This window comes from Algibacillus agarilyticus, assembly GCF_003286125.1.
In the GTDB taxonomy this organism is placed as follows: Bacteria; Pseudomonadota; Gammaproteobacteria; order Enterobacterales; family Alteromonadaceae; genus Algibacillus; species Algibacillus agarilyticus.
The window spans coordinates 173,015-288,357 of the sequence record NZ_QMED01000002.1 but is presented as its reverse complement, the minus strand read 5'-3'; the positions used below and the strand labels follow the sequence as shown (position 1 = coordinate 288,357).

Sequence of the window (115,343 nt, the reverse complement as noted above, 5' to 3'; positions counted from 1 at the left end):
GCAGCTTGGATCCCGAAGCTAGACGACAAGATTTTGTTGTCAGGTAAATGCTTAACTGCCCATGCCGCTCGCTCAGGAGCCGTCATCGATTCAAGTTCGGCATTTACTTCTTTTAATGTTGCTTGTTGGCTAGCTTTATCAGCTAGCAACAGTGACGCAAAGTCGATATTAGGCATGAAATTCTCTACCGTCATAAACCGCGTTAACGAAGCCTTTACGTACAACAAAATCACCGAAACCTTCATTTGTTTCGCGTTCTTTGCTGTATTGACCAAATAAAGAATCGATTTCGCTTAGAATTTCTTCTTCGCCAATGTTTTCTTTATACATTTGGTTAAGTCGAGTTCCTCGACCGTCGGCACCTAAGTACATATTGTATTTGCCTGGCCCTTTACCAACAAAAGCGATCTCAGCTAAGAAAGGACGACCACAGCCATTAGGACATCCCGTCATGCGAATAACCATTGGTTGATCGGCAATACCATGTTTTTCGGCAATTACATCAAATTTCTCAATTAAACGAGGTAGGTAACGCTCTGATTCAGCCATTGCTAAGGCACACGTTGGCATGGCAACACAGGCGATACTATCAAGCATGAGTGGTGATAGAACCTCACCTAATAAACCGTATTTGCGGCACATGCCTTCAATTTCAGCTTTATCTGCTTCGGCTACGTTCGCAATAATAATGTTTTGGTTTGCGGTCATGCGGTAGTCACCTTTGTGAACTTTTGCAATTTCGCGTAAACCCGTTTTTATTGGCTGACCTGGTTTATCAACAATACGACCGGCTTCTAAAAATAAAGTTAGATGCCAGTTTTCATCGATGCCTTTAATCCAACCAAAGCGATCGCCTTGTTGGGTGAATTCAAAATCACGAGCAGGTTCCAGTTTTAAACCCGCGCGCGCTTCTGTTTCTTCACGGAATTTATCAGGACCTAGTGTATCGACTGTGTATTTTGTACGGGCGTTTTTACGATCAACACGGTTACCAAAATCACGTTGGACTAACATGACTGATTGCGCAACATTTAACGTATCTTCAGGTTTAATAAAACCAATTACGCGAGCAAGTTGTGGGTAAGTTTCAACATCACCATGTGTTGAACCCATACCACCACCAACAGCAACGTTAAAACCTTCTAAGCCACCCTCTTTATTCGCAATAGCGATAAATGATAAATCATTGGCACTAATATCAACGTCATTATGTGGTGGCACCGCGACTGCAATTTTGAACTTACGTGGTAAGTACCATTTGCCGTAAACAGGTTCTTGTTCAGCTTCAGAATCAGCGATTCTTTCTTCGTCTAACCAAATTTCGTAGTAAGCGCGAGTTTGTGGTAACAAGTGCTCTGAAATTTTAACTGACCATTCATAGGTCTCAGCGTGTAAGCGTGAATCAACCGGGTTTGTGTTACACATAACGTTACGGTTAACGTCACCACAAGCGGCAATTGAATCTAAACCGGCTTTACAAATGCCTTGAATCAATGGCTTTAAGTTAGGCTTTAAAATACCGTGGTATTGGAACGTTTGACGAGTGGTTAAACGCAGTGAACCATAATCGGTTAAATCGTCAGCAATTTTATCAATAGCCAACCATTGTTCCATGTTGGCAACGCCACCAGGAACACGTGCTCGAAGCATAAAAGAATGCTTAGGCTCTAATTTTTGTTTTTTACGCTCGTTACGAATGTCACGGTCATCTTGCATATAGAAGCCATGAAACTTCGTTAACTGAGTGTCATCATTGGCAACAGCGCCAGTTGTTTGATCAGCTAAGCTTTCTTCGATCGTACCACGAAGATAATTACTATTATCTTTTAAGTATTCGTTAACAGCTAAGCCTTCAGGTAAGGTTGTTTTGCTCATTAGTAAACATCTCTCTGGTAGCGTTTATTCTTGCGTAACTCAGTTACGTAGGCTTCTGCATCTTCACGGCTCTTGTTGCCTTGTTGCTCAACAATCGTAACTAATGCATCGTGTACGTCTTTAGCCATACGGCTTGCGTCGCCACAAACATAGAAATAAGCGCCATTTTCAAGCCATTGCCATAATGTTTCAGCTTTTTCTAACATGCGATCTTGAACATAGATTTTTTCGGCTTGGTCACGAGAAAAGGCTAGGTCAATATGATTAAGCACACCGCGCTTCAAATAATCTTGCCATTCAACTTGATATAAGAAGTCTTCAGTAAAATTAGGGTTACCAAAGAATAACCACGTTTGGTTATCTGCATCGTTAGCATCAATTTCTTGCATGAAAGCACGGAAAGGCGCAACACCGGTTCCTGGACCTATCATAATAACAGGCGCTAATGGATCTTCAGGTAAGCGGAAGTGTGATTCTTCTACGAATACATCAACTTCTCCACCTTCTTCTAAGCGCTCGGCTAAGAAACCAGACGCACCACCGAAGTGTTTTTCACCAAAAGCATCGTATTCAACAACGCCAACCGTTAAATGAACTTCTTCTTCAACTTCAGCCTGGCTTGATGCAATAGAATATAAACGGGGTGTTAAACGACGTAAACAAGTAATAACTTGCTCTGCAGTTAAACTAGACGGATATTCACGAACGATATCAATAAGCTGACGACCATCAATATATTCACGTAATGCCGCGCGATCGTCGGCTAATTTAGCGAGAGTATCGTTTGAGGTTAACTCGGCATATTTACTAACAAAACCAGGATGACTTAAAGTCAACTCGTAGTGCTTAGTTAATGCTTCTGTTAACGAGACTTCGGTATCATCAATAGTGACTTTTTCATCACCTTTAAGACCCACTTTAGCGATAAAATCAGCGACGATAGCTTCATCGTTACGGAACCAAACACCTAATGAATCACCCGGCTTGTAACTTAATCCTGATTCTTCTAAAGATATTTCGAAGTGGCGAATATCTTTACTTGAATCACGGCCAGTTATTTTTTGGTTTGTTTCAAGGGTGGCTGTAAACGGGTTCTTTTTGTTGTATTGGCTTGTTGCTGTGCTAACTGCGCTTGCAACAGCGTTAGCGACAGGCGCCGTTGCCGCCGCTAATTCAGTTGCCATTGCGTTAACGGCTGCTTCTACCCATGCGGTTGCATTGGCTTCATATTCAACATCGCAATCAACACGAGGAGAAACTGATTCTGCACCTAATTTGGCTAGGCGTTCGTCAAAATCTTTACCCGTTTGGCAGAAAAATTCATATGAAGAATCACCTAATGCTAATACTGAGTATTTAACACCATTTAATTTAGGTGCTTTTTTGCCGCCTAAAAATTCGTGAAATTCAATCGCATCATCTGGTGGATCGCCTTCACCTTGTGTACAAGACAGTACAAGTAGGTGAGTTTCTTTTTTCAAATCTTTTGGCTTGTAATCGGCCATTGAAACTAAACGGGCATTGATGCCTTTCGCTTTAGCGGCTTCAAGAGCTTGATTAGCGGCGGCTTTTGTATTGCCGGTTTGTGAACCAAATAAAATGGTTAATTGACCTGATGGGGCGGCGGGTGCTGGAATTGTTGCACCACCGGCTACAGGTGAATTCGCTTGTGATAGGCCAAATAAGTATCCACTGACCCAAGATAATTGAGTTGTGTTTAATTCACTTACCACTTGTTGTAGTTGGTTTGCTTGCTGCACTGATAATGGGCTTACAAGCTCATTGTTTTGCTTTAGCGTCATAAGGCTAGGTCCTAGGTTAATCCTAGGCATAGCTTAGTGGTGAATGGATGAACAGAAAAGATTAAATAAAACTTTTTTATACCCGTACGGTATAAAAAATCGTAATTACTATACAAAACGGTTTTATATAGCGTTTTTATTGATTTATACGTAATTTATACAAATAAGTAATAAGGGATTTTTGTTATTTAGGGAGCTGTCGCCACAATATTGATTTTTTTGAGTTCATCGGTGACATAATCCATTTCTGCAAATAGTGCATCCACTTGTTGGTTGAGATTGACCATAACGCCTTTTTTGAGCTGACTTTCTAAGCTAAACGATAAACTTTTTAATTTGGGCACGCCGGTATAACAAGTTGAGCCATGAAATTTATGAATTAACCTGAGTAGTTCTACGGTATCGTGTTTGTAGCGTGCTTGATCGAGTTCTTTACGTATTTCTGGAAACGTTTCGACTAACATGTGTAACATTTCCATTGCGACATCATGTTTATTGGCTGCCATTTTTAAAGCAAGTGACCAATCAATGCCTGTTTTTTGATTTGACGATAAACTGGCGTTGTGAGCACTTTGTTCTGATGAATTACGTACCCATTTATTAACGAGCGCATTAAACTTGTTAATGTCGATTGGTTTACCTAAATAATCATCCATACCTTGTTTTAATAACATGTCGCGCTCTTCTTTAAAGGCATGCGCCGTAAAGGCGATAATCGGCGTTGTGCTATTCAATGTATTTTGGCGAATGATTTTAGTGGCTTCAACGCCATCCATTATTGGCATTTGTACATCCATTAATATCAAATCAAACTTGTCGTGTTTACATAAGTTGCATGCTTCTTCACCTGTGGTGCTCGTTGTTAGCTCTACATCACCAGTGCGTAAAATCGCTTCTAATAATTTTAAATTCGTTTCATTATCGTCAACGGCTAACATGCGCGTAATGGTACTTTGTTGTGTTTTTTGATAATGAGTTTGTGTGGTTACGGCTGAAGTGTTGGTTTGGCACTTTAACCAATAGTTTTGTAGTTTAAGTAAGCTTAATGGCTTTTCTAAACATGGCCATGCCGACAAGGCTTGTTTTTGCTCTATATTTAATTTTCTTAATGCTGGCACAATCGGCAAAACTAAGCCATTGGGGTTGAGCTTTTCAGCAAAGCTGGCTTGTAATGGTAGCAACTCAAGAGATTCTTCGTCGTTGTCGCAAGCCATTAAAATAAGATCAAACGTTTGTGCACTGCGAATACTTTCTTCCCAGCTCGAAATATCTTGATGTACGGTAATATTGGCCCCGAGTTGTTGGCCTATTTTTTCGTATGTCGCTTGCGCTTCTGTGTAAGAATCAAGTACTAAAATATGATCTAAACCGTGGATAGTTTGCATATCAATCGGTTGCTGTGTCACTGTAATAGGCAGGGTGAGTGTAAAAACCGTGCCTTTACCTTCGCTGCTGGTCAAGGTTAAACCGCCATTCATTTTTTGGACTAAACCACGGCTAATGACTAGCCCTAGTCCCGTGCCGCCATAACGTCTCGTTGTTGAACTCTCGGCTTGGCTAAAGGCATTAAATAATTTGGATTGTTTATCGTTACTGATCCCAATGCCGGTATCTTCTACATCGATCGTCAGTTCACATTGTGTTTTGGAAGTGCATACCATGGCTATTCGGATCGCAACATAGCCTTTTGGCGTAAACTTAATCGCGTTTGAGATTAAGTTAGTTAAGATTTGTTTGATTCGGTGTTGATCACCAATGACAGCCGTGGGTAAGCGATCGCTTTCGTAAATAAAATTAAGCTGTTTACTAAACGCAATGGGGGCAACCAAATTAATCACATCTTCCACGGTTTGTTGTAAATTATAGGCTGCACTATCAAGCTCTATTTTGTCTGCTTCTATTTTTGAAAAATCGAGAATATCATTAACAATAGCGACTAAATTGTCGGCTGAGGCATTAATGGTATTAACGTAATCATGATAAGGCGCATCAAGGTGAACTTTGCTTAGTTCTTTGGTGAATCCCATTATTGCGGTTAACGGAGTGCGAATTTCATGACTCATGGTTGCCAAAAATTGTGATTTTGTTTTACTCGCTTCTACCGCCTCTTTGCGAGCAATATCCAGCTGAGCATTTTTTTCTTCAACTAAGTCTAAATTTTGCTGTAAATCTTTAGTGGCTATCTTTATATCGTTTTCGAGTTGCTCTTGGTTCTCTTGTAACTCAGAAGCCATCATGTTGATGCCGATCTTTAAATCATTGAGTTCGTATTGAACAGGGATCTCGACTCGAGCATTTAAATTACCCGCGCCTATTTGTTTAATCGTATCGACAATTGAAATAATCGGGTCGGCAATGCGTTTTATTAACAAGCGCATCAACACACTGGTAAAAATAGTACCAAGCACGATTAAAACTAAGGCCAGTAAGTTACTTTTGTGTGCATAGAACATTTGCCCTGCGATGTTTATTTCAACATAAACGTAGCCTAAGGGTTTAGACGTAGAATTGTTGATACGGTCATTTTGAGCGGGAAATTTGTTGGCAGTATCATCATCAAAAGAAAAGATGGCTCGGGTGATAATCAGTGTTTCGTCTTTTACCTCCGCTTGATAAACGCGATTATTTAATTTTACCGGATTAAATATCGGGCTAATATCTTCGTATTTAGTAGCGGTATATAAATGACCAGATTGTTTATAAATCGCTATTTTATTAATTGAAAGTGAGGCATTTGCATGTATTTCTTTCAGTTTACGGCTCAGAATGCTTTTTTCGTGATGAGCGAGGTGATGTTCACTTGAAAAGGCAATGGCCTCAGCTAAATTATGTACTTGGCTTTCAAGTAATAATCGTCGCTCTTCAGACATACGATTACCAAGAACTAACGTAACAAATAAGGCGGTTAATAATGTAGGAATAACGGCAAAAATAAACGCATTGGCTTGTATGCTGCGTCTGATCATAATGATGAACCTTATTTTAGTGCAGAACTTGGCACTATTTTACCTGTGTTTTGATGAGTGCTTCATGGGGATTATAAAGGGTTATTAGAAATTTAGTATAAAAAAAGTACAGTCATGTGAACTGATCAGACCTTGTGCTCTATACGGTACGGGTTATCGATACGTTTATAAAGCACAGGTCGATTCTGGGTGGTTTATTTTAGCTAATTTAACTTCGCTGAGATTAGCCTTGCTCAAGCAAAGTGCGTAAGTCGATTAAAGCGGCATTGGCTCTTGAAACATAATTAGCCATCACTAATGAATGGTTCGCGACCAAACCAAAACCACTGCCGTTTAATATCATTGGGCTCCAAATGGTTTGTTGTGTCGCTTCAAGTTCTCTGATGATTTGTTTCACCATTATTTGTGCATTCTTCTTAATAAGTACATCTTGAAAGTCAACTTCAACCGCTTTTAAAAAGTGCAACAATGCCCAACAAGAACCACGACTTTCATAAAAAATATCATCTATTTTCCACCAGTTAGTTTTTACATTCATTTCTTCTGGTGATGAGGTCGATTGTTTTGCGCTTGTGTCACCGGCCAAATCAGTGTTAAAACGTTCTTGACCCACACTCGCACTTAAACGCTGAGAAACTGCACCTAAGCGTTTTTCTACCTCTCGTAACCATTCACTTAAATTGTCAGCTCGGGTATAAAATTGCGCATCGGCTTTATTGTTATCAACTAAGCGAGCACGATAGCGGTATAACGATTTGATTGCTTGATGATATTCATCTTCAGCGCTAGGCAAAGCCCAATTAGTGTGATCAATATTAAATTTTGGTTGGGCTTTTTCTAAATCTTTATCATCACTCGATTGAGATTGAGAGCGACTAAAGTCAAGTCGCATCGCTAAGGCGAGATCACGAACTTGTTGTAAAACACCATATTCGAAGGCGGGCATGTTATCCATAATTAAACCCGGCGGTAACATATCGTTTGATAAAAAACCACCTGGTTTATCAATCATCCACTCGGCAATATTAATTAAGGTAGACGTTGTTGTATAACCCACAACAACGTCTTGATTGGCTAATTGCGCTTGTTGTTCAACCGATTGCTTTACATTGTAGGTTGCTGGCATCCAGCCCCACCAAATACTTAATGAAATGATGAGTAGAAAAGCTAAACCAACGCCCGCTTTAATACTTAATATTATTCTATTCGACATATAAGCCTCTTAGTGATGATGATGCGAATGTGAGTTTTCTGCTTTCACATTCGCCGTAAAAGAATAGCGTTTACCGGCATTATCAATTAATTCAAATTGCACAGCTTGTTTTGCTTTTAAAGGCGAATGCAAATTTAAAAACATTAAATGTATACCGCCGCTGTTTAATGTAATGGTTTCTTTTGCTGGAATAACGAGCTTGGGTAATTGCACCATGCTCATTATATTACCTTTCATGACGTGGGTATGAAATTCAACAAGTTCACTGATATTTGAATGTGCACTAACCAAATGAATATCTTGCTCGCTTGTGTTGGTGATGTTGAAAAATGCAGCGGTGTTTTTGACGACAGGCGGCAATAGCCGAATATGCGCTTGTTCTATACTTAACTGGGCATAAACGGTTTGGCTTAGTAATAAATAAAACAGGCTAATGTAGGTCGCTATTTTAAATTTTTTGCTTATTAAATTCATAGATTAATCATACTTTTTTAAAACATCGTGTAAGTTACGTCCGGCAACTTCGCGCCAGCTACCTGAAACGGGATTCGGCAATAAAAACCAACGTTCACCCCATAGGCTTAAATATTGCTCAGTGTACATTTTTCTTGAGGGTGAAGGTGATATTGCTGAATTTGGGATCATGTCTGCAATATCGTCCCCTATAATAAGTAAAATTCGGTACATTTTCGACAAATATTCACGTCGTGTTTGTTTGTCTTTACGCCAATCGGGTTGCTCACCTTTAAAGAGTAAATCGTCTCGATCAAAAACCAAGCCTGCACGTTTAAACATATTTAATGTTTGGGTTTTAATCGGGCATTTATCTCGAGGTGTTGGTATGCAATTTCTATTGGAAATAATAACCACTTTTACTCTATTTTGAGCTGCTTCTTGGATGAAGGGCATTATCCCTGCGATTAAAGGGGCTTTTTCAAATGCGATCCATTTTTCATAGGCTTTTATTGTGTGCGGATCATTGTCATTAATCAATTCAGCATGGTAAGGCATTGAGCTTATCATCGTATCGTCTAAATTGAGAATGACCGCGGTTGGCAGTTTATCAATATCTTTTTGTGGAAACTGTTCTAATGCGGCGGTCCATCTTTTATCATCTTTAGCTATTTTTATTTGTTTGGCTGCAAGCTTTAATGTTTGCTGAGTTATTGCAAAATATTCTGCCGAATCTTGCATCCAAGCGACCGCGGCTAAGCTCGAATTTTGTTTATCTGCGGTCGCAGAGAAGCTGTAAAGTACGATGATGACATAAATAACGAAACGCATGAGAGTCTAGTTCCTTTTTATAAATACGAGGCTCAATTTTTTGGGCTAACGTTTTCAATGCGGCTTAAGGTATTAACAAAAATAGCTTGAGCGTGAAAAGGTCTATTAAGCTTAAGTCCATTTTAGTTAATCACCTAATTAATCTTCCTTATTTTGATACTTCTCTGAATGAAAATATCGTATTTTCATTTGAAAAATTACGGTATTTAACTGTGATTTTTTCGATCTTGGTACATACTTCAATCATGTATCTCTATATCATTAGGTGACACTTGAGTCTATATATTGAAACATTCAATGACAGTTACGAAAGAGTTGTGAAAAAAAGTGATGAATTTTATACCTTTTTTTATCAACTTTTTATGGCTCGCGACCCTGCAATAAATAAACTATTTGACGGTGTCGATATTGAACATCAAATTAGTATGTTGAATCATTCGTTGGTTTATATGATTGTTTACTCAGGTGCTAAGGTTGCCAATAGTGAAATACAAAAATTAGCTGACTTTCATCAAAACGAAATAAAAGTACAAGCTTATATGTATGATATTTGGCTTGATTGCTTAATCGAAGCCGTACAAGCTTTTGATCCCCGTTTTAATGCTGACACCGAAGCCGCTTGGCGAGACGTGCTAGGCCCGTCGATTCTAATCATAAAAGGTAAATCTTAACTTTTTTATAAAGTGTATAGTCGATGTTTAATGTTCCTAATCAACGTTTCTCTTCAGTGTTCCTCATCTTCGCTTTACTTCATATGATTGCTTTATGCATAATTTAACTGATGCCCTATTATCATAAATTTTCTTTTGAAAATCTTAACGCTTCAATATGGAGTGGTCTTGTTTAAATGTGTTAGTTATACTCGGTGCCATTAATTAATAAAATGTTAGGCTGGATAACGGTTTAACGGAATAGAATTTAAAGACAACCGATTATTATGAAACGATACCGCTTAGTTATTGATTGCCCCGACCAAATTGGACTTGTGGCAGAAGTGAGTCGCTTTTTAGCTGATTTACAAGCCTCTATTATGGAAGCTAGCCATCATACCGATATTGAAGCGGGCTGGTTTTTTATGCGTCACGAGATCGCGGCTGAATCTTTTGAATTAACCTTGCCAGAATTCAAATTAAAATTCGCGCCTATCGCTGAAAAATTTAACATGAATTGGCGCATTGTCGATTCGAGCCAAAAGCAAAACATTGTTATTATGGCGAGTCGCGAATCTCACTGTTTAGCTGATTTATTGCATCGTTGGCATAGTGGCGAGCTTGAGTGCAATATTGTTGCCGTGATTGCCAACCATGATCATTTAAGGCAAATGGTGCAATGGCATGGTATTCCGTACCATCATGTGCCTTTTCCTAAAGATAACAAGCAACCGGCTTTTGATGAAGTTGCTGATCTTATTAAGCAATATAAAGCTGAAACTGTTGTGCTTGCGCGCTTTATGCAAATATTTCCGGATGCGTTATGTCGTGAAATGGCCGGTAAAGTGATTAATATTCATCATAGTTTTTTGCCTTCGTTTGCGGGAGCTAAACCTTATCATCAAGCCTACGAACGTGGTGTTAAATTAATTGGTGCCACGTGCCACTATGTAACGGCAGATCTTGATGCTGGGCCAATAATAGAACAAGAGATCACGCGCATTAGTCATTCTGATGCGGTGGGTGAAATGGTGCGCAAAGGTAAAGATTGTGAAAAAAACGCACTGGCTCGAGGGTTGCGTTATCACCTAGAAGACCGTGTTATTATTCATCAAAACAAAACGGTTGTGTTTGATTAATTATCTGGGTAGATAATCTACTCACAGGATAAATAATTTTGCTAAGTGGAAAAGCGAACGGTTGCCAATACTGAACGTTTTTTCTGCTAACGCTTTTACTCGTTAAGTTTGAGTCACTCGTTATTATAGTCTTCTCGCTCAGGTTTTATGGTTCATTGTCAGCGCTTACTCTCGACTTTGGCTCCTGCGTCGTTCTAACACCTAAATCCATTTAGGCGGCCCCAATCACATAGTAGAGCATATGCTCATGGCGTCTCGAAGCTTGCCTGCATGGATGCAGGTAAGGGGCGAGAGCAGGACGCGGTAGCTTTGCCTGCATGGATGCAGGTAAGGGGCGAGAGCAGGACGCGGTAGCTTTGATGGCTTTGCTTACATGGATGTAAGTACTTAGGTTTCGTCTGGAACGAGAAACCTGCCCCTAAAACCCGATCGCTTTGACTATACGTGTTACTCAAATACTATCAAAGTTGATTGTAGGCTCTCTTCGCTCGATATCTTTTTCTGCTTTTGATGTTTTTACTGGCTCGGTTTTAGCTGATTTTTCAACGGTTGTTGAATTCGTCGGTTGCTCTTTTCGTTTTTCGATAACGGGTTGGCGTGTCTGTTTTGCTTGGCTTTCAACTTTTTCTGGTTTTACAGCAGAAGGGGAATATGGTGCAATGTTTGGTCTCGATGCTGTTGTTAAGTGCTCTGTTTTGGCGCTTTGCTGTGGCTCTAGATGATCTGGTTCTTTATAAAAACGTGAGCTAGCCTGTTTATTGAATTGCACTGCTTGTTGGTTAGCAACTAATTTTTGCAGTTTCACAACGTTTTCATTTTGCTTTTTAAGCTGTTCATTAACTCGTTTTAACTCATGTATTTGCTCATCATACTTAAAGTACCAAGCAAAAACGGGCCTTAATAAAAGCAGTAAAGTAATGACGCCTACAATGACAATAGCGATATCAAAGTAGGCGCGGTATTCTAGAATAAATTGCATTAGAATTTCATAACGGTGATCGGCTTTTCTTTATATTTTAAATCGACCTGATATTCAGTACTACCGGCTTTAATAAAGAAAAAATCTTTGTCTTTTTTAAAAACTTCATGCAAAAACACATTCTTAATACCAGAGCGTTTTTGCGGCTCATCATTTACAAATTTAACGCCATGGCGTGTTACCGAGATGTTTTGGTAATCAGGCGCTGTAACTAATAAAAGTTCTTTTTTATCATCACGTAGCGTAATTGTGCTGTTATTTACTGAATAAGTAACCGAATTATTGTCAAACAAGGGTCAATTCTCCCTTTAAAATTAGATGAGGCGATATCAGAGAGACAGGTGACTGATACCGTTAGTAAAATATAAACGTTGTTTAAATATCAGTTTAGCATCGCTATTCAATAAAAAGTAGCTCTAGTAAATACTTCGTTGTAACATTTTTGTTATTTTTTTAAAACTAATTAAAAATCTGTTTATTTAATAACCAATTAAATAGCAAGGTGTCTTTCTTTTGCTCTTTCTTATTATAAAAGGAAGGTATCAAAAGAGAGCGCATGTTTATTATTCAAAAATTACACGGTAGAATCCGCCTATTCTCAAATTTAGTAATAAGTCAGCACCATGAACAAAAGTTTAGTAACCAATCTATTAGCGTTAAGCACGGCTTTAATCGGCTACTTTCTTCAATATAATCTCATTTTTAGTATCGGCGTTTTTGCATTAGCGGGTAGCATTACTAACTGGCTTGCTATTCATATGTTGTTTGAAAAAATACCGGGATTATATGGCTCTGGCGTTATTCCTGCTCGCTTTGAAGATTTTAAAGTCGGTATTAAAACACTGATGATGAAGCAATTTTTTACCCCCGAAAATATTAATCAATTTTTGAGTAGTGACAGTGCTGTTGCTCCCGCTTTAAACTTAGAGCCGATTATTGAAAATACAGATTTATCGCCAGCGTTTGATTCATTAGTGAGTACCATTCAAGAATCATCATTTGGTGGCATGTTAGCGATGGTTGGCGGTGCCGAAGCACTGGTTCCGTTAAAAGAACCTTTTATTGTAAAAATGAAAACGACGTTAGCTGAGATCGCCAGTAGTGAATCTTTTAATCAAGCGCTAGCTGAACAAATGACACAACCAGGGTTACAAGGCGATTTAATGGTTAAGATAGAAACCATTATTGAAAAACGCTTGAATGAGTTAACGCCGGCGCTGGTTAAAAACATTATTCAAGAGATGATCAGACAGCATTTAGGTTGGTTAGTTGTTTGGGGTGGTGTGTTTGGCGGTTTAATTGGTTTGATTGCTGAGCTCGCTGGCTTTTAATATTACCCTCAAGTGGCTTGGGTATATAAAAATAAAAGGCAGCTAAAGTAGCTGCCTTTCTTGCTTTAAATCTTTGTTTATTAAAGCTGTTTGAATGCGTGAGCTGCCGCTTTTATTGTATTTTCAATATCGTCATCGGTATGAGCGGTTGAAGTAAAACCGGCTTCATATGCACTTGGCGCTAAATACACACCTTGTTCAAGCATTAAATGATAGAACTTTTTAAATTGTTCCATATTGCATTGTGTTGCTTGAGCAAATGAGGTGATATGTTTTTCATCGGTAAAGAAAAAGCCAAACATACCGCCAACTTGATTTGTGGTTAACGCAATACCGGCATCATCGGCCGCCTGTTGAAACCCTTCAACAATGCGTTTAGCTTTTGCAGTGATATCCGCGTAAATAGCGTCGCGGTTTTCATCTAATTGCGTTAAAGCTGCAATACCCGCTGCCATGGCTATCGGGTTACCCGATAATGTACCGGCTTGATATACAGGGCCTTCAGGTGCAATACAGGCCATTATTTCGGCTTTACCACCAAAAGCGCCAACAGGCATGCCGCCGCCAATCACTTTACCTAGTGTGGTTAAATCTGGAGTTACCTTGTAGTGTGCTTGTGCTCCGCCTAACGCAACTCTAAAGCCTGTCATTACTTCATCTAAAATAAATACCGCATTGTATTTATCGCAAATTGCTCTGAGGCCTTGTAAAAAATCGTTAGTTGGCGGAATACAGTTCATGTTGCCTGCTACCGGTTCAACAATTATACAAGCGATATCATCACCAAATTCGGCAAACAAGGCTTCAACTGAAGCTAAATCATTGTAAGTTGCTGTTAACGTATGTTTCGCTACATCAGCCGGCACGCCTGGTGAACTAGGCTCGCCGAGTGTTAACATGCCCGAACCCGCTTTAACTAATAAGCTATCAGCGTGACCGTGGTAACAACCTTCAAATTTGAGTAATTTGTTTTTGCCAGTATACCCACGAGCTAAACGAATGGCGGTCATGGTGGCTTCGGTTCCCGAATTAACCATGCGGACTTTTTCCATTGAAGGGACGAGCTTTTTAACTAGCTCTGCCATCACGATTTCATTTTCTGTTGGCGCACCGTAGCTTAAACCACGTTCTACTGCTTGATGCACAGCTTCACGGATCGCACTATTGTTATGGCCTAAAATCATAGGCCCCCAGCTGCCGACATAATCAATGTATTGTTTATCATCGGCATCAAATAAATAAGCACCATCGGCTTTTTGAATAAAAACAGGATCGCCGCCTACGCCATTAAAGGCTCGAACGGGAGAATTTACGCCGCCAGGAATGCTTTTCTTGGCTTGTGAAAAAAGTTGTTCAGATCGGGTCATAGTCTCTACTTCTTATAATCCTAAGTTGGCTTTTTGGCTGTGCCAAATTACATCACATTCATGATCTTTTAATATGCTTTCAACACCTAATGTGGTGGCGAAAAGCGCCATACGCACCAGTACGCCATTATCCGCTTGGCGGAATATAGCTAAATTAGGGTTTTGATTCATATCGTTGTCGAGCTCATTTGCATCTGCACGCGAATCGCGAGGCAAAGGATGCATAATAACGGTGTTTGATTTACAGTGCTGGGTATAAATGGCTTGGTTTAATCTAAATTTACCGCGGTATTTATTCGCTTCTTCTTCAGATGGAAAACGTTCTTGCTGAATACGAGTTTGATACACGATGTCGGCATCTAAATTGCCTTCAAGCTGTTCTGTTATTTCATATTGGTGACCTGCTTTATCAACAATATCAATAATGTAGCTAGGCATGGCTAATTCATCGGGGGCGATAAAAGTAAATTTAATATTTTTATATAAGCTAAGTAATTTAGAAAGCGAGTGTACGGTTCGGCCATATTTTAAATCGCCAACCATCGCAATGTGCATGCCATCGATGGTTTTGCCATGGCTCGATTGCTCTTTGCTGATGGTATATAAATCTAATAATGCTTGGGTTGGATGCTCGTTTGCACCATCGCCACCATTAATTACCGGCACACGACTCCCTTCGGCAAATTCGGCTACCGAGCCAGAATCAGGGTGTCGCATTGCGATAATATCACTATAACTACTTAATACACGCGCAGTATCATACAGTGATTCACCTTTTGCTAAAGCAGAAGAGCTTAAACCGACTGTTTCACGAACATGCCCGCCTAACAGGTTAAAAGCCGTACCAAAACTAACTCGGGTGCGAGTACTCGGTTCAAAAAATAAATTACCTAAAATCGCGCCATCTAAAACACGTGTCCGTTTTTTACGATGTGCATAAGGTTGCATGGTGTCAGCAATAGTAAAGAGATATTCAATGCTTGCATGGTCGAATTGGTTAACAGATAAGATATCTGCGCCTTGAAACTTAAACATGTGTTTATACCTGTAGCGAGGATGATAGGGATTAGCGTTGCTGGGCGCTAACTATAGCAAAAAGTCGTTAATTTTGTCTGCAAATTTAACTTTTTATGACGGTGTTTTTGTCTGCAAGGCTCAAGATTAAATCGGTTTTACAACCGCTAAAATAACCACAGCAAATAATATAAGCACAGGGGCTTCATTAAAAAGGCGATAAAAGCGCGGTGATTTAGTGTTACGGTCGTGCTTAAAATCATTGAGTAATTTAAAGCAATAGCCATGATAAGCATAGAGTAAACCGACTAAGGTTATTTTAATATGTAACCACTTACTTGCCGCAAACCACTCTGAACCATAAGCCATGATCAACGCGACACCAAAAACTAAAGTTAAAATAGCCCAAGGTGTGACAAATAACAGCAAACGGCGTTCCATTATTTTAAATTGTGATTGGCAATCTTTTTGTTGGGATTCAGCATGATAAACAAATAAACGAGGTAGATAAAAAATACCCGCAAACCAAGCAACCATAAATGAAATATGCAAGGCTTTAAGCCATAAAATAGTCGTCATGTTTTTTACCTATAAATGGGTTATTAGTTGGTATAAAGAGTTCACGTGGCATGGTTTAGATAATTGAATCTTATGCTCATTCGTGTTTCATTTTTTTAGGGTTACTACAATGTGCCTTTAATTAAGCGCGCTCGCACTTCGTCCCAACTCATTACACCGACAATATTATCTAATTGCTCTTCAAATACATAAATAGAACCACCCCGTTTATCTTTTAAAATATCAAAAGGTTCGGCGAGGGTATAACGTGAATCAACACCTTGGATCATCTCTAAATCAAAAGGTGACTCCGCATTGGGATCTAAACTCACGTTGTAATGAACAAGATAGAAGCTTGCATCAAGGCCGATGCTTTTACGTAAAATAACGGGCCGATTGCCTGCATTGTCGAGCGCTTGGCGTAAAACGTCATCGTCGCAAGACGTAACTAAAACAAAGTTGGTATTCATATCGGCTAAAATGCCTACTTTTTGTAAGGCTTCAAACGCGGGGGGATTTTGATACTCAAGCTTTTGGAATTCAAGCTGCAGCAAAAAGATGGATCTGTTTTTAAAATATTGAACCGCAACAACATGAGCGGTTACGATAACCAGCATCGCGGGCACAATCACATCGGGTGATTGTGTTAATTCGAGTACGGTAACTAAAGCGGCCAATGGCGCACCTAATGTGGCAGCCATTAAACCGGCTAAGCCGAGAACACCATAAATATCGACGTATTCATGCATATTACCAATTAATGCTGACCCCATAATGGCTAATAGTGTGCCAAGTAACATACCCAACCCTAAAATAGGGCCGATAACGCCACCGGGCACACCCAAGCCAATGGCAAAAAACGTTAAAATGGCCTTGGTAACAAATACGATCATGAGCAAATTCGCATTATCGGATGCTGCTTGGGTAAACGATATTGCACTGAAACCTGAGCCCAATGCTTCAGGCACTAAATAGCCAATACAACCGGTTATTAAGCCGGCTAATATTAAACGAGGTGCCATTTTGAAGGGTTTAAAAGAACGGAGTATTTCTAATAATTGGCGATTAAAAGCAAACGCAAATGCCGCGATCACTATGCCCATAAAAACTAAATAAGGGTAATGAATTATACCCAGTTGAGTAATGTTTAAACCGACTAATGCTTGATCATCGCCAAATACGGCTTGGGTTAAAATCGCTCCCGCGACCGACGCTAACATAACGGGAATAAAAACATGGGTTTTATATTCTCGCACCACCACTTCCATAACAAAAATGACAGCAGCTAATGGCGTGTTAAATGACGCCGCAATACCGGCGGCAATGCCACACGCACTTAATGTTTTAACGGCGTTGTAAGGTAGCTTTAACCAACTACCAATAAAACTGGTACCTGCTGCCCCTAAATGCACACTTGGGCCTTCTCGCCCCACAGAAAACCCCGTTGATAATGCGGCTATTCCCGCAAAAAATTGATTTAACGTATTTTTTAATGGCATCATGCCGTAGAAGCTTTTCATGCGATAAATCACAAAAGGAATGCCAGTACGGGCGACTTTGAATTTAGTTATTTTGGCAATGAGTAAAATGCAAGCAACGCCAATTAAGGGTAAACAAAAGCGCATAAAAGCGGGAAGGGTGGTAAAATCATCTTCTTTTTCGAGGTAAAGCAGTTGAATGTTTTCGATAGACCAACGAAACGCGATAATCAATAATGCAGCACATATGCCGCCAAACAGGCCTAATAGACTGAGTTGTATCGATGTTCTAGGAATTGCGAGTTGGTGTCGCAGTTTAGATAATTGCATTACGCTGAATACTTAATCTTCTGTTTGATGGCCGTTCCGTGCTTAAAAGCAGTGTACCATAATAAAAATAAAGAGAATTAATATCTTGGATAATAAATCATCTAATAAAAAAATTTATAACAATTTAGAGATTATTTGGCATAATTTAACGGCTTTTTATACGGGGGTATTTGGCATCGCCATGCTTATTCTTGTTGGCGTTTTGGGTTATCACATATCGCAACGTCAGCAAGCCGAGCTTCAAGATAAAAATACCCATTATATTGATTTGCTTACCCAGCGAGAAGTTGAGCTAGCCAGTGCCAAGCAAGAGTTAAATTATGTGCGGGTGGAATTAGAAGTTGAAAAAGCCGCGATTAAACAAGTGCAAGCTGATTTATTACAAGTGCAACGAAGTTACACTGAGCTTAAAAAAGAGATCACTTTTTATCAAAATGTGATGGCCCCCGAGATGCATGCAGAAGGCGTGGTGCTCGAAAACTTTATTATTGAGCCAACCTTAAACGAAAATCGTTTTCGCTATAAAATTGTCTTGGTTCAAACGCGTAAGCAAAAAAGTCATGCTAAAGGCTATGTTAAATTAAAAATAGCGGGCCAAGAAGCCGGGCAAATTAAAGAAATTGATATAAGTGACTTAACCTCAACTGATTTAACCTCAACAAAATTTAATTTTAGATACTTTCAAGTGTTAGAAGGTGAATTTGTGTTAAGTGCCGATTTTCAAGCCGAGCGCGTGTTTTTATCTGTTATTGTGCCTAAAACGCGTTGGCAAAAAGAAAGTCGCCTAGAAACTGACTTTGTTTGGTCGCCTGGGGTTCAGCATATTGAATAAATCAATCGAATAATTGACTGATTTAGTCAGGTATTAGATAATTAGTTTTTATTATTTATAAGTAGGTGTTGTCTATGAATGATTTACCCATTCAATTTACAGATAAAGCAGCTGAAAAAGTAAAAACACTGGTTGCTGAAGAAGAGAACCCTAATCTTAAGCTTCGTGTGTATATTACGGGCGGCGGCTGTTCAGGTTTTTCGTATGGCTTTACATTTGATGAAAAAGTAAATGAAGGTGATACCGAAATAGAAAAGCAAGGTGTCAGCCTTGTGGTTGACCCGATGAGTTTACAATATCTGGTTAATAGCGAAGTGGATTATATGGAAGGTTTAGAAGGTTCTCGCTTCTTTATAAACAATCCTAATGCGACAACGACTTGCGGATGTGGCGCTAGCTTCAGCGTTTAATACTCGTTTTAGTGTTAAGAAATAGGTGGCAGTTAGCATTAACTAATCGCATAACTGCCATGTATTCTATAGTCTTCTCGCTCAGGTTTTATGGTTCATTGTCAGCGCTTACTCTCGACTTTGGCTCCTGCGTCGTTCTAACACCTAAATCCATTTAGGCGGCTCCAATCACATAATAGAGCATATGCTCATGGGGTCTCGAAGCTTGACGGCTTTGCTTATCATGGATGTAAGTACTTCGGTTTCGTCTGGAACGAGAAACCTGCCCCTAAAACCCGATCGCTTTGACTATATTTTTGCTTGATCGGCATTTTCATGGTTCTTTATCCCATCCTGTTACGCACAATGCGTTTAACTAAACGTAAATTTATCGCCCACCGAAATCACGGCACTTTCACCCACTGACAAAACCGCATTCTGGCCAAAGTACGCACCGGTTAACGGTACGTGTGTATCCATCGCGGCTAATGTTTTTAAAGGTTCTAACTTATCAGGGACTTGTGCGGTGAACGGGTCTATTTTAGTTATTGGGCAGCGCTCGCATGGTTTGCACAATTCAAATTGCCATCGTTGTTCATCTGCTGACTCTGATACGAGTGTTGTAACTGTATTTTCTTGCCAAGCCTCCAATCCCTTAACCACAATATTACTGCGAAAGCGCGACATGCTAACCGCTTGTTTACCTTGCTGTGTTAATTGGTGGTTAAGCGCGGTAAGCGACATGGTATTGGTTAATAAAAAAGGAAAACCATCAGCATAGGCAGTATGGCTGGCTTGTGTATTTAAGTTATGAGTTGAATTGGGTTTAGGTAAATAATTTTTATCGACTTGTCGAATCTGATTATCAGCAAAACGTACAAGGCGAAGAGGATGACCGTGATATAAGCCAAGAACTCGCGTTAACCATTCTTCGGCTTCAAAGCCCTCGTTGAACCCTATAACCTTGTCACGCCAAACTTCGGTATTCACGTTGTCGGTAGGTGAGAATGATTTAGTGAGTGGTACTTTAAAATCTTCATATCCACTGGCCGATAAAATGAGATATTCGTCATTTATATCAACCTCAATTAATGCCATCTGCGCGAGTGTTCTTTGGGTAACAAAACAACCTTGATGATCAATCACCATCCACCGTCGATCATAGGCTAAACCTTGAACGGTTAGTTTTGCTGAATTAAGTTTTATGCCACCCAGCGATTTAACCGGGTAAATATAAAGTGCCGTGACGGTTAACATGGTCGATTCGCTCATTAAACAGATTAAACAGATTAAACAGATTAAACAGATTAAACAGATTAAACAGGAGATACTTCAATTTGATACGATGAAAATTTACGCATATTGATCACCCCAGTATCAAATATTAAATATTGACCTTTAATGCCTTTAAGTATGCCTGAGACATCCGGCGTTTTATCAAAATTAAACGAGGTGACTTTGGTTGGAAACTCGCTAACCGGAAAGTCTAAATGCCAAATATCACCCTCTAATTCTGTTATGGCTTCTGAGCCGTAAAGTGCGGTTAATTCGTTCATTCTTTCTTGTATTTTGGGTTTAAGCTCTGCGGCAACGGCTTTTAAATCGAGGTTATCATTATTGCCTTTAAGCATCGCGCGCCAATTGGTTTTGTCGGCAATAAACTCGCCTAATGCGACTTCAATTAAACCTGATAATTGGCGTGTATTGACTTGATACAATAATAAGGCTTGTGTTGCGCCTTGGTCTATCCAGCGGGTTGGTACTTGTGTATGCCGAGTGATACCGACTTTTAAGCCTGACGTATTCGATAAATAGACATAATGTGGGATCATGCAATTGGCTTCGCCCCACTCAGGTTCACGGCACGTGCCTTGATCGTAATGACAGGTTTCAGGTTTCATTATGCACATATCGCAAGACGCGATTTTACGCATACAAGGAAAGCAAAAACCTTGCGAGAAGCTCTTTTTCGTTTTTTTTCCACAGTTACTGCAGCTAATTTGTCCCGTAAAGTGCATCGAGAGTGTTTTACCGATATACGGGTTTAATTCTAATTTTTGCTCGTCTAACGGCAATTGATAAGTGATTTGATGCGTGTTTGGATCCAGTTGGGCGGTTAATTTTTTGATATGGCCTAGCATGTGCAACTCTGATTAATACAATTACCCAGAGTTTAACTTAATGTGTCGTTGATGTTTAGCTTCAGCCGTTATTCACACCAAATATTTTAAATTGGGCAATAAAAAAGGCGTTAATAAAAACGCCTTTTTTGATATGAATGCTTAAACGCAATTATTCAAATTTAGGCTCTCGGCTGAGGAGTGCTAATGCGGCTTCTTGTGGGGCTTTTCCTTTATACAGAACGTTAAATATTTGTTCTGTAATCGGCATTTCAACATCATAGCGTTGGGCTAACACATGGACTTCTTTTGTGTTTCTATACCCTTCAACCACTTGGCCGATTGATGTCATGGCTTCGTCAACGGTTTTACCTTGACCGAGCGCTAAACCAAAGCGGCGATTACGTGATTGGTTATCGGTGCAGGTTAATACTAAGTCGCCTAAACCGGCCATGCCCATAAAGGTTGATTGTTCAGCGCCAAGCGCAGCCCCTAAACGACAAAGCTCAGTTAAACCACGTGTAATTAATGCAGTACGTGCGTTAGCGCCAAAACCGATACCATCGGCCATACCAGCACCAATGGCGATCACATTTTTAACGGCGCCGCCCATTTGAACACCAATAAAGTCATTGTTTTTATAAACTCTAAAGCGCTTTTCGCAATGGAGTAAATTTGAAATGACTTGAGTGAATTCGTTATCTGTCGACGAAACCGAAATGGCAGTTGGCATACCTACGGCCATTTCTTTTGCAAAAGTCGGACCTGAAATAACCGCTAAGGCGACATCTGGGCCTAATTTTTCACGCGCTACATCTTGTAATAAACGACCGGTATCAGGTTCTAAACCTTTTGTTGCCCAAGCTAAACGAACATCGTCGCGTAAGTCTGGTTTTATTAAATCTAATGTTTCAGCAAATGCGTGGCTCGGCACAACGACTAAAATATTGCGGCTTTGTTTTACCGCTTTATTTAAATCGTCGGTGACCGATAAATTATCTGGAAATTGGGTGCCAGGTAAATAACGCGCATTTTCATTTGACGTTGTGATCGCCGCAATATGCTCTTTGTTGCGTCCCCACATTAAAACATTTTTACCTGTTCGGGCCATGCATAAAGCGAGCGCAGTCCCATATGAACCGGCGCCTAATACAACAACATCAAACTCTGAATTTTGCATTTAAGAATCCAATTGCTCTGGTTTTTCAGCTTCAGCTTGCTGAATTTCAGCTGCTTTTTGTTGAATAAATTGTGCAAACATTGCATCAAAGTTTACTGGCGCTAAATTTAATACAGGGAAAGTACCGCGATTAACTAAGTTAGCAATGGCTTCGCGTGCATAAGGGAATAAAATATTTGGACAATTAGAACCTAAACAATGTGCTAATGCTTGCTCACTAAAGTTAACGGCGTTGAAAATACCTGCTTGTTGAACTTCAGCTAAAAATGCAGTTTTATCACCTACTTTTGCTGTCACGGTTACTGATAAAATAACTTCATAAGTGTCTTCAGCTAATTTATTGCTTTTAGTATCTAAATCTAAATTAACTTCAGGTGTCCATTCGTTAGTAAAAATCCCCGGTGCATTAGGTGATTCAAACGAGATGTCACGTACATAAATGCGAGAAATATTAAATTGTGGTGCTGTGTTTTCTGTTGCTTCGCCTGCAGCTGGAGCTTGATCTGTCATTGTTTTTATACCTTGTTGTTAGTCTTGTAGTAAGGGATCTAATTTACCTTGAGCATTAAATGCCACCAAGTCATCACATCCACCTATATGCATATCGTTAATGAAAATTTGTGGCACTGTGTATCCACCACCACTTTTAGCGATCATTTCATCGCGTAGTGCCGCATCGCCACCAATATTGATTTCGGTAAACTCAGCACCTTTACTGTTTAAAAGTGACTTAGCATGAGTACAAAATGGGCAATACGCTTTGGTGTAAACAATAATGTTGGCCATGTATTTCTCTTTTATGATTTTACTAAGGGTAAATTCGCACCTGTCCAGCTATTCATTCCGCCTTCGAGCAAATAAACTTGGTTAAAGCCTTCTTTAACGAGCTTGTTAGCGCCTTTAGAGGCAGAAAGCCCGGCTGTGCAAACTAAAATTATGGGGGTATCTTTTTGTTTTTCAAGCGTCCCAATTTCACCTTGGTCAATTTGCGATAATAAAAGATTTTTAGCGCCCGCGATATGACCTTTTTTATAATCGTCTTTGGCGCGAACATCGACGACAATCGCGTCTTCTTTATTAACTAATTGGGTTAATTGACTATTATTAACGCGCTTAAAAGCCGAAAGTTTGGCTTGAAAGAAATGATAAGTAATAGCAAAAAATAAAACTAGCCAAATACCAGATAAAATAGGGTTGTTGCCGATAAATTCGATATATTGTTCCACTAAAATAAGTTCCTAATAAGCATTTTGGAACGCATTATACATGGACTCTTTAAACATGCGAATAATGCGTAATTGGGTTTTTTGTTGTTCACGGTTTAACCATTAACCTTAACTTTGGCTAAAAAATTTATTTTTAATGGTGCTTTTTACTTAAGCTGGCGTTAAGTTTACTTGCAACACGCCTGCTATTAACACCAAAACGAGTCTAAGCCGAGTCGAAAATTTATCACTAAAACGTTAAATGGCCATTTATTTATGTTGCTTATATTCTTAAGTATTTGAAAAACAAGTAATAACTAATGTTTTATTATCGACCTTAACCAGAGTTGAGTTAAATTACGCTGTTTAAGCTAAACATCGGCTTGAGTATTCATCAAGACGTTATATAACATAAATCTTGCTTATGAGTAGTTTGCTGATAAATCATGTAGAATTGATGAAAAAATAATATCCAATTCAAAAATACTGTAATCGTTTCTAGCGCAATATCTTTAATACGTCACGATTAGAGTCTTTTAAAGCTCACACTGAGGAAAAAATTATGGCGGCTAAAAAACCACTAGTACTAATTATTATGGATGGCTGGGGCTATTCAGAATCAACCGAATCTAATGCGATACATCATGCGAATACGCCCGTTTTAGATAATCTTTGGGCAACTAAGCCAAGCACGCTTATTTCTGGTTCAGGTATGGACGTTGGTTTACCCGATGGCCAAATGGGTAATAGTGAAGTTGGCCATGTCAATTTAGGTGCGGGTCGCATTGTTTATCAAGATTTCACCCGTATTACAAAAGATATCCAAGATGGTACGTTTTTCGAAAACCCCAATTTAGTTAGCGCGATTGATAAAGCAGTTAGCCAAAATAAAGCGGTGCATTTAATGGGCTTATTATCACCCGGTGGTGTGCATAGCCATGATAGTCATTTGGTTGCGGCTATTGAGTTAGCAACGGCTAGAGGCGCTAAAGAAGTTTATGTGCATGCCTTTTTAGATGGTCGCGATACACCACCACGCAGTGCCGAAAACCCAATTAAAAAAATTGATGCAAAATTCGCTGAAACCGGCAATGGCCGTATTGCGAGTGTAATTGGTCGTTATTATGCAATGGATCGTGATAACCGTTGGGATCGTGTACAAGCATCTTATGAATTAATGACCGAAGGTAAATGTTTAAATACAACCACGACGGCATTAGAAGCATTAGAAGCCGCTTATGCAGATGATAAAAATGATGAATTTATGCCTGCAACCACGATTACAGGTGAAGATGGTAAAGCCGCGACGATTAATGATGGCGACACGCTTATTTTTGTTAACTTTCGTGCGGATAGAGCGCGTGAAATTACACGTGCTTTTACTGATGCTGATTTTGATGGCTTTGAGCGTCAAAAAGTACCGGCGTTAAGTGAATTTGTTATGATGACACAATATGCGGCCGATATTGATGCGCCTTCAGCTTACCCTCCAGAAGATTTAGCTAATACATTCCCTGATTGGTTGGCTCAAAAAGGTAAAACGCAATTACGTATCTCCGAAACTGAAAAGTATGCTCACGTGACGTTTTTCTTTAGTGGTGGTCGTGAAGACTTATATGATGGTGAATCTCGTGAATTGATCCCATCGCCACAAGTTGCAACCTATGACTTACAGCCTGAAATGAACTCGGTACTATTAACCGATAAATTATGTGCGGCTATTCGTAGCCAAGAGTTTGATGCCATTATTTGTAATTATCCAAATGGTGATATGGTAGGGCACACCGGTGTATTTGAAGCAGCGGTTAAAGCATGTGAAGCCGTTGATGTTGCCATTGGTCGTGTGGTTGAAGCGTTAGATGAGGTGGGCGGCGAATGTTTAATTACAGCTGATCACGGTAACGCAGAGCAAATGGCTGATGCTAATACCGGTCAAAACCATACTGCACATACCAGCGAACCGGTACCGTTTATTTATTATGGTCGAAATGCTGAAGTTGCGACAAAAGAAGGTAAATTAAGTGATGTTGCGCCGACAATGCTTTATTTAATGGGTATGGAACAACCTGCAGAAATGACGGGTAAATCAATTATGAAATTGGTTTAGTCTGCATCTTGTTAACTCATAAACGCGTAAACAATAAAACAGCCAGCATTTTTGCTGGCTGTTTTGCGTTTTTGTGTTTTACATTCGCCTTTATAAATACCGCATTAGCGGATCAGCAAACAGAGCAACAGTTAGAAGCCAAACAAAAATTACAAGACATTCAAACGCAGATAAAAGATAAAAACCAAGCGATCATCCAAGGCAAAAATAAACAAAACCAAACCGAAGTCGCTATTCAAAAAACCGATGTCAATATTGGTAAAACCGCACGACAATTAAAGCAAACACAGCAAAAATTAAAGACCGTGCAAGATAATCTGGTGCAATTAAATAAACAAAAAAACGAATTAGAAAAAGTTAAAAAACAGCAATTAACGGTATTGGCTAAGCAAATTAAAAGCGCTTATCAGGTTGGCCAACATGATTATTTAATGATGTTGTTAAATCAAGAATCACCCGCCAAGTTAGAGAGAGTGCTTACTTACTATCAATATTTCAATAAAGCACGGATTAAAGCGGTTGATTCATTAAAACAAACCGTGACAGCCATTGAGCAAAATGCGCAAGCGTTGTATGAACAAAAAAATGAATTAAACCAATTATTAGCGCAACAGATCGAGAGCAAGCAGCAATTAAGCACGTTAAAACAACAACAAAAAATGAGCTTGGTGCAGCTGCGCAATAAATTAAAAACAGAACAAGCCAATTTAAAACGCTTAAAAGAAAGTGAAAACTCACTGAATGAACTTTTAGATCAACTAGCTTCTGCCGTAGCTAACATTCCCGATTTAACCGAATGGTCAGGCTTACAAAATTATAAAGGCAAATTAAAATGGCCAACATCAGGTCGGGTTAATAAAGTTTTTGGTCAACGAAAACGCGGCCCAATCCGTTGGAAAGGGTTAATGATTGACGGTAAATTAGGCGCGAATGTTAAAAATATTCATGCTGGGCAAGTCATTTTTGCTGATTGGATGAAAGGGTTTGGTTTGGTGCTGGTGATTGATCACGGTAAAGGTTATATGAGTTTATATGGCCATAATCAGTCGTTATTAAAAGATGTGGGTGATATTGTCGAGGCCGGAGAAGCGATCGCCGAGGTTGGACAATCAGGTGGGCAAACGTCACCGAGTTTATATTTTGAAATACGACATCAAGGCACACCACTTGATCCTAAACTTTGGTGCCAATAAATTAGCTAACCCCTCTTATTTTCTGTAATAACGCCTCTCTATTTTAGCGCTTGTTTTTTTCACTTTTGATCAGCTCTAACCAAAGGTGATCGACTTGTTGAAGTTTAAAAAAAAAAGTCAGCTAAAGGTGCATTTAAGCGTTGGGCATTACTCTGCTATCTGGTAGTATTTTGGCCGTTTAACCGCCAACCATCGTGTTAGATAATGGATGTCGTATCGAGTTTTACTCGCATAATGTGTTCTTTATAGGCTTATAGCTGAATATTATAAATAGTAGGAAGATGTTTACATGGTTCGACTTTTTTTCGCAGTGTTGGTTTTGATGTGTTTTTCTCCTGCCCAAGCTGCCACTATTGCCATTATCATTGACGATGTTGGTAATAGTCATAATGATACGCAAGTTTTGAATTTACCTGATGAAGTTACTATTTCTGTTTTGCCTCATACGCCTTATGGCCGTCAAATTGCCCAAAGAGCCTCGTTAGCTGATCGTGAAGTTATGTTACATGTACCGATGGAAACATTATCAGGTTATCGTTTAGGCCCCGGTGCTATTGTCAGCGATATGTCAGATGCCGCTATCGAGCAGCAATTACTCGATAGCTTAGTTGCTTTACCTTATGCTGTTGGTGTGAATAATCATATGGGCAGTAAATTGACGCAAATGCGTAAACCCATGCAAGTGTTTATGCAAGCCCTCAAAGAGCGTGATTTATATTTTGTTGATAGCCGTACCACTAAATACACACTTGCAGAACAAGTTGCTGATGAAACGGGCGTGACGAATTGGCGTCGGCACGTTTTTTTAGATTCAATTCAAAGCAAAGCCTTTGTGCGTAAACAATTAAGGTTACTTATTAAAACCGCTGAAAAACAAGGTTTTGCCATTGCAATTGGCCACCCATACCCAGAAACATTAGCGGTATTGCTAGAAGAATTACCTCTGTTAGAAAAACATATCATGATTAGTCGAATTTCACATTTACCGCAAACCGATATGAATACGCGATACGCTTATTCAGCAGAATAAGCAGAGATTTATAATGAAATATTGGTTAATGAAAACTGAGCCTGATGCTTTTAGCATTGATGATCTCGCGGCTCGACCTTTACAAACAGAACACTGGGATGGTGTGCGTAATTATCAAGCGCGTAATATGATGCGTGATGAGATGAAGGTTGGTGATCCGGTATTTTTTTATCACAGTGGCTGTAAAACCCCTGCGATTGTCGGCATTACTAAAGTGGTTAAAGCGAGTTATCCCGATCACACCGCATTTAACCCAGAATCTAAATACTTTGACGATAAATCGCATCCAGACAACCCGCGTTGGTGGATGGTTGATGTACAGTTTGTTGAAAAATTTAAACGTGAAATCACATTACGTGAATTAAAAAACATGCCTGAATTAACCGAGCTGGCACTCGTTAAAAAAGGCTGCCGGTTATCAATTATGCCGGTTTCAGAAGCCGAATGGTTACACATTCGCTCATACACCTAAGCGCTTTGCGATAAAGCGCAACTTCGCTCAGCTGTTATCTACAGGCTATTTTGAGCATAAACTTATCTATATCGCTTTCTCTCGCCATTTTCCTGGTGCTATCCCCATCGTTTTTTTAAAGCGATGCGCAAAGGCGGCTCCATCTTTATAGCCAATACTTGCCGCAATTTGTTCAAGATTAAACTGCGTATGTTTTAGCAAATGACAGGCATACTCTAATCTTACTTTGGTTAATAACTTCATTGGGCTCATCTTTGTTTCTTGTTGGCAAAGCCGGAAAAAGTGTGGTTCAGATAAATGCATTTTTTCAGCGAGTTCGGCAACAGTCCAAGGGTGATGTAATTGTTTATAAACATGATGCATAACGTGTCTAAATTTAAGTTGTTGTCGGTCTAAGCGCATATTTTTGTTTAAGGCTTGGTCGACTTGAAAGCGCAGTATTTCGATTAATCTGATCTCTATATCAGCCTGATGCAAGCTTGTTGTGCGTGATACATCGAGCAACATGCACATGGTTTGATGCAAACCTTTTGCTTCGTTACTATCAAAAACGTGAGCAGGAATATCATGAATAAATTGATACGCAGGGCAGTCTTTTAATAATAGCCAGCACATGGTCCATTCATCACCCGTTAATTCATATTTAAAGGCTTGGCCCGCCGGAATAATAACAATGCTGTCGGGTTCTATTGCATATTCCCCAGAACTTACTCTGAGTTTTCCTTGGCCTGATTGTGTCGCCAATATGTAGTGTATCTGTTGTTTTTTATGATCTTTTATCGAGGTTTGGTTTTCTCGTTGCCCCACTTCATAGTGAGTGCGTAATGTTGATACACCAGCACACGCGATAAACTCGTTGCCATTACCTGCCATCGTTGTAAAGTCGAGAAAGGCTTCTTCACAATCGTCATGTATGTTTAATACATCTGTAAACATCAGGTGAACCTTGTATTAACGGGGTTAAATATTCATAACTAAAAATAGAGTGTAGCGTTTCAAATGATAGTTTTAAACATACAAGTTGATAATTTTAATACTGTTTGTTTTTTCAGCAAACTCTAAAATACGCGCCTGTTCAGCCAATCGTAATTATCTTTTAAGGAATTTTAATGCCTCGTTTTAATATGCAAGCACTACAGCGCAGTTTTAAACTTGCATGGCCTATCTCGTTACAAAACGTATTAGTTACATTATTGAGCATGATCGATGTGATTATGGTGAGCCACCTTGGCGATGCTGCGGTGGCATCTGTTGGTTTGGGTAACCGCATTATGTTTGTTGTGATGATCATCATACTGGGCTTGGCGTGGGGGGTTGGTATTCTCTCGGCTCAATATTTTGGTGCGGGGCAGAAGAGGCGGATCCGACAAGCGATTATTATGGGCTTAACCGTCGCTATGGTCGCATTATTACCTATTATATTTGCTACCTATTTTGTGGCTGATGATGCCATGGCGTTAGGTAGCCAAGATAGTAATGTCATTAATCTAGGTGAAGCGTATCTATGGATCACCATGCCAAGCTTATTTTTTGTCGCCATTATTTTTGTATTTGAAAACGCATTACGGGCATTAAATCAAGTTAAGTTGCCTATGGTGTTTAGCGCGGTCGCGATTGCATTAAACATTGTTCTTAACTATTGGCTCATTAATGGCGGTGTGGGTATTGCAGCGTTAGGTGTTGAAGGTGCAGCTTGGGCGACGACTATTTCACGCTGTTTTCATGTTTTATTCTTATTGTATATTTTAGCTAAAACCAAACATATTTTATATCCTCGCATAAAAGATTTCATTGTATTGAATAACAAAGCAGAGTGGTTCAAATTAGTTAAGCTTGTTTGGCCAATGATGTTTAGTTTTGGCATATGGTCGTTAGGTACTTTTGCTTATCAACTGATATATGGCCGCATGGGCACACAAGAGCTCGCGGTTATGAGCATGCTGACCCCAATTGAAGGTCTCTTTTTATCGCTCTTTTTTGGTTTTGCATCGGCCTGTTCAATTATGGTGGGACAAAATTTAGGTGCTAATAAATTTGATGAGGCTTGGGCAACCGCTCGCACCTTTGCAATTGCTGCGCCCTTTGCCGCGTTTGCTTTTGGGTTAGCGATGCTGATGATTCAAGATATCTTGTTTTTACCTTTTGCTGCTTTACCTATTGAAACCCAACAGATGGCGAAAAATGTGTTTGTGATCATCGCGTTGAGTGCTTGGATAAAGGTGATTAACATGACACTGGCCATGGGGATGTTAAGAGCCGGTGGTGACAATCAGTTTTGTTTGTTTACCGACACGTTTGGTTTATGGGTTGTTAGTTTACCTTTAACGTATTACGCCGCTTTTCATTTACAGTGGCCATTATTTTATGTTGCGCTTGTTGCCTACTCAGAAGAAATTTGTAAAGCATTCTTGTTTGGTTGGCGGGTGGCAAGTAAAAAATGGATGCGCAATTTAACTATACCTAAAGAAGGTAAAGAAGGTAAAGAAGGTAAAGAAGGTAAAGAAGTGACAAAAAAAACCGAAGAAACCGTTACACCGTCTAATACCAATTCATATAAATAAGTGCTCTCTCAGAATGCATCCAGCGGTTTTTGAACAAGGCGTCGGTGTGTAGGAATGGTTGTTCCCTTTTAAATACCGATAACGCAGGTCAAAAGTCGCTGGGGCATTCCTTTCAGGCGAGTTTTAAATGCGCTTACTCTGTATTGCTCGAACTCAAAAGAGCACCACTATTCTTTTATGTATGCGCATTTAAACGCTCGCTGAGTGGGCACTTATTATTACGGATTGGTATTATACGTAATGTGCGTTTTTTGCTCTTAAGAACTAAAAAGGCCGCTTGTTTGCGGCCTTTGTGTTTTTAAATTAACGACTTAATTAGACCGCAAGGGTTAGCTGCTAAAGCTTAAACGAGGTTTAGCGTCTTTGCTGTTATCTAATGTTGGGGCGCATAATAAAATGCGTGCGGATGCCACGCCACCTTGCGATACATAATCTTTAAATGCATGTTGCCGAGCTTGTGATAATTTATTGAGCTGTGCTATTTGTGATGATGTTAAAACACTTTTGGCAGGTAAATCAATATCGGCTGGCGTTGCGATAGCACAGAGGTTTATTTGAGTGTCTTCTTTATCTTTCATTAACGCAATAAAGTCATTTGCAAAGGTTATTTGTGCGGCGGTTAGTGCGCTTTGTTTTGGAGCAAACTCTAAATCATTAAAGCGAACTTTTAAGGCGTATTCACCTGCCATCATCGCGACACTTACTATATTAGCGTAAGGAACAAACGTATCCATCAATAGCGATGTAGCGGCTTTCATCGCGGCTTTTTTACTGAGTAAAACCACAATGCCAGACAAACCATCAAATGATGGATCACTCAGGCTGCCTTTTAATGGAATGTTTAGTTCAAGGTTGTTATCGCTATCTTTAAGCACGCCTACTGCCATATTCAATGGCATCGCTGTTGTGTCTTTAATTGTTGATGCTTCGATATTATTAGCCGCAGATAACTCCAAACCTCGTAATAATATGTCGGCATCACCATCAATTTGTTCGTTGATTATTTTTACTTTTAAACCTAAATCAAAGTGGCCGGTTTTTATTTCATGCTTTAACGGACCTTTTAAATACGGCGACAATCCGGGTAAATCAAGCTCTTTTATATGGCCTTGAGCGGTGTAATGGGTGATTTTTGCCAGTGGTTTTATAAAGCCGTTAAAATCGATGACGGCATAACGATCACTTTTACCTTTTATTAAATAAGGTGTTTCACGTTCAGGCTCAGTGGTTGATATACGACCTAAGCTAAGCGTGGTGAATTCGAAACCTCGTTCATAAGCGGGGTTAATACTTTCATCACGTACATTAATAACGGCGTTATTAATCAGTTCAAAGCGATTTAAACTGATGCGCATTGCCGGTTTTTGTGCGCTGGTTTCTGTTTCTGCCGCGCTTGTCGAGGCTGAGGCTTCTTCATTTAATTCTGGCTCGTCTGTATCATTTTGGCTTTCTAGGCTAACTTGGGTACTGAGCTTTTTCTTAGCATTAATAAAGGCATTAGCCTCAATATGATCTAATGCTATATCACCAATCTCGATATCTTGTTGATCAATATTGAAATGCGAAATAGTGATGCCGTTACTGCTTAACAATGGCGGTAATTCGACGGTGGATTCAGCACTTGTTTGTGTTACATCTAAGGTCTCTTGGTTTATAGCGGGTGCCGACGTGGGGGTATTTTGCTCTTCTTTTTCTGTTTTATTCTTAGCGGTTGTTTGGTTCGTTACTGTTTGATTCGGTACTGTTTCATTCGTTACTGTTTCATTCGTTACCGTTTCATTAACGGTTACATTTGTTTTTACACTATCGGCGACAATTGCCCGTTCATCATCATTTGAGCTTGCTTGAATTGCTTTAGTTTTACTGGGGGCGATAGTGTGAACTTGTGATAAAACAAAAGGTTTGATATGCAAATTTGAAACATTGATTTCCGGTTGCTCAATTGCACCCAATACGGCTAGCTCTTCTAACGAGATACCCGAAAAATGCGCCAATATGCCATTGGCATTTTCGGCTTTAAATTCATGTAAGTCTAACTTGCTTTGCATGCTAATAGCGTGTGGACGTTGTTCTTCAAACAGTAAACTAAGTTTAGGTGTGCTGAAATCAAATTGAGTTAAAGTGCTAACCATATCGGGAGTGGGTCCACCGACGGTCGATAAATCACTCAATTTAGTTATTAGCGGCAAATTGGCTTCACTTAGTAAGCCGTTTTCAAACTCGAGGTTCAGGTCTGCTATGGTTAAATCAAAAGCGGCTAATGTTATTTTGGGACTCGGGGCTGGTAATTGATCTATCACTAAATCACTTAAATGCTGTTGTATATTGGCCGTGACCGCTGTCGGTTTACCCTGATATAAATTTACATTAATGTCGCTTAGGCTTAATGCAAAGTCTCTTAATAAAATATCGCCTTGTTCGTGAGTGTATTCAATATCGGCCAGTTTAATATCGATTTTGTTTTTGACAATATCTACATTGTTGGTGCTTATGTTTATCTTGCTAGCCACTTTTATATCAACAATCCCTTTTAAAGGTTTTAATGCAGCTTGATCCGGTAACCAGCTTTTTAATGTGGCTAAATCTATTTGGCTTAACGTTATTTGGCTATCGATTAAACCTAAACCTTGAGCCAGTTTAATATCGCTTGTTAGATCTAATGTTGTTCCATCTACTTTTACTTGCAGTGCTAAATTCAATGCTTGAATTTGTTGACTTAATTCAACCTGACGTAAATTTAAATGGGTGAGGGCAATCGCTTGCTTTTTATGGGGTAAATAAAGGTTAAATATACTGTCGCTAAATAGACTTTCATTTACGGTGATACGCCAAGGTATCACGGGTTGCTCTGCGCTAGTTGTGTCTGTTTCTTCAGTTGCCTTTGGTAAAATAAAACCGGCAATTTTTTGTAATTGACCGTTTTTATTAAACTGACTATTAATGCTAAAGCCTGCGATGGTAAACGCTTCGATATTCACTTCATGTTGCAATAAAGGTAACCAAGCGATATCGACAATTAATGCGTCTGTTTTCAATACCTTTTCTTGGTTTTCATGTAACACTAAATCTTCAATACTGAGTCGCGCGAGAAAGGGGTTAATGCGCACGATGCTGTTATCATCGATTGATAAATTTTGCTCATCTAACACATGGTTTAAGCCAAGGCGGATGGCTAAAGGTGAAAATAACCAAATTGCTAGTAATGTACCGAGTAAAATATAAACCAGTATACGTAATGATTTTCCTGTAAAAGTGAAAAACCGGGTTAAAAAAGCGGGGCTTTGTGCTTGAGTTGCCATATTAAGCCGTTCAATCCTTGTGTATTTAATTATCTTGTCAATAAAAATGAGTTGTTAAACTTCTTAGTTTTCGTGTGCTTTATTGAAGCGCTTTTGGTCTATTTATCTTAACACGATAGTTATAATGGTTATTTATGCCGTTATACCATGTGCGAGTAACATAAATGTGAATTCTTCTGCATCGTCTTTCAAACGGGCAAAACGACCAGAGCTACTAAAATGGCCTGCACCCATGTGCATACGCATTACTAATAAATGTTGATCAGTTTTTAGTTTTCGCATTTTTGCTGTCCACTTCGCGGGTTCCCAATAGGTTACGCGGGGATCATTCAGCCCACCCGTTACCATCATTGGTGGATATGCTTGTTGCTTGATATTATCGTACGGACTGTAGCTTGCGATCAATTCATAATCGGATTTGTCGGCCAGTGGGTTACCCCATTCTGGCCACTCGATCGGCGTTAGCGGCAGCGAATCGTCAAGCATAGTGTTAAGAACATCCACAAACGGCACACCTAAAATAACAGAACGCCATAAATCAGGGTTTTGGACTGTTACGGCTCCCATTAATTCGCCGCCCGCGCTGCGACCCGAAATTGAAATATTACCGCGACTGACATATTTTTCGGCAATTAAATACTCTGCGCAATCAATAAAGTCACTAAAGGTGTTTTGTCTCTGCGCTAGTTTACCTTGGGTGTACCAGTTGTAACCCATTTCATCACCACCCCGAATATGCGCAATGGCATAAGAGAAGCCACGATCGAGTAAACTGAGTGCGGTTTTAGAAAACTCTGGTTCCATTGCCATTGCATATGCGCCATAACCATACAGGTGCATTGGCCGTGAACCATCAGCGATAAAGCCTTTTTTATACACTATCGAAATCGGGATCTTAGCGCCGTCTTTCGCTTTTGCCCATAAACGCTCGGTGATGTATTGATCTTTATCGTAACCTGAGGGTATTTGCTGGGTTTTCTTTAAGGTTAATGTTTGGTTGTTAACGTGGTAATCATATACTGAATTTGGTGTGATCATTGAGCCATAATTAATACGCAAAAATGCAGGGTCAAATTCTGGATTATTACCGATGTGAGCGGCAAAAGCGGTTTCGTCAAATTGAATATAATGCGCTTCACCTTGGTAAGGCTTGATTTGAATTTGGGCTAAACCATCGACGCGTAGCTCAATTGCGGCATAAGTCGCAAAGCTAACTAACCCGGTTATATAGTGTGTATCACTACCCGTGATCCACGTTTGCCATGCTTTTAACTCGGGTGTGTTTTGGGCTGTTTTCGCAATGCGAAAGTTTTCGTGTTGATCATTGGTGCGAATATAAAAATAACCTTGGGCATGATCAACATCATATTGCATATTGTGTTCGCGACCGGCCATTAATTCGAGCGGCTGTAATGGCGATGCACTCGGTACAATGTAAACTTCATTTGTGGTGTGGCTGCCAGTACTAATTAATAAAAATTCGGCCGATTGTGTTTTGTCTATGCCCACAAAATAACTTTGATCTTGTTCGGTATAAATTATTTTATCGCGGGTTATGGCGGTGTGTAATTCATGGTATTGAACCTGATACGGACGCCACTCTTCACTGACTAGTGTATAAAAAAAGCCCGTACTATTTTGCGACCATTCGATTTCGCCGCTAGTTTGTGTAATCACCTCAACTAGCTGGCAATCATCTTGTAAATCTTTAATGTAAATAGTAAAGCGTTCAGAGCCGGTGTCATCAACCGACCAAGCCATGTAACGATTATTTGGGCTGATGCTCAAGTGGCTTAACGTATAAAATTCAGTATTGGCCGATTCGATATTTTCATCGAGTAAGATTTGTTCATTATTTGTGTTTACCGCGGTTCTGGCCCATATACGGTATTCTGCGTTTTCAGGAAAATACCAGCGATATTCAAAGCCGTTTTCGCGCCAAGGTACAGATGTTTCAACGGGTTGCTCACGGTTTTTAAATTCGGTAAAGAGGGTTTCAACCAAGGTTTCATGTGGTTGCATGACTTGTTTGAAATACGTGTTTTCTTGGTTTAAATAATCAAGAATGTCTGTATTTTTTACATCGGGGTAATCCGCATCTTTTAGCCAATGAAATTCATCTGCTAATACATAACCATGATGAGTTTGTTGAAAAGGCTTTTCTGGTGCTACAGGCGGCAATATATTTGGTGCAGCTAAACGCTTAAATGTCATGATAAAATTAACCCAATAAAATTCTATTGGCATTTTATCACAGACTCAAACGCATGCCATTTTCATTTATTTACTCAAGTTACTTCAAGATGCAGATAGGCTGAACGAGTATATTGACGTGACTTGGTATTAAACTATTTATGCATTACGCTGATTTATTCTGTGTTCGAGGTAGCGCATTACATCGCGCCAAGACACAATGCCAATGGGTTCATTGTTTTCATCGATAATCGGAATGCATGAAATAGCATGTTGATTGAATAAGCTAACCGCTTTAGCAATTGGCTCATTGGCCAACATAACAACCAAATCACGTGACATCATTTGATGAATTTTTTTATTGAGCGTGGCGGTATCACGATTGTGTTCTCTTGGCGTATCTATAAATGGGCTTAACTGTTTTAAAATATCGCGATCGGATACAACACCAACTAGCTTATGTTTTTCAATAACTAATAAGTGATGAAATTTTGTGTTTTCAAATATTTGCTTAGCTGTTGCGAGCGTGTCATCCATTTGCACACTCACCACCCGTGTCGACATAATTTGATTAATACTCATCATTAATCACCTTGTGCTAATTATCTGTTTTTATTGCGTAATGTGCCTGACGCAACGATTTTAATCCAACTTGAAAGCACTTTATATCGCCATCTTTTATAAATTGTAAAAATAAGGTCGACTCGCCTCGATCTATAAACAGGATAATACTGCCTTGAGCAAAGGCTGTTACCGATAAGACGCAGCAAAGTAAAAAGAGGCTTGGCATCAGTTTAAATTTTTCAACAGTACAATTATTTAATAAACATAAAATAAGTGTAGCGTTTAAAACTTGAAATACTAACTCATCTAACGTTTTGATTTATCAAATAAAGTGGCATCAATGTTTTTTATACTTTACCTTTTAAATACCCTTTAAACAAAAAACGCCAGCGATTTGCTGGCATTTTTCAATTTACAATTATTTACTCATTACAGAGTAAAGGCTAAATTAGTTAACAAATTTAAAGCGCTGGTTGTTGCCATTAAAGCAGTTCCACTGATTAAATGCGGCCCCATTAGCGGTACCTTGACCTGCAACATCTAAACACTTATTGCTCACTGTTGAACGGATTTCGTAATACCCATCGCCTTGGTCAATTAATTTCCAGCGCTGGTTGGCATCACTGTGATTACAAACATATTGCTGAACGGTTGCCCCATTAGCGGTGCTGCCATCTTTTAGTTCAACACATAAACCACTTTTCTGCGAAGTAATAGCGTATTCACTATTACCTAAACTGGTGAACGTGAATTGTTGATTGGCATTGCTCGTATTACAACCCCATTGGTGATAAGTACTACCGTTATACATCGCGCCATTAGCCACATCTAAGCATTTACTACTGTGCTTAGCTTGTACATTCGTAATACCGGTTGGTACGCCGCTTGTAGAGCCATTACCCGTATCGCCGCCATTGTCACCGCCTGAACTACCATCTGACACCGGCTTATAAACACGGATCCAATCAACATACATTTTATTTTTACTGTTATCGGCCAAATCGGCATCAGTTGCAATATTACCGGCTTCTGAGCGCCACGAATGATCTTCAGTATCAATAATAATGAAGGCTTCTTCATCTATGTTGTATTGGCTTTTATCTAAAATTGCGCCTGTGTAGTCTTTGTCTTTCATAACCACTTGAGCCCAAGAGCCGTCTGTTGTTTGCTGGCCGTCTATGTAAAAGGTAACTTCGGTTGGGCTTTTCCAGTAAACACCAAAACGATGGAAGCCATCACGCCAGTATGTGCCCCATGGTGGCGTTACATGCGTTTGGTCATTAAAATCACTGATGATTTCATTAGTTTGCGGGTCACGTAAAAATACATGGAAGTTAGTTGACATATTTTGTGCAAACCAAGTTTGTCGTGAGCCACCGTAAACTTCTAATACATCGATTTCGCGTTCATCATTTTCGCTGAGTAACCAAAAATTTGAAGATAATTCTAAATTACTGACTTTAATTTTAGCTTCTAAAAAAATAGGGTATTTAACTTTAGTTTTTGAAGTTACAACACCTGCATTAACTTGATTTGTGCCAGCTCGGCGAGATGCACCTATAATTAAGTTACCATCTGATACCCAAGATTCGTCGCTATTCCAATACGTTAACCCTGGACCTGTCCAACCATGAAAGTAAGTGTCGTTCCACTTACTGGTGAATGTACTCGTTTTACCTGTGTAATTGAATGAATCTGAATAACTATCTTGTAACTGCCATGTTTGCCCATCACCTGCTGCTACAGGTAAAGGTATATTGTCCCAATCAGCTGAATTTACTGTAAAAGCAGTGCTTAATGCACCTAAAAGTAAAATTGATTGTTTTTTCATTTTTGGCCCTTTTGGATTCATTGTTAAGGTTGTTATCATTTTTCTTGCAGCAACTTTATGATCTTTTGTTAACAGTTGTCAATATAATGTTAAATTTAAATTTATTTTTTATGTCGATTGTTAACTATTTTCGTGTGGGTAAAATAATATATAGTCAAAGCGATCGGGTTTTAGGGGAAGCCGTCAAGCTTCGAGACGCCATGAGCATATGCTCTACTATGTGATTGGGGCGAGTAAGCGCTGACAATGAACCATAAAACCTGAGCGAGAAGACTATATTAGCGATTTGGATAGCTTATTGTTGGTAGGCGCTTTTAGGGCTGTTTTGTTACGTCATTAAATATTATTCTTTCCTTAATTTTTGTTAATTTGTAACTTTGTAACTTTGTATCTGAGGTGTTTGGTGGGTGTGGTTTAAAAGTTAACAAAAAAGTTAAAAACTAGAATAAAATAAAAAGTATATATTTCAATCACTAATGGATTGAATAATTAACAAGTGAAATAAAATAAACATTTTTTTAACAAAAATAGTTGAACTTAATCGGTTATACCTGTCTAATCTATTACTATAAATATTAACGTCAGGTGGTTATATGAAAATTCAAACAGGTTTAGTCGCTCTAAGTTTGTCTTTTGCTGGCAATGCATACAACGACGATCAAGGTAAAGCTGGCCTTGAGTTAGATGTTGGCGTGAGCGGCTTTTTCAGTTCAGTGTTAGAATCAGCAGAAATCTCTTTTATTGAATCAAACTCTCCAGCCGAAAAAGCAGGCTTACAAGTCGGTGATCGCATTGTTGCAATTGATGATTGTCAGGTTCCAGGTTGTTTAACAAGTGAAGCAAAGCAACGCCTAAAACGACATCCGGGTGATTTAGTGCCTATTGTCATTCAACGTGATGACGACACTCAGGTTTATACAACACTTAGGTTAGAATAAAGTTAATTCTAAACTAGCTAAAACCAAGTGTTCTTACAGTAAATAAATTACGGTTAAAAAGTAATAAATCTAAAAACAAAATGTCGCTCATGAGCGACTTTTTTTGTGTCTGATTTAAAACGCTATGGTCTTTTAGACCGGGGTGATAGTTATTTGCAATTGCTCTTCATCTAGCGCTTTGGGTAATACTTTTAAATAGGCTTTTTGTTCTTCTACAAACACGACTGCTTCTTCTACGCCTGCTATTTTGACTAACCTCTCAGCGAGTAATTCTGCTGCTTGATGGTCTGCAACCTCAACACTGATCACTTTAGGTTTTGTACGTTTAGGTAGCGTTAATTTATGGCTTAAATATATCCACGGTAAGGCTAAGGCCGCAATAACCGATAACGCAATTAACGGGGTTGAATGCTCAAGCAGTAAACCGCCGAGTAAGCCACCAAAAAAAGCCCCCGCAAATTGACATGTTGAGAATACGCCCATCGCAGATCCTTTTTGACCCGCAGGTGCAATGCGACTTACCCAAGCGGGTAAATTGGCTTCTAAAAAGTTAAAAGCAGCAAAAAAGCTAATTAACGAAAAAATTAAAACGAGTGTATGACTTTGAAATAAACCGACGCTTAACATGGCAAGTGCAATAATCGCAATTGACAGTTTAAACACAAACGCTTCTTTATGCTGTTTTATGGCCCACATTAACATGGGGGCCATCACAATAAATGAACATAACAATGCCGGAAAATAAATCATCCAATGACTTTCCGATTGCATGCCTGCGGTGACTAACAAACCTGGAATAATGACAAACAGCGTGGTTAATTGTAAATGTAGAAAAAACACGCCTATATTTAATTTACTCAGTTGTGGGTGTTGGATCATCTGACTTAATTGCGCCGGAACCGGTATTGCATCGCGTTGAGCTCCGCGGTTAACCGTATCGGGAATGGTAAAAAACACAATGGCTATCCCAACAAAAGCGAGCACAGCGGTTAACCAAAAAATACCATGAATACCCGCTTTAGCGGCTACAACGGGGCCTAATATCATGGCGAAAGCGAAGGCTAAACCAATACACATGCCAATAATGGCCATTACTTTAGGGCGTTGCTCTTCTCGAGTTAAATCGGCAGCTAACGCTAAAACGGCACTGGCTATCGCGCCTGTACCTTGTAAAAAGCGACCAATCGCAACACCAATAACATGATCTGAATTGGCGGCAATGAGTGAGCCAATAGCAAAAAGTGTTAAACCCAATAACATAACAGGCCGGCGGCCCCATTTATCAGACAACAAGCCCATCGGTATTTGTAACAAGGCTTGGGTTAAACCATAAGCGCCAATGATAATACCAATCCAAATAGGAGAGAAACCTTCAAGCGTTTGTCCGTAAATGGCCATCACAGGCATTAACATGAATAAACCGAGCATGCGTAAACCAAATACACTGGCACAAGCGGCTGCTATTTTTTTCTCGTAACGGGATAACTGATTAGACATAACGCGTTAAAACTTAATTTAAAGTAACATTGGTATAAAGAGTGGCGATTGTAGCAGATATCATTAATCAGCGGCTAGTTGCGCTATTATCAAATTAGGTAAGATGGCATTATTTTTTAGTGTTCACATTTTCTTGCTGAGCTATAAGCCATTGTATCGCGTCTTCTTTGTCATTAAAAAAATTATCTTGCCAATTTTTTTTACGCGGATAAGCCGATAAGGTTTGTACGGCAATTTCAGCGACTCGGTTGTAGGTAACAAATGCGAGTGAATTAATATGCGCTGCCGTGCCTATTTCGAGCTGAGCTTCAAAAGTGTAAGTATAGGCATTTATTTTATTAACTAATACAGAACAAGGCGAGGCAAAATGATCCGCTAAAAACTGGTGGTATTCAGCAACCATCTCTAATGTAATTTCAATGCCTTCATGACAGATAACTTCGGCAATATCGTGGCGTATTGCTTTTATTGTTCCTAATCCTATTGTGTGTGCTTCGCTCATGTAAATTCCATTTAATTAACTAATTTCAATCATGTATATTTTATTATGACTGGCAAACGATTTAATTAATATACCAAAAGATGGCAAAAACTTAATTTCATACAATTGATGTCATATTCTAGTTAACAGCGCGATAAAAATAAGCTACATTGGCGTTAATCGGATGTAGTATGTGGTTTATTAAAATGGATTTATTTTTAACAGAAGTTTTTAGTTTCCCTAACATTATCTTTTCTCTCCCACTTGTTGTTATCTTCTTTTTTTGGCTGGTTGCCCTGCTTGGTTTTGTCGATATTGAAATTGCCGACATTGAACCTGAAATAGAAAACGACAATCAAACCGAAACCTCTTGGTTACAAAAACTCGGCCTAGACGGTGCGCCATTAATGGTTGTGCTGACCTTTTTAGATGCTTATGGCCTTGGGTTAAGTTACGTGGCACGTAAGTTTATGATGCCATTGGCTGATGAGCTGATTACTTCGGCTGTACTCGGCAGCTTAATTGCGCTATTTGCGGTTGTTGTTGCGATCCCGCTTACGGCTATTAGCATAAAGCCATTAAGACGTTTTTTTTATACACACGAAGCAGTGTCAAAATCAGATATTACGGGGCAAATTTGCGTGGTTACCACGACTAAAGTGACTAACAAATTTGGTCAGGCTGTTTTAGATGACGGCAGTATGGTGCTCAGTGTAAGAGCTGATGAACCTAATAACATAAGCAAAGGCGATCGCATTGCCTTAATTAGTTACGACAAAAATAACGATCACTTTTGGGTGGTCACCGAATACGAATTATTAAATCAAAATTAATGGGAGCAGAAATGGAATTAAGTTTTACGTGGGAAGTCTGGTTAGGCATAGGTGTTGGTATTGCTGTTTTTGCGTTAGCTATTTTATTTTTTTTAGCGAGCTTATACCGCAAGGTTGAACAAGGTAAAGCGATGATTGTGAACACCATGCGCGCTGAACCTAATGTTACGTTTACTGGCTCAGTTGTTGTGCCTGTATTCCATAAAATGGAGATTATGGATATCTCGCTCAAAACAATAGAAGTTGATCGTAATGGCTCTGATGGTTTGATATGTCGAGATAATATTAGAGCCGATATAAAAGTGGGCTTTTTTGTTCGCGTAAATAAAAACCGTGATGACGTATTAAAAGTAGCACAAGCCATTGGTTGTGAGCGCGCTTCAAATATTGCGACGTTAGAAGAGCTATTTAGTGCAAAATTCTCGGAAGCCCTTAAAACCGTGGGTAAATCGTTAGAGTTTGTTGAACTCTATGCCAAGCGCGATAATTTTCGCGATATGATCATTGATAACATTGGTACCGATTTAAATGGTTATGTGCTTGAAGATGTTGCCATCGATTACCTTGAGCAAACCCCACTTAATAAGCTTGACCCTAATAATATTCTTGATTCACAAGGTATTCGTAAAATTACTGAATTAACCGCTGAGCAAAACATTCAAACCAATGTTTTTCAACGTGATGAAGAAATGAAAATCAAGCGTAAAGATGTTGAAACACGCGAAGCCATGCTTGAGCTAGAACGCCAACAGGCCGATGCTGAAGCAAAGCAAAAGCGCGAAATCGAAACCGTTATTGCTCGCGAAACCGCTGAAACAGAACGGGTTAAACACGAAGAGCATTTAAAATCAGAACAAGCGCGTATTCAAACTGAGCAAGAAGCCGAAGTACAAGAGCAAAATAAACAACGTGAAGTTGAAGTTGCGGAAAACAACAAACAACGTGCGGTGGCGATTGAAGAAGAGCGTGTTATTAAAGCGCGTGATCTTGAGCGTATTGAACGTGAAAAAGAAATTGCGTTACAAACGATTGCTAACGAAAAACTCGTTGAACATGAAAAGCGAGAAATAGCGGAAGTTATTCGTAGCCGAGTTGAAGTTGATAAAACGGTTGCACAACGCGAAGAAGAAATAAAAGAACTTCGTTTGGTTTCTGAAGCTGAACGCGAGAAAAAATCACTTATTATTAATGCCGAAGCCGATGCAGAGCAAGCATTAGTGCGCGATATTAAAGCCGCAGAAGCCGCAGAGAAATCAGCCGAATACTTAGCGAAAGAAAAAACCTTAATTGCGCAAGCAGACTTAGAAGTCGCTGAGAAAAATGCATTATCGCAAAAACGCGAAGCTGAAGGTACAGAAGCGTTAGCGGCAGCAACCGGCTTAGCCGAAGCTAAAGTCATGGAAGCGAAAGCGATTGCTTATGAGCAAGAAGGCATGGCGGAAGTGCGTGTAACCGAAGCTAAAGCTGACGCAATAGAAAAAACCGGTTTAGCCGATGCTAAAGTGCTAGCTGAAAAAGCAGCCGCAGAAGCAGAAGGAATGACTAAGAAATTTGCGGCCATGGAGACCATGTCTGAACAGCAACGCGCACATGAAGAGTTCCGTATGCAGCTTGAAAAACAACATGAGCAAATATTGCACAATATTGATGCCAATGTAAATATTGCGAAAGAGCAAGCTGTTGTATTAGCCGAAGCACTTAAGCAAGCTAAAATTGATATTGTGGGTGGTGATACGGCTTACTTTGATAGCTTTGTTAAATCGCTTGCGGTGGGTAAATCAATTGATGGTGCGATCGAAAAAAGTAACACTTTAAGTACCGCCTTTAAAGACCATTTAAATGGTGATGCTAGCTTTGTTGAAGATGCAAAAGAGTTGGTCGCCGGCTTTGGCGGTGCAACCGGTGAAATTAAAGATGTCGCGACAACGGCCTTAGTTGGTAAGTTACTTAAAAATGCCGATAGCAATCCAGAATTAATGAACATGATTAGCTCTGCACTAGGTGGTAAAAAGTAACACCGGTCTCTTTCAATTAAACACAGGTATGCCCACTTAAAGCGTATACCTGCTGTTTACCTGCCATATCTTCGCCAGGGAGTATAATAAAACCATGTCGGAACACGACTCGCTTGATAATGCTGTAACACAAGGCGGTGCATACGAAGTAATATGCGCACGCTTAAATGAACAAGCCACTCAATTAAAACAACAAGTTGAAGCGCTTAACCAAGCTCGAATTGATGAATTTGGCCAAGCGCCGCTTGAAGTTGTGAGCCGCGTGCGTGCTCGCACTGAAAACAACTGTGTTGCGCGCGATATCGTCCGCGTTGGCGATGTTTTACTCTTTGGTTACAACGTATTTATTGGCTTAAAAAAAGAAACTCAAGTCAGTGATGTATTCAGTTTATATACCTTATCGAATGACAATTCGAGTTTTGAAATAACCGAAGTCGCGCAAGCGGGGACTTTTTTAGATGACCCCGTCTTTAAAAAAGATTTTAATGAGCTTTATGTATATTACAAAAATTCAAAACTGATCCAACTGCAGGTTCAAAATGAACGCCTGTTTGCTATTTTTCAAATTGGTCGCCAAATTACTGATACCCGTGTTTTTCAATGGCAAATCAATAAAGATGGTAGCGCAACGTATATCGACAATCGTGGCGAACGCATTTTAAAAAAAGCCAATACCCACGATTTTGAATGGCAAAGTGTATCGCGCGAAGATCATGTTTCGGGTCAGTATCCGCATGTTAGCGTGCTCGATAAAGTCTTTGTCGAAACCATTAATGGTGATTTAACCATTAAGGTTGAAAATAATACCCAAGAAGGCGAGGGGATTTATAGCGAACCCGTCGATGATAAAAATCAAAGCTTAGCCGATGCCGATATTCAATTTGCTGAAGTCGGCAGCCTTGTTTTACTTAAAATACAGCCATACCGTGAAAAACAGCATCGGTATTTTGTATTTAATACCCGCAATAACCAAGTTGATCGCATTGATGCAATTGGCTCAGCGTGCATTTCATTACCCGAAGACCACGGTATTATTTTTCCTGGCGGTTACTATTTGCAAAATGGCGAAACCAAATCGTTTCCCGATCAAATTGAAGGTTTAGTTTTTAAACGTGCGATTCGTTCACCTAATGGTGAAGATGTTCTGTTTGTTTTTTATGAGCCCGAAGAAGGGCTTGTTGGTTTATTCTCGTATAACCTCATTCGCAAAGGTTTACAAAATCCGATTTACGGCCACGGCTATTGTTTATATGAAGATGGTCAGGCACTGGTTTTTAGTGCCGAAGAAGAGCCGACTCGCGTGCATCCGATGCAGGTGTGGCAAACGCCTTATTTCAGTCAAGAGTTTTCAGCTAAGCAACCCACACAAGATACCTTTTACAGTCGTATTGGTAACCGAGAATTAGTGCGTGGCATCTCTGAACTTAACAGTTTATATCGCATGATTTTTGACCCTAAGCCAAGTCGTAATTTATACGAAGATTTGATTAGCCAAAGCAAAACACTCTTTGATGCGTTTTATTGGTTAGCAGAGGGTGATGTTGCAGCTATTGGCGAAACGGTCAAAATGATCAGCAGCAATGCGGATTTAGTGATTGATGAATTTATTAAAGTTGAGCAAATTCGTCACCAAGCTGAAAAAGTGTTAGCCGAAGCCGAAGCCGACCAGAAAAAAATAATGCAGTCGGTGCGCATACCTGATTGGCAGTTACCTCGTGAATTTGTTGATTGCTTGGGTCGTTTACGCAAGCAGCGTGGTCATTTAATTAGTTTAAAAGCGCAACGTTACATTGATTTAGCGCGTTTAACAGAATTAGATGAAGAAGCCGCCGAAACCTTTGAGCAAGTTAGCCAAGCAACGGTGACTTTTTTAGCGAGTGATACCGCGTTATCGCCTTACCATGAGCAAATAAACACGTTAAAACAACAAATTGATGACGTTGAATTAGTTGTTGAATTAACACCGCTCAATGAAGAATTAGACAGCCTATCAATCGGCCTTGATTTATTAACAGAAGTGCTTAATGGTCTAAAAGTTGAAGATGCGACCGTACGTACTCAATTATTAGATGATATATCTGAAATATACGCCAAGCTTAATCAAGTAAAAGCCCAAGGCCGACAAAAACAAAAATCGCTTGGTTCAGGCGAAGCGGTCGCTGAGTTTGCTGCACAGTTTAGATTATTCTCGCAAAGCATTACCAGTGCGTTAGCGATTGCCGATTCTCCTGAAAAAGCGGATGAACAGCTATCTCGATTATTAATTCAACTTGAAGAGCTTGAATCTAAATTCAGTGAATATGACGAATTTTTATCGGATATTTTAGCCAAGCGCGAAGAGTTACAAGATGCATTCGAAAACCGTAAGCAAAGCTTAGTTGAAGAGCAACAACGTCGAGCGCAAAATTTAGCCAGTGCCGCCGCGCGAATTATTTCTGGCGTTGAACGTCGGGCAACCAGCTTTAGCGATGTTGACCAACTCAATACTTATTTTGCCTCCGATGCGATGGTGCTTAAATTAGCTGATTTAGCGCAGCAATTACGAGACTTAGCAGATCCTATAAAAGCAGATGATATTGATGCTCAGTTAAAGGCTGCTAAAGAACAAGCTATTCGTAGTTTGCGTGACAAACAAGATATTTTTGAAGATGGCGGTGCCATTATCAAATTGGGTAAACACAAATTTAGTGTTAACACTCAAGGGTTAGATTTAACGCTATTGCCACGCGACGATGGCATGTATAAACACCTTACCGGAACCGATTACTTTGAAAGAATAGAGCATGAAGAGCTGTCGACCTTATCGCCTTATTGGCAGCAAAATTTAGTCTCTGAAAATAGCGCAGTCGCCAGAAGTGAATATTTAGCCTATAGCGTATTACAACATGCTGAAAACCAAACCGAAGGTTTAAGTTTAACCGCGTTATACGAAAGCATTGAAACACCTGATTATTTATTAACCGCTATTCGCAAATACATGACACCGCGTTATCAAGAAGGATACGAAAAAGGTATTCACGATGTAGACGCAAGTTTAATTTTGCAAGCCTTGCTGCCTATTCATCAGCAAGCCGGTTTGTTACGTTATTCTGCGGCTGCTCGTTCAATAGCCAGTTTGTTTTGGCAAAACTCACCACTTGCTAAGCAAAAAATAGCCTTGTGGCAACGTCATGCCCGCAGTGCGCATTTATTAGCGAGCGCACTGAATAGCCGAAAAGGTTTTACCGAGTTACTGGCCGAATTAACACAAGCGTTACAACAGTTTGTAACGGATGCTGATTTACCTTTTAATTCGAATTTAATCGCCAACGCGGCAGATTATTTAAGTTTGGTGCTAGCAGCACCCGAGTTACAATTTGTTAATAGCCAATTAGCCCAGCAATTGGCACAAGATTTACTCGATTATTTAGACAGCATTGGTCATCTTAATGATTACAAAGATGCGATCGCACGTTTTACCCACTTAAGTGATACAGCGCATTATCAACCCGGTCAAACACTATTAGGCTTAGCTGAACAGTGGGGTTTATGCACATCATGGTTAGACGCCTTTATTGAGTTTAAACTTAAGCAAACACACGAAGACAATACGATTTACCAGCAAGCTAGTCATTACATTACCGAAGCGGCCACCTTATTGTTATGTGAAGATTTACCGCGCAGTGTGGCAACGGTGCAGTTAGATACGCAAATTAGCGGTTTACTGAGCGACCATTCACGCATTAAAGAAGGCTCGTTAGCGCTGTCGCTGGACGAATTTAACACGCGCCTCGCAACATTTAATAACACCAGTGTGCCGGCGTTTAAACGCTACCATGCTTTGCGTAATCAATTAATGCACGATTACCGTAGTCAGCTACAACTTGAATCATTTAAAGCGAATCCGCTCAGTTCATTTGTTCGTAACCGATTAATAAACGAGGTTTATTTACAAATTATTGGTGACAATTTAGCTAAGCAAATGGGCACAGTAGGTGATGATAAACGTACCGACTTAATGGGGTTATTGTTATTAATCTCACCCCCAGGTTACGGTAAAACCACCTTAATGGAATACGTGGCTAATCGACTCGGCTTAGTGTTTATGAAAATAAACTGCCCGTCTTTAGGTCACGACGTTACATCGCTTGATCCGCAGCAAGCACCCAATGCAACCGCGCAGCAAGAACTTGAAAAAATCAATTTAGGTTTTGAAATGGGTAGTAATGTGATGTTGTATTTAGATGATATACAGCATACGCATCCGGAGTTTTTACAAAAATTTATCGCCTTGTGTGATGGCACGCGTCGAATAGAAGGTGTATGGCAAGGCAAAACGAAAACCTATGACATGCGCGGTAAAAAGTTTTGCGTGGTGATGTCGGGTAACCCTTATACCGAATCGGGCGATGTGTTTAAAGTGCCGGATATGTTGGCTAACCGTGCCGATATTTATAATTTAGGTGACGTATTAGGCGGTAAAGAAGAGCAATTTGCATTAAGCTATATCGAAAACAGTTTAACGTCGAACCCTGTTCTTGCCCCGTTAGCTTTACGTGATATGCAAGATTTATATCGTTTTGTTGAGCTTGCCAACGGCGGCGAAGTGGCTAGCACTGATTTTTCGTATGACTACAGCGCAGCCGAACGTAACGAAATAATACAAGTGTTGCAGCATTTATTTGAGATCCAAAAAGTGATCTTAAAAGTGAATCTGCAATACATTGCTTCAGCTGCCACCGCGGAAGATTATCGCACCGAGCCACCTTTTAAATTACAAGGCTCGTACCGCAACATGAATAAAATGGCCGAAAAAGTATCATCGGTTATGGATAAAGCCGAGCTCATGCGGTTAATCGGTGATCATTATGTTGGTGAAGCGCAAACCTTAACCTCTGGTGCAGAAGAAAACTTGCTTAAATTGGCGCAATTACGCGGTGCATTAAACGAAGAGCAAAACGAACGTTGGCAGCATATTTGTAGTCAATACAAGCGTAAACAAGCCATGGGTGACGAGAGTGATCCGAGCCAACAAATGGCGAACCAACTCACTTTAGTTGCGCAAACATTAGGTGATATTCAGCAAGGCTTAACACAAAGCCAATCACAACAATTGATTGATCCGATTAATGACATTGGCAAGGCCATGCGTGCTTTAGGTCGAGCTTGGGCAGGTACAAATGGCGCTAAAGATTAACGCCGTTTTAAGCTTATGCTGATCGAAGCGTGATCAAAGTGTGAGCAACAGATAAAAAGCGAGCTGCGGCTCGTTTTTTATATTTAACGCAAGAGGTGTCTAAAATGTTTATTGTATCGTTAACGTATAACGTAGATTTAAGCGAAGTTGATCAGCATATCAGCGATCATATTGCTTACCTTGAAAAATATTACGCACAAGGAAAGTTTATTGTGTCGGGCCGAAAAGCGCCTCGAACGGGCGGGATTATTTTGGTAAATGCAGTGAATAGGCAAGAAGTTGAAAGTATTATTCAGCAAGATCCATTTTATCAAGCGGAACTTGCTGATTATGCTATCACCGAGTTTGTACCCACCATGGCAGCGCCTGACTTTGTTAAGTTAAAGCACTTAGGCTAGTTTTTGCTTTTTAATGGCATTTATCTAATGTTTGATGCGTTGTTAAACAAAGCATCAAACATGCTTATTACTCGTCGCGAGTTAACACTTCTAATAATTCAATTTCGAAGGTCAAATCAGAATTAGCCGGAATAGCATTACCCATCGCACGCTCACCATAAGCAAGTTCAGATGGCACTTCTAATTTACGTTTACCGCCCACTTTCATGCCAACAATACCTTGATCCCAGCCTTTAATCACCCGGCCTGTGCCAATCACACATTGAAACGGTTTACCTCGATCATATGAAGAATCGAATTGCGTGCCATCTTGCAACTGGCCGCGATAATGTGTTGTGATCAATGCGCCTTTTACTGCTTCTTTACCTTCACCAACCACTAAGTCGGTTATTTTTAATTCAGTCATCATATTTATCTCTTTTTATCTAATTCCGGTATTTTAACGTGTGTTTAGCGCTTTTTCAGGTTTTTGTTAGATTGACGGCGGTACTTAATGAGCCAAAGAATCATCAGAAAAATAAGCTAAGGCAAAATCAATAAAGCACCTGACCTTAGACGACATATGTTTGCGGCTTGGGTAAACCAAATACATATTGACCTGCCGATACGGTAAGTCACTAAATATTTCAACGAGTTCACCGGTTTCTAGGTGTTGGCCTAAATTAAAGTCAGGCATACGAATAATACCTTGCGAAGCTAAGCATAACGATAGTTGCATTTGAGGACTATTAGTAATAACACGACTTTTCAGTTCGATTAGCTGCTCGTTACCTGCTTTATCAATGAAGTTCCAAATATTAGGTGATTTTAAATAACGATAACTGAGTACGGTGTGGTTTACTAAATCTTCCGGTTTTTGCGGCATTCCGTGGCGTTTAATGTAGTCAGGTGTTGCAACCGTTAATACGCGAGAGTTTAAAAATTGCCGACTGATTAAACTTGAATCGTTAAGTAATTCAGTGCCCCTGATCACTAAATCAAATCCTTCGGCGATAATATCGACTTTGCGGTCGTCTAAATCGAGATCTAACGTAATATCAGGGTATTGAGCTAAAAACTGCGCTATAACAGGCTGCAAATGCGATAAGCCAAAACTCACTGGGCAGCTAATACGCAATTTTCCTTTTGGGTTTTGTTGTGCGCCCGAAATCAAGCGTTCAGCTTGTTCTGCATCATAAATAATTTGTTGGCATTGCTGAAAATATAATTCACCTTCGGCGGTTAAGCTTAATGATCGAGTGGTGCGATTTAATAAACGCAAACCTAAACGAGCTTCTAGTTTGGCGATTTCTTTACTGATGTAAGACGTTGAATGCTGAGTGTTATCTGCGGCTTTAGTAAAACTGCCACCGTTAACCACTTCAACAAAAATGATCATGCCTTCAAATAATTGGGTATTTAAGCGCATTTTTAAAACCTAACGATGTTTGTTTATTATGCTTCATATGGAAACAATCATTACACAAATGAGCTATTAATGCTTAACCGTTTTTAATTTATAGTGAGTTCATCAAGTTAAATACTGACATTTAGGAATAATCATGATGAAAATTGTCGCTTTTGCCGCAAGTAACAGTAAACAGTCTATCAATAAACAATTAGCGCGTTACACGGCTAATTTAGTACCCAATGCACAAGTTAATGTGCTTGATTTAAATGATTACGAAATGCCTATTTATAGCAGTGATCGCGAAACTGAATCGGGCATTCCAGCTCAAGCTGTCGATTTTTTTAACACACTAGGTGAAGCTGACGCGATTGTTATTTCGTTTGCAGAGCACAACGGCACTTATACCGCGGCTTATAAAAACTTATTCGATTGGACTTCGCGTCACGAGCGCAACTTTTTTCAAAACAAGCCCGTGATAATGTTAGCGACATCACCGGGGCCGGGTGGTGCGGTTAATGTATTAAAAACGGCAACCACGTCATTACCCTATTTTGGAGGCGTGTTGAAAGGCGAGTTATCGGTGCCGAGCTATTATGATAATGTTGATGCACAAACACACGCGGTAACCAATGCCGATATTAATGCGCAATTACATGCTTTAGTCGAACAATTAAGCCGTTAAACGCATCACGTTTGAAGTGCATTAAAAGCTCGCTAATTTTTAAACTTAGCGAGTTTTTCTAATGCCGCATTATTACCATCCGCTAGCTGCTCGAAATGCTCTATTATAGTCAAAGCGATCGGGTTTTAGGGGCAGGTTTCTCGTTCCAGACGAAACCGAAGTACTTACATCCATGTAAGCAAAGCCGTCAAGCTTCGAGACGCCATGAGCATATGCTCTACTATGTGATTGGGGCGAGTAAGCGCTGACAATGAACCATAAAACTTGAGTGAGAAGACTATAGTTCTAACAGTTTAGGGTTTGATATATCTTGATGAAAATCGATATTACGTTGAATATTTTTTAATAGTTTGTCTAACGTAGCCGCTATAAATTCATCTCTATTACCGGCTTGTTCAACATTGTTTAACATTGTTTAACTTCTTAAACACATGGTTTTTAACTCGGCCTCTCTTTTAACGCATAAATAAGCTTTTTTGAGTTAAAAACCGTATTTTATTAACTCAACTTACCATTATTCAAATTCGTAATATTCAACAAAATTAAATGTTATTAACTTGTTACTTAATTTAACGTACTATTGCGCGCTCAATATATTTCTAAATTAAGGAACAATATGAATATTAAAGGTTTACTGTCGCTTGGTAACTTCTCAAAAGGCATTCCATTATTATTGGCGGTGATTGCCATCTTTAACTCTTATTACATTGTAATAGAAGGGCATGTGGGTATTGTTAAACGCTTTGGCGAAGCCAAACACCAAGAAAACCCCGGCTTACATTTTAAATTACCGTTTATCGAAACCGTTGAACTAATTGAAGTGAGAACCCGCAAAAATGCAGAAAAAATGGCATCAAGCACCAAAGAGCAAATGCCGGTAACTATTGAAGTGTCGGTTAACTGGACCGTGAATAAAGAAGCCGCGATGGACTTATTTAAGCGTTACGGCGGTTTAAATCAGTTTGAACAGCGCATTTTAGACCCGCGTTTTCGTTCAGCCACTAAAGACACTATTCCACAGTTTGAAGCAGAACAGCTTATTCAAGATCGTGCTTCAGCTATTCAAGGTATTGAGCGTCGTTTAACTGAAGAAATGGCTGGCTTTCCGGTTGTTGTTGATAACATTCAAATCGAAAATATTGTGTTACCTCAAAAATACATTAACTCGATTGAAATCAAACAAACCGAGAAAAACTTAGCCGCCGCAGAAGAGCACAAATTAGAACGCCAACGCTTAGAAGCGTTACGTGCGGTAAACACCGCTGATGCTAAAGCCAAAGGTATTTTGAAAATAGCCGAAGCCGAAGCGCAATCTATTTTATTACGCGGTAAAGCCGAAGCTGAAGCCATTGAAGCAAAAGGTAAATCACTTAAAGATAACCCATTAATTGTAAAATTAACCGAAGCGCAAGCATGGGATGGCAAATTACCAACCACTATGATGGGTGATGGCGTTATGCCGATTATGGATATGCGTGAAAGCAAAAAATAAAGCGCATTTAAATACCCTCAATTTTTGCGTATCAGTATAAAAATTAAAGCCCTGTGTTCTTTTGTTCGCAGGTTTTTTTTTGTGTTTGATGCTTGAAGGTATTTGATATTTGATATTTGATATTTGGCATTAGGTTAGTGCTAAATAAAATAACCTCAACTCGCATTAAAAGCCGCCTTTTCACATTTCCTTCACGCCAATTTGTCAGAGCCTTGCACTGCGTACTTCACAATAGCGCCAGTATTTAACCAACAAGGACAGCACAATGAGACTCACTACACTATCAATCGCCGTTGTTTTAGGTATGAGTAACGCGGCGGGCAATTATGCTTTAGCGCAAAATCAAATCAAAAAAGTGAATACAGATTCATCTAAAGCTGAATTAGAAACCGAAACTATTGAAGTGGTGGCCACCAAACCCCAAGGTATTTTGGTTTCGTCTAAGCAAATCGTCAACATGCCGGGGGGCTTTGGTGATCCACTCAAAGCCATTGATGCTTTACCTGGTGTGGTATTAGCCACACCATCAAGTGGTGGGCCGGTAGCCCAACCGGCGATCAGAGGCAGCTCGCCAATGGATAATCAATACTTTAGTGATTTTTTACCCATAGGTTATGTATTTCACCAAGACAGCTTAAGCACCTTCAACCCCGAGCTAATATCGGGCTTTGAGCTTAAAACGGCGGGTTGGTCAGGGCAATACAATGATGCAATTGGCGGTGTTATTGCCACTGAACTGCGTGATCCGTCTTTTGAAAAGGCGCAAGCCGTGCTTGATTTAAGCATGATACGCTCGGGCTTGTTGGTTGAATCGCCTATTACCGATGATCTGGCGTTTTATCTTTCGTATCGTGAATCACTTATTCACAATTTTGTTGACGACATGGTTGAAGACGAAGACTTTACGTTTTCACAACCGCCGCGTAATCACGATTTTCAAGCCAAAATGGTATGGGACGCCAACCCAAACAACGCTTTTAAATTGGTTGCGACAGGGGCCAAAGACAAAGTGCGCCAAGCGTTTAAACCGGGTGCTAGTTCGGTTGCCCGTAATCCTGATTTAGCGAGTGGAGAAGGTTATACAAGCAATTACAATAACGTGGGATTAATTTGGTTAAACTCGTCGGGCCTAGGCGAAACCACCGCCGCCATAAACTACCTAACCACCCAATTAAAGGTGAGTGAGGGCATTGCCGAGCAAAGTGAATCTACTGTAGATGAGCTAATGCTAAAAAGCGTAACGCAAACTAGCTTAAGCGATCATTCCTTAACGTGGGGAGCCGAAATAAAGCAGCAAAACATCAGCTTAAATAATACCAGCCGTTTGCAAGCCTGTAATCGCGAATTCGAAAACTGCTTGCCAAGTGGTTTTAGCCCGATTGTAAATGACAATACCGAGGTTGATGTTAACTTTGCATCCGTGTTTAGTGATTTAGCCATACAACAAACTGAGCGCTGGCAAACTACCTTAGGTGCGGCATTAAGTTATAACGATTATACCAGCGAAACTTTTTTAGAGCCGCGTTTGTCGGCCCAATATCAGGTTAATAGCCATAGCCGCATTGGTTTGTCATTGGGGCAATATCACCAATGGTTTCGTAACTTAAATTATTTAAGCACCACATTTGGCAACCCTGATTTAAAACAAAGCACGGCTAATATGATCGGTGCAAGTTTTGAGCAAACCTTAACTAATGCATGGCAATGGAAAATCGACGTTTATTACAAGCAACTCGATAAGCTTATTATGGCCAACCCTGCGAGCCAACAAACCGAACTAAACCCAAATGAAATAAGCCTTGAACCGCAATTTGTTAACCAAGGTGAGGGCACTGCTTGGGGCGCCGAGTTAATGATAAACAAATCGCTGCAAGACAACTGGTATGGTTGGTTTACATTGGCCTATGCAAACACCGAGCGCAAAAACAAAATGACAGGCGAAAAATTTGAATACGAATTCGATTTACCCATTATTGCCAACCTCGTGGCTAAATATCAAATTAACGATAAATGGCATATTGGCGTAAAATGGGCGTATCAAAGTGGCCGTCGTTACACCGAGGTTTTATCGGCTCAACCGGTTTATCCCACCGAAAATGGCGAGCCCGATACCACACAAGCCCCTTTATTTTATCAACCAATGTACGGTACATTTAACGACCAGCGCCGAGAAGCCGGTCATCGAATGGATATACGAGTTGATTACCATACACATATCGCCAACCATGCGGTTAACGTGTATTTAGATGTGTTAAATGTGTATGGCAACCAACGCATACAAGAAGATGAATGGAACGCCGATTACACCGAAAAAACACCGGATTATGAATTTCCAGATGAAATGTTTCCGGGTATTGGCGTATCTGTTCGTTTCTAAATAAGTCGTTTCTAAATAAGTCGTTTTTAAGTCAATTGTTTTTAAGCAAGTCGTTTAAGCATGTTTATTTAAGCCCTGCGTTTTAAATGGTACGTTTTTAAATACGCTTATAAAAAATAAAGGAGTAATGGGGTGGCAACAATATTAGTGGTTGAAGATCAACGCGACATTGCCGAAAGCATAGGCGACTTTTTAGCCTTGCACGGCTTTATGGTTGATTTTGCCGCCGACGGATTAACGGCATCAAACTTAGCCAGTCAACAAACTTATGATCTATACATATTCGATATTGGTTTACCGGGTATGGATGGCTTATCGCTGTGTCAGTTATTGCGCAAAAATCCGGTTAATACCACCCCCGTTTTATTTTTAACCGCGCGCGATCGGTTAGAAGACAAACTCGCAGGGTTTGATGCTGGTGGCGATGATTATCTCGTTAAGCCTTTTCAGCTCGCCGAGCTGCTTGCGCGCGTTAAAGCGTTAATTAAGCGTTGCAATAACCAACAGCAAGCAATCATTCAAATCGAAGACCTCATTATTAACACCCGCCAATGCGAAGTGACACGCCAAGGCCAAACCATTACGCTATCGCCGATGGGGTATCAGCTATTGCTGGTGTTAGCGCAAGCCTCGCCTAATGTGGTGAGCAGGCAACGGCTCGAATCTGAAATATGGCAAGACACCGCCCCCGACAGCGACGCCCTGCGCAGCCATTTATACAGCCTGCGCCAAAAAATAGATAAACCCTTTGCCGTGCCCTTACTGCATACCCTAGCCAAACGTGGATTCAAATTATGCAAATAACGCGCTATTTAAAAAGTTTACGGGTGCGCATTGTATTAGCGTTTACCACCTTAGCGTGTGTGAGTGCAATGGGCTACTCGGCGTTTGCGTGGTTTATTTACGATGTAACTGACGATCGGCTTTTTAACTGGTACGCACTCGAAATCACCAAACATGCGGTTAAAACCCAACAAATACCGGCTAACACCGTTAACTCGGTGAGTTTTGTGGGCAACGAGCAACATTTGCTCAAGTATTTGCAGCAGCATTATCAAATTGCGTTGGCGGATGAACTATCAACCGCCAAACAAACACTCGCGCAGCTATCTAACTTATCGCACATTACCGAATACCCCGAGGGCTATAAAGTGATAGATATCGAAGGCAGCTCGCAAGAACCGGCTTTACAAGTGGTCGCCGTGCCTTGGCAAAACCAAACGTTATATTCGATTTATGATGTGAGTGGATTTGCGCAAGCGAGCGACCCGAGCTCGCTCAATGCCGATAAATTTGTGCTGATCATCTTGATCCCCTTAGCCATACTGGTAACCCTGTTGGCTATTTTGCTGAGCCTATTTTTAACCCGCAGCGTATTAAAACCATTAACGCAATTAGCCGCTCAAGTCGAAAACGTGCAACCCGAACATTTACCACGTCAGTTTACTGGTTCGTTTTTTCCGGACGAGGTAGGCACTTTAGCGCAAACACTCAGCACGCTATTAACACGGATAGATGATTATGTTGAGAGTGAAAAACGCTTTACCCGCGAAGTGAGTCACGAGCTGCGCACCCCCACCACCAGCTTAACCATGGCGCTTGATTTATTGCAAAACACCGAGCTAGACGCCAATCAACGTAAATTGATTGGCCGCATGCAACGCGCCAATACCGAAATGACCCAGCTCATTAATACTTTTTTGCAATTAGCTAAAAACACCGCAACCGGGCACACGCACGAAGCTATTAACGAAGCCATTAACGTAGCTGCGCAAACCGATTTAGTTATCGATAAGCTCAGTTACTTATTCAGCTACAAACCCATAAAAATCATGAATAACGTGCCCGCTCACATCACTTGCCACACCAACCAAGCCCTATTCGAGATTGTATTAAGCAACTTGTTGCGCAATGCGTTTCAATATACTCATCAAGGCCATGTGTGTATTGAATGCAATAACAAGGCGTTAACCATTAGCGACACCGGTTTTGGTATTCCACAAAATGAACTGTCTAACATTAACCAAGCGTTTTATAGCTTACAGCCCGACGGCGTGGGTTTAGGCATGTCGATAGTGCAACGCATCACGTGGCAACTCGGTTGGCAATTAACGGTTGCAAGCCAAAGCGGAGAGGGCACCCAAGTTACACTTGTGTTTAACTAACCACGATAGTTAAACACAAAGACAATGCTGAATATTTATCTCAAGTGTCTGTTCTACGAACCATTGTGGATGTAATTATTATTTTAGTTTTTAAACTATAGTGCGATAATGATTTTAAGTAGTAATTATTAAAGAAACCAGAATGGAATCGTCCTTTAAAAAAAATGTTAATGAATGTCAGCAAAATTCAACTAAAGTAGATGTGGAGTTAGAGAAAGCATCCTCCGAAGAAGAAATATCTTCTACACCGGAGTTAACTCAATTAGAGCTTATTGCTCAATGGCGTCTTAATCTTCAGCAACTATTAAAAGATCTTGGCTTCTCTATTTCTGAAAATAACTGTGCTGATGAAATAAACGGCTTTACACCTGATATCAATGAGAAGTTAGAGTATTTAACTAAAACTGATAATTTGCTTCTGGAGCATGATGACTTTGCACTATCTGAGGCCGGTTTTGAGAAATACCAGTCGGCTAACTTAACTCTTGTGAGTTACTTGACTCAACTGCACCAAGAAAAAAAATCTAAAGACGAAGAGGATAAAAACGTGAAATTTTATTTCTTTTCTAGAAACAAACATATTAAGCAGCAAGAAAAAACTATTCCTTGGGTATTTACCTTCTGCCATTTCCTACTGCTTATTTTTGCAACGTTAGTGCTCGTTATTGGTGGTGTTGTAGTTGCAGTGTTAAGCCAAATGAACGGCATCGTACTGTTATTATTGGCTGCAATCTTATGGACTACTTTTGGCATAGTAAAAACAAAAATTAGAAGTTATAAAGTAAGTGCAACAACTCCTATTCGATTTACAACGAGTCTCTTCAGTATTTGTTCATTAACAACCTTACTTTATGCAGTGACACTTATTGCGATTCCTGCTTTTATAGCTTGGGAATTTAAGCCAATTTGGCGTGACGATGTGTTAATTATTGGCTTGTGTATTTTCACTTTTATTATGTTCGGTCACTCTGCAGAAGCTCCACCAGAAGCTCCACCAGAAGCTCCACCAGAAGAAACAGCTAATTTATCAAACGTTGAGGCCATAAAGTAATGTTTCGTTTCATAATTGTTTTAATACTGTGCTTTTATAGTTTATCTGCCACTGCAGTAGGTATTGATATTGACAAAGCATGTGAAGAGCGAGATGAGCAGGAAAATGCATTGCTCAGTAAAATGTCAACGTCAATAACCGAAGCCTTTCTTGCTGGGCAGTGTATTGGTTATCAAAATACTTATTATAAAAGCACTTATAAGGCACAGGCTTTCAAAGAGTTATCTAGAGCTTGCTCTGAATTTGTTGAGCAAAAAGAAGCACTTCTCCCGCTTAATATGAGTACTACGTTAAAGGAAGCTATGCTTGCAGGAATGTGTACCGGTGCCATATATAAGGTGGCGTATAATTGTGGTGTAGGTGAGCAGTATATTCAATACCTAGTTATTGCCAGGGGTATGAATAATATGAATGAGACTGAAGCTTTAGCTTATATATCAGCAGCATTGAATTGCCATTAAGGGACTATAATGGCTAAAAAAGGTAATAGTATTGCTGCAATTGCATCAAGAGCGTTAGGAATTGAACAAAGATTTTTACCGGAACGTTTACGTAATAGACTAAATTATTATGTTAAAGATGAAAGCTTAAAAGAACAGCTTTTAGACGAAGCTGATTTATATTCTGAAGCTGATAAGTACACATCTCGTCCTATTCGAGCCGGCAATAAAAACTTTATCCGAAATTTAATCATTCTTGATACTTTGTTTGAGGATAAAAAACTCGTAACAAACTGGTTAAATGGGGCGGAGATCCCTCAAGATAAGCTAGAAAAACACTTTGCTGAATGGCGTGCTAAAAAAATGCTTTATCAGGCATTAGAGTCTCGGTTGCCTGAATTAGGTGAATTTTTATCTAAAGGCAATATTGACTGGGTAAAAGATGAAATACCTTACCCTTTTAGTGCTGGAGAGTTTACCTCTGTTGAATTAATTGCCAACGTTATTACTGCAGATAATACCCCTTCACCTTACGATAGCGCGATTAAGGCGGTTATAAATAATCAATTTGGTGAGCTAGGTCAGATCTTAGATCAGGCTTCTGCTGAATTTGTTAATGGTGACGGACAGTGGTTAAACCTTCTTTATCAAGCTAAACGCAAAGAATACGAAGAATTCAACGAGCTCTTAAATAAATATTAATTTTTTTCATTAAACCCTTTTTTGTGAAATTCACAGTTTGATACTTGCTCCTGAAGTCATCGCATAGTGCGGTGATGAACAGGAGCTCAATATGTATCATTTAATTTTGCTTTGTTTACTTAATGCTAAGCACTTAAGTCCCGCAGATAAAGCAATAAAATATCAATTAATGTCCCAATTTCTCTCGGCTAATAAAATGGTTACGGGAAAGCATGATGCTTAAGTCTATAGAAAAGTTGCTTATTAGCTTAGACGCGCCTTCTGATAAAAATGGCTACAGTGCCTGCTCAAGTAAAATCCTCCCTAACTCAGTGCTAACAAAAAGCTCAGAAGTGCTTGGTCAATTACAGTCAGGCAGGCACCCCCAATCTTTCGGAGCAAAAAAAATCCGGTGTTTACCAAACCTTTATCGTATGCGTCTTAGCCATAGCTATCGAATGTTAATAGGGGTTAAAGGTGAATGTTGGACCGCCTTAGGTATCTATATTCGCCAGCATTTTACGACATTATTAAATCGACGAAGGCGTTAGTCATGTGACTTCGTGATTTTCAATTTAACAATATTAAGGAAAACAAAATGAGTAAAAATATTAAACCTAAAGACAATGCAGCTAATCAACAAAACGCTAATAAAGGGACTTCAGGTACTAATCGTCAATACGATCAGGCTCAAGGTAACCGTAGCAAGCAAATTCAGCAGCAAAAAAAGTAACAACCATAACCATTAACTAATAGAAAAAGTGCTCATAAGAATTGTGAGCACTTAATTTTTTAAAGCTATAGATAACTTGAAGCATAATAAAAAGGCAATCGAAATGAGTTTACAAGCAAGGATTAAAAACATTGTAGAGCATATATCAACAGGTATGCATGAACGAGAAGATATTATATCAATATCATTGTTAGGGGCGCTATCAAATCAAAACACTTTTCTATTTGGCTCTCCAGGTACGGCCAAAAGCTTAATATCTCGTCGTATTGCTTGTGCTTTTAAAGAACCAGCATACTTTGAATATTTAATGAACCGTTTTAGTACACCCGAAGAGTTGTTTGGACCCGTTTCTATTAAAGCGCTTAAAGAAGATAAATATACGAGAAAAACTAGTAACTACTTACCCAAAGCTGAGTTTGCTTTTTTAGATGAAATATGGAAATCGAGTCCAGCTATTTTAAATTCCTTATTAACAATGATTAATGAGAAAACGTTTAAGAATGGTGACGTGATTGAAAATACACCATTGAAAGCATTAATTGTGGCATCTAATGAAACCCCTGAAGGCAATCAGGGCTTAGATGCATTATATGATCGTTTTATCATCCGTTTAATGGTTGCGCCAATTGCACGTAAAGATAATTTCGAGAATTTAATAAACGGTAAACCCACTCAAGCCAATATAAAGCTGCCGAGTAAAATTGCGGTGTCTCAAAATGAGTGGAATAGCTGGCGTAAGAAGATAGATACTGTTTGCCTATCTAAAGAAACATTACTGATTATCCACGCTATTCGTAAATCGCTATCAGAGCAGTTTGAAGAGTTAGGTGTGTATGTTTCTGACAGACGTTGGCAAAAGGCAGCGCAATTACTTAAAGCGTCAGCTTTTTTTAATGACAGAAAAGAAACTAACCATAGTGATGCGTTGCTTTTAAGCCATTGTATTTGGACAACTGCAGATAATCATGAGCCTGTTATTAAAATTGTCCATGATGCTATTAAAGCCGTTGGTTTTACTTCAGATATTAGTCTAGAGGAATTAGATAAAGAAAAAGAATCATTAGATAAAGAAATTCACAAGGAGCTTTTTTTTAGAAATGATGTTTATAAAACAGAAAAAATAGGCAATAAAAAATATTTTAAAGCTATTTTAGAGTTTAAGCACAAACACCATAGAACAATAAATACTGAAAAAGAAATTGTATTTTTACCTTATTCCAACTTAAAGACTACAGATACGTTTTTCCCACTTGATAATAATTTAAATGAGCTTTCTCATTTTGACTGTACATTTAATGGGCAAGGATCCTGCAAAATTGAAAACCTTAAGACGTATAATTATGCTTATGAAGATACAGTAACCTTCACGCCTACTATCTTATTTCATAAAGGTGATAAAAAAGACGATATTAATACTCGGCTTATAGACTCTTTAAACGGCTCGGTAATTGAAATAAGAAAAAAATTAATGGTCTTATTAAAAAATTGCCAAGATAAAAATAACGAATATAAAGCTCAGTTAGCTTCGCCATTTATTAATGAAGAGTTATTAAAAATCCCCTTGGTTGCTATTGAAAACCAGCTAAAAAATATTGAACTTAGCATTAAAGACTGCCAACGTTTAGAGGTTCTTTGTAGTGTGTAATATAAAGCAACAAGCTCAAACAATGATGATACAAATTAAAAATAAGTATCATCATTTTCTTCTAGCGAGTCCTGAAACTAGAGTTAAAGTAGAGGCGCGCCTCTCAAATTGGCAAAGCGATACCAAACGAAGCTTCGATGTTGATTACCCTTACTTTGAGGATGAGGCTATATTTACCACCTCGCTGAATAGCTTAAGTAATATAGAAGTTATTAGAAATGAAATTAATGATTATAAGGCGTTATGTCTCAATTCTGGAAATCAATTTAATAAATTCTGGGAGCAAGAGATTATTAAAATCACTTCTATGAAGAAAACCGTTCCTAATGACAAAGTAGAACGAGACTTACAAAGTACGCATAGTTTACTTCGAAATGAAAGGAGGAAGTTACTAGACAAATTAAGATCTCAATGGGAACTTGAACAGTTAAGAAGGTTGAGAGAAGAGTTTTTAAAAAGTTTATTTGAAAGCCTTGATGCACTTTTAGAGTTATTCCATACGTTAGAGTCTTTAGGGTTAGAACAGGGTGTTTTTTTTGACTTATCTAAAGGAAGTTTGTCCATTGACGATATCGCTCCTATCAAGCGCTGGTTGGAATGTTTAAAAAATGACCAAGGCGTTCAAGACTTATTAGAAATGATGGGGCGAATTAACCAAGTTAAACAAAGTGAGAAAATTGAAATAATACAGAAATCAGTTTCTGAAAGAGTCCCTGTACCTGATATCAACTCTAAAGAAGAGATCATTGGTTTACGGCTAGGCAAGGATATTGAACATGCTTTACCTAGTGAGTTAGCACTAATGGCGGATCCGGATACATCTTTACTATTTGACCTTAAATATATTGAATCAGGACTCATGTGTTTTGATATGAAAGGTACGCAATTTATTGAGAGCAAATACGAAATAGAAGTTGAACAATCAGTAACTGAAAAAGAGACTAAAGGTCCCATGATCATTTGTGTTGATACAAGTGGTTCAATGTATGGTGCACCAGAAACTATTGCAAAAGCAGTTACAATGCTCATGGTAGTGAAAGCAAAACAAGAAAATAGAAACTGTTATCTAATTAACTTTTCAACAAGCATTGAAACACTAGATCTATCAGGTGATTTTGCATTAAAGAACTTAACTAGTTTTTTACAAAAATCATTTCATGGCGGCACTGATGTTGCTCCAGCTATTAGCGAAGGGATTTCAGCTATGGAAACAGATAAGTATAAAAATGCAGATATGTTGATTATTTCCGATTTTGTTATGTCTGGGCTACCGACTAGTCTGTTGGATAAAATTGAAAAACTGAGAGAAGGGGGCAATAAGTTTAACTCCTTAGTTATCGACTCTTGCTTTATGAATCATAGATTAAAAAGTCTATTTGATCATGAGTGGATATACGATCCAGATCATAGCCGAGTAGTTGAGTTATTAAACTTTGAAAATAGAGTAACTAAATTAACGTGTGAGTAATTTGAAAAAATATCGATGACTACACTATTGTATCTCTGTCGTTGGCTCTTGCAGAGAAATAAGTAATAAAGTATCTAACGAAAAATGATATTGCATCACCTTGGCCAACGCGCAAATTAAATCTAAAAGTGGGATGTAAATCCAATTATACCGAGTAAAATGGGAATATAGTCCCATGTTTGGCTTGTTGGAGTTGCTTGGATATTTAAGTTGGACTATATTCCTATTAATGTTTATATAATGGGATTATAGTCCCTTGGGTTGGTAATATGGCTAAGCGCGATTTGCACAATGTACTGTTTCCAAAGCAGCGCAAAATCCTGACTCATTTTGGTGAAGATTTGCTGTTGGCGATGAAACGACGTGGTTTTACTAAAAAGCTGCTGTGTGAACGTACTGGCTTTGATCATAAAACCGTGAACAAAGTTTTCGCAGGTGATCCTGGCGTTGCCATAGGCACTTACTTAAAAGTGATGGCCGTTCTTGGCATGGAGAATAATTTTGCAGAAATGGCTGCCCATGATGAAGTGGGTATCAAGCTGCAAAATATAAAATTGCTAGAAGGTTCAAGATGAGCCGTGAAATCGTTGAAGTCTATGCCGACTGGCAGCCAATTGAAGGAATCGTGTGGGACAGGCAGCATTAAGCCTATAATTTTATTTAACTTTAAGTTAACCACGCTGGCGACTGAATTAATGCAACAAGCTCAAGCCCAACAAACTAAAGCCTAGCAAGGACTTGCTGAAGAGCAAAGGCTTTAACCTTCAATTTACCCGTTTTTTTCCCGCTCATGTGATCTGTCTTTAATGATTTTTGCTGATGTTAAGTGCGTAGTAGCAGATTGATCCTTTTTATTTTATTCTGTGTGCAAAGTTGATAGGTAATTTAAGATGGCATTTAACCGCAAATTTAAGATAAAAGAGAAATAAAAATAGATGAAAATTGGCCGTAATGATTTATGCCCTTGTAGCAGTGGCAAAAAATATAAACGTTGTTGTATGAATTCTATTGCGAGGCAACATGCCGCGGTATTTGATGATATAGCTCAAGTGGTTGCGAGCTCTCCAGGTTTGAATATGGATGCGTTAGATCAGGTTGTTCAACATAAAGTGACAAAGCAAAATATGCAGGGGCTTGATGATTTTTGTGGTTTAACACCCGATCAAATATCTAATTGGTTGTATGCGCCGTTTGATGAGTTAGCCGATGTGGTTATTCGTTGTCCTGATGATTTGTCGGCTAGCCCGGTGATGCGTTATTTAGCGCTTATTTTAGATGAAGCAATGCAGCAAGATGGCGCGTTTAAATTGACCGCTAAAGGTAATTTACCGGCCAAACTCGTGGCTAAGGCGAGCGCTTTATTGCCTGAGTTTGCCGTGGCTGAGTTTAATGCCGATATCAGTATTAGTGAGTTTGCGGGTAGTAATGAAGATAAATTTAATGCGTTGCATTATGCCCGTATATTGGCTGAGCTAGCCGGTATTATTTATCATAAAGCAGGACGTTTTCATGTTAAAAAGTCGGCCCAAGCACAGTATAAAAAAGACGGACTAAATGCTTTTTATGTGCCTATGTTAAAAGCGGCGACGGGTCAATATAACTGGGGATACTTTGATGGTTTTGCCGATGATGTTAATTTGCGACTTTTTTGGGTGTTTATGCTTTGGCGCTTGCAAAAGCATGGTTCGGTTGATCAGTTAGTCGCTGAGGTTTGTGTGGCTTTTCCGGCGTTGGTAGAAGAAGTATCGGCAAGCGAACTTTCATCTAAGCAAGATAATTTAGGCTTTTTGATTGAATCTCGTTTTGTGATGCGTTTTTTAGAGTTTTGGGGATTTGTCACGGTAAATCCAAAACGTTTTGAAAATAATGAGCCTTTACCTATAAACGCGAATATTCAGCCTTTATTGTCGCAAACGTTTAAGTTTGCGTTTTAGGTTTTCTCTTTAGATACGCGCTTTATTTAGATATGTACTTGAGCTAGTACTTTAGATATGGGCTGAGTTGTTCTGGCTTTAAGTACTCATTAAGCGTGTAGCTGATCATCTGTTTATTTGGTTAAATTCACTGGTATTGGTTATTTAATATTTATCTATCTTGGCATGCGAAATGATTTACCCAACGTGGTGGATCATTATTGAGGCACGTCTCTATTTTAAATTTACTTATGGATCCGTGACTAAAGCGCTTTTACCATCTTAGCGGCAAATATTGAGTGAAGTACAAGGGCATCACGATATTGGTGTGTTCTAACGTTGATGAGCCTTGTGTACCTGTTAACTTAAACGTTTTACTGGGTGCGCACTTTCAATGTAGCAAGTGATCACGTATGTCATGGTTTATCTATAGTTACATATCAAAATATACTAGTGATATGCAATAGGTAATCATTCTTGTGTTCGCGGGATTAGGGTGATATGTTTTTGTATATAATTGTTCTTTAGTGATGTATCAAGGCGTATCGAAATGAGCTATGTAACAAAGCCGATATTAGAAGCCCTTCGAGAAGCTCGGGCACGTAAGGGGTTTAGCCAGAGAGAATTAAGTGCTCGTTCGGGTGTACCGCAAAGCCATATTTCGAAAATCGAGTCTGGCGGCGTTGATTTAAGAATGTCCAGTTTGATTGCACTTGCCCGTGTGCTCGACCTAGAGTTATTTGTCGCACCAAAAAAATCTGTACCTGCCATTAAGTCGATCATTCGAAGTAGCCAAGGCTCAAGCAACAACGGTATCAACGATGAAGCTGAGCTAATGTCGCCTGCATATCAGTTAGAGGAAGACGACGATGACTAATCATGTCTCTACGTTAAACGTTTTGCTCTACGGCGAACCCATCGCAACGATCACTAACGTGGGCAATGACAGAACACTATTTGCTTTTATGGATTCGTACATTAATGACGAATCGCGGCCTGTGTTAGGGCTTGGCTTTAAAGATGCGCTAGGCGGCTTGCTGACTCATTTTAAACCTACTCAAACCAAGTTAACTCCGTTTTTCTCCAACCTTTTACCAGAAGAAACGATGCGCTATTACCTGGCAGAGCGTGCCGGTGTTAACCCCGCGCGCGAGTTTTTTCTATTGTGGGTGTTAGGGCAAGATTTAGCTGGCGCGATCACGGTTGAACCTGCTGATGGTGAAGCACTGCCGCCTAATGCGAATCAAGACATTGACGATGAAACGAAAATTGAAGCCCCAATGCGTTTTTCATTGGCGGGTGTGCAGTTGAAGTTTTCAGCTGTGCAACAGGCTAACGGTGGTTTTACCATCCCTGCAACCGGTCAAGGCGGTTCTTGGATTGTGAAATTGCCGTCATCTCGATTTGACGCTGTGCCAGAAAATGAATATTCGATGATGGAACTGGCTCGAATGTTGGGAATGGATGTGCCAGAAACGCGGCTACTCCCTATTAATCAGATTGCTAATATCCCAAATGGCATTGGCAAATTTGGTGACTCTTTTAAAAATGCTCAGGCCTTTGTGATCAATCGTTTTGACCGTGTTGATGGTCAAGCGATACATATTGAGGATTTTGCGCAAGTTTTTGGGGTCTATCCTCAAGATAAATACAAAAAAGCCAGTATGCGGAATATTGCTCAGGTTATCGGCATCGAAGGTCAAGACGAGGACATAGCAGAATTTACGCGCAGGTTGGTGTTCAATACCTTAATTGGTAATGCTGATATGCATTTGAAGAATTGGTCTGTGATTTATAAAGACCAGCGCACCGCATCGATTGCGCCCGCTTATGACTTTGTCTCAACCATTCCTTATATCTTTGATGATAGTGCGTCGTTAAAGGTGAGCCGTAGTAAAAAATTCAGTGATTTCACGCTGGATGAGTTATCACATTTAGCGGCTAAAGCTATGTTGCCAGAAAAATTGGTGTTAGATACTGCCAAGCAAACCGTAGCTGGTTTCCATGAAATCTGGGCGAAAGAAAAAGCACATTTACCGCTTACCAAGTCGATGATTGAAGCAATCGAGACACACTTACGTAGCATACCGCTGCGCTAAAATCAGAACCGACGTGTACAAAAATGCAGAGGGGTCGGTCATATTGCCCCTGTTGCCCCAACTACCCACCATTTTGCTCACCATTTAAACGGCAACGGGTAACGCATATCTGCAAGCCGATTTGGACGGAGGCAATAAAAAAGCCCTGTATTTACAAGGCTCTTTACCAGGAAACACAGGGCGTTTAATACATTCTTGGACGGGTAACTTTCTACCCAGGAACTTATTCGATATTTTGTATTTGCTCGCGCATTTGCTCTATCAGCACTTTTACTTCAACGGCTGCGTTGGTGATGGTGGTATTGATTGATTTTGAGGCTAGGGTGTTTGCTTCGCGGTTAAATTCTTGCATCATAAAATCTAAACGTCGGCCACATGCGCCGCCTTTTTTTAGTATTTTTTTTGTTTCTTTGATATGTGACTCTAAGCGGTCGAGCTCTTCGGCTACATCTATTTTTTGTGCGAGGTAGATGAGTTCTTGTTCTAAGCGGTTTTGATCTATGTCGCTTTGTAATTCAGCTAAACGGGTGGTTAATCGTTCACGTTGCCAAACCATAACGGCTGGCATTTCTGTTTTTACGATTTCAACTTGCTCGGCGATGGTGTCGAGGCGCTGCTCTATCATTTGATATAAATTTTTACCTTCGGCTGCACGTGATTTGATGAAGTCTTTGATGAGCTGATCAAATTGAGTGTTGAGCTCTGCGCGCAGTGTGTCTAGATCTTGGGTTTGAGCTGATACTACACCAGGCCAGCGCAATACATCTATTGGGTTGAGCTGGCTATTGCTGGTTTGCTCGGTTACCCAGTTGGCGCTGTCGATTATTTGTTTGGCGAGTTCTTGGTTTAAACTGAGCTCGCCGGTTTTTCCGCCGTCGTCAGTTAGCTTTAAGCTGCATTCTACTTTGCCGCGTTGTAGGTTTTTTCGTAATTTTTCTCGCAGTACGGGTTCTAAACTTCGCTGTTGCTCGGGTAACCTAAAATAGGTTTCTAAGTAGCGTTGATTAACTGAACGAAGTTCCCATGTGGCTGATCCCCAATCGTTTTTAGTTTCGATGCGGGCGAAAGCGGTCATACTGTGAATTGACATAATTACCTAAAATGCAGTTTAAAAAAATGATTATAGCCTTGCTTATGTGGGATTGGTATTGGTTAATCAACTAATGACCTCTATAATATGCGGCATTTATATTATTCCGTTGCTTAATCAAGGAGATTAACATGCGTCCAAGTGGTCGTACGCCCGGTCAAATTCGTCCTATTACTATTACTCGTAATTTTACAGCTCATGCTGAAGGTTCTATTTTAGTTGAGTTTGGTGATACCAAAGTCATTTGTACCGCTACGGTGGAAACCGGTGTGCCTCGTTTTATGAAAGGTAAAGGCGAAGGTTGGATCACGGCTGAATACGGTATGTTGCCTCGTTCTACGCATACGCGTAATCAACGTGAAGCCGCGCGCGGCAAGCAAACTGGCCGTACAATGGAAATTCAGCGTTTGATTGCGCGCTCGTTAAGAGCGGCGGTTGACCTTAAAGCCTTAGGTGAAAACACCATTACGATTGATTGTGATGTTTTACAGGCGGATGGTGGCACTCGAACGGCTTCTATTACCGGTGCTTGTGTGGCGTTGGTTGATGCGTTGACTTATATGCGTAGCAAAAATTTAATTAAAACGAATCCGCTTAAGCATTTGATTGCCGCTATTTCAGTTGGGGTTTATAAAGGCGAGGCGATTGCTGATTTAGAGTATGTTGAAGATTCGGATGCTGAAACGGATATGAATGTGGTAATGACTGAAACCGGTAAGCTTATTGAAGTTCAGGGTACGGCTGAAGGCGAACCGTTTAGTTTTGAAGAAATGGACGAGATGCTTTCGTTAGCTAAGCATGCTATTCGCGAGATCACGGCTGAACAAAAAGCAGCGCTTGCTTAAGCGTTTTGATTTGTGTTTGTTGTTCATTTTGTTGTTTATTAAAAATTTAAAAAAGTATTTATTTTATGCAAGATTATCAAAAAGAGTTTATTGAATTTGCTTTATCTCGTAACGTGTTACGGTTTGGTGAGTTTACGTTAAAATCGGGTCGTGTTAGCCCTTATTTTTTTAATGCGGGTTTGTTTAATACGGGGCGTGATTTGGCGCGTTTAGGCCAATATTATGCAGCGGCGTTGGCGGCTGCTGGTGTTGATTATGATTTATTATTTGGCCCCGCTTATAAAGGTATTCCGATTGCGACAACAACGGCTGTTGCGTTGTCTGAGCATTATAATAAAGATGTGCCTTACTGCTTTAACCGTAAAGAGAAAAAAGCACACGGTGAAGGAGGAAGCTTAGTGGGTTCTGAATTGGTCGGTAATGTGATGTTGGTTGATGATGTGATCACGGCTGGCACGGCTATTCGTGAATCAATGGAAATTATTAAAGCGGCTGATGCTAATTTATCGGGTGTTTTAATTGCGCTTGATCGTCAAGAGAAAGGCAAGGGTGAGTTGTCGGCTATTCAAGAAGTTGAGCGCGATTTTGACACGCAGGTTATTTCTATTGTCTCGATGAGCGATATTATTATTTATTTAGCGGATAAGCCTGAATTGGCCGACCATATCGAATCAATGAAAGCGTATCGTGCGCAATATGGTATTTAAATAGCCCTGTTTATCTATTGAGTTCGATAGTTTGTTAATTAAAAGCCCGCAGATGATGATTTATGCGGGCTTTTTTGTATTTAAAATCAGCTCAGCCTATGATCGTATTTATTTTTGGCTGCGTAAGTATTGAGAGACAATACGATCGAGGTTGTTAGCAAAATTTTGGCGGTCAGTTTGATTTAATGGCGGTGGCCCTTGTGTTTCGACGCCACTGGCGCGCATGTTGTCCATGAAATCGCGTATGTTTAAACGTTGTTTGATGTTTTCTTTGGTAAATAATTCGCCACGCGGGTTTAAGGCTTGGCCGCCTGCGGTGATGATTTCGTCGGCGAGTGGTATATCGCCGGTGATCACTAAATCATTGGGGTTGATACGCTTAACGATTTCGTTATCGGCCACATCAAAGCCTTGTTGTACATGCACAAAGCTTATATAAGGTGAATTGGGCACGCGCATGCTATGATTGGCAACTAAGGTTAGGTGTATTTTTGTGCGTTGCGCTAAACGAAATAAAATTTCTTTGATGGCAACAGGGCAGGCATCTGCATCGACCCAAATTTTCATCTTTTTGATTCCCTATTTAAATTTTGACTAGCATAACATATTGGCTATTGATGCCTATTTTGTTTAATGCACTTTGCTAGGGCGTGTTTATCTTTTGTGTATGCTTTTGCAGCCGTATCTGCACGATTTATACAAGGCAGAGCGATTGCGGTGTAGTTATTCTACATAAAAGAGCGATAACGTAGTAGAAATAGTGCAAATGCGCTGCCCTTTGGGTTCAATCCAAAACGTTTTGCTCTTTGTTATTGGCTTTTGACGTAGAACCACTATGCCATCAAGCCAATGCCGCGATCAAAACGCTTTGGAATTGAACAAAATCTATACGACAAAGATAAACACGCCCTAGCCATGATTGATGTTAGCTTTAGAGATAATAATGAATAAACCTAAAATTGCCGTTTTTGTAGATGTGCAAAATATTTATTACACCACTCGCCAGGCGTATGGCCGACAGTTTAATTATCGGTTGTTATGGCAAACGATTGCAGCCGAAGGCGATGTTGAGTTTGCTTTCGCATATGCTATTGATCGAGGAGATGAGAAGCAACTGAAGTTTCAAGATGCGTTGAAGCATATTGGCTTCGAGGTTAAATTAAAGCCGTATATTCAGCGTTCTGATGGTTCGTCTAAAGGTGATTGGGATGTCGGGATCGCGATTGATGTGATGTCGCTCGCGAGTAAAGTCGATAAAGTTATTTTGTTGTCGGGTGATGGCGATTTTGATTTATTGCTGCAACGTATCTTTCAGTTATATCAAGTTGAAACTCATGTTTATGGTGTGTTGTCGCTTACGGCTAATTCATTAGTCCAATCTGCACAGCGTTATACCGAAATAGATGAGCATTTTTTGTTGTAAGTCAATATGCTGTACGTAAGCCACTTGTTATCAATTTGTTTTCGGTTAAAGTGCTTTATTCGGTTTATTGATATTTATCAGGTTGATAAAGTGTAAAAGATCACGATTTAAGGATTAATTTAATTATGTCAGCAAAGTATCCCATTATTGCTGTGACGGGTTCATCAGGAGCCGGTACATCGACTACAACCAAGGCCTTGCGTCATATTTTTCGTAATTTAGACATTAAAGCGGCTTGTATCGAGGGTGATAGTTATCATCGGTTTACGCGCCCTGAAATGGAAGTTCAAATACGTAAAGCATCTGAGCAGGGCAAGCACATCAGTTATTTTGGCCAAGAGGCCAATGATTTTGCTTTATTAGCTGAGACGTTTAAAAGTTATCATGAAACGGGTCAAGGCCAATTCCGTCGATACTTACACACTTTTGATCAAGCCGTACCGTATAACCAAATGCCGGGTACGTTTACGCCTTGGCAGCCTTTACCCGCTGAAACTGATTTATTGTATTATGAAGGTTTGCATGGCGGTGTGGTTAACGGTGAAACGAATGCCGCTCATTTTGTGGATTTGCTGATTGGCTTGGTGCCTATTGTCAATTTAGAGTGGATCCAAAAAATTATTCGCGATACGTCTGATCGGGGCCATTCTCGTGAAGCCGTCATGTCGTCTATTATTCGCAGTATGGATGATTATTTTTCGTTTATTACCCCGCAATTTAGTCGTACACATATTAATTTTCAACGTGTACCAACGGTTGATACGTCGAACCCTTTTTCGGCTAAAGATATTCCAACGTTAGACGAAAGCTTTGTGGTTATTCGGTTTAGAGATATGAAAAATGTCGATTTTCCGTATCTGTTACAGATGATTGATGGTTCTTTTATGTCGCGTGTTAATACACTGGTTGTTCCTGGTGGTAAAATGGGCTTTGCCATGGAGCTTATTTTAACGCCTTTGATTCAGCGTTTGATGACCAAAAAGCGCAAAGCTTGGAATGATGTGTATAGTGAGTAAATTTTAATCATCTATATTCGCTAGTGTAAAACGGCATTAAAATTGACTTTTTTTGCCGTTTTTTTATACCTATTTTGACTCGTTTTTATTTTATTTAGAAAATATTTTTTTTCTGTCTGTAAACATATTGACAAAAAAATCAACTAGAACTAAAACGCTCTTAGAGTTAAAGCGTTTTAATTTTTTTGTTTTTGTCGTTATTGTGTTTGTACGGAGAAGAATATGGCAGCACCCACAAAACAAGACTTAGTCTATCGTTTATTTTCTGATGTAAAAAACTATCCACGTGGATTTCGCCGTTCTGGTGATTTTTCGATTAAAGAGGCGGATGCGCTTGAACAGTTAGGTAATTTAATTATTGCCCTAGAAAAAGGTGTGTATGAGGCGGCTGATGATGAAGACCATCATATTGTTGCCGTATTGCGCGGCGAGGTTCCTGCTGATACCTATGCTACTAAAGCATGGAAAAAATACATAGACCGAATTAACCGTCCTAAAATGGGCAGTATTTACGGCACTAAAATTAACACTGACGATGTTGATGACTCAAGTGACGATGATATGGATGATCTGGATTTAGGTGATGATAGTGACGACGATTTAAGTTAATAACCGCTTTAATCAGTGAATTGAGCAGTTCGCGTTTATATTCACGTTTAGATTCATATTTAAATTAATGTTTAAGTCGGCTTTTTTAGGTTAATAGCGCTAAATATGCGTTGAATGAACTACACTTGATCTAGCGTGTAAGTTCAATTGAGATGCATTATGAAACGTTATGCAAGTCAACTGCATGAATATCATGCCGTTGACCCTGATGAATTAAGTTATCACTTGGCGAGTTTGTTTTTTCAAGCCGAAAAGCGTGCTACTCGTCCACGTGGTTTAATTGTACCTCACGATCCCGTGTCGTTAAGTGGCTATGTTGCGGCAAAGGCTTATTTGTCTTTGCGCAAATATTCGAGCATGATAAATCGGGTTATTATTTTAGCTGCGCATCCTTCCCCCCACATTGACCAACTTGTTACCTCTTCGGCTTCCTTTTTCTGCTCCCCTATTGGTGACATTAAGATCGAACAAGGTTGTTTTGATGCGTTGCAAGCGAAAACGATTTCATTTGATGATGACTTGTTTAAGCAAGCGTTAGCATTAGATGTGCAATTGCCTTTTTTGCAATTATGTTTGTCTAATTTTACCTTATTGCCGGTTTTGGTTGGCGAATATGCTGATACGGAGTTGAATCACTTATTGGATAGTTGCTGGGATGATAAAACGTTACTTATTGTTTGTAGCAATTTAAGTCAAGGCGTTGAATACCCAGATGCGTGTGCTTTTGATAAAGCGACACTTGATGCGCTTATTGCGCGCCATTCATTGGCTGTTAATCAATCGGCTAGTGCGGCGGCCTTGCTAAATATGCTATCTAGTTATTGGCATCAAAAAAATATGTTGGTAAAACTCATCAATTATCAACACAGCTATGAAGTGAACCCAAAACATCAACCCTTTACAGGGTATGGTAGTTGTTTGATTTATTAACACGTGGTAGAGCGGAATACGCCATGTATTTATCCGCTGTTAATGTCTTTGTTTAGTCTTGCTTTTTATTAACACAAATACTCTGCAGGTTGTGGCACGATGGGCGTCGTGCATTTTGTTGTTGGATTTGCGGCTAGGTTATGTTTACTGCGTCGGCGACAAACAAAGATAGAACTACCTGCTTGCTTTTTCGCTTGTTTTTTTGCGCTTGAAGCAAGTTCGGCTACTTCATGATTTGTGCGGCATTGTGTTGGGTCTGGCGAGACAACAGCAGCAGACAAACTTAATAACGGGTAAAAGCATTCTTGTCCTACACGAGAGTTAGCATAATAACCTTTATTTTTAATGTGCTCTGAAGTAAAGAGCTCAAGCACTTTATGGTCAAACTCAAACAGTATTTGTTGTAGTATTTCGTACCAACCCGCATGTTGAAATATGATCACAAAGTCGTCTCCGCCGATGTGTCCGACATTAGCTTGGGTCTTTTCGGTGTATTTACGCAGCAACCTGGCGACGAGTGTGATCGCTAAATCGCCTTTGCTGTAACCATACAAATCATTAAACGGTTTGAAGTTGTCTAGGTCTAAATAGGCTAGATGGAAACTTTGACGGTGACTGAGTAAGCGGTCTACTTCGCGATCTATCGGCACGTTGCCAGGTAACATGGTTAATGGATTGGCATATTTTGCATGTTGAATTTTCGCTTCTGTCATTTGCTTTAGCAGCATGCGAATCGATCCAATGCCGGCGTATTGTCCGTTATGTGTAATAACAAAAGGGGCTCGGGCTTCTAATTGCGCATCATCCGTTAAAATATGGCTTAACTCATCAAGTGATGTGTCGCTTTCGATCACCACGATATTTTCTTCCATGAGTAAACTAATAGGATGCCTATCGTAGAGTGAGTGACCAAATGGCATTGAAAAGCACTCCATTAAATCGGAACGTAAAACGATGCCAACCGGTTTTTTTTGATCCACTACGGGGATGCAATGTAAGGTTTTGTTGTTTCGAAATAAATCCATCACCTGCAATGTGGTGGTGTTTTGCTCAACCGACAGATTGCGTTCAAGCAAACCCGTTACGGTTTCTTGTGCAAATAATGGCGTATTCATTGGTGTTGCTGTTGGACGGTTGATTATTGGCGTGGGTAGCGCGACTTGTGGCTGACTTTCTGGTTTGGTAAATAAAAAACCTTGCACAAAACAAATACCGAGCTGCTGTACTAAATTAAATTCTTCTTCGGTTTCTATCCCTTCTGCTATCACGTGTGAGTGGGTGACGGTACCAAGTGAGTGCAATGCTCGCAAGAACTCTTTTTTAACGGGGTCTGCGCAGCAACCTTTAATAAAAAAACGGTCAATTTTAGCGTATTCAGGTTGCAGGGTTGCCCATTGCATTAAACCGGAGTGACCTGTGCCTAAATCGTCTATGGCGAATTGTGTGCCTAAACTTTTGAGTTCATCAATGATGTGCTTCAACTTGAGTAAATCATTAACGGGGTTTATTTCAGTGAGTTCGATAATTAATTTGTGTGCGGGTATACGGTATCGATCAAGTAAGCTTCGTAGGCATTCTTTTGTGTTTAACGTGGTAACTAAGGTGTCGGGACTTATGTTGATAAAAACTTTAGCGCTTAGTTTTTGTTGTGCGTAATTTGCTAACGCTTGTTCAAAACAAAGTATTTCGAGATCGGCCAAGCGGTTTACGGCAATAGCCGTTTTAAATAATCCATCTGGGTATTGCAGTGTAGAACCTTCTGGACCTCTGCTCAGTGCTTCGTAACCTAATACACGACTATTATTTAAATTATAAATAGGGTGAAATACGGTTTGTATGGTTTTATTACTGAGGATGTTATTTAGCTCAAGGTCATGGTAATGATTAGCTATCATGCTATGTCCTATCGAAAAGGGTGTGTTTTCGCACACTTTAATCCGCTTTTATGACTATTTAATGACGCAGGTTCAGATAAGTTAGGTCGGAATTGAACATTTTGAATTTACAGGTTTTTTTCACTTATTCAAGTGTGTTATTTATCCAGTATTGTGGCTGAAAAGTTAGTTGTTTGGTTTTTTTACTAAGGTCTGGATTAGTTAAGGTGTAAATTATACGTTCATTTATATTTACTTTTTTATTTAAGTTTTTAACCAATGGGTGCTGTTTAAAAAAGACGGTAAATTCGCCACTGGCAATCAACTGCTCAAAACCAAACAGTAATCGGTAATGAAGTCGGTGATTTTGTTTGCCGACGAAAAAATACATTGGAGCGGGGTATTTTAGTAAAATGTGTTTTTCAACAATGAGTTCTGGTTCGTTTTCTATCTCTTGCCAAGGTTCATATATACCTCGTGGATAAAAATCAAAACGCTGTTTTTTTAACATGATTAATAAATTGTCTTTACTGGCTTCTACCACGTTGAAACCGTTGTGACGCAGTATTTTATTGTCTGACCATTTAAAACCTTGACCTAAACGCATTTTTTTTAGTGTGTCGAGTGTCGTTTTGCGCGTGAAATAAGGTTGATTATCTTGATGGATTATGAATATTCGGTAGCCTAGCATCCCTTTTATGAGTGGGATATATATCGCTTGCAGTTCTTTTTCTAGCGCTTGTGAAGTCATACGCCAAGTGATGTCGATTGTACTTTGTTTAGCGATAAGTTTTGAGGTTCTTGCTCTTGGGATTTCGGCGACAAACGGCACTAACTCATATGGCCCAAACGTACTTTCGCTTTTTTGCATGATTAATGTGAGTAGCTCAACAGGGTAAGATTGCACAACTGAAGGATTATGAGCCGAGACATTGTAGCGAATAATGTCTTTTGATTGCGCAAGGTTTGAGAGCAATAACCAACTGCTGACTACGATAAATACAATAAGCGACTTTATTGTATCCATAACGGTTTGTTCTTTTGTAATTGACGGGTTTTTTCTGATAACAATGGATTATCAAGTTGAATAATACGTCGGTCGGCTAATTTTACTTTTTTTATGATGTTAGCGGTAATGGGATGGCTGTATAAAAACGTATCAAACTCTCCATTTTTTATTAACTTATTTAAACCACTCTCTATCCGACGATGTAAATGTTTATTTTGTTTATTAACAAAAAAATACATGGGGGCGGTGTATTTTAATAAAAAATTGCTTTCGACTGATAAGCTGGGTTCATTTTTTATTTCGGTCCAAGGTTCGTGTATTGCTCGTGGAAAATAATCAAAACGTTGGCGTTTTAACATGGGAATTAATTTGATGGCAGAGCCCTTTATTACATTAAAGCCATTATGTTGTAATATTTGACTGTCGGGCCAATCTAAGCCTTGTCCGGCTGTATAAGATTTAAGTGTTGTTACCGGCATTGTTTTTGAGAAGCGAGTCTGATCTTCTTTGTTGATGATAAAGACTCTAAAGCCCATTAAACCTTTGAGTAGAGGCACGTAAATCGCTTGTAGTTTTGTTTCTAATGTTTGGCTGGTCATACGCCAAACAACATCAATAGCGTCTTCTTGTTCAACCATTATGGATGTTCGCCCTTGTGGCATTTCATAAACGACGGCTTTTAATTCGTAAGGACCAAATTCGTCTACGGTCTGTTTTAGTGCTAGATCGAGTAATTCAATATTATAAGCTTGTTTAGGGTCCGGGTGTTTGACTGAAATGTTGTAATGGATCACATCTGTTGCCTGAGCATGACTCACCAATACATTGAGCATTAAAAATACAAAGGCAAACCATTTTGGCATGTTATTCCATTTTAATAAGTTTAAAAATTAAGTATAGCGCTTGTTTTAAAATTAACCTGATACCGTGTTGATTATGCTGGGGGATAATCGATTTAATGATCAGATCCAGATAATAATCTGTGTTTGTAGATGAAAAGCACAAAATTAGTATCTAAAATAAATTTATTGACCTAAGCCTTTTTTATAAGCGTTATATGATGAACGTTGGCGGGAGGGAGTATGGATAACAAGCGCATAAAGTCGCCTTGTGTTCGTAACTGTTGTTTGGATGAGAGTGATATTTGTATAGGTTGTGGTAGAAGTTTATATGAAATAACGCATTGGACTCAATTTTCTGCACAACAACAGCGCGAAATTGTGGCAAAATGCAGGCAGCACTGTCGGTTTTCACCTTATAAACGCTAAAACACCAAAATTATATTGTTTTTTCAAACATTTGTGTTGAAATCGGTCAGTAATTTATTTTAATTAATGCAATAACAAGTTGGATCATCAATTTGATTCTTTTACTTGTTATTCTTCCAACCTAAGCAGTTGAGGGGAACATATATCGTGGAAATGATGTCGGGCGCCGAAATGGTGGTACGAGCTCTTAAAGATGCCGGAGTTGAACATATATTCGGGTATCCGGGTGGTGCGGTTTTAGATATTTATGATGCGCTTTTTGCCGCAGACATAAAGCATTTTTTAGTGCGTCATGAGCAGGCAGCTGCACACATGGCTGATGGTTATGCACGAGCCACAGGTAAAGTGGGTACGGTTTTAGTTACATCTGGACCGGGTGCGACGAATACAATCACAGGTATTGCAACCGCCTATATGGATTCTATTCCTATGGTTGTGTTATCTGGGCAAGTGCCAACCTCTATGATTGGTGAAGATGCCTTCCAAGAATGTGATATGGTTGGGTGTTCTCGTCCAATTGTTAAACATAGCTTTTTGTGTAAAAAGCCGGAAGATATTCCAGTTATGATAGCTAAGGCTTATCATATTGCGTCGACGGGGCGACCGGGTCCTGTGGTTGTTGATATTCCCAAAGATATTGTGAACCCTAGAGAATCTCATCCTTATGAGTATCCTGCTGAAATTAACTTGCGCTCTTATCACCCTACCGTTAAAGGTAATAAGCGTCAGATTAAAAAAGCATTAGAATTATTAGTCGCGGCTAAACGCCCCGTTCTTTATGTGGGTGGCGGTGCGATTGCGGCCAATTGCAGTAAAGACTTAATCAAATTTGCTGAGCGTTTAAATATTCCTGTTACGAATACACTGATGGGACTAGGTGCATTTCCTGGTACGCATAAACAATGTGTTGGCATGCTCGGCATGCACGGTACGTTTGAAGCAAATAAAACCATGCATAATGCCGATTGCATTTTAGCCTTGGGTGCGCGTTTTGATGACCGTGTAACCAATAACGTGAGTAAATTTTGTCCTGATGCGACGATTTTGCATGTAGATATTGACCCCGCGTCTATTTCTAAAACGATTAAAGCGCATGTGCCCGTTGTTGGCGCGGTCGATGATGTTTTAGCTGATTTTCTTGATTTGTTGAAAGATAAAAAAGTTAAGAATGATGCGGATGTATTGAGTGACTGGTGGCAACAAATTAACACTTGGCGCGAGCAAGATTCTTTGGCTTATGCAAAAAGTGATACACAAATTAAACCACAGCAAGTTATTGAATCCATTTATAGAGCGACAAATGGTGAAGCTTATGTTTCTTCAGATGTGGGCCAGCATCAAATGTTTGCGGCTCTTTATTATCCGTTTGATAAGCCTCGCCGTTGGATTAACTCGGGTGGCTTAGGCACCATGGGCTTTGGTTTACCAGCTGCAATGGGGGTTAAAGTTGCCGTTCCTGATGCGGTTTCTATTTGTGTAACGGGTGATGGCTCAATTCAAATGAACATTCAAGAATTGTCGACTTGTTTGCAATACGGTATTCCGGTGAAAATCATTTCATTGAATAACCAAGCGCTAGGCATGGTTCGTCAGTGGCAAGATCTGAATTATGGTGGGCGTCATAGTCAATCGTATATGGAATCATTACCTGACTTTGTTAAGTTAGCTGAGTCGTATGGTCATATTGGTATTCGGGTTTCTGATCCTGCTGAGCTTGATGCGGCAATTGATAAATGTTTTGCGATGAAAGATCGCTTAGTGTTTATGGATATTAATGTTGATCAATCTGAACATGTTTATCCGATGCAAATTAAATTTGGCTCAATGGACGATATGTTATTAAGCAAAACGGAGCGTACATAATAATGCGTAGAATCTTATCTATATTATTAGAAAATGAGCCGGGTGCTTTGTCGCGCATTGTGGGGTTGTTTTCTCAACGTGGTTATAACATTGAAACGTTAACAGTGGCGCCTACTGAAGACGAAAGTTTATCGCGTATTACGATCACCACTTTAGGTGATGATCGGGTTATTGAGCAAATCACAAAGCAAGTTAATAAGTTAATTGATGTGCTTAAAGTGAGTGATTTAACTGAAGGTGATCATATTGAGCGTGAATTGATGCTGGTTAAATTAAAAGCGGCAAGCGCTAAAGTGCGTGATGAAATTAAGCGTACTGCCGATATATTTCGTGGTCAAATCGTTGATGTAACGCCTACAACTTATGTTGTTCAATTGATTGGCACGAGTGATAAATTAGATGCTTTTATTGAATCGGTTCGTACTGAAACCGATGTGATTGAAACATCGCGTAGTGGTGTGACAGGCTTAGCTCGTGGCGAACGTGCATTACGTATTTAAATAGCATGTTATAAATCAAACTCGCATTATGGCGATTTTGGATGTATAAAAAGCGCATAATAATTATGCGCTTTTTTTATGCGTTTTTTGCACACTGGAATAATAAAAAGGAATACAAAATGGCTGGAGCGAGTTTACTGACTTTATTAGATGATATTGCATCTGTTTTAGATGATGTGGCGGCAATGACTAAAGTGGCTGCCCGTAAAACGGCAGGTGTTTTAGGGGATGATTTAGCGCTTAATGCAGAGCAAGTTTCAGGGGTTAGAGCTGAACGTGAATTACCGGTTGTTTGGGCCGTTGCAAAAGGGTCAGCTTTAAACAAAGTGATTATTGTGCCTATCGCGTTAATGTTGAGTGCTTTTCTTCCGTGGTTGATTACGCCTTTGTTAATGCTCGGCGGTGCGTATTTGTGTTTTGAAGGTGTTGAAAAAATAGCGCACAAGTTTTTTCATGCTGCCGATAATGCACAAGCTAAAAATGACTTACTCGCCGCGGTTGCGGATCAGAATATTGATTTAGTTGCTCTTGAAAAAGAAAAAATAAAAGGTGCAATTAAAACCGATTTTATTTTATCAGCTGAAATAATTGTGATTGCACTTGGGACGGTACAAGATGCGACTCTTTTAATGCAAGCTGCTGTTCTCGTCGGTATTTCTGCGGTGATGACGATTGGGGTTTATGGCTTGGTCGCGGTTATCGTCAAGCTGGATGATGCGGGTTATTACTTAATTTCACAACCTAAATTAGGTATTTTTGGGGTGGTGAAACACAGCATTGGTCGCGGTTTATTAGCTTTTGCACCTAGGTTAATGAAGTTATTAACCATCGTTGGTACTGCGGCTATGTTTTTAGTAGGTGGCGGTATTGTTGTACATGGTTGGCCTTGGTTACATCATTTAATTGAAGCTGGATTAACGTGGTTTAATATGGCTGGCATTAGTATGATATGGCAATTTAGCTGGCCTTTAATTGCGAATGCAATGGTGGGTATTGTGGTTGGTGCGTTAGTACTCGCCATTGTTAGCACGTTAACTAAGCTTAAAGCTACTCGGGGTTAATCTATTTATCAGCATTATCATTGGGCTTGCGGTAATTGAATGGCAAGCTCAATTAAATGAGCTGTATTTAAATGATGTAATTGTGCTGTTTGAAATGTACTTGTAATTACGTCTTGATTTAACGGCATTTGACTAATTATTAGCACTATATTTTTGCAGTTTGGAATATCAATAAGCCACTGGTGTGCGAATACTTGACGAAGTGGGATTAAAATATCAAGCATATCTTGTTCATCGTTTGGTAAGAGGTTAATGGCGATAATTCCTGCGGTGTTGATTGATTTGTGTAAGTCTTCATAAAAGCGTTGAGTCGTTAAGCTTTCTGGTGTTTGTTCTCCCTCAAAAATGTCACATAAAATGACATCATATTGTGTTTTATTTTGGGCTAAAAAAGACTCAGCGGTTTGATTAGCTATGTTTAATGCGTTGGGTAGTTGAAAGTCGGTTTGAGCTAAACTGATTAAGGCAGCGTTAACTTCTACCGAGTCTATTTTGAGTTGCGCTTTTTCGTGTTGTAAATAACGCTCAAATGCACCGGTTGCCATGCCTAAATTACATAGTTTTAGCGGCTTGTTTAAAAACACACTGCTCAACATTGCGTGTTGATAATCTGCAACTGGGATTGACGGCTGATCTAAATTGATTATCGAAATAATAGCTGAATTACTGGGATGATAATGATAAAGCCATTTTAAACTTTGGTGTTGATGAATTTGAATATGTTCAATTTCAGTCGTTTTGACGAGGCTTTTTTGTGAGCGACTAAGTAATAACAATTGCTCTATATTCATGGGCTTTTTTACCTCTATCATTTTGGTGTTTAATCAAATTACAGAAAAATTGAGATGTATTAACGATGCTAAGGTGAAGTTAGTATACTCTTGTTTATTTTAATTATTATTGGAATTTTAGGTGAAGCTAGCAACTTATAAAAGTGATTTACGTGATGGCAAGCTCGTGGTCGTTAACCAAGATTTAACATTAGCGGTTGATGTAGAACATATCGCGCAAACGATGCAAATTGCGTTAGAAAATTGGGTTGTGGTAGCGCCTATTCTTAATGCTATTTATGCGTCATTAAACCAAGGGCGTGTGCAAAATGCGTTTGAGTTTGATGTGGAGCAATGTTTAGCTCCTTTGCCTCGTGCATATTTTTGTGTTCATGCTCGAACCGAACCGCAAACCGGAGATTGGCAATTTGAACAAGTCCGGTCAGATAACTTTTTAAGTGCACATAACGCTTCATTAATTAAAGATGCGGTTACAGACGATATGAGGACAGACGTGTTCTCTACTATTGCGGCGATAACATCAGAAATTCCAACCGGAGCATTACCTGGCGAACTTAACGATTCTATTTGTTTGTTATTACTGTGCTGCCATGTAAAACAAAACGATGTTAAAGCCGATTCAGTAAATGGCGCGATAAAGGGAGATGCTCATTATCAAAAAGTTTTTTCGCCTGTTGCGGTGACTGTGGATGAGTGTGAGTATGAACAAGTAAATCAATCGACGTTTACAACGACGGTGAATCATAAAGTTGTGAATGAAGAGCAAATAATCCCTTTTAATATTAATTTTAGCGAAATGCTGTCGGCCTTAACATCTAAACAATCTTTAAATGCGGGGGCGGTGATATGTGCTTTCATGCCTGAAACGCCCTTGTTTAGTCAGTCTTCTAAAGGTGCTGTGGTGGATCAAATAGAGGTGTTAACACCAGAGCTAGAGTCAATTTTTGGTTCAATGTCATTTATTGGGTAATACGCTTTAACTTGTCTATAGTCTAATTAGGCTATCTGATTTTTACGGTGAGTTAATGCGCAAAGTTGAAAAAATAAGCAAGTTAGTCGAGATGGAAATATTAGCCCGAGTGCCTATTTTTAAGTCATTGACAGCGCAAGAGCGAAATTGTTTGATTGTTGATGAAGTTGAATTTTTTCAAGCCGAGGCTGGTGAACATATTATACAACAGGGTGACACAGACCATTATTTTTATATTTTATTGTCTGGTCATCTGGCCGTGACAAAAAACGCAAATCAAGCGCCTATTGCGACTATTGAGCCTGGTGATTTTGTTGGTGAAATTGGATTTATTACTAATCAGCCGCGAACTGCCAATGTTGCGGCCATTGAAGACTCAATGCTTATCCGTGTTGATCAAACGGTGATGAAAATTTTACCCATTAGAGTACGAGAGCAAATCAAAGATAAAATGATTAATGGCTTAGTTGAAAGAATGAACCATCTAAATGATGAAGTTATTTTATTACATGACCAGCTAGAGTCACAAAGTGAAGCATTAACGACTTTGCAGTCATCTAACAATGAGCAAACGAAAACAACAAAACATCGTGAGATCAAAGGTAGCTGATTATTTTTTTGCGATTGCGGCTCGTAACCAAACAGATCCGCCGATGACCGTACCGATGATCACGCCATAAAGGTGCGCATCTATCGCTACATTTGTTCCAATTAATGTTTCGATACTGCTATCACTACCATAAAATTGCTCATGACTCACTTTTGCAATTAAGCCTAATAATAACAAAATACCCCCGCGCTCTTTGTGTTTAATATCGAGTATCGCGCCAATGGCAATGAGACTGTGCAACACGGCAGAAAAACCGACATAATGACTGTAGCTTGCTTGCATTAACATCACGGTAGAAAGGCTAAATATTACAATAAGGCAATACAAAGACAGGTTTTTTAGCGAGTAGTAGTGGCCATGCAATGCCCATATTCCGAGTAAACCGGCTAAATTTAGCAATAAGTGATTTACATTACTATGGACTAGATGTCCCGTTAACATTAATTCGTATTGATGATTATCAATTGCTTGTTGAGTTAAACCTAAATCAATTTTATAAATGAATGCATAAATTGAAACCCCACCAATTGCGATGGCCCATAGTATAAACGGCAAAGTATATTTTGATTGCCAGGGCAGTTGTTGGATGATTTGTTTGATTGCACTGAACATATAAAATTGAACCTGTTAATATGGTATTTATTTTCAAACGTCAGTGGTAGTCAATTGTGAATACCCAACAACATGACTCACTGCGTTTTAATCGAATTAGTCTATCACATTGTGAATAATGCAAAGCAATAAGTTAATAATATGTGGGGGCTTGAATGGCAAGGCAAATTTGTGAACGCTGTTATCGTCCTCAAACGGTATGTTATTGTTCGATTATCAAGCGGGTTGATAATCCATTTTCTATCAGAATTATTCAACATAAGCTTGAGCAATTTAAAGCTAAAGGTACTGCTCGATTAGCTGAGCTTAGTCTTGATAATTGCGATATCGAAATCGTTGATCCGAATGTTGAGAGTTGGATGCTGCATGCGCAGGATATTGTGCTGTTTCCTACGGATGATGCCACAATACTAACAAGTGATTATATTGAAACCGCAGATTTGACCAATAAGCGTTTTGTTATTCTTGATGGTACTTGGCGTCAGGCAAACCAACTTATGCGAGCTTGTCAAAACAGGCACAAGGCGTCATTTATTGCATTAGGCGTGACAGATAAAAGTTTATATTCAGATTTACGTAAAACCAAAAAAAAAGGTGCGTTTTCTACCTTTGAAGCGATCACGTATTTATTAGCCGATTTAGGCTGTCAATCGAGTCAAATATCGATGCTCGAACACACATTTAAACATTTTTTAGATTTTCAATTATTTATACAAAAGAAAAATAAACATGATCCTGCAATTTAAATCGTTATTAGTCATATTTTGTTCTGTTTTTTTTATTTTTATGCTGACTGGGTGTTTTAGTCTTGCGAGTAAATCAAACTCGACCGTAATTGAAACCAGAGAGCCTGAAGCTGCGACTGGCGTAAATCTTAAGCAATCGGTAACTGCAAATCAGTATATGGTGGTGTCGGCTAATAAGCATGCCTCTCAAGCCGGTCTTGCGATGTTAGAAAAAGGAGGCAATGCTATTGATGCTGCCATCGCGATACAAGCAATGCTTACCTTAGTTGAACCTCAATCATCTGGTATTGGTGGTGGTGCTTTTATGTTGTATTGGGATAATAAAGCCAAAAAGCTTTATACCATTGACGCACGTGAAACGGCACCTAAAAATGCAACGTCAGATTTATTTTTAGATAAAAACGGCCATGCGATTAAGTGGATTAATGCTGTTGTGGGTGGCCGCTCTGTTGGCGTGCCGGGTGTTTTAGCCGGGTTAGAATTAGCGCACCATAAATGGGGTAAACTGACTTGGAAAAGTGCCTTTCATGATGCGGTTAATTTAGCCGAACAAGGTTTTGAAGTTTCTCCTCGGTTGGCTAAGTTAGTTGAAATGCAATATAACCCTGGTATTAAAAAGCTCTCTAAAGCAAATCAGTATTTTTTCCCTAATGGTGAGCGATTAAAGGCTGGCGATAGACTCACTAACAAACCATTGGCTCGGTCTTTGTCTACGATAGCAACCCAAGGTGCAAAGGGGTTTTATACTGGGCAATTAGCGAATGATATTGTTGATGCGGTACAAAACGCAGAATTAGCGCCTGGTGTTTTGAATTTGCAAGATTTAACCGACTATCAAGCGTTAATTCGTGAACCTGTTTGTGGTGAATATCATGAATTTAAGCTATGTGGTATGGGGCCGCCTAGTTCGGGAGGGTCAACGGTTATTCAAATACTTAAACTATTGGAACCTTTTAATTTAAGTCAATACGAACCCAATAGTGTTGAGGCTATTCATTACATTAGCCAAGCTGCCCGTTTAGCCTTTGCTGATCGTGGGTTATATATAGCGGATCCTGACTTTGTTGATATACCGCTTGTACAAATGATGGATGCAACGTATTTAAAAAAACGCAGATCATTAATTCCAACGGATTCTGATATGGGGAAAGCCTACCCTGGTCAATTTGAACATTATAAAGTAGCAAAAGATAACGCGCTGGAATTACCGAATACAAGCCATTTTTCAATTGTCGACGGTGAAGGCAATGCAATCTCGATGACATCGAGCATTGAAATGGCTTTTGGCTCGGCCGTTATGGTTGGTGGCTTTTTATTGAATAATCAACTAACGGATTTTTCTTTGTCGCCTAAAAAAAATGGCTTGTTGGTTAATAATCGAGTGGAAGCGGGTAAGCGCCCGCGTAGTTCAATGGCTCCATTTATGGTGTTTGATAAAAAAGGCCAGTTTAAAATGGCATTAGGATCACCTGGTGGCTCTCGAATTATAAATTATGTTAGTCATACGCTAATTGGCGTTTTAGATTGGCGCTTGAGTTTGCAAGAGGCAATTGATTTGCCCAAATTTACACACCGTAATGATTATTTAGCCTTAGAAGAGCGAACTACGTTAGCTTCAAAACAGAATCAATTTGAACTGAAAGGTTACAAAGTTAAAGTTAGAAGTTTAAACAGTGGTATCCACGCTATCATAAAAGATAAGAGTCTGTTAATTGGCGCAGCGGATCCAAGAAGAGAAGGTATTGCACTAGGGCGTTAGCGTTTATTGCAACAAACTAGTGACTGTCATGGTCAGAAAGTCTATTTGATCCTTATCGTCGATAAGGATCTGCTTTTATTTTTTTGACTTTCCATTCATTGAGTTGCTTCTCTAGTTCAATTGTCTTTAAATCTCGGATTGTTCGGCCATCATATGAGCCATCAAAATACAAAGTCACTTTCGCTTTTGTCGCAGACGCGGATACTAAAAGCTCCCCTTGCCCTGTTGTATCAACCGAAATATCCACCGTATCAAACTTCATATTTATAAAGTGGCGCTGAACGGCTTTAGCGGTTTTGTAATGCAACATGATGCGTGTTGTTTGTGGTGTGGCATATTTAACCGCTTTATTTAAATCGTTTTGATTATAAAGTGCATCAAAAAATGCAATAGCGGCATCTTCAGGCTTTGATTCTTGTTTAGTAGGTTCATTATTGCCACAAGCCGATAGCAATAATGAGAATAAAATACCCATGACCAACGCTGATAAATTTGGTTTAGATTGAATCAAAGCCAGTAACCTCTAAAATATTGAAGAATAATGTACCGTTTGATTGTGATTGCTATAACGCGATAAGTAAAGAGAATGGTAGCGTAACTTTGTTGTTTATAGTGATAAATTATTCATAGTCAGGGCTATTGCATATTTTATGTATATTTAACTAAATATGATTTCGGTTCTACATTCAAGAACCCTGCTGATCGCTTTAATTTCCAACGTATACTTATTTTCCAAGAAAATTACTTGATAACACTCACATCTATAGCCCATTGTTTTTATTATTCGGTAATAATATCCTTAAAGGTCATATTTTATATCCTGTAGACTTTGTTCTCAACGTTCCTGTACCTCGAATAGTCTTAGTGAGTTGGACAAGCTCACGCGATAAGCTCGAGATATAGCAAAGCGCTTCCGTTTGTTCTTTATTTTTGATAACACTTTCCTAATTCAGAATACAAACTTTACCAAAAACTAACCGTTAGTTGGGTATCTTTTTTTCAAATTATTGAAGTTTAACCCATCAATGATGAACAAAAACTAATATTAAGTGTAGAAGTTAAACGTAAAGTCATTATTAACGGCATGAGGATTATCTATCAATAAGTATATCTTGAAAATTATCGCGGAATGTCTGTTAATTTTTTGTCATACAGAGTTGATATTATCCAGTTTTTATAATTAATTTCCACTACAGCTGAAGTAAAACAATGAGAGGTCGCTTAGTATTTAAATCCTGTTGACAGGCTTACCTAGAAAGGTATTTTTTTAATATGGAGTGATTAATTGGCTGTATTATTGTGCAATAAAAGCCAATTAGTTCTCGTTTTATGACTTTGTGTATTAAAGGGAACGTTCTCCTTAAAAATAATATTTTTTTACAATATCTTACCTGTTATTATATTGAGTTATAATTAGCATTGATTATATATTTTTTAGTGCTACTACCTATTTTATTAATACGTCAAGCTACTATTTTATTTAGCTGAGGTTATATTTTATAATGAAAAGAAGGCTACAATGAGTGTAAATTTTATTAGTGGTTATCAATCAGCTCTGATTCGATTACACCAAACTACAGATCTTGCCGCTGTATTTATTTCAGCCATTATTACGTCATTATTTTTTCATAATGAATTTTCTTTATATCCCTTAGGCGGGATTATGACGCTCATTTTTATTATCGTAAGTTTAGGCGTTTATCTATCTCTAGGTATGTATAGACCTTGGCGTGGAGAGAAAAAAGCGAAAGAATTAACAAGCGTTTTTATTGCTTGGTCTTTTTCATTCTCGATCACTTCAATACTCGCATTTATTGTCGGTGTTGCTGATTATTCAGACAAAAATATTTTCATTGTTTGGTATTTTGTTGGTTTATTTATTAATTCTTTTAGTCGTTTGAGTGTTAGGGTTATTTTGAATATGCTTCGCGACAAGGGCTATAATGTAAGAAATATAATCATTGTCGGAGATGATGAAGTAACGCGAAGTGTTATTGCTAGAATAACGCAAAGTAAATGGACTGGTTATCGTATTAAAGGCTATTTTGGCGATAATAAAATTGATGTTCAAACTCGTCATTTAGGTGATTTTAGTGATGTAGAAAGCTATATGCTTGAAAATTCTGATTCGACAGAACAAGTTTGGATTGCCTTGCCATTATCTGATGCTTTAATGGTACAAAAAATAGTTCAAAGTCTTGAAATGTTTGTTGTTGATATTCGATATGTACCAGGTCTTGATGATTTTAATCTGATCAATCACTCTGTAAGCATGGTTTCGAGTATGCCAGTAATTAATCTAAGTTCGAGTCCAATGTATGGAATGAATCGTTTCCTGAAAGCATGTGAAGATAGAGTCTTGTCTTTTTTAATATTATTAATGATTTCCCCAATCATGCTCATTCTAGCTCTTGGAGTAAAACTAACGTCGCGAGGGCCTGTATTTTATAAGCAAGAACGTGTTGGCTGGAATGGCCAAGCTTTTAATATGCTTAAATTTAGATCTATGCCTATTAATTCAGAAGCAAATGGTGTGCAATGGGGTAATGCGAGTAAAAAAACCACAACAAAATTTGGTCAATTTATTCGAGCTACAAGCTTAGATGAATTGCCACAGTTTATAAATGTGTTTCTCGGTGATATGTCAATCGTTGGACCTAGACCTGAACGGACTGTTTTTGTTGAAGAATTTAAGACTCAAATTCCAGGTTACATGAAAAAACATATGGTTAAAGCTGGAATAACCGGTTGGGCTCAAATAAATGGTTGGCGGGGTGATACTGATTTAAATAAACGTGTTGAATGTGATCTTGAATATATCCAAAATTGGTCTTTAATTTGGGATATTAAAATTATATTTTTAACTTTATTCAAAGGTTTCATTCATGAGAATGCCAAATAGGTATATCTTTAATTTTAAGCCTATCAATTTTAGATAGGCTTTTTAAAACTATCTAATTACTCCTTATAATCCTCTTGCTCAATCACACTTAATATTTTATGCCCTAGGTGTATTATTTAGTCACTTTTAATGAGAGCAAAGAAGTATTCTATGAGTAAACTAACCATCTATAACCACGCAGATCCTATTAAGGTAATATTAGAGAGTACGGACTTAGCTATTATTGCAAAGGCGTTGTATAAAGTGGGTGTTCTATTTGAACACTGGCAAACTCTTGATTATATAAGGGTAGGTGAAAGCAGCGAAGATATTTTAGCTGCTTATCAATCGGATATTCAGCGTATCAAAAAGCATGGAGAATACTCGACTGTAGACGTAATTTCTTTAGCTAAAGGTAATGTATCGGCAAGTGAATTACGTGCTCAGTATTTATTCGAACATACACATGATGAAGATGAAGTTCGATTTTTTGTTAAAGGGCAAGGGTTATTTTGTTTACATATTGGCGGTTTTATATACCAAGTTTTATGTCAAGAAGGCGATTTAATTTCTATACCAAAACAGATTAAACACTGGTTTGACATGGGTAGTGATCCAGAATTTACGGTTATTCGCTTCTTTTGTAATGATTCAGGTTGGGTCGCGAAAAGTACGGATGATATTATTGCGAGTTTATTCCCAACACTTGATTAGCTATTAGCTTGTATAGTTAAAATATCATTTGAGTAGTTTTTTATTTTATAGTCAAAGCGATCGGGTTTTAGGGGCAGGTTTCTAGTTCCAGGCGAAATCTAAGTACTTACATCCCTGTCAGCAAAGCCGTCAAAGCTACCGCGTCCTGCTATCGCCCCTTACCTGCATCCATGCAGGCAAGCTTCGAGACGCCATGAGCATATGCTCTACTATGTGATAGGGCCGCCTAAATGGATTTAGGTGTTAGAACGACGCAGGAGCCAAAGTCGAGAGTAAGCGCTGACAATGAACCATAAAACCTGAGCGAGAAGACTATATCAGTCAAATGTACCCGCTGGATTTAATCGGTTAAGGGGAAGTAACCTTAGTGAGAATAGAGTGTAATGTCTTATTGCATTTCTCTAAGTTTGGTACGCCTGTGAATTGTTGTAAATTCAATGTCCCTTTTGCTAAATGCTTTTTAAGACTTTGCTCAAGATTTTGAATGAACGTTCGATCTTCAGTGTTGATATAGTGATAAATGCCGAAACTGCTGTCTTTCAGTCTATTAAAATAAAAATCATTTTGCTCTGTAGAGCACAATAATTTTTTATAAGCAGGGTAAGGTGATAAAACAGCATCAACTATATTGAGATCTAACATCTTTGATAATTTTGCCGTTTGGTTTATATATTCACAATTAATTCCTAAACGTGCACATATTATTTTACCTTTCTCAAAGCCACTCGGCATGCCATAAACAAAGCCTTTATTTATGGTGCAGTATTTTGGTTTTATGCAAAATAAAGCAACAGCCACTTTCGCAATTGCCGGCTTTATTTGAGTCGCTAGTACATTCAAATCACCGACTGCTTCCGTTCGAAAAGCTTCAGCTTGAATGGTATTGTTTTTAAAGTACTTAAAGCCACGTTTAGCCGGGATAAATAGATAAGTTGGTTCAATATTGAGTTCATCATAAACTGCATTATAAAAAAATTGTAATTCTTTGCTCGTCTTCGTGTCTTCAATTGCTTCGGGAATGTTAATAACAAAGTCGACTTTATGATTCGCAGTTTCGTTACCATTCACATTAAAGATAAAATTAAACACGACAAGGGTCAAAACTAGTGACAAGCTAATAGCTGTTTTCATGCAAGACCCCACTTATGTTTTTATTAAAATATAGTCTTCTCGCTCAAGTTTTATGGTTCATTGTCAGCGCTTACTCGCCCCAATCACATAGTAGAGCATATGCTCATGGGGTCTCGAAGCTTGACGGCTTCCCCTAAAACCCGATCGCTTTGACTATAGCTTAAATTGCCTATTAATCATTGCTTGTTCAAAATATATTGTTGAATGCTTTAGTCATCTTATATGCCCAAATAATTCAAGATACTCGCTCAGGATCTAAGTCTCGGTGGGTTTTAAATTAATTTATGCTGTTAAACAGGCTTAATTTAACCCATTAAATTTACACCTATTTGTCGCGGGTATATGGGGGTAGGTGAGCCTGAGCAGGAAGCGCAAGCTGTGCCTACATCAATTTAAATTATCACTGCCCCAACATTTTGAAGCGACTTGAGTATATTAAATGTAGCACTTCGTCGGGAAATTATAATATGGTTTCTTTTCTAGGTAGCAGAAATGTTATGATGTGCTCTATAACTGTGCTTTTTTCGAATTGATCTTATGTAAACCATCAACGTTGATGGGCTTAAGTTTGCCCTGTTTTAAAATCGCACATATTATTTTTCTGTTACATGATAAACAAGGTTATTTGTGAATTTAACTCGTAATAAAATTGATCATTCTTTTTCTGTTGCCCCAATGCTCGATTGGACAGATCGTCACTGTCGTTATTTTTATCGTTTAATGAGTACAAAAGCGGTTTTGTATACAGAAATGGTGACAACTGGGGCGATTATTCATGGCAAGGCTGATTATTTACAGTATTCAGATGCTGAACACCCTGTTGTTTTACAGTTGGGTGGAAGTGATCCTGAAGCTATGGCACAAAGTGCAAAAAAAGCAACAGATTACGGATACGATGAAATTAATATAAATGTGGGTTGCCCCTCTGATCGAGTACAAAATGGCGCATTTGGTGCTTGCTTAATGGCTGAACCAGAGCGTGTCGCTGATTGTTTAAAATCAATGAAAGCAGTTACCGATACACCTATAACTCTTAAAACACGTATTGGTATTGATGATTTTGACAGTTATGAATTTTTAACTGAATTTGTTGAAAAAACCATGGCTCAAGGTTGTCATCATTATATCGTACATGCCCGCAAGGCTTGGCTTAAAGGTTTAAGCCCCAAAGAAAACCGCGAAATACCAGAGCTTAATTATGATCGAGTTTATCAATTAAAACGTGATTACCCGGCGTTAATGATTTCAATTAATGGTGGGATAAATACATTTGAGCAGGCTGCGCAACATTTGTTGCACGTTGATGGGGTTATGCTTGGGCGAGCCGTTTATCAAAATCCATACATGTTAACGGATGTTGATAGTCGTTTATTTGGAGCAGAAACACAAAAACAAAGCCGTGAAGCGATTGCATTAGCGATGATCCCTTATATTGAACAGCAATTAAAAGATGACGAACGAGCGACTACTTGGCATGTTTTAAGGCATATGCTGGGGTTATTCTCTGGTCAACCAGGGGCCCGATCATGGCGTCGTTATTTAAGTGAAAATGCCCGCCATTATGCTAACGATCCACAAATCGTCCTTCGTGCAATAGATGCAATGAAATAAACTGCTTTTCGCGAATGTAGTCTATTGCATTCGCCTCTTTCTCTACTAACCTTAAATTATATAAGCCGTTAAGCTATTCATTCTGAATGTTGAAGGATAGCAAGTTGGTGCAGCTTATTTTTATTTCCCTATTTTAAATGCATTATTGTGGAGTAACGATCTTGGCAAAGCACGAATTTGTGATGACGGACCAAAATTTTATTAATATTCGTGATCAGGTATATAAGTCGGCAGGTATTGTATTAGGTGATCATAAACGAGAAATGGTTTATTCGCGTTTAACTCGCCGCATTAGAGCATTAAAACTTGAAGATTTCACTGAATATTTACACTACCTCGATTCACATAAAGATGAAGAATTTAGCCATTTTATTAATGCAATCACCACTAATTTAACGTCTTTTTTCCGAGAGTCTCATCATTTTGATTTTTTAACTCGACAAGTGATCCCCGAATTAAAAAAAATTCATGCAGTTGATAAACGAGTTCGCTTTTGGTCAGCAGGTTGTTCAACTGGTGAAGAGCCCTATTCAATTGCGATGACTCTAGCGAAAGATCTCATGTTACCAGGGTGGGATGTAAAAATACTCGCGACCGATCTTGATTCTAATGTATTAGCGAAAGCGGCCAAAGGTATTTATTCTGATTCAAATGTTGAAACCATACCTGATCAAATAAAAAGTAATTGGTTTGTGAGAAATCAAGCTGGTGATTCGTTTAAAATTAAAGATATAGCGCAAAAAAACATTCATTTCAAACGATTAAATTTATTAGAAAAATGGCCAATGAAAGGGCCGTTTGATGTTATTTTTTGTCGTAATGTAGTTATTTATTTCGATCAACCCACTAAGGATGAATTGTTTCAGCGTTACGCTAGTTTACTGCGACCGGGTGGTTACTTATTTTTAGGCCATTCTGAAAGTATGCAACGAGGTGTACAAGAGTTCGAACCGCTAGGCCATACTATTTATCAACGAAGGAAATAACATCATGACTACGTTGTTACAACCTTTTCGAGGGTTTGAAAATATCAAACGCTTTGTTGATAAGCGGCGAGATATTGTTATTGCTAAAATATTACCGGGCGAACTGTACGTCACCAAAAATAATGAATTGGTTTCAACGGTATTAGGCAGTTGTATTTCGGCATGCATATGGGATGAAAAATTAGGTATTGGCGGCATGAATCATTTTATGTTGCCAATTAAAAATGATAACCATGGTTCAGTCGGTTGGGAAGGTGACCTAAGTTATACTTGCCGATATGGTCACTGGGCGATGGAACATTTAATCAACGAGATTATGAAAAATGGTGGCCAACGTGACAATTTACTAGCAAAAGTTTTTGGTGGTGGCAAAATCGTACCTAATATGTCGGATGTTGGAGAGAGTAATATTGATTTTGTTCGACATTTTTTACGTGAAGAGCATATTCCTGTTGTTGCGCACAACGTGGGAGGGCCTTGGCCTCGAAAAGTTTTGTTTCATCCCAATAGTGGCACGGTTAAGTTAAAAAAACTGCGTAGTTTACACAATGATACTATCCAAGCCAGAGAGTCTATTTACCTTAATGGTATTGAACAAGAAGAGCAAACTGGTGATATTGAATTATTTTAAAATTAAGGTCGTATATGGCTATTAAAGTACTAATTGTCGATGACTCGCCACTGATTAGGGGGCTGTTAACCGAAATATTAAATGTGGCTCCTGATATTAATGTTATCGGGACAGCTGAAGACCCTTTTGATGCCCGTGAAAAAATTAAACAATTAAACCCTGATGTGATCACGCTTGATATTGAAATGCCGCGGATGGATGGTATTAGTTTTCTTAAAAACTTAATGCGCTTACGGCCAATGCCTGTGGTTATGGTATCCACATTAACGGCGGAGGGCGCGCCAGCAACGTTACAAGCCTTGGAACTTGGGGCTGTCGATTATGTCTCTAAGCCTAAAAATAATGTTGCAGAAGCCTTAACTGAATATCAATTTGAGCTACACACTAAAATTAGAGCGGCTGCGTTAGCTAAAATTCGGTCAAATGCTGAAAGGCAAAAAGCCGTTGATAGCACACCTCATTTTAATGCGAGTAAATACACTTTTAAAAGTGACTATATTCTGGCTGTCGGCGCTTCAACAGGTGGTACAGAAGCCATTAAAGAGGTTGTTTTAAACCTGCCGACACATTGTCCGCCTGTTGTCGTTACTCAACACATACCGCCTATGTTCTCAACATCGTTTGCTATTCGTCTAAATAATACGGCTGCGGTAACAGTACATGAAGCTTGTCATAATCAAAAGCTAGAACCAGGTCATGTTTATATAGCGCCAGGTGATGATCATCTTACGATCAAAAAAACAGCGTTAGGCTATATTTGCCAGTTGGATAAAGGTCCGTTAATTAATCGACATCGCCCGGCTGTTGATAAGCTTTTTAGCTCGGTTGCACAAGCAACTAAAGGCAACGCGACAGGGGTTATTTTAACCGGTATGGGCGCAGATGGAGCACAAGGCTTATTAGAAATGCGTCAAGCGGGTTGTCCTACTATTGCTCAAGATGAAGCGACAAGTGTGGTTTGGGGAATGCCAGGCGCAGCGGTGCAATTAAATGCGGCACAATTTGTTGAGCCGCTCAATAAAATTGCTAAAAAAGCGTTGATGAGTGCATGCAAGCGTTAAGTTTTACTCAAACATATCTATTTGAGAGCATTAATTGAAGCGCTGTTTGAATGTAAGCAGCGTTTTATTTTTTTAAGTCGCCCGCAACAAGGCTTGGATGAAATAACGTTAAATCAGATAACGCATGCCCAATACAGCAAAATGTATAACCTTTCTCTTGTTCTTCAGGTGTGATCACGGGCGGTAAATCACCATAACTGACTTGGCCTTTGTTTTTGTTTATACAAACACAAGCGGTACATACACCCTGCCGACAACGATAAGGAAAAGATAACCCCGCCGCTTCAGCCGCTTCTAAAATAGTATCATATTCATCTGCTTCAAAAGTTATCCCAGCGGGTTCAATGGTTATTTTATGTTTCATGTTTTATACCTTTATTTAGCTTACCGACCAGATTAATCATCAATTCCGAGTTCATGCCATATTGAATCTATTTTCTCTTTTACGCTGTCGGGCATCGTAATTGGTACGCCCCATTCACGTGTTGTTTCACCTGGCCATTTGTTGGTTGCGTCCATACCCATTTTTGAGCCTAAGCCTGAAACAGGAGATGCAAAATCTAAATAATCAATCGGTGTGTTTTCGATTAACAATGTATCACGAGCGGGATCCATACGGGTCGTGATCGCCCAAATAACATCGTGCCAGTCGCGTGCATTAACATCATCATCGCAAACAATAACAAACTTGGTATACATGAATTGACGTAAGAAAGACCAAACCCCCATCATCACACGCTTAGCGTGACCTGGATACTGCTTCTTCATTGTTACAACCGCCAGTCTGTATGAGCAACCTTCAGGTGGTAGATAAAAGTCGACTATTTCTGGAAATTGCTTTTGCAATATAGGAACAAATACTTCATTCAGCGCAACACCTAAAATAGCGGGTTCATCAGGCGGCCGTCCAGTATAAGTGCTGTGGTAGATTGGATCTTTTCGATGTGTAATATGTGTTACGGTGAACACTGGGAAATCGTCAATTTCATTATAATAGCCAGTATGGTCACCGTATGGACCTTCGGGGGCTGTTTCATCGGGGGCAATATAGCCTTCTAAAACAAATTCGGCACTTGCTGGAACTTGTAAATCATTACTGATTGATTTAACAACTTCGGTATTATTGCCACGTAATAAGCCGGCAAATGCATATTCTGATAAGGTATCAGGTACCGGTGTTACTGCCCCGAGGATAGTGGCTGGATCAGCACCTAAAGCAACCGATACGGGGTAGTTTTCACCAGGGTGTGCCTTCTTAAATTCTTGGAAGTCCAAAGCTCCACCACGGTGAGATAACCAGCGCATGATCACTTTGTTTTTACCCAGGACTTGTTGCCTATATATGCCTAAATTTTGACGATCTTTATTCGGCCCTTTAGTAACTGTTAAGCCCCAAGTGATAAGCGGAGCGGCGTCACCTGGCCAACAATGTTGAATCGGTAACTTTGTTAAATCAACATCGTCTCCTTCAATGATGACTTGTTGACAAGGGGCTTTTTTAATTTGCTTTGGCGCCATGTTTAATACTTGTTTGTAAATCGGCAACTTAGCTAACGCATCTTTAAAGCCTTTTGGCGGCTCAGGCTCTTTTAAAGCAGCGAGTAATTCACCAACACCGCGCAAAGCGGTTACCGAGGTTTGGCCCATGCCCATTGCCACACGCTCTGGTGTACCAAATAAATTACATAAAACGGGCGTGTCAAATCCGATCGGATTTTCAAATAATAAGGCTGGGCCGCCTGCTCTTAATGTGCGATCGCTTATTTCGGTCATTTCTAAATGAGTCGAAATGGGTTGAGTGATGCGCTTAAGTAGGCCTTTTTCTTCTAAACCTTGAATAAAGTCGCGTAGATCTTTGTATTGCATGAGTGAACTTATTAATTAGCGATGAGTAAAGAAAGATACAGGTTTAACAGTACTTTTAAAAGCCTATAAAAAGCGATACCCCAAGTGATCTTAAAATGCAGAACACACAATTGAGATCACTCTGTTATGTTTAAAACTTAAAATTGATAACTTAACTTTAGTCTAAAAGTGCGTGGCTCTAATGGATGAAAATGAATATCTTCAACGCCCTCACTGGGTTCATTTGTTAAACGAGATGCATAATAGTACGTAATATCATGGTCTTGGCTGTCGAGTAAATTTAAGCAATCAAATCCTATTTTTAATTGTTGCCACTGGTATGCAACACCTAAATTAATGGTTTGGGTGCTGGCTGCTTTTATGTTGTTTGTGCTTTCTAAGGCACGGGCAGAAAAGTAGCGATATCTAAGTGAACCTTGCCAGCCCGTTTTAGCGGCTATGTAGCTTATACCCGCGCTGCCTACAAAAGGTAAAGCGCCATCAATGTATTGCCCTTCGTCAGTTTGTTGATCGCGAAAACGAGAATGATTCCATGCGAGTTCAGTATCTAAGCTCCAGTTATCGGCAAACCAGTAGAAAGCACTCAGCTCGACACCGTAACGCTTCGAGGGGCGACTTGCTTCTGTATTACCGGCATCACCCACAAATAATAATTCAGAGTCCAATTGTAATAACCATAAAGCGGCTGAAATATTAAATGTTTCATTATCAAACCAACGCATGCCGAGTTCAGCGCCTTCTGATTGCACTAAAAGGTCAACCGGAGCTGTGCTTTCATTTGTTTGTGGGTCTTCTGTAATGGTTACGCCCCGTGCATCATTAGAATGAAAGCCTTGGCCTACATTAGCGTAGGTTTCTAAATTGGGATTAATGCGATAATTAAGCATTAATTTTGCGTTTGCGATCCCGTCGGTTGCGGTGCCGCTATTGTTAGCTCGATCGCTGTTAACATCAAGGTTAAAGTGGTCGTAACGAATGCCGGCGGTCGCTGTTAATTTTTCTGTTAAGTTGGTTTGTGCTTGATAAAACAACCCGAGCGATTGCTCGTTAACGTTATCGGTTCTTATTGTGTTTAATCTTGTTCTTTGTTGGCTACGGTGTAAGCCAACTTCTTTAATATCATCAATTCGCAGTTGTATACCCGCTGTTTGCTTTATCTTGAACTGTCCTAAATTGAATTGTTCATTATAGCTGATCGCACCGCCGTAAAGGCTGCGTTGATCGACTTGTTCAAATTGATCGCCTTGCTCAGGGTGATCAAGCAAGTAAGTAAAATTAGAAAATAAGTTGAGTTCAGATTGGATAGCATAAGCCGATAGCTGCCAATGCGCATCTTGCCATTGGCCCGATAAACTGTAGCGACTTGACTCTCCGCCCACATCGGGGTCAATTGAGCCTAATGGATCAATTATACCTTGTTCAATAGCTCGCATCGGAATTTGATCGGCTGAGTTCCAACTGTTGTCATACGTCATTAATGTAAGATTAAAGTCACCTTGGGCAAGCGTGCTTGTATAACGAAGTAAGGCATTGGTTTTATTAATATCTTCGTCAATATCAAGCCAAGGGCCACTATATGTTTGATGCTCTAAACCGGCGAGTAAATTGCCATTGGATAAAGTGACTTGCCCTGCTGCAAAAAGGCGTTGATAGGCGTTTTCACCCAAGGTTAAATTGATTAACGGTTGGTTTAATTTATTTTTCAGGTTGAATTGTGCAGAGCCAGCCGCCGAAAAATCGCCCACTTCTGCATAATAGGTTCCTTTTTTATAGTCTATCGATTTAACCAGCTCCGGAATAATAAAGTTAAGGTCGGTATAACCTTGGCCATGACCATGTGTGCGCATATTGACGGGCATGCCGTCAATATGGGTCGCGAAGTCTGTGCCGTGATCTAGATTAAAACCGCGTAAGAAGTATTGGTTTGCTTTACCTGAACCGCTGTGCTGAGTCACCACCATTCCAGGAACAAATTCAAGCAACTCACCGGTTCTTAACATTGGGCGAATATCTATTTCTATTTGACTAATTGAACCTGCTGATGCCGACAGTGTTTGACCTAATTCCGTTGTTTTGTGCCCTTTGATTGAAATGGTTTCGTCAGGTTTATTAGATGGGTGAGCATGTGCCGCATGAGAGCTTGCTAAAACGAGGGCGCATAAAAGTAATTTATTTGTCATTGTTACCGACTAGGGGTCCTTCTAAATGATTAACTCGCTGTATTGGTTTAATCATTGTGGTGCAATTGAGCGATATACATAATAAGTGGCTAACACGAATAAATGGCTCAGTTTGCAGAAAATGGACGATTATACTGAACTTTTATTGCTTTTTCATCTAGATCGCCTAAGCGGCTTATCATATGACTGGGTAGTTGTTTATACCCAAGTCACTTCAAGGTATTTGTTCAGATCGCTTAAGTTGAATTTGCTTGTGCTTCGGTCCAAAAAGCATTGATTAATGGGTTAGATAATTTTTTCTTCAAACAACAAACACCGAGTTCAAAAGGTGCGATTGGTGTGGGTTGTTCAATTATTCTAATTTTGTCACGCACGGGGCTATTATCAATGACTACACCAGGCGCAAAGCCCACACCTAAACCTAAAGCGACCATTGAAACAATGCCTTCATTACCCGCGACCGTTGCGTAAATGTGCGGTTTAATTTTCATTTCTCTAAACCAAGCATCGCTGCGTAATTTAGTTAAGCCTTGCTCCGCCACAACATAAGGTATATTTAACCAATCAATATGATTAGCATTGAGCTTGGTTGATAGTTGGCAGCCTTTATCAGGGCCGATTAAATGTACTGGCACACGATCGAACATCGCAAAAACGACATTTGCAGGTAGGCTGATAGGCTTAGCCGAAATAGCAATATCGATTTCACCTTGGCTAATGCGTTGAATTGCTGATGAGGCATCGCCTGTGATCAGGTTAATATCAATATTAGGGTGCTTAGCCGCTAAGCGATTCAATATTGGTGGTAAGTGCGAATAACTTGCCGTTACTGAGCAAAAAACACTGAGTTTACCGTCTAGCGAGCGCGTGTCGTTGCGCGTATTATTTTTAAATTGCAGCCAAGCATCAAGTGTTTGATTAGCAAATGTACGATAAGCTTTGCCTTCTGGTGTTAAAGATACACTGCGATTATCACGCACAAACAATGGATTACCCGCTTCTAATTCTAACCGTTGTATGGTGCGACTCAGCGTTGATGGGCTGACATGCAAAGCATCGCTGGTTTTACCAAAATGCAAACTGTCGGCTAAATGCAAAAAGAGTTGTAATGCTTTTAATTCCATAATTTAACCTGCTGTCAATAAATATCCGCTATGCTTTTTACGTCGAGATTTATACTTTAAATCGTACATTGCAAAAAGTGAAACATAGTATTGATAATATATCACTTCACGCAAGAATATACATACTGTAAAGTGTCGACCATCACAAAGGTAGGTTTGTCTTAATTACATGTCTATCAGATTTGTGGACTGAATTTTCGTCAAATAAGCCTGACATTGGGTTAGGTTTTGCAATTAATTAATAGGTTTTGAACATGGCTCAAAATTATTTCAATACGCTTACTTTACGTGAGCAATTAGATCAACTTGGTCGTTGTCGTTTTATGGATCGTGCTGAATTTACAGACGGTTGTGAAGCATTAAAAGGTAAAAAAGTTGTTATTGTTGGCTGTGGTGCTCAAGGTTTAAACCAAGGTTTAAACATGCGCGATTCTGGTTTAGATGTTTCTTATACATTACGTGGCGCTGCGATTGCTGAAAAACGTCAATCTTGGAAAAACGCAACAGAAAATGGTTTCACTGTTGGTACATACGAAGAATTAATCCCAACTGCTGACTTAGTTTGTAACTTAACGCCTGATAAACAGCATACCGCTGTTGTTGGCGCAATAATGCCATTAATGAAAGAAGGCGCTACTTTAGCTTATTCACACGGTTTTAATATCGTTGAAGAAGGCATGCAAATTCGTGATGACTTAACGGTTATCATGTGTGCACCTAAATGTCCTGGCTCTGAAGTACGTGAAGAATATAAGCGTGGTTTTGGTGTTCCAACACTTATCGCTGTTCACCCGGCTAACGATCCACAAGGTCACGGTTTAGCATGGGCTAAAGCATATGCTTCTGCTACTGGCGGCGATCGCGCTGGTGTATTAGAGTCTTCATTTGTTGCCGAAGTTAAGTCTGACTTAATGGGTGAGCAAACTATCCTTTGTGGTATGTTACAAACAGGTGCTATTTTAGGTTTTGATAAAATGGTTGCTGACGGTATTGAGCCGGGCTACGCGTCAAAATTAATTCAGTATGGTTGGGAAACAATCACTGAAGCACTTAAGTATGGCGGCATCACCGGTATGATGGATCGTCTTTCTAACCCGGCTAAAATCGAATGTTTTGCACTTGCTGCTCAATTAAAAGACATCTTGCGTCCTTTATTCTACAAGCACATGGACGACATCATCACGGGTCACTTCTCTAAAACGATGATGGAAGATTGGGCTAATGACGATGTTAACTTATTAAAATGGCGTGCTGAAACAGCAGAAACTGCGTTTGAAAAAACACCTGCTGGCGATGTAGAAATCGATGAGCAAGAGTTCTTCGACAACAACATTTTATTCGTTGCTATGGTTAAGTCTGGTGTTGAATTAGCATTCGAAGCGATGACAGAATCTGGAATCATTGACGAATCTGCTTACTACGAATCACTTCATGAAACGCCGCTTATCGCTAATACTATCGCGCGTAAGAAGCTTTATGAAATGAATGTTGTAATTTCAGATACCGCTGAATACGGTTGTTACTTATTCGCACATGCAGCAGTGCCTTTATTAACAGATTTCGTTAATAACTTAGACTCTGCATTTATTGGTAAGTACACGGCTCCAGCATCTAACTCTGTTGATAACGCGTTACTAGTTAAAGTTAACGATGAAATTCGCAACCACCCTGTAGAGTGGGTTGGTCAAGAATTACGTGGCTACATGACTGACATGAAAGCTATCGTTGAAGCATAATTAGTTAAACGAATATACGCGAATTTTGCGTGTATAGCTTTTGAGAAAACCCAGCAACATGCTGGGTTTTTTGTTTTTTGAATCCCATCTATTCAAGTCCCAACAGTCTTTAAATTCCACTCTTTTTAAATAACCTCTTTTTTTGTAGCACCTATATTTCCAAGCCTTTTAATTTTACATTTGTTGCGTGTTTGTTAATGCATACGTATGCAATTGTTAATGAATACGTATGCTTTTCTGTGCAAGCTACAGCTTTAAAAGCGAATGCCTTTTATACTGAATGCTTAAGCTTAGCCTAAGCGTCTATATTTTGAGTGATCAATGTTTGAGTAATGAATGGCTGAGCAAATGATTAAATGCAGTTTATTTTAAATGACAGGAACAGATTATGGCTAACAGCAAAACGAGAGCTCAAATTTTTAAGCTATCGCTATTGAGTATATCAATGGGGTTACTGAGCGCATGTGGCGGTTCAGATGATACCAACAGTGCAACTGAAAACATGGCGCCAGTAGTTGATGCATCTGCAAGCACTGATACCGTAAATGAAGGTGGTTCGTTTACGCTTTCTGCCAGTGCAACCGACAGCGATGGTCGTGTTACTTCTTATGCTTGGATGCAAACAGGTGGAACGCCTGTCCAATTATCGTCAACTAATCAAAGCTCAATTCAAGCGACTGTTCCTGCATTAAATGCTGATGAAACCTTAACATTTACCGTCTTGGTTTCTGACAATTCTCGTAATACCACAACAAACACTATAAATGTTGTCGCTAAAGATTTAGGTAACCTAGCTCCTACGATTAAATTTGCTTCTACATCTACAGGTGTAACATCGGGTGAATCAATCTCTATTTCAGCTAATGCGAGTGATTTAGATGGCTCTATCGCTAGCTACTTATGGGAATACGTTGCGGGTGTAGAGGTTGACTTATCAGGTGTAGATAATACTGCAGAAACGTTCACTTTTGTTGCACCAAGCGTGAGCTCTGACGCCCAAGCAACTTTTAGTTTAACCGTTGAAGACCAAGACGGCAGTAAAACTACACGCAGCTTTGCTATAAACATTAATGCAATTGTTGTTGAGCCTGTCGCTCCGCCTGAACCTGGTGATTTACCGGCTCCGGTTGCAGTAGCTGATGCTAATCAAGTCGTTTTATATTATAACCGTCGTGATGCGGCATTTGACGGTTGGACTCTGCATGTATGGAATAATGAAGCATGTGATTCATACGCTGATTTTGCTTCAGATGGCGGAACCGAGTGGGATGCTGGCTTAGCGCCAACGGGAACAGATCCAAACTACGGTGCTTATTGGATTATGAATTTAAAAGAGGGTCATAGTGACTGTGGCAATTTAATTATTCACAACGGTGCTGATAAAGATATTAGCCAAAGTGATATCGCTTTAGATCTGACTGGTGATAGAAATATCTTCACTATTGAAGGTGACGGCACTTTATACGCTAGTGCGACTCCTTTACCTGATGGTATTGTGATGGCTGAGGCAACCGCTCATTGGTTAGATCGTGAAACGATGATCATGCCAGCGGCAGACGCAACTGAAGTGCGTATTTATTACTCAGCAACGGCTGATTTAACATTTAATGGCGCAACCGGTATTGAAGGCGATAACTTTATAGCCTTTACGCCAAGTGCTATGACTGATGCTCATAAAAAAATAGTGCCACATTTAGCGGATACGCCAGCCTTTACTTCAACTGCTGAACTCGCCATGGTCAAAGAAGCCTTAAAAGGGCAGTTGATTGCTGTAGCGTATGCGACAGATGGAACTATTTTAGCCGCAACACGCGTGCAAGCTCCTTGGATACTGGATGACATATACACATCTGGCGATAACGATGCCGATGAAGCAACACTTGGTTTAATTTATGATACTGATGATGTCACTGCCGCTGTTTGGGCGCCGACGGCACAAAGTGTAAAATTAAAAGTTTATTCTGCCAACAAAGAATTAACTAGCACAGAAGATATGACATTGGATGCCGATACCGGTATTTGGCGTTTTACAGGGACTAAAGCTACATTAGATCGCGCTTTTTATCGTTATGAAGTCACTGTGTTCCATCATATTACAAATAAGATTGAAACCATTGAATCAACCGACCCGTATTCTGTTAGTTTATCAACAAACGGTGCCTATTCGCAGTTTGTTAATTTAAATGATGATGATTTAAAACCGGCTAATTGGGAAAGTCATACCATACCAACCATCACTAATATCGAAGATGCCGTGTTACTTGAAGGGCATATTCGTGACTTTAGTATTCTCGATCAAACCACAACAGTAGCCAATCGTGGTAAATATAAAGCCTTTACGGAAACGGGTACGGATGCTGTTGATTACTTAAAAGGTTTGCAAACCGCCGGTGTTACCCATTTCCATATGTTGCCAGCGAACGATATTGCCACCGTTAATGAAGACCCTAGTCAAACGGTTGATTTACATAACACCGTTGCAGAGCTTTGTGCCAAAGTGGCAGATGCTCCGGTTTGTGGTGTCGAAAATGATTCAGCAACCTTATTATCGGTTTTACAAAGTTATGACCCAAGTACCGATGCTGCGAATAAATTAGTCACCGTGTTACGTGGTATTGATAGCTTCAACTGGGGCTATGATCCACATCACTTTAATGTACCCGAAGGTAGTTATTCATCAAATGCAGATGGTGTTGCGCGTATTCTAGAAATGCGTGAAATGAACCAAGCATTACATGAAATGGGATTGCGTGTTGTACTTGATGTTGTATATAACCATACATCCGCTTCGGGCTTATACGACAATTCTGTGTTTGATAAGGTCGTACCGGGTTATTACCATCGTTATCACGAAATCACGGGTAACCTCATAACGTCAACGTGTTGTGATAATACGGCAACTGAGCATCGTATGCTTGATAAATTTGTTGTTGAATCGTTAGCACAGTGGGCTGAGCAATATAAATTTGATAGCTTCCGTTTTGATATTATGGGGCACATGCCTAAATCAACCATTTTAGCGGCGCGTGATGCGGTTAAAGCCATTGATCCAGATAACTATTTTTATGGTGAAGGCTGGAACTGGGGTGAAGTTGAAAGTGGCCGCTTATTTGAAAATGCGGTGCAAACAACGATGGCAGGCACCGAAGTGGGTACCTTTAATGATCGTCCGCGTGACGATTTACGCAACGCCGGCTTATTTAAAGAAGATGCCAGTGCACAAGTTGCCGATCATATTCGTTTAGGTTTAGCGGGCACACAAGCCACCTACATGATGAAAGATCAAAACGGTACACGTAAAGCCGCGAGCGAATTTGCGCAAAGCTCTTATGGCCAAGATCCTGCCGACATAATTAACTATATCTCGAAACATGATAACGAAACACTATGGGATCAACTGCAGTATGGCTTGCCTGCTGATTTAAGTGCGGTAAATCGTGCTCGTGTTCATAGTGTTGCGGCAAGTGTGCCCATCATGAGCCAAGGTATTCCGTTCTTCCAGTTAGGCGTAGACAAAATGCGTTCTAAATCGATGGACCGCAATACCTATAACTCGGGTGATTGGTATAACGCTCTGGATTACACGAACAACAGCAATAACTGGAACGTGGGCATGCCTATTGAGGTTACAGATGGTGATGCGGCAGCGGCTTTAGCTGCCAACGCAAATACCACGGTGACTAAAACCGAAATCGATTTAAGTTCAGCTGTTTTTGCTGAGTTTTTATCGATACGTGCAGCGAGCCCATTATTTAGATTAACCACATCACAAGATATCATCGACCGTGTTGGCTTCCATAACTCGGGCGCTAACCAAACGCCTGGTTTAATTGTCATGAGCTTAAATGACGGAACTGGCTTAACAGATTTAGACCCAGCTAATGACGCGATTGTTGTGGTGATTAATGCAACGGGGACAGAAAAAACGCATGAAGTTAAAACGGCACAAGGCTTTACACTTCACCCAATTCAACAATCATCAGCTGATACGACTGTGCAAGGTGCTAGCTTTGCTGAAAACGGCAGTAATGGTTCGTTTACGGTTCCGGCTTATACTACGGCCGTATTTGTAAAGGCACAAAGTGGTGCACAAAGCATGGGATTATTACCTGACCCTGATTTTGTTCCTGCACCTTATGGTTCTACAGCGGTATATTTACGTGGTGATATGAATGAATGGGCTGCAACTAGCCAAGTAAGCTATACATCAGATGGTATTTATACTGTTAAAGTTGATTTAGCCGCGGGTACTTATGGCTTTAAATTTGCTGACGCTGATTGGAGTACAGTAAACCTTGGTTTTGATAATATCAGTGCCAGTGATGGTTCTTTAGCGCTAAATAATGTCGATGGCAACATCTCGGTGACTACCACAGAAGCCGGTACGTATTTATTCAGCTTAAATGCGGCTAACACGGCAGATGTAAAAGTATCGGTGACTAAAGCTAATTCACTTGTGGCTTGTACAGCACCAACATCAGCTGGTGATTATCCATTCACGGTTGCAGGTGGCGGATTGCTTTATGTAAGAGGCGACCACAGTGGTTGGGGAGCAGATGCTAATTATGCGTTAACTTACATTGGAGATAACAAATACCAAAGTGTGGCGACCTATACCGGTGTAACATTATTTAAGTTAGCATCAGATGATGGCTCTTGGACAACTCAAGTTTGGGCTCAAAATAGCGCCGGAGATATTCAAACAGCTAGCTTAGCACTGGATACCGCACATGAAGTTGCCTACGCTGGTGCAGGAACGGATAACAACAGTGCGAGTTTATCGGCTGGTGATTATCGTTTCACACTGGCTTTGAATGAAGCAGACCCAGCGGCTGACACGGCTTCTATCGGTTCATTAACCATCGAAAAGTGTGCTGCAAATTAATGATTGCGCTTAATGCTTAAGTTCAAGAATGAGTGACAACGAGCACTGATTAAAAGCCGTACGAATATCGTGCGGCTTTTTTGTTTTTGTTGCGTTGATTTAGCTTTAATTCAATATATTGGGTAATATAATTGGTTACGAGTTAATTGAGAGGCTATAATTTTTAGATAATGTAAATGCATTTTTATTGACGGCAAACTCACTCTTTTTAATTATAGGTTCAATATGAACAACTTAAGTATAAGAATTAAATACTCGATCCCTTTGTTCATCATGGTTTTTGCTCTCATTTTAATTTTGATTGCGAATGCGGCATTAACCAATAATTTAGAAGATAATGCAGATGTATTTCCTAATCGTTTTATGCCTGCGATTAGCGTGGTTTTAAATGCAGATCGAGATTTATACCAAGCACGTGTTGCCGAAATTCAATATGTAAACACTTCAGGGCGTACCGCTAATTTAAGAAGCGATTTTGAAGAAAATGCGACTCAGGCAAAAGATCGTTTTAATGAGTATCGTCGGCATATGCAAGACTTCCCCGACGTATTAACTGAATTACGGGGGTTTGAGCAAGCTTATTCAACGTGGTATTCGACAGCTTCAAATGTTTTAAACACGATAGATAATGGTAATAAAGAGCAAGCCATTGAATTATTGAATAAAGATTCAGCTCGCGATTTTTCAGCGTTACGTAAAATTTATGATAAGGCTGGCGAAAAAGCATTTGATGAAGCCAATCGGTTAAAAGAATCAATAAAAGTAACCAATGCTTGGCAAAAAACACTCATGTGGCTGTTTGGTATTGCGATTGTCGTGATCGCAGTGGCGGTTGCGATAATCAGTCAAAAAATATTGCTAGCCCGCATCGATGAGATCACACAGGGAATTGATAATATTACATCTGGTGGTGGTGATTTAACTAAAAAAGTACAGATCAAAAATGAAGATGAGATTGGTGATTTAGGTCATGCATTTAATCGTTTTGTTGAGAGTTTACGAACGTTAATTTTAGCGGTTCGCACCGATGTTGATCAGCTTGATGTTAGTTCTGATAATTTAAGTCGTTCAGCCGTTAAAGCCGATTCAGCCGCTAAACAGCAAAGCCAAGCCTCTGATTTAATTGTAAGTGCGGTGCATGAAATGAGTTTAGCGACCCGTGAAATGTCGACTATTGCCCAAAGTACAGCCGATGAAACAGAAAGTGCGATGCGCTTTGCGTCTGAAGGTGTGCAGGTGATTAATAAATCGGTGGTACAAATACAACAGTTGTACGATAGCGTTGCAGGGGCATCAGAAGGCGCTAAATCACTTTCTATCGAATCTTCAAAAATTTCAGGTGTGCTAGATGTGATCCGTGGTATTGCTGATCAAACAAATTTACTGGCATTAAATGCGGCTATTGAAGCTGCGCGAGCGGGAGAGCAAGGTCGAGGGTTTGCTGTGGTAGCTGATGAAGTACGCACGCTTGCACAAAAAACCCAAGAATCAACCGATAGCATTCAAAGTATGATTGCCGCGGTACAATCAGGTGTTACTGATGTAGTAGACAAAATTCAAGATGGTTTTGATAAAGTCACGAGTTCGGTTGAACTTGCTACCGAAACAGAAACGTTACTTAATAATACTTTGCAACGTATAACGGTGGTTCAAGATATGTCTATTCAAACCGCTACTGCAACAGAAGAGCAAACGTCGGTTACCGAAGAGATAAATCGAAACTTACATGACTTGAATGATCAAATTCAAACGGCTACGGATGCGGCTGCTGATTCACACTCGGCTACCCAACAAATTCAACACTTATCAGACAACATACATAAAGGCGTACAGCGCTTTAAAGTGTCTTGAAGTGACTTGGGTATATGTGAGCAGAAAGAACAATAGAAATAGTAAATTAAAAATGCACAAAAAAGCCAGTTTATAAAAACTGGCTTTTTTGTTTTTCAGGCAAGATAAGGTAAAAACGAAGTGCTGTTTTTAGAAGCTCATGCCTAATTGGATAGCGCCACCATATGTCTCGTTTTCGCCATAAAGAGCTGCGATATCAATATTGATAAAATCAAAAGGTGAAATACCGACACCTGCCGAAATCGTATCTTCGTATGTCCCTTCTAAATCATGACGATAGCCAACACGAAGAGCCGCTTGATCCCATGCATTTAACTCGGCACCAAAGCGAGCAAATTGCACATTTTGAGCCGAAATATAATCTTCAATGGCGTTTGTATCTAAATCAATTGAAGCTTGGAGCCAAGCGTTTTTATAGCCGACACCTAATGCTAACTGAGGCTCAATGGTGAGTGTGTTGTTAGCGGTGGGTTGGCCTACAGGTTGTTTGATGGTGTATTCATTTTCGAGTGCATTTTTAAGTACAGCACCAACACTCCAATTGCCAAACGAGGTTTGCACACCGAAATCAAGGTTAAAGTTTTCGTCTTCAACAGAGTGATTATCTGCATCAAAGTCATCTTCTTCAAAATCGGCGATGTTTTCTTGGTAATCAATTGTTTTTACGATTTGATATTTGGGCGCAATACCAAAGTTAACTTTTTGGCCGGCAAGGTTAAAAGCGGTTGAAAAGTTTAAGCCTACATCTACAACCGCTGCGCCTTGGGCTCTAACGCTGGTTTCTAATTCATCTGCATCAAACGTGGGTGAATTGGTTAAATCAAGGTTATCAAAATAGTCTGAATCTAAGCCTTTGTATAATGTCGTAATACCAAGGGCTAAGTTTGAGCGAATGAATAATGTAGTCGCTAAGTATTTATTTGGAATTGAGAATTCTACACTGCCACCTAAATCTAGGGTGGCGGTTGTGCCGTCAATTTGCTTTAAACGACTATCCAAATCGGTGATCGTTTGTTGATCATTTTGGGTTAATGTTTTACCGTCTAATTGATCAAGTATGTCGACTATATCATCTGCTTTCGTAATGAGTTCATCTTGGTCACTCGCTAAAACCCCTACATTTAAATTAAAGTTAAAGTCATCGTTGGCATCGTAGTTACTGCCTAAAGCGGGATTAAGACTTGTGCCATAACTAAAATCAGATACGGCTAGACCCGAGCCTGACATGGCGAACGTTTTTGCATTAAATACTTCAGCCGCCGAGAGGTGTGTAGATGCTGCGAGGATGGCGATGGTGACTGTACTTTTTAAAAAATTCATTATTATATCCTTTTTATACAAAGCGGTGTGTGAATGGCGCTTGGGTATATATCCCAATAAAGCAGGTTGAATTATAGTAATAAATCAAAACATTAATCCATTACTATCATCTGTTTCACTTAATATTCACAGTAGCGTGATTTTTTAATTAATATACAAAGGTTTAGTTTGTCAGTAAATGCGGTATTTTAAGTTTATTAACTATTTTTTATTTTTGTGATGAACTCTACGCTTTGTTTTAATTGCGTATTAGTTGTAAGTAGGCGTTTTTAATTCAAATTATTTTTGATATGGTGGATTAATCAAATGACTTTAAAATTGAAGATCGCAATGCGTATTATCGGCACAATACTCGTATTATATTTTGGTTTGTTAACCAGTTTACATGCCAACACTTTAACCGAAAAAAAGATTGAGAAATGGTTGCACTTAGCGCCTAAAATGCAGGCTTTGTTTAATCAGCATCACGCGACATTATCGAGTTTTTCTTTAGATTTTAAGCAAGGCGCGCCAACTGAAATAGGCCAAAAAGCCAAACATTATTTAGAGCAAGCCAATCTGTTACCCACATTTGAAGCGGCGCTGAACAAGCAATTTACAGTTGCTGAATACATCACGGTACAAACTCAAATTATTCAAGCGCTAATGGAACAGGCGCAAGCACAAATCCCCAATCAAGTAGAACGGCAATTTGCTGAAAATATGCTAGATTTAGAAGATGTCGAAGGTTTAACGAGCGAACAAAAAGCCATGTTGCGTCAACAAATGGAATCTTTATTTCATGTCACGAACAAGCAAAAAACCAATACTTCAGCTAATGCGAAATTGGTAGCGAAATATCAAGCGCATATTCAACGAGTTTTAGCCCAGACTGAATGATGAATTTAGCCATGCCGTTTGTGCGCAAAACATCGTATTTTTATTTTATAGCTTTGCTGTATTTGAGTGCCTATTCAGCTCAAGTATCGGCTCGTTCTGCATTTAATATTGTTATTGGGTTAAATAAGCCGCCTTATGTGTTGGCCGAAACGCCAAATGCGACTAACGAACAACGTTGGACTGGTTTTGAAGTTGAGTTGTTAGAACTTGTTTTTAAGCAATTGAAAGTACAGCCGCGTTTTATCTTTATGGCTGATGGTCGTTTACCTTCTGTTTTATCTTTACCGCATGTTGATGCGATCATGACAGTTAATGAACAATTATTTGATCGCCAATACTTAACCGCCCCTTATATCAACTACCAAAATGTAGCGGTGAGTTTTAAACCTTCCGTTGAACGCATAGCCGATTTGAATCATCATAAAGTGGCTAGTTTTTATCGGGCGGATCAAGTTTTAGGTAATCGTTATGCCGAGGCGGTTAAATCGAGCTTAGCATACAAAGAATATTTAGATCAGCAAGAGCAAGTTAATGGATTTTATGCGGGCTTACATGATGTGTTGATCATTGATATTAATATTTTTAATTATTATCAACAAACGGCTTCTGCTTCGTTTAATGCAATAAACGTTCATACTCAGCCAATCTTCCCTTTATCAGAATACAGATTAGCGTTAAAAAATCCGGCTTTAATTAGTGATTTTAATCGTGCCTTAAGACAGGTTAAATACAGTGATGCTTACCAAGCGTTAAAAATTAAATATGCCATTCAGGCAAACTAAATCAAAGTATCATCAAAGTGACTAAACAAATGGTTAACCTGCATTTGCCTGTAAATTTTGTAACACATTAACCATACGTACAGCTTGTTGTATCGCGATCGGTTTAGCCCGCATTTCTCTTAATTGATCTAATTTTTCTTGCCATTTTTCAATCATATTTTGGGGTTGGTTTTTATCTATTTGCAGGTAGGTATCATTCGCGGCTTCACTATTAAATACTTGCTCACCAAAAAAACTTAACGATGCATATTCTTGTGACGTTAATACATTTGATTGGTATAAATTGTCGGTTAGATTATCGAGATCATGTTGGCTGATATTGGTTAAGTCATGACCTTGCATAACGTCGGCTGCATGTTCGCGCATTAAGTTTGCTTCAAAGCTGATATTCACCACGCTGGCCGTATTCGGTTTTGCTTGAGCCTCTTTTTGCTTGTTGTTATCGGTATCTGGTATCGCTTGGCTTTGATGCTGCGATACCTGGTTATAACTCGCGAGCATGTCACTTATTTGCACATTAACCTCGGTGCCAGTAATTTGGCTTTTTGCTTCAAATCTTAATATTAAGCACTACTAAGCAGGAAACATGCCTGCTTTTAAATCTGCTTTTTAAAATCTTATACCAATCCGTAATAATAAGTGTCCACTCAGCGAGCGTTTAAATGCGCTTACATGAAAGAATAGTGGTGCTCTTTTGAGTTCGAGCAACACAGAGTAAGCGCATTTAAAACTCGCCTGAAAGGAATGCCCCAGCGGCTTTTGCCCTGCGTTATCGGTATTTGAAAGGGAACAACCACTCCTGTACACCGACGCCTTGTTCAAAAACCGCTAGATGCATTCTGAGAGATCACTTATTTATATGAATTGGTATTAATTGCGCAACTTTTTTAAAAGTTAACGCTGAAAAAGTTAAACACTTCTATACTTAAAAAGTGTGGTTATTAAAAACAAATTTTCATCTGGAGATAAAGCGTGGGCCTTAGATTCAAGCATCAAACGGTGATGACAATCATACTGTTTATTGGGTTATTCATGAGCCAAGCTCATGCGGTTGTGCTTAATTTATGGCATGGTCAAGGCCATCATGAAGCTTTTTGGCAGCATACTATTACTGAATTTATGCAAGCCAACCCTGATGTGGTTATTAATGTAGATGTATTAACGCGCAAAGCCTTAAACCCTGCGTTAACCGAAGCGGTATTAGCCAATCAAGCACCTGATATGGTTTTGTTTCAATCTGATAATTTAGGGCTTCATTCGTTATTTAAGTTGTCTGTTATTCCGACTGATTGGGTAGCGGCTACCATTCCTAAATCCTTACGTATATTTACGTCATATCAGCAAAAGTTGTTAGGCATTCCTTTGTATTATGGGAATCATATGTTGCTGTATTATAATAAAAAATGGGTATCTAAACCGATCACGCATTGGCATCAATTAAAGCAAATATCGCTGCCAGACGGGGTGAAACCCTTAGGGGTTAATTATCGGTCTTCATATACCTTCGTCACTTTTTTATTAGCGTTTGGAGGCATGCCAGCCGTTGATAAAAAAATTACGTTGAATACCGAAGCGACGATCCAAAC

101 protein-coding genes (2 of these 101 running past the window's edge) are annotated in these 115,343 nt (G+C 39.4%); 57 read left to right on the top strand and 44 right to left on the bottom strand.

The window, feature by feature from the left end:
• The 7 genes from DPX34_RS03225 to DPX34_RS03195 all read right to left on the bottom strand — a co-directional run.
• On the bottom strand, positions 1 to 176 hold the 5' portion of the coding sequence (locus tag DPX34_RS03225; RefSeq protein WP_111976965.1) for a phosphoadenylyl-sulfate reductase. The gene continues 571 nt to the left of window position 1, outside the view; the window shows 176 of its 747 coding nt (coding positions 1-176); the start codon lies at positions 174 to 176; its stop codon lies beyond the left edge, outside the window.
• Positions 169 to 1,875, bottom strand: a complete 1,707-nt coding sequence (cysI, locus tag DPX34_RS03220) for an assimilatory sulfite reductase (NADPH) hemoprotein subunit (RefSeq protein WP_111976964.1) — start codon at positions 1,873 to 1,875, stop codon at positions 169 to 171. The genes DPX34_RS03225 and cysI overlap by 8 nt, the downstream gene beginning before the upstream one ends.
• Positions 1,875 to 3,677 (bottom strand): assimilatory sulfite reductase (NADPH) flavoprotein subunit, encoded by a 1,803-nt coding sequence (locus tag DPX34_RS03215; protein ID WP_111976963.1) that lies wholly within the window; start codon positions 3,675 to 3,677, stop codon positions 1,875 to 1,877. The genes cysI and DPX34_RS03215 overlap by 1 nt, the downstream gene beginning before the upstream one ends.
• Positions 3,678 to 3,865: 188 nt before the next feature.
• A complete protein-coding gene (locus DPX34_RS03210; RefSeq protein WP_232824630.1) occupies positions 3,866 to 6,643 on the bottom strand; it encodes an ATP-binding protein in 2,778 nt (925 codons plus the stop codon).
• A 223-nt stretch (positions 6,644 to 6,866) separates the two neighbouring features.
• The gene (locus DPX34_RS03205) at positions 6,867 to 7,856 is read right to left on the bottom strand and encodes a DUF2333 family protein (RefSeq protein WP_111976962.1); all 990 of its coding nucleotides are present in this window, start codon (positions 7,854 to 7,856) and stop codon (positions 6,867 to 6,869) included.
• Between the two features lie 9 nt (positions 7,857 to 7,865).
• Positions 7,866 to 8,330 (bottom strand): copper chaperone PCu(A)C, encoded by a 465-nt coding sequence (locus tag DPX34_RS03200; RefSeq protein WP_111976961.1) that lies wholly within the window; start codon positions 8,328 to 8,330, stop codon positions 7,866 to 7,868.
• 3 nt (positions 8,331 to 8,333) lie between these two features.
• Positions 8,334 to 9,140, bottom strand: coding sequence for an HAD family acid phosphatase (locus tag DPX34_RS03195; protein WP_111976960.1), 807 nt, complete (start codon positions 9,138 to 9,140; stop codon positions 8,334 to 8,336).
• A 272-nt stretch (positions 9,141 to 9,412) separates the two neighbouring features.
• Here DPX34_RS03195 and DPX34_RS03190 point away from each other — a divergent pair, with 272 nt between their 5' ends.
• Positions 9,413 to 9,811: a globin domain-containing protein gene (locus tag DPX34_RS03190; RefSeq protein WP_157964603.1), complete on the top strand. Its 399-nt coding sequence runs from the start codon at positions 9,413 to 9,415 to the stop codon at positions 9,809 to 9,811.
• A 263-nt stretch (positions 9,812 to 10,074) separates the two neighbouring features.
• On the top strand, positions 10,075 to 10,929 hold the full coding sequence (purU, locus tag DPX34_RS03185; protein WP_198673611.1) for a formyltetrahydrofolate deformylase: 855 nt from the start codon (positions 10,075 to 10,077) through the stop codon (positions 10,927 to 10,929).
• 451 nt (positions 10,930 to 11,380) lie between these two features.
• Here the strand turns inward: purU and DPX34_RS03180 are convergent, their stop codons facing one another.
• Positions 11,381 to 11,908, bottom strand: a complete 528-nt coding sequence (locus tag DPX34_RS03180; RefSeq protein ID WP_111976957.1) for a hypothetical protein — start codon at positions 11,906 to 11,908, stop codon at positions 11,381 to 11,383.
• Entirely contained in the window at positions 11,908 to 12,201 is a 294-nt protein-coding gene (locus tag DPX34_RS03175; RefSeq protein WP_111976956.1) for a hypothetical protein, read from the bottom strand. Before DPX34_RS03175 ends, DPX34_RS03180 begins: the two co-directional genes overlap by 1 nt.
• 330 nt (positions 12,202 to 12,531) lie before the next feature.
• On the opposite strand from DPX34_RS03175, the gene DPX34_RS03170 reads away from it, so the two are divergent.
• On the top strand, positions 12,532 to 13,239 hold the full coding sequence (locus DPX34_RS03170; RefSeq protein WP_111976955.1) for a DUF445 domain-containing protein: 708 nt from the start codon (positions 12,532 to 12,534) through the stop codon (positions 13,237 to 13,239).
• 80 nt (positions 13,240 to 13,319) lie between these two features.
• Here DPX34_RS03170 and hemL read toward each other — a convergent pair whose 3' ends face one another.
• The 4 genes from hemL to DPX34_RS03150 all read right to left on the bottom strand — a co-directional run bounded on the left by hemL (position 13,320) and on the right by DPX34_RS03150 (position 17,986).
• A complete protein-coding gene (gene hemL / locus DPX34_RS03165; protein WP_111976954.1) occupies positions 13,320 to 14,606 on the bottom strand; it encodes a glutamate-1-semialdehyde 2,1-aminomutase in 1,287 nt (428 codons plus the stop codon).
• Positions 14,607 to 14,618: 12 nt separating this feature from the next.
• Positions 14,619 to 15,641, bottom strand: a complete 1,023-nt coding sequence (locus tag DPX34_RS03160; RefSeq protein ID WP_111976953.1) for an aspartate carbamoyltransferase — start codon at positions 15,639 to 15,641, stop codon at positions 14,619 to 14,621.
• Between the two features lie 126 nt (positions 15,642 to 15,767).
• On the bottom strand, positions 15,768 to 16,199 hold the full coding sequence (gene hemJ / locus DPX34_RS03155) for a protoporphyrinogen oxidase HemJ (protein WP_111976952.1): 432 nt from the start codon (positions 16,197 to 16,199) through the stop codon (positions 15,768 to 15,770).
• A 104-nt stretch (positions 16,200 to 16,303) separates the two neighbouring features.
• On the bottom strand, positions 16,304 to 17,986 hold the full coding sequence (locus DPX34_RS03150; RefSeq protein WP_111976951.1) for a chloride channel protein: 1,683 nt from the start codon (positions 17,984 to 17,986) through the stop codon (positions 16,304 to 16,306).
• A gap of 85 nt (positions 17,987 to 18,071) precedes the next feature.
• Here DPX34_RS03150 and DPX34_RS03145 point away from each other — a divergent pair, with 85 nt between their 5' ends.
• Together DPX34_RS03145 and erpA are read left to right on the top strand one after the other, a co-directional pair.
• On the top strand, positions 18,072 to 18,818 hold the full coding sequence (locus DPX34_RS03145) for a DUF6776 family protein (RefSeq protein WP_111976950.1): 747 nt from the start codon (positions 18,072 to 18,074) through the stop codon (positions 18,816 to 18,818).
• Positions 18,819 to 18,892: 74 nt separating this feature from the next.
• A complete protein-coding gene (erpA, locus tag DPX34_RS03140) occupies positions 18,893 to 19,228 on the top strand; it encodes an iron-sulfur cluster insertion protein ErpA (protein ID WP_198673606.1) in 336 nt (111 codons plus the stop codon).
• A gap of 351 nt (positions 19,229 to 19,579) precedes the next feature.
• Here erpA and DPX34_RS03135 read toward each other — a convergent pair whose 3' ends face one another.
• The 6 genes from DPX34_RS03135 to DPX34_RS03110 form a co-directional block, all read right to left on the bottom strand.
• Positions 19,580 to 20,479, bottom strand: coding sequence for an MOSC domain-containing protein (locus tag DPX34_RS03135; RefSeq protein WP_111976948.1), 900 nt, complete (start codon positions 20,477 to 20,479; stop codon positions 19,580 to 19,582).
• 44 nt (positions 20,480 to 20,523) lie between these two features.
• Positions 20,524 to 21,348: a DUF2797 domain-containing protein gene (locus tag DPX34_RS03130; protein ID WP_111976947.1), complete on the bottom strand. Its 825-nt coding sequence runs from the start codon at positions 21,346 to 21,348 to the stop codon at positions 20,524 to 20,526.
• A 151-nt stretch (positions 21,349 to 21,499) separates the two neighbouring features.
• On the bottom strand, positions 21,500 to 22,507 hold the full coding sequence (gene gpsA / locus DPX34_RS03125; RefSeq protein WP_111976946.1) for an NAD(P)H-dependent glycerol-3-phosphate dehydrogenase: 1,008 nt from the start codon (positions 22,505 to 22,507) through the stop codon (positions 21,500 to 21,502).
• The gene (gene secB / locus DPX34_RS03120; RefSeq protein ID WP_111976945.1) at positions 22,508 to 23,017 is read right to left on the bottom strand and encodes a protein-export chaperone SecB; all 510 of its coding nucleotides are present in this window, start codon (positions 23,015 to 23,017) and stop codon (positions 22,508 to 22,510) included.
• Positions 23,018 to 23,035: 18 nt separating this feature from the next.
• Positions 23,036 to 23,293 (bottom strand): glutaredoxin 3, encoded by a 258-nt coding sequence (grxC, locus tag DPX34_RS03115; protein ID WP_111976944.1) that lies wholly within the window; start codon positions 23,291 to 23,293, stop codon positions 23,036 to 23,038.
• An 11-nt stretch (positions 23,294 to 23,304) separates the two neighbouring features.
• Positions 23,305 to 23,733 (bottom strand): rhodanese-like domain-containing protein, encoded by a 429-nt coding sequence (locus tag DPX34_RS03110; RefSeq protein WP_111976943.1) that lies wholly within the window; start codon positions 23,731 to 23,733, stop codon positions 23,305 to 23,307.
• A 541-nt stretch (positions 23,734 to 24,274) separates the two neighbouring features.
• Between DPX34_RS03110 and gpmM the strand changes: the two genes are divergently transcribed.
• From gpmM to DPX34_RS03090, 4 genes are all read left to right on the top strand, one after another.
• A complete protein-coding gene (gene gpmM, locus DPX34_RS03105; RefSeq protein WP_438938506.1) occupies positions 24,275 to 25,819 on the top strand; it encodes a 2,3-bisphosphoglycerate-independent phosphoglycerate mutase in 1,545 nt (514 codons plus the stop codon).
• 8 nt (positions 25,820 to 25,827) lie between these two features.
• On the top strand, positions 25,828 to 27,012 hold the full coding sequence (locus DPX34_RS03100; protein ID WP_111976941.1) for a murein hydrolase activator EnvC family protein: 1,185 nt from the start codon (positions 25,828 to 25,830) through the stop codon (positions 27,010 to 27,012).
• Positions 27,013 to 27,301: 289 nt separating this feature from the next.
• Positions 27,302 to 28,042, top strand: coding sequence for a divergent polysaccharide deacetylase family protein (locus tag DPX34_RS03095; RefSeq protein ID WP_111976940.1), 741 nt, complete (start codon positions 27,302 to 27,304; stop codon positions 28,040 to 28,042).
• 13 nt (positions 28,043 to 28,055) lie between these two features.
• Entirely contained in the window at positions 28,056 to 28,514 is a 459-nt protein-coding gene (locus tag DPX34_RS03090; RefSeq protein ID WP_111976939.1) for an EVE domain-containing protein, read from the top strand.
• Between the two features lie 66 nt (positions 28,515 to 28,580).
• Here DPX34_RS03090 and DPX34_RS03085 read toward each other — a convergent pair whose 3' ends face one another.
• Entirely contained in the window at positions 28,581 to 29,450 is an 870-nt protein-coding gene (locus DPX34_RS03085) for an AraC family transcriptional regulator (protein WP_111976938.1), read from the bottom strand.
• A gap of 173 nt (positions 29,451 to 29,623) precedes the next feature.
• On the opposite strand from DPX34_RS03085, the gene DPX34_RS03080 reads away from it, so the two are divergent.
• Positions 29,624 to 31,075 (top strand): MATE family efflux transporter, encoded by a 1,452-nt coding sequence (locus DPX34_RS03080; protein ID WP_198673605.1) that lies wholly within the window; start codon positions 29,624 to 29,626, stop codon positions 31,073 to 31,075.
• A 329-nt stretch (positions 31,076 to 31,404) separates the two neighbouring features.
• Here DPX34_RS03080 and DPX34_RS03070 read toward each other — a convergent pair whose 3' ends face one another.
• The 4 genes from DPX34_RS03070 to DPX34_RS03055 all read right to left on the bottom strand — a co-directional run bounded on the left by DPX34_RS03070 (position 31,405) and on the right by DPX34_RS03055 (position 38,962).
• Positions 31,405 to 34,374 carry a DUF748 domain-containing protein gene (locus DPX34_RS03070; RefSeq protein WP_111976937.1) on the bottom strand — a complete coding sequence of 990 codons (2,970 nt, stop codon included), beginning with the start codon at positions 34,372 to 34,374 and terminating at the stop codon, positions 31,405 to 31,407.
• Positions 34,375 to 34,506: 132 nt separating this feature from the next.
• Positions 34,507 to 36,588 (bottom strand): S9 family peptidase, encoded by a 2,082-nt coding sequence (locus DPX34_RS03065; RefSeq protein ID WP_111977017.1) that lies wholly within the window; start codon positions 36,586 to 36,588, stop codon positions 34,507 to 34,509.
• 138 nt (positions 36,589 to 36,726) lie between these two features.
• Positions 36,727 to 37,152, bottom strand: a complete 426-nt coding sequence (locus tag DPX34_RS03060; protein WP_332872812.1) for a CBS domain-containing protein — start codon at positions 37,150 to 37,152, stop codon at positions 36,727 to 36,729.
• Positions 37,153 to 37,579: 427 nt separating this feature from the next.
• Complete coding sequence (locus DPX34_RS03055; RefSeq protein WP_111977016.1) at positions 37,580 to 38,962, bottom strand: RICIN domain-containing protein; 1,383 nt, start codon at positions 38,960 to 38,962, stop codon at positions 37,580 to 37,582.
• A 593-nt stretch (positions 38,963 to 39,555) separates the two neighbouring features.
• On the opposite strand from DPX34_RS03055, the gene DPX34_RS03050 reads away from it, so the two are divergent.
• Positions 39,556 to 39,900, top strand: coding sequence for a PDZ domain-containing protein (locus tag DPX34_RS03050; RefSeq protein WP_111976935.1), 345 nt, complete (start codon positions 39,556 to 39,558; stop codon positions 39,898 to 39,900).
• A 132-nt stretch (positions 39,901 to 40,032) separates the two neighbouring features.
• Here the strand turns inward: DPX34_RS03050 and DPX34_RS03045 are convergent, their stop codons facing one another.
• A complete protein-coding gene (locus tag DPX34_RS03045) occupies positions 40,033 to 41,397 on the bottom strand; it encodes an MFS transporter (protein WP_111976934.1) in 1,365 nt (454 codons plus the stop codon).
• A gap of 109 nt (positions 41,398 to 41,506) precedes the next feature.
• Positions 41,507 to 41,899, bottom strand: a complete 393-nt coding sequence (locus tag DPX34_RS03040; protein ID WP_111976933.1) for a hypothetical protein — start codon at positions 41,897 to 41,899, stop codon at positions 41,507 to 41,509.
• Between the two features lie 185 nt (positions 41,900 to 42,084).
• On the opposite strand from DPX34_RS03040, the gene DPX34_RS03035 reads away from it, so the two are divergent.
• The 4 genes from DPX34_RS03035 to DPX34_RS03020 all read left to right on the top strand — a co-directional run bounded on the left by DPX34_RS03035 (position 42,085) and on the right by DPX34_RS03020 (position 50,300).
• Positions 42,085 to 42,711 (top strand): OB-fold-containig protein, encoded by a 627-nt coding sequence (locus DPX34_RS03035; RefSeq protein ID WP_111977015.1) that lies wholly within the window; start codon positions 42,085 to 42,087, stop codon positions 42,709 to 42,711.
• Between the two features lie 11 nt (positions 42,712 to 42,722).
• The gene (locus tag DPX34_RS03030; protein WP_111976932.1) at positions 42,723 to 44,726 is read left to right on the top strand and encodes a hypothetical protein; all 2,004 of its coding nucleotides are present in this window, start codon (positions 42,723 to 42,725) and stop codon (positions 44,724 to 44,726) included.
• A gap of 94 nt (positions 44,727 to 44,820) precedes the next feature.
• Positions 44,821 to 49,902: a DNA repair ATPase gene (locus DPX34_RS03025; RefSeq protein ID WP_111976931.1), complete on the top strand. Its 5,082-nt coding sequence runs from the start codon at positions 44,821 to 44,823 to the stop codon at positions 49,900 to 49,902.
• 104 nt (positions 49,903 to 50,006) lie between these two features.
• On the top strand, positions 50,007 to 50,300 hold the full coding sequence (locus tag DPX34_RS03020; protein WP_111976930.1) for a YciI family protein: 294 nt from the start codon (positions 50,007 to 50,009) through the stop codon (positions 50,298 to 50,300).
• A 67-nt stretch (positions 50,301 to 50,367) separates the two neighbouring features.
• Here the strand turns inward: DPX34_RS03020 and DPX34_RS03015 are convergent, their stop codons facing one another.
• Positions 50,368 to 50,706: an FKBP-type peptidyl-prolyl cis-trans isomerase gene (locus tag DPX34_RS03015; protein ID WP_111977014.1), complete on the bottom strand. Its 339-nt coding sequence runs from the start codon at positions 50,704 to 50,706 to the stop codon at positions 50,368 to 50,370.
• An 84-nt stretch (positions 50,707 to 50,790) separates the two neighbouring features.
• The gene (locus DPX34_RS03010) at positions 50,791 to 51,708 is read right to left on the bottom strand and encodes a LysR family transcriptional regulator (RefSeq protein ID WP_111976929.1); all 918 of its coding nucleotides are present in this window, start codon (positions 51,706 to 51,708) and stop codon (positions 50,791 to 50,793) included.
• A 136-nt stretch (positions 51,709 to 51,844) separates the two neighbouring features.
• On the opposite strand from DPX34_RS03010, the gene DPX34_RS03005 reads away from it, so the two are divergent.
• Positions 51,845 to 52,372 (top strand): NADPH-dependent FMN reductase, encoded by a 528-nt coding sequence (locus DPX34_RS03005; protein ID WP_111976928.1) that lies wholly within the window; start codon positions 51,845 to 51,847, stop codon positions 52,370 to 52,372.
• Between the two features lie 277 nt (positions 52,373 to 52,649).
• Here DPX34_RS03005 and DPX34_RS22240 read toward each other — a convergent pair whose 3' ends face one another.
• Positions 52,650 to 52,784 (bottom strand): hypothetical protein, encoded by a 135-nt coding sequence (locus DPX34_RS22240; RefSeq protein WP_269815504.1) that lies wholly within the window; start codon positions 52,782 to 52,784, stop codon positions 52,650 to 52,652.
• A gap of 204 nt (positions 52,785 to 52,988) precedes the next feature.
• Here DPX34_RS22240 and DPX34_RS03000 point away from each other — a divergent pair, with 204 nt between their 5' ends.
• The 15 genes from DPX34_RS03000 (at position 52,989) to DPX34_RS02935 (ending at position 68,436) form a co-directional block, all read left to right on the top strand.
• The gene (locus DPX34_RS03000; protein WP_111976927.1) at positions 52,989 to 53,864 is read left to right on the top strand and encodes a prohibitin family protein; all 876 of its coding nucleotides are present in this window, start codon (positions 52,989 to 52,991) and stop codon (positions 53,862 to 53,864) included.
• A gap of 265 nt (positions 53,865 to 54,129) precedes the next feature.
• Complete coding sequence (locus DPX34_RS02995) at positions 54,130 to 56,241, top strand: TonB-dependent receptor plug domain-containing protein (RefSeq protein WP_111976926.1); 2,112 nt, start codon at positions 54,130 to 54,132, stop codon at positions 56,239 to 56,241.
• Positions 56,242 to 56,373: 132 nt separating this feature from the next.
• Entirely contained in the window at positions 56,374 to 57,045 is a 672-nt protein-coding gene (locus tag DPX34_RS02990; RefSeq protein ID WP_232824629.1) for a response regulator transcription factor, read from the top strand.
• Positions 57,036 to 58,406 (top strand): sensor histidine kinase, encoded by a 1,371-nt coding sequence (locus tag DPX34_RS02985; protein WP_111976925.1) that lies wholly within the window; start codon positions 57,036 to 57,038, stop codon positions 58,404 to 58,406. Before DPX34_RS02990 ends, DPX34_RS02985 begins: the two co-directional genes overlap by 10 nt.
• 142 nt (positions 58,407 to 58,548) lie before the next feature.
• Positions 58,549 to 59,457, top strand: coding sequence for a hypothetical protein (locus DPX34_RS02980; RefSeq protein WP_111976924.1), 909 nt, complete (start codon positions 58,549 to 58,551; stop codon positions 59,455 to 59,457).
• Positions 59,457 to 59,918 carry a hypothetical protein gene (locus tag DPX34_RS02975; RefSeq protein ID WP_111976923.1) on the top strand — a complete coding sequence of 154 codons (462 nt, stop codon included), beginning with the start codon at positions 59,457 to 59,459 and terminating at the stop codon, positions 59,916 to 59,918. The genes DPX34_RS02980 and DPX34_RS02975 overlap by 1 nt, the downstream gene beginning before the upstream one ends.
• A gap of 9 nt (positions 59,919 to 59,927) precedes the next feature.
• Complete coding sequence (locus tag DPX34_RS02970; RefSeq protein ID WP_111976922.1) at positions 59,928 to 60,599, top strand: hypothetical protein; 672 nt, start codon at positions 59,928 to 59,930, stop codon at positions 60,597 to 60,599.
• Between the two features lie 212 nt (positions 60,600 to 60,811).
• The gene (locus DPX34_RS22405) at positions 60,812 to 61,129 is read left to right on the top strand and encodes a ParE family toxin-like protein (protein WP_111976921.1); all 318 of its coding nucleotides are present in this window, start codon (positions 60,812 to 60,814) and stop codon (positions 61,127 to 61,129) included.
• A 47-nt stretch (positions 61,130 to 61,176) separates the two neighbouring features.
• The gene (locus tag DPX34_RS22235; RefSeq protein ID WP_269815503.1) at positions 61,177 to 61,311 is read left to right on the top strand and encodes a hypothetical protein; all 135 of its coding nucleotides are present in this window, start codon (positions 61,177 to 61,179) and stop codon (positions 61,309 to 61,311) included.
• Positions 61,312 to 61,414: 103 nt separating this feature from the next.
• Positions 61,415 to 62,956 carry an AAA family ATPase gene (locus tag DPX34_RS02960; RefSeq protein WP_111976920.1) on the top strand — a complete coding sequence of 514 codons (1,542 nt, stop codon included), beginning with the start codon at positions 61,415 to 61,417 and terminating at the stop codon, positions 62,954 to 62,956.
• A 22-nt stretch (positions 62,957 to 62,978) separates the two neighbouring features.
• Positions 62,979 to 64,424, top strand: coding sequence for a VWA domain-containing protein (locus DPX34_RS21960; protein ID WP_157964602.1), 1,446 nt, complete (start codon positions 62,979 to 62,981; stop codon positions 64,422 to 64,424).
• A 269-nt stretch (positions 64,425 to 64,693) separates the two neighbouring features.
• Positions 64,694 to 64,999: a helix-turn-helix domain-containing protein gene (locus DPX34_RS02950; RefSeq protein WP_111976918.1), complete on the top strand. Its 306-nt coding sequence runs from the start codon at positions 64,694 to 64,696 to the stop codon at positions 64,997 to 64,999.
• A gap of 360 nt (positions 65,000 to 65,359) precedes the next feature.
• Positions 65,360 to 66,358: a YecA family protein gene (locus DPX34_RS02945; protein WP_111976917.1), complete on the top strand. Its 999-nt coding sequence runs from the start codon at positions 65,360 to 65,362 to the stop codon at positions 66,356 to 66,358.
• A 529-nt stretch (positions 66,359 to 66,887) separates the two neighbouring features.
• Positions 66,888 to 67,214 carry a helix-turn-helix domain-containing protein gene (locus tag DPX34_RS02940; protein ID WP_111976916.1) on the top strand — a complete coding sequence of 109 codons (327 nt, stop codon included), beginning with the start codon at positions 66,888 to 66,890 and terminating at the stop codon, positions 67,212 to 67,214.
• A complete protein-coding gene (locus DPX34_RS02935; RefSeq protein ID WP_111976915.1) occupies positions 67,207 to 68,436 on the top strand; it encodes a type II toxin-antitoxin system HipA family toxin in 1,230 nt (409 codons plus the stop codon). Before DPX34_RS02940 ends, DPX34_RS02935 begins: the two co-directional genes overlap by 8 nt.
• A gap of 223 nt (positions 68,437 to 68,659) precedes the next feature.
• Here DPX34_RS02935 and DPX34_RS02930 read toward each other — a convergent pair whose 3' ends face one another.
• Positions 68,660 to 69,526, bottom strand: coding sequence for a YicC/YloC family endoribonuclease (locus tag DPX34_RS02930; RefSeq protein WP_111976914.1), 867 nt, complete (start codon positions 69,524 to 69,526; stop codon positions 68,660 to 68,662).
• A gap of 131 nt (positions 69,527 to 69,657) precedes the next feature.
• Between DPX34_RS02930 and rph the strand changes: the two genes are divergently transcribed.
• Complete coding sequence (gene rph / locus DPX34_RS02925; protein WP_111976913.1) at positions 69,658 to 70,371, top strand: ribonuclease PH; 714 nt, start codon at positions 69,658 to 69,660, stop codon at positions 70,369 to 70,371.
• A 65-nt stretch (positions 70,372 to 70,436) separates the two neighbouring features.
• A complete protein-coding gene (gene pyrE, locus DPX34_RS02920) occupies positions 70,437 to 71,078 on the top strand; it encodes an orotate phosphoribosyltransferase (RefSeq protein ID WP_111976912.1) in 642 nt (213 codons plus the stop codon).
• Between the two features lie 108 nt (positions 71,079 to 71,186).
• Here pyrE and DPX34_RS02915 read toward each other — a convergent pair whose 3' ends face one another.
• Positions 71,187 to 71,645: a YaiI/YqxD family protein gene (locus DPX34_RS02915; RefSeq protein ID WP_111976911.1), complete on the bottom strand. Its 459-nt coding sequence runs from the start codon at positions 71,643 to 71,645 to the stop codon at positions 71,187 to 71,189.
• Positions 71,646 to 72,021: 376 nt separating this feature from the next.
• Between DPX34_RS02915 and DPX34_RS02910 the strand changes: the two genes are divergently transcribed.
• From DPX34_RS02910 to amrB, 4 genes are all read left to right on the top strand, one after another.
• The gene (locus DPX34_RS02910; RefSeq protein WP_111976910.1) at positions 72,022 to 72,501 is read left to right on the top strand and encodes a LabA-like NYN domain-containing protein; all 480 of its coding nucleotides are present in this window, start codon (positions 72,022 to 72,024) and stop codon (positions 72,499 to 72,501) included.
• Positions 72,502 to 72,626: 125 nt separating this feature from the next.
• Entirely contained in the window at positions 72,627 to 73,517 is an 891-nt protein-coding gene (locus DPX34_RS02905; protein WP_111976909.1) for a phosphoribulokinase, read from the top strand.
• A gap of 222 nt (positions 73,518 to 73,739) precedes the next feature.
• Positions 73,740 to 74,126 (top strand): MaoP family protein, encoded by a 387-nt coding sequence (locus DPX34_RS02900; protein ID WP_111976908.1) that lies wholly within the window; start codon positions 73,740 to 73,742, stop codon positions 74,124 to 74,126.
• A gap of 159 nt (positions 74,127 to 74,285) precedes the next feature.
• Complete coding sequence (amrB, locus tag DPX34_RS02895; RefSeq protein WP_111976907.1) at positions 74,286 to 75,056, top strand: AmmeMemoRadiSam system protein B; 771 nt, start codon at positions 74,286 to 74,288, stop codon at positions 75,054 to 75,056.
• A 68-nt stretch (positions 75,057 to 75,124) separates the two neighbouring features.
• On the opposite strand, the gene DPX34_RS02890 is transcribed toward amrB, so the two are convergent.
• The 3 genes from DPX34_RS02890 to DPX34_RS02880 form a co-directional block, all read right to left on the bottom strand.
• Complete coding sequence (locus tag DPX34_RS02890) at positions 75,125 to 76,951, bottom strand: GGDEF domain-containing protein (RefSeq protein ID WP_111976906.1); 1,827 nt, start codon at positions 76,949 to 76,951, stop codon at positions 75,125 to 75,127.
• Between the two features lie 124 nt (positions 76,952 to 77,075).
• Positions 77,076 to 77,957 (bottom strand): hypothetical protein, encoded by an 882-nt coding sequence (locus DPX34_RS02885; protein WP_111976905.1) that lies wholly within the window; start codon positions 77,955 to 77,957, stop codon positions 77,076 to 77,078.
• Positions 77,945 to 78,802: a transporter substrate-binding domain-containing protein gene (locus DPX34_RS02880; RefSeq protein WP_111976904.1), complete on the bottom strand. Its 858-nt coding sequence runs from the start codon at positions 78,800 to 78,802 to the stop codon at positions 77,945 to 77,947. Before DPX34_RS02880 ends, DPX34_RS02885 begins: the two co-directional genes overlap by 13 nt.
• Before the next feature lie 219 nt (positions 78,803 to 79,021).
• On the opposite strand from DPX34_RS02880, the gene DPX34_RS02875 reads away from it, so the two are divergent.
• The 4 genes from DPX34_RS02875 (at position 79,022) to DPX34_RS02860 (ending at position 82,631) form a co-directional block, all read left to right on the top strand.
• The gene (locus DPX34_RS02875; protein WP_111976903.1) at positions 79,022 to 79,207 is read left to right on the top strand and encodes a DUF1289 domain-containing protein; all 186 of its coding nucleotides are present in this window, start codon (positions 79,022 to 79,024) and stop codon (positions 79,205 to 79,207) included.
• 147 nt (positions 79,208 to 79,354) lie between these two features.
• Positions 79,355 to 81,070, top strand: a complete 1,716-nt coding sequence (locus DPX34_RS02870; RefSeq protein ID WP_111976902.1) for an acetolactate synthase 3 large subunit — start codon at positions 79,355 to 79,357, stop codon at positions 81,068 to 81,070.
• A 2-nt stretch (positions 81,071 to 81,072) separates the two neighbouring features.
• On the top strand, positions 81,073 to 81,570 hold the full coding sequence (gene ilvN, locus DPX34_RS02865) for an acetolactate synthase small subunit (RefSeq protein WP_111976901.1): 498 nt from the start codon (positions 81,073 to 81,075) through the stop codon (positions 81,568 to 81,570).
• Positions 81,571 to 81,689: 119 nt separating this feature from the next.
• On the top strand, positions 81,690 to 82,631 hold the full coding sequence (locus DPX34_RS02860) for a DUF808 domain-containing protein (protein WP_111977013.1): 942 nt from the start codon (positions 81,690 to 81,692) through the stop codon (positions 82,629 to 82,631).
• Between the two features lie 17 nt (positions 82,632 to 82,648).
• Here the strand turns inward: DPX34_RS02860 and DPX34_RS02855 are convergent, their stop codons facing one another.
• Positions 82,649 to 83,422 carry a fused MFS/spermidine synthase gene (locus tag DPX34_RS02855; protein ID WP_111976900.1) on the bottom strand — a complete coding sequence of 258 codons (774 nt, stop codon included), beginning with the start codon at positions 83,420 to 83,422 and terminating at the stop codon, positions 82,649 to 82,651.
• A gap of 121 nt (positions 83,423 to 83,543) precedes the next feature.
• Between DPX34_RS02855 and DPX34_RS02850 the strand changes: the two genes are divergently transcribed.
• Positions 83,544 to 84,392 carry a hypothetical protein gene (locus DPX34_RS02850; RefSeq protein WP_111976899.1) on the top strand — a complete coding sequence of 283 codons (849 nt, stop codon included), beginning with the start codon at positions 83,544 to 83,546 and terminating at the stop codon, positions 84,390 to 84,392.
• Positions 84,393 to 84,447: 55 nt separating this feature from the next.
• Positions 84,448 to 85,002, top strand: a complete 555-nt coding sequence (locus DPX34_RS02845) for a cyclic nucleotide-binding domain-containing protein (RefSeq protein WP_111976898.1) — start codon at positions 84,448 to 84,450, stop codon at positions 85,000 to 85,002.
• Here the strand turns inward: DPX34_RS02845 and rrtA are convergent, their stop codons facing one another.
• The gene (rrtA, locus tag DPX34_RS02840) at positions 85,003 to 85,614 is read right to left on the bottom strand and encodes a rhombosortase (protein ID WP_111976897.1); all 612 of its coding nucleotides are present in this window, start codon (positions 85,612 to 85,614) and stop codon (positions 85,003 to 85,005) included.
• Positions 85,615 to 85,769: 155 nt separating this feature from the next.
• Between rrtA and DPX34_RS02835 the strand changes: the two genes are divergently transcribed.
• Both DPX34_RS02835 and ggt read left to right on the top strand, forming a co-directional pair.
• Complete coding sequence (locus DPX34_RS02835) at positions 85,770 to 86,360, top strand: tRNA-uridine aminocarboxypropyltransferase (protein ID WP_111976896.1); 591 nt, start codon at positions 85,770 to 85,772, stop codon at positions 86,358 to 86,360.
• Complete coding sequence (gene ggt / locus DPX34_RS02830; protein ID WP_232824628.1) at positions 86,344 to 88,119, top strand: gamma-glutamyltransferase; 1,776 nt, start codon at positions 86,344 to 86,346, stop codon at positions 88,117 to 88,119. Before DPX34_RS02835 ends, ggt begins: the two co-directional genes overlap by 17 nt.
• Before the next feature lie 52 nt (positions 88,120 to 88,171).
• Here the strand turns inward: ggt and DPX34_RS02825 are convergent, their stop codons facing one another.
• Positions 88,172 to 88,630 carry a nuclear transport factor 2 family protein gene (locus tag DPX34_RS02825; RefSeq protein WP_111976895.1) on the bottom strand — a complete coding sequence of 153 codons (459 nt, stop codon included), beginning with the start codon at positions 88,628 to 88,630 and terminating at the stop codon, positions 88,172 to 88,174.
• Between the two features lie 1,008 nt (positions 88,631 to 89,638).
• Between DPX34_RS02825 and DPX34_RS02820 the strand changes: the two genes are divergently transcribed.
• Positions 89,639 to 91,021, top strand: a complete 1,383-nt coding sequence (locus DPX34_RS02820; protein ID WP_111976894.1) for an undecaprenyl-phosphate glucose phosphotransferase — start codon at positions 89,639 to 89,641, stop codon at positions 91,019 to 91,021.
• Positions 91,022 to 91,171: 150 nt separating this feature from the next.
• Positions 91,172 to 91,714, top strand: a complete 543-nt coding sequence (locus tag DPX34_RS02815; RefSeq protein WP_111976893.1) for a 1,2-dihydroxy-3-keto-5-methylthiopentene dioxygenase — start codon at positions 91,172 to 91,174, stop codon at positions 91,712 to 91,714.
• A gap of 348 nt (positions 91,715 to 92,062) precedes the next feature.
• Here the strand turns inward: DPX34_RS02815 and DPX34_RS02810 are convergent, their stop codons facing one another.
• Positions 92,063 to 92,845, bottom strand: a complete 783-nt coding sequence (locus DPX34_RS02810) for a hypothetical protein (protein ID WP_111976892.1) — start codon at positions 92,843 to 92,845, stop codon at positions 92,063 to 92,065.
• Positions 92,846 to 93,472: 627 nt separating this feature from the next.
• Here DPX34_RS02810 and dusA point away from each other — a divergent pair.
• From dusA to DPX34_RS02790, 4 genes are all read left to right on the top strand, one after another.
• The gene (dusA, locus tag DPX34_RS02805) at positions 93,473 to 94,456 is read left to right on the top strand and encodes a tRNA dihydrouridine(20/20a) synthase DusA (protein WP_269815502.1); all 984 of its coding nucleotides are present in this window, start codon (positions 93,473 to 93,475) and stop codon (positions 94,454 to 94,456) included.
• Between the two features lie 182 nt (positions 94,457 to 94,638).
• Positions 94,639 to 95,442, top strand: coding sequence for a CheR family methyltransferase (locus DPX34_RS02800; protein ID WP_232824636.1), 804 nt, complete (start codon positions 94,639 to 94,641; stop codon positions 95,440 to 95,442).
• Positions 95,443 to 95,446: 4 nt separating this feature from the next.
• Positions 95,447 to 96,073, top strand: coding sequence for a chemoreceptor glutamine deamidase CheD (gene cheD / locus DPX34_RS02795; RefSeq protein ID WP_111976890.1), 627 nt, complete (start codon positions 95,447 to 95,449; stop codon positions 96,071 to 96,073).
• A gap of 14 nt (positions 96,074 to 96,087) precedes the next feature.
• Positions 96,088 to 97,134, top strand: coding sequence for a protein-glutamate methylesterase/protein-glutamine glutaminase (locus tag DPX34_RS02790; protein ID WP_111976889.1), 1,047 nt, complete (start codon positions 96,088 to 96,090; stop codon positions 97,132 to 97,134).
• Between the two features lie 64 nt (positions 97,135 to 97,198).
• Here DPX34_RS02790 and DPX34_RS02785 read toward each other — a convergent pair whose 3' ends face one another.
• From DPX34_RS02785 to ilvY, 4 genes are all read right to left on the bottom strand, one after another.
• Positions 97,199 to 97,498 (bottom strand): 2Fe-2S iron-sulfur cluster-binding protein, encoded by a 300-nt coding sequence (locus tag DPX34_RS02785; RefSeq protein ID WP_111976888.1) that lies wholly within the window; start codon positions 97,496 to 97,498, stop codon positions 97,199 to 97,201.
• Between the two features lie 32 nt (positions 97,499 to 97,530).
• A complete protein-coding gene (gene ubiD / locus DPX34_RS02780; RefSeq protein WP_111976887.1) occupies positions 97,531 to 99,000 on the bottom strand; it encodes a 4-hydroxy-3-polyprenylbenzoate decarboxylase in 1,470 nt (489 codons plus the stop codon).
• Positions 99,001 to 99,137: 137 nt separating this feature from the next.
• Positions 99,138 to 101,180, bottom strand: a complete 2,043-nt coding sequence (locus DPX34_RS02775) for a TonB-dependent receptor (RefSeq protein WP_111976886.1) — start codon at positions 101,178 to 101,180, stop codon at positions 99,138 to 99,140.
• A gap of 236 nt (positions 101,181 to 101,416) precedes the next feature.
• Positions 101,417 to 102,304, bottom strand: coding sequence for an HTH-type transcriptional activator IlvY (gene ilvY / locus DPX34_RS02770; protein WP_111976885.1), 888 nt, complete (start codon positions 102,302 to 102,304; stop codon positions 101,417 to 101,419).
• A gap of 254 nt (positions 102,305 to 102,558) precedes the next feature.
• Here ilvY and ilvC point away from each other — a divergent pair, with 254 nt between their 5' ends.
• The 3 genes from ilvC (at position 102,559) to DPX34_RS02755 (ending at position 110,776) form a co-directional block, all read left to right on the top strand.
• The gene (gene ilvC / locus DPX34_RS02765) at positions 102,559 to 104,040 is read left to right on the top strand and encodes a ketol-acid reductoisomerase (RefSeq protein ID WP_111976884.1); all 1,482 of its coding nucleotides are present in this window, start codon (positions 102,559 to 102,561) and stop codon (positions 104,038 to 104,040) included.
• 388 nt (positions 104,041 to 104,428) lie between these two features.
• Positions 104,429 to 108,925 (top strand): alpha-1,6-glucosidase domain-containing protein, encoded by a 4,497-nt coding sequence (locus tag DPX34_RS02760; protein ID WP_111976883.1) that lies wholly within the window; start codon positions 104,429 to 104,431, stop codon positions 108,923 to 108,925.
• A 225-nt stretch (positions 108,926 to 109,150) separates the two neighbouring features.
• The gene (locus DPX34_RS02755; RefSeq protein ID WP_111976882.1) at positions 109,151 to 110,776 is read left to right on the top strand and encodes a methyl-accepting chemotaxis protein; all 1,626 of its coding nucleotides are present in this window, start codon (positions 109,151 to 109,153) and stop codon (positions 110,774 to 110,776) included.
• A 129-nt stretch (positions 110,777 to 110,905) separates the two neighbouring features.
• Here DPX34_RS02755 and traF read toward each other — a convergent pair whose 3' ends face one another.
• Positions 110,906 to 112,096 carry a conjugal transfer protein TraF gene (gene traF / locus DPX34_RS02750; protein WP_111976881.1) on the bottom strand — a complete coding sequence of 397 codons (1,191 nt, stop codon included), beginning with the start codon at positions 112,094 to 112,096 and terminating at the stop codon, positions 110,906 to 110,908.
• A gap of 306 nt (positions 112,097 to 112,402) precedes the next feature.
• On the opposite strand from traF, the gene DPX34_RS02745 reads away from it, so the two are divergent.
• Together DPX34_RS02745 and DPX34_RS02740 are read left to right on the top strand one after the other, a co-directional pair.
• Complete coding sequence (locus DPX34_RS02745; RefSeq protein WP_111976880.1) at positions 112,403 to 112,975, top strand: hypothetical protein; 573 nt, start codon at positions 112,403 to 112,405, stop codon at positions 112,973 to 112,975.
• Positions 112,972 to 113,757 carry a substrate-binding periplasmic protein gene (locus DPX34_RS02740; RefSeq protein WP_111976879.1) on the top strand — a complete coding sequence of 262 codons (786 nt, stop codon included), beginning with the start codon at positions 112,972 to 112,974 and terminating at the stop codon, positions 113,755 to 113,757. Before DPX34_RS02745 ends, DPX34_RS02740 begins: the two co-directional genes overlap by 4 nt.
• A gap of 33 nt (positions 113,758 to 113,790) precedes the next feature.
• Here the strand turns inward: DPX34_RS02740 and DPX34_RS02735 are convergent, their stop codons facing one another.
• Positions 113,791 to 114,273, bottom strand: a complete 483-nt coding sequence (locus DPX34_RS02735) for a hypothetical protein (RefSeq protein ID WP_111976878.1) — start codon at positions 114,271 to 114,273, stop codon at positions 113,791 to 113,793.
• 516 nt (positions 114,274 to 114,789) lie between these two features.
• Here DPX34_RS02735 and DPX34_RS02725 point away from each other — a divergent pair.
• Positions 114,790 to 115,343: the start of a sugar ABC transporter substrate-binding protein gene (locus DPX34_RS02725; protein ID WP_157964601.1), read on the top strand. The gene runs 592 nt beyond the window's last position; only the first 554 of its 1,146 coding nucleotides appear in the window; it begins with the start codon at positions 114,790 to 114,792; its stop codon lies off the right edge, out of view.

Bases quoted from the DNA above. Each gene is read 5' to 3' on its own strand.
- DPX34_RS03025 (WP_111976931.1), top strand. From the start codon at position 44,821: ATGTCGGAACACGACTCGCTTGATAATGCTGTAACACAAGGCGGTGCA.
- DPX34_RS03180 (WP_111976957.1), bottom strand. From the start codon at position 11,908: ATGCAATTTATTCTAGAATACCGCGCCTACTTTGATATCGCTATTGTC.
- DPX34_RS03040 (WP_111976933.1), bottom strand. From the start codon at position 41,899: ATGAGCGAAGCACACACAATAGGATTAGGAACAATAAAAGCAATACGC.
- DPX34_RS02970 (WP_111976922.1), top strand. From the start codon at position 59,928: ATGGCTAAAAAAGGTAATAGTATTGCTGCAATTGCATCAAGAGCGTTA.
- amrB (WP_111976907.1), top strand. From the start codon at position 74,286: ATGAAACGTTATGCAAGTCAACTGCATGAATATCATGCCGTTGACCCT.
- pyrE (WP_111976912.1), top strand. From the start codon at position 70,437: ATGCAAGATTATCAAAAAGAGTTTATTGAATTTGCTTTATCTCGTAAC.
- DPX34_RS02960 (WP_111976920.1), top strand. From the start codon at position 61,415: ATGAGTTTACAAGCAAGGATTAAAAACATTGTAGAGCATATATCAACA.
- DPX34_RS03095 (WP_111976940.1), top strand. From the start codon at position 27,302: ATGGTTCGACTTTTTTTCGCAGTGTTGGTTTTGATGTGTTTTTCTCCT.
- ubiD (WP_111976887.1), bottom strand. From the start codon at position 99,000: ATGCAATACAAAGATCTACGCGACTTTATTCAAGGTTTAGAAGAAAAA.
- DPX34_RS03055 (WP_111977016.1), bottom strand. From the start codon at position 38,962: ATGAAAAAACAATCAATTTTACTTTTAGGTGCATTAAGCACTGCTTTT.
- DPX34_RS02855 (WP_111976900.1), bottom strand. From the start codon at position 83,422: ATGAATATAGAGCAATTGTTATTACTTAGTCGCTCACAAAAAAGCCTC.
- DPX34_RS02900 (WP_111976908.1), top strand. From the start codon at position 73,740: ATGGCAGCACCCACAAAACAAGACTTAGTCTATCGTTTATTTTCTGAT.
- DPX34_RS03210 (WP_232824630.1), bottom strand. From the start codon at position 6,643: ATGATCAGACGCAGCATACAAGCCAATGCGTTTATTTTTGCCGTTATT.
- DPX34_RS02860 (WP_111977013.1), top strand. From the start codon at position 81,690: ATGGCTGGAGCGAGTTTACTGACTTTATTAGATGATATTGCATCTGTT.
- DPX34_RS02910 (WP_111976910.1), top strand. From the start codon at position 72,022: ATGAATAAACCTAAAATTGCCGTTTTTGTAGATGTGCAAAATATTTAT.
- DPX34_RS02835 (WP_111976896.1), top strand. From the start codon at position 85,770: ATGGCAAGGCAAATTTGTGAACGCTGTTATCGTCCTCAAACGGTATGT.
- DPX34_RS03045 (WP_111976934.1), bottom strand. From the start codon at position 41,397: ATGTCTAATCAGTTATCCCGTTACGAGAAAAAAATAGCAGCCGCTTGT.
- DPX34_RS02915 (WP_111976911.1), bottom strand. From the start codon at position 71,645: ATGAAAATTTGGGTCGATGCAGATGCCTGCCCTGTTGCCATCAAAGAA.
- DPX34_RS03000 (WP_111976927.1), top strand. From the start codon at position 52,989: ATGAATATTAAAGGTTTACTGTCGCTTGGTAACTTCTCAAAAGGCATT.
- rrtA (WP_111976897.1), bottom strand. From the start codon at position 85,614: ATGTTCAGTGCAATCAAACAAATCATCCAACAACTGCCCTGGCAATCA.
- DPX34_RS03015 (WP_111977014.1), bottom strand. From the start codon at position 50,706: ATGACTGAATTAAAAATAACCGACTTAGTGGTTGGTGAAGGTAAAGAA.
- DPX34_RS02785 (WP_111976888.1), bottom strand. From the start codon at position 97,498: ATGAAACATAAAATAACCATTGAACCCGCTGGGATAACTTTTGAAGCA.
- traF (WP_111976881.1), bottom strand. From the start codon at position 112,096: ATGAATTTTTTAAAAAGTACAGTCACCATCGCCATCCTCGCAGCATCT.
- DPX34_RS02995 (WP_111976926.1), top strand. From the start codon at position 54,130: ATGAGACTCACTACACTATCAATCGCCGTTGTTTTAGGTATGAGTAAC.
- gpmM (WP_438938506.1), top strand. From the start codon at position 24,275: ATGGCGGCTAAAAAACCACTAGTACTAATTATTATGGATGGCTGGGGC.
- DPX34_RS02755 (WP_111976882.1), top strand. From the start codon at position 109,151: ATGAACAACTTAAGTATAAGAATTAAATACTCGATCCCTTTGTTCATC.
- DPX34_RS02980 (WP_111976924.1), top strand. From the start codon at position 58,549: ATGGAATCGTCCTTTAAAAAAAATGTTAATGAATGTCAGCAAAATTCA.
- DPX34_RS02945 (WP_111976917.1), top strand. From the start codon at position 65,360: ATGAAAATTGGCCGTAATGATTTATGCCCTTGTAGCAGTGGCAAAAAA.
- DPX34_RS03085 (WP_111976938.1), bottom strand. From the start codon at position 29,450: ATGTTTACAGATGTATTAAACATACATGACGATTGTGAAGAAGCCTTT.
- DPX34_RS03135 (WP_111976948.1), bottom strand. From the start codon at position 20,479: ATGAGCGAATCGACCATGTTAACCGTCACGGCACTTTATATTTACCCG.
- DPX34_RS02760 (WP_111976883.1), top strand. From the start codon at position 104,429: ATGGCTAACAGCAAAACGAGAGCTCAAATTTTTAAGCTATCGCTATTG.
- DPX34_RS03005 (WP_111976928.1), top strand. From the start codon at position 51,845: ATGAAAATTGTCGCTTTTGCCGCAAGTAACAGTAAACAGTCTATCAAT.
- gpsA (WP_111976946.1), bottom strand. From the start codon at position 22,507: ATGCAAAATTCAGAGTTTGATGTTGTTGTATTAGGCGCCGGTTCATAT.
- DPX34_RS03205 (WP_111976962.1), bottom strand. From the start codon at position 7,856: ATGTCGAATAGAATAATATTAAGTATTAAAGCGGGCGTTGGTTTAGCT.
- DPX34_RS03130 (WP_111976947.1), bottom strand. From the start codon at position 21,348: ATGCTAGGCCATATCAAAAAATTAACCGCCCAACTGGATCCAAACACG.
- grxC (WP_111976944.1), bottom strand. From the start codon at position 23,293: ATGGCCAACATTATTGTTTACACCAAAGCGTATTGCCCATTTTGTACT.
- cheD (WP_111976890.1), top strand. From the start codon at position 95,447: ATGACTACGTTGTTACAACCTTTTCGAGGGTTTGAAAATATCAAACGC.
- DPX34_RS03010 (WP_111976929.1), bottom strand. From the start codon at position 51,708: ATGCGCTTAAATACCCAATTATTTGAAGGCATGATCATTTTTGTTGAA.
- DPX34_RS22405 (WP_111976921.1), top strand. From the start codon at position 60,812: ATGATGCTTAAGTCTATAGAAAAGTTGCTTATTAGCTTAGACGCGCCT.
- DPX34_RS03200 (WP_111976961.1), bottom strand. From the start codon at position 8,330: ATGAATTTAATAAGCAAAAAATTTAAAATAGCGACCTACATTAGCCTG.
- DPX34_RS03150 (WP_111976951.1), bottom strand. From the start codon at position 17,986: ATGCAATTATCTAAACTGCGACACCAACTCGCAATTCCTAGAACATCG.
- DPX34_RS02940 (WP_111976916.1), top strand. From the start codon at position 66,888: ATGAGCTATGTAACAAAGCCGATATTAGAAGCCCTTCGAGAAGCTCGG.
- DPX34_RS02930 (WP_111976914.1), bottom strand. From the start codon at position 69,526: ATGTCAATTCACAGTATGACCGCTTTCGCCCGCATCGAAACTAAAAAC.
- DPX34_RS22240 (WP_269815504.1), bottom strand. From the start codon at position 52,784: ATGTTAAACAATGTTGAACAAGCCGGTAATAGAGATGAATTTATAGCG.
- hemL (WP_111976954.1), bottom strand. From the start codon at position 14,606: ATGACCCGATCTGAACAACTTTTTTCACAAGCCAAGAAAAGCATTCCT.
- DPX34_RS02790 (WP_111976889.1), top strand. From the start codon at position 96,088: ATGGCTATTAAAGTACTAATTGTCGATGACTCGCCACTGATTAGGGGG.
- hemJ (WP_111976952.1), bottom strand. From the start codon at position 16,199: ATGACGACTATTTTATGGCTTAAAGCCTTGCATATTTCATTTATGGTT.
- DPX34_RS21960 (WP_157964602.1), top strand. From the start codon at position 62,979: ATGATGATACAAATTAAAAATAAGTATCATCATTTTCTTCTAGCGAGT.
- DPX34_RS02890 (WP_111976906.1), bottom strand. From the start codon at position 76,951: ATGATAGCTAATCATTACCATGACCTTGAGCTAAATAACATCCTCAGT.
- DPX34_RS02905 (WP_111976909.1), top strand. From the start codon at position 72,627: ATGTCAGCAAAGTATCCCATTATTGCTGTGACGGGTTCATCAGGAGCC.
- cysI (WP_111976964.1), bottom strand. From the start codon at position 1,875: ATGAGCAAAACAACCTTACCTGAAGGCTTAGCTGTTAACGAATACTTA.
- DPX34_RS02950 (WP_111976918.1), top strand. From the start codon at position 64,694: ATGGCTAAGCGCGATTTGCACAATGTACTGTTTCCAAAGCAGCGCAAA.
- DPX34_RS22235 (WP_269815503.1), top strand. From the start codon at position 61,177: ATGAGTAAAAATATTAAACCTAAAGACAATGCAGCTAATCAACAAAAC.
- DPX34_RS03080 (WP_198673605.1), top strand. From the start codon at position 29,624: ATGCCTCGTTTTAATATGCAAGCACTACAGCGCAGTTTTAAACTTGCA.
- DPX34_RS03060 (WP_332872812.1), bottom strand. From the start codon at position 37,152: ATGATGAGTATTAATCAAATTATGTCGACACGGGTGGTGAGTGTGCAA.
- ilvY (WP_111976885.1), bottom strand. From the start codon at position 102,304: ATGGAATTAAAAGCATTACAACTCTTTTTGCATTTAGCCGACAGTTTG.
- DPX34_RS03070 (WP_111976937.1), bottom strand. From the start codon at position 34,374: ATGGCAACTCAAGCACAAAGCCCCGCTTTTTTAACCCGGTTTTTCACT.
- DPX34_RS02810 (WP_111976892.1), bottom strand. From the start codon at position 92,845: ATGAAAACAGCTATTAGCTTGTCACTAGTTTTGACCCTTGTCGTGTTT.
- rph (WP_111976913.1), top strand. From the start codon at position 69,658: ATGCGTCCAAGTGGTCGTACGCCCGGTCAAATTCGTCCTATTACTATT.
- DPX34_RS02815 (WP_111976893.1), top strand. From the start codon at position 91,172: ATGAGTAAACTAACCATCTATAACCACGCAGATCCTATTAAGGTAATA.
- DPX34_RS03170 (WP_111976955.1), top strand. From the start codon at position 12,532: ATGAACAAAAGTTTAGTAACCAATCTATTAGCGTTAAGCACGGCTTTA.
- DPX34_RS02935 (WP_111976915.1), top strand. From the start codon at position 67,207: ATGACTAATCATGTCTCTACGTTAAACGTTTTGCTCTACGGCGAACCC.
- DPX34_RS03020 (WP_111976930.1), top strand. From the start codon at position 50,007: ATGTTTATTGTATCGTTAACGTATAACGTAGATTTAAGCGAAGTTGAT.
- DPX34_RS03035 (WP_111977015.1), top strand. From the start codon at position 42,085: ATGGATTTATTTTTAACAGAAGTTTTTAGTTTCCCTAACATTATCTTT.
- DPX34_RS03195 (WP_111976960.1), bottom strand. From the start codon at position 9,140: ATGCGTTTCGTTATTTATGTCATCATCGTACTTTACAGCTTCTCTGCG.
- DPX34_RS02820 (WP_111976894.1), top strand. From the start codon at position 89,639: ATGAGTGTAAATTTTATTAGTGGTTATCAATCAGCTCTGATTCGATTA.
- DPX34_RS03090 (WP_111976939.1), top strand. From the start codon at position 28,056: ATGAAATATTGGTTAATGAAAACTGAGCCTGATGCTTTTAGCATTGAT.
- ilvC (WP_111976884.1), top strand. From the start codon at position 102,559: ATGGCTCAAAATTATTTCAATACGCTTACTTTACGTGAGCAATTAGAT.
- DPX34_RS02740 (WP_111976879.1), top strand. From the start codon at position 112,972: ATGATGAATTTAGCCATGCCGTTTGTGCGCAAAACATCGTATTTTTAT.
- DPX34_RS02985 (WP_111976925.1), top strand. From the start codon at position 57,036: ATGCAAATAACGCGCTATTTAAAAAGTTTACGGGTGCGCATTGTATTA.
- ggt (WP_232824628.1), top strand. From the start codon at position 86,344: ATGATCCTGCAATTTAAATCGTTATTAGTCATATTTTGTTCTGTTTTT.
- DPX34_RS02885 (WP_111976905.1), bottom strand. From the start codon at position 77,957: ATGGATACAATAAAGTCGCTTATTGTATTTATCGTAGTCAGCAGTTGG.
- DPX34_RS03030 (WP_111976932.1), top strand. From the start codon at position 42,723: ATGGAATTAAGTTTTACGTGGGAAGTCTGGTTAGGCATAGGTGTTGGT.
- DPX34_RS02880 (WP_111976904.1), bottom strand. From the start codon at position 78,802: ATGCCAAAATGGTTTGCCTTTGTATTTTTAATGCTCAATGTATTGGTG.
- DPX34_RS02845 (WP_111976898.1), top strand. From the start codon at position 84,448: ATGCGCAAAGTTGAAAAAATAAGCAAGTTAGTCGAGATGGAAATATTA.
- DPX34_RS03215 (WP_111976963.1), bottom strand. From the start codon at position 3,677: ATGACGCTAAAGCAAAACAATGAGCTTGTAAGCCCATTATCAGTGCAG.
- secB (WP_111976945.1), bottom strand. From the start codon at position 23,017: ATGACAGATCAAGCTCCAGCTGCAGGCGAAGCAACAGAAAACACAGCA.
- DPX34_RS03050 (WP_111976935.1), top strand. From the start codon at position 39,556: ATGAAAATTCAAACAGGTTTAGTCGCTCTAAGTTTGTCTTTTGCTGGC.
- DPX34_RS03065 (WP_111977017.1), bottom strand. From the start codon at position 36,588: ATGACATTTAAGCGTTTAGCTGCACCAAATATATTGCCGCCTGTAGCA.
- DPX34_RS02775 (WP_111976886.1), bottom strand. From the start codon at position 101,180: ATGACAAATAAATTACTTTTATGCGCCCTCGTTTTAGCAAGCTCTCAT.
- DPX34_RS02745 (WP_111976880.1), top strand. From the start codon at position 112,403: ATGACTTTAAAATTGAAGATCGCAATGCGTATTATCGGCACAATACTC.
- DPX34_RS02975 (WP_111976923.1), top strand. From the start codon at position 59,457: ATGTTTCGTTTCATAATTGTTTTAATACTGTGCTTTTATAGTTTATCT.
- ilvN (WP_111976901.1), top strand. From the start codon at position 81,073: ATGCGTAGAATCTTATCTATATTATTAGAAAATGAGCCGGGTGCTTTG.
- erpA (WP_198673606.1), top strand. From the start codon at position 18,893: ATGAATGATTTACCCATTCAATTTACAGATAAAGCAGCTGAAAAAGTA.
- DPX34_RS02800 (WP_232824636.1), top strand. From the start codon at position 94,639: ATGACGGACCAAAATTTTATTAATATTCGTGATCAGGTATATAAGTCG.
- DPX34_RS02875 (WP_111976903.1), top strand. From the start codon at position 79,022: ATGGATAACAAGCGCATAAAGTCGCCTTGTGTTCGTAACTGTTGTTTG.
- DPX34_RS03160 (WP_111976953.1), bottom strand. From the start codon at position 15,641: ATGTTTAAGTTTCAAGGCGCAGATATCTTATCTGTTAACCAATTCGAC.